103 protein-coding genes and 6 pseudogenes (2 of these 109 only partly in view) are annotated in these 115,343 nt (G+C 46.7%); 68 read left to right on the forward strand and 41 right to left on the reverse strand.

What is annotated here, in order from left to right:
- The 7 genes from yesZ to CDO84_RS03010 all read left to right on the forward strand — a co-directional run.
- Positions 1 to 1,622, forward strand: partial view of a beta-galactosidase YesZ gene (gene yesZ / locus CDO84_RS02980; RefSeq protein ID WP_040083894.1) — the 3' portion only. 373 nt of this gene lie to the left of the window's left edge; the window shows 1,622 of its 1,995 coding nt (coding positions 374–1,995); the start codon falls outside the window, past its left edge; it ends in the stop codon at positions 1,620 to 1,622.
- 44 nt (positions 1,623 to 1,666) lie between these two features.
- Positions 1,667 to 4,240: an exo-rhamnogalacturonan lyase family protein gene (locus CDO84_RS02985; RefSeq protein WP_040083893.1), complete on the forward strand. Its 2,574-nt coding sequence runs from the start codon at positions 1,667 to 1,669 to the stop codon at positions 4,238 to 4,240.
- 122 nt (positions 4,241 to 4,362) lie between these two features.
- Positions 4,363 to 5,871 carry an extracellular solute-binding protein gene (locus tag CDO84_RS02990; protein WP_040083994.1) on the forward strand — a complete coding sequence of 503 codons (1,509 nt, stop codon included), beginning with the start codon at positions 4,363 to 4,365 and terminating at the stop codon, positions 5,869 to 5,871.
- A gap of 54 nt (positions 5,872 to 5,925) precedes the next feature.
- On the forward strand, positions 5,926 to 6,882 hold the full coding sequence (locus CDO84_RS02995) for an ABC transporter permease (RefSeq protein WP_040083891.1): 957 nt from the start codon (positions 5,926 to 5,928) through the stop codon (positions 6,880 to 6,882).
- A gap of 13 nt (positions 6,883 to 6,895) precedes the next feature.
- Positions 6,896 to 7,783: a carbohydrate ABC transporter permease gene (locus tag CDO84_RS03000; protein ID WP_014663136.1), complete on the forward strand. Its 888-nt coding sequence runs from the start codon at positions 6,896 to 6,898 to the stop codon at positions 7,781 to 7,783.
- Positions 7,784 to 7,791: 8 nt separating this feature from the next.
- Positions 7,792 to 9,132, forward strand: a complete 1,341-nt coding sequence (gene lplD / locus CDO84_RS03005) for an alpha-galacturonidase LplD (RefSeq protein ID WP_040083890.1) — start codon at positions 7,792 to 7,794, stop codon at positions 9,130 to 9,132.
- A 98-nt stretch (positions 9,133 to 9,230) separates the two neighbouring features.
- On the forward strand, positions 9,231 to 9,926 hold the full coding sequence (locus CDO84_RS03010; RefSeq protein ID WP_014663138.1) for a DUF421 domain-containing protein: 696 nt from the start codon (positions 9,231 to 9,233) through the stop codon (positions 9,924 to 9,926).
- 37 nt (positions 9,927 to 9,963) lie between these two features.
- Here the strand turns inward: CDO84_RS03010 and hmoA are convergent, their stop codons facing one another.
- From hmoA to CDO84_RS03025, 3 genes are all read right to left on the reverse strand, one after another.
- Positions 9,964 to 10,290 carry a heme-degrading oxygenase HmoA gene (gene hmoA / locus CDO84_RS03015; RefSeq protein WP_040083993.1) on the reverse strand — a complete coding sequence of 109 codons (327 nt, stop codon included), beginning with the start codon at positions 10,288 to 10,290 and terminating at the stop codon, positions 9,964 to 9,966.
- A 102-nt stretch (positions 10,291 to 10,392) separates the two neighbouring features.
- The gene (locus CDO84_RS03020; RefSeq protein WP_040083888.1) at positions 10,393 to 10,755 is read right to left on the reverse strand and encodes a VOC family protein; all 363 of its coding nucleotides are present in this window, start codon (positions 10,753 to 10,755) and stop codon (positions 10,393 to 10,395) included.
- Positions 10,756 to 10,851: 96 nt separating this feature from the next.
- A complete protein-coding gene (locus CDO84_RS03025) occupies positions 10,852 to 11,346 on the reverse strand; it encodes a hypothetical protein (protein ID WP_040083887.1) in 495 nt (164 codons plus the stop codon).
- Between the two features lie 196 nt (positions 11,347 to 11,542).
- On the opposite strand from CDO84_RS03025, the gene CDO84_RS03030 reads away from it, so the two are divergent.
- From CDO84_RS03030 to CDO84_RS03045, 4 genes and pseudogenes are all read left to right on the forward strand, one after another.
- Entirely contained in the window at positions 11,543 to 12,415 is an 873-nt protein-coding gene (locus tag CDO84_RS03030; RefSeq protein ID WP_040083885.1) for an STAS domain-containing protein, read from the forward strand.
- 154 nt (positions 12,416 to 12,569) lie between these two features.
- Positions 12,570 to 12,737 (forward strand): YezD family protein, encoded by a 168-nt coding sequence (locus tag CDO84_RS03035; RefSeq protein WP_014663144.1) that lies wholly within the window; start codon positions 12,570 to 12,572, stop codon positions 12,735 to 12,737.
- A 107-nt stretch (positions 12,738 to 12,844) separates the two neighbouring features.
- On the forward strand, positions 12,845 to 13,489 hold the full coding sequence (locus CDO84_RS03040; protein ID WP_014476090.1) for a Bax inhibitor-1/YccA family protein: 645 nt from the start codon (positions 12,845 to 12,847) through the stop codon (positions 13,487 to 13,489).
- Positions 13,489 to 14,480, forward strand: a pseudogene (locus CDO84_RS03045) (DMT family transporter). The gene CDO84_RS03040 and the pseudogene CDO84_RS03045 overlap by 1 nt, the downstream one beginning before the upstream one ends.
- A gap of 23 nt (positions 14,481 to 14,503) precedes the next feature.
- Here CDO84_RS03045 and CDO84_RS03050 read toward each other — a convergent pair.
- Positions 14,504 to 14,815, reverse strand: a pseudogene (locus CDO84_RS03050) (MarR family transcriptional regulator); the annotation flags it as partial.
- On the opposite strand from CDO84_RS03050, the pseudogene CDO84_RS03055 reads away from it, so the two are divergent.
- A pseudogene (locus CDO84_RS03055) lies at positions 14,813 to 15,025 on the forward strand (oxidoreductase); the annotation flags it as partial. The pseudogenes CDO84_RS03050 and CDO84_RS03055 sit on opposite strands and share 3 nt — an antisense overlap.
- A 34-nt stretch (positions 15,026 to 15,059) precedes the next feature.
- On the opposite strand, the gene CDO84_RS03060 reads toward CDO84_RS03055, so the two are convergent.
- Positions 15,060 to 16,130 carry a DUF3900 domain-containing protein gene (locus tag CDO84_RS03060; RefSeq protein ID WP_014663147.1) on the reverse strand — a complete coding sequence of 357 codons (1,071 nt, stop codon included), beginning with the start codon at positions 16,128 to 16,130 and terminating at the stop codon, positions 15,060 to 15,062.
- A 149-nt stretch (positions 16,131 to 16,279) separates the two neighbouring features.
- Between CDO84_RS03060 and cypD the strand changes: the two genes are divergently transcribed.
- The 7 genes from cypD (at position 16,280) to CDO84_RS03095 (ending at position 26,884) form a co-directional block, all read left to right on the forward strand.
- Positions 16,280 to 19,465, forward strand: a complete 3,186-nt coding sequence (gene cypD, locus CDO84_RS03065; protein ID WP_040083882.1) for a bifunctional P-450/NADPH--P450 reductase — start codon at positions 16,280 to 16,282, stop codon at positions 19,463 to 19,465.
- A 445-nt stretch (positions 19,466 to 19,910) separates the two neighbouring features.
- Positions 19,911 to 21,830, forward strand: a complete 1,920-nt coding sequence (ltaS1, locus tag CDO84_RS03070; protein ID WP_040083991.1) for a lipoteichoic acid synthase LtaS1 — start codon at positions 19,911 to 19,913, stop codon at positions 21,828 to 21,830.
- A gap of 236 nt (positions 21,831 to 22,066) precedes the next feature.
- Positions 22,067 to 22,831 (forward strand): glucose-1-phosphate cytidylyltransferase, encoded by a 765-nt coding sequence (locus CDO84_RS03075; RefSeq protein ID WP_014663152.1) that lies wholly within the window; start codon positions 22,067 to 22,069, stop codon positions 22,829 to 22,831.
- Positions 22,832 to 22,837: 6 nt separating this feature from the next.
- Complete coding sequence (locus CDO84_RS03080) at positions 22,838 to 23,806, forward strand: GDP-mannose 4,6-dehydratase (RefSeq protein WP_040083881.1); 969 nt, start codon at positions 22,838 to 22,840, stop codon at positions 23,804 to 23,806.
- A gap of 23 nt (positions 23,807 to 23,829) precedes the next feature.
- Positions 23,830 to 24,741, forward strand: a complete 912-nt coding sequence (locus tag CDO84_RS03085) for a putative nucleotide-diphospho-sugar transferase (RefSeq protein WP_040083880.1) — start codon at positions 23,830 to 23,832, stop codon at positions 24,739 to 24,741.
- Between the two features lie 28 nt (positions 24,742 to 24,769).
- Positions 24,770 to 25,948: a glycosyltransferase family 2 protein gene (locus CDO84_RS03090; RefSeq protein ID WP_040083879.1), complete on the forward strand. Its 1,179-nt coding sequence runs from the start codon at positions 24,770 to 24,772 to the stop codon at positions 25,946 to 25,948.
- A complete protein-coding gene (locus CDO84_RS03095) occupies positions 25,949 to 26,884 on the forward strand; it encodes a putative nucleotide-diphospho-sugar transferase (RefSeq protein WP_040083878.1) in 936 nt (311 codons plus the stop codon).
- Positions 26,885 to 26,911: 27 nt separating this feature from the next.
- On the opposite strand, the gene CDO84_RS03100 is transcribed toward CDO84_RS03095, so the two are convergent.
- From CDO84_RS03100 to CDO84_RS03110, 3 genes are all read right to left on the reverse strand, one after another.
- Entirely contained in the window at positions 26,912 to 28,141 is a 1,230-nt protein-coding gene (locus tag CDO84_RS03100) for an MFS transporter (RefSeq protein WP_040083877.1), read from the reverse strand.
- A 110-nt stretch (positions 28,142 to 28,251) separates the two neighbouring features.
- Positions 28,252 to 28,959 carry a YjjG family noncanonical pyrimidine nucleotidase gene (locus CDO84_RS03105; protein ID WP_040083876.1) on the reverse strand — a complete coding sequence of 236 codons (708 nt, stop codon included), beginning with the start codon at positions 28,957 to 28,959 and terminating at the stop codon, positions 28,252 to 28,254.
- Between the two features lie 96 nt (positions 28,960 to 29,055).
- Positions 29,056 to 30,441: a branched-chain amino acid transporter BcaP gene (locus CDO84_RS03110; protein ID WP_040083874.1), complete on the reverse strand. Its 1,386-nt coding sequence runs from the start codon at positions 30,439 to 30,441 to the stop codon at positions 29,056 to 29,058.
- 249 nt (positions 30,442 to 30,690) lie between these two features.
- On the opposite strand from CDO84_RS03110, the gene yfmT reads away from it, so the two are divergent.
- The 6 genes from yfmT to CDO84_RS03140 all read left to right on the forward strand — a co-directional run bounded on the left by yfmT (position 30,691) and on the right by CDO84_RS03140 (position 37,418).
- Positions 30,691 to 32,148, forward strand: a complete 1,458-nt coding sequence (gene yfmT / locus CDO84_RS03115) for a benzaldehyde dehydrogenase (RefSeq protein WP_040083872.1) — start codon at positions 30,691 to 30,693, stop codon at positions 32,146 to 32,148.
- 469 nt (positions 32,149 to 32,617) lie between these two features.
- Positions 32,618 to 33,022: a methyl-accepting chemotaxis protein gene (locus CDO84_RS21895; protein ID WP_369888597.1), complete on the forward strand. Its 405-nt coding sequence runs from the start codon at positions 32,618 to 32,620 to the stop codon at positions 33,020 to 33,022.
- A 134-nt stretch (positions 33,023 to 33,156) separates the two neighbouring features.
- The gene (locus CDO84_RS03125) at positions 33,157 to 35,046 is read left to right on the forward strand and encodes an ABC-F family ATP-binding cassette domain-containing protein (protein WP_040083869.1); all 1,890 of its coding nucleotides are present in this window, start codon (positions 33,157 to 33,159) and stop codon (positions 35,044 to 35,046) included.
- Between the two features lie 122 nt (positions 35,047 to 35,168).
- Positions 35,169 to 35,615, forward strand: coding sequence for a YfmQ family protein (locus CDO84_RS03130; RefSeq protein WP_040083867.1), 447 nt, complete (start codon positions 35,169 to 35,171; stop codon positions 35,613 to 35,615).
- Between the two features lie 124 nt (positions 35,616 to 35,739).
- Complete coding sequence (locus CDO84_RS03135; protein ID WP_040083865.1) at positions 35,740 to 36,162, forward strand: MerR family transcriptional regulator; 423 nt, start codon at positions 35,740 to 35,742, stop codon at positions 36,160 to 36,162.
- Between the two features lie 65 nt (positions 36,163 to 36,227).
- Positions 36,228 to 37,418 carry an MFS transporter gene (locus tag CDO84_RS03140; protein WP_040083864.1) on the forward strand — a complete coding sequence of 397 codons (1,191 nt, stop codon included), beginning with the start codon at positions 36,228 to 36,230 and terminating at the stop codon, positions 37,416 to 37,418.
- A 149-nt stretch (positions 37,419 to 37,567) separates the two neighbouring features.
- On the opposite strand, the gene CDO84_RS03145 is transcribed toward CDO84_RS03140, so the two are convergent.
- On the reverse strand, positions 37,568 to 39,124 hold the full coding sequence (locus CDO84_RS03145) for an ABC-F family ATP-binding cassette domain-containing protein (protein ID WP_014663168.1): 1,557 nt from the start codon (positions 39,122 to 39,124) through the stop codon (positions 37,568 to 37,570).
- A 174-nt stretch (positions 39,125 to 39,298) separates the two neighbouring features.
- Here CDO84_RS03145 and CDO84_RS03150 point away from each other — a divergent pair, with 174 nt between their 5' ends.
- Both CDO84_RS03150 and CDO84_RS03155 read left to right on the forward strand, forming a co-directional pair.
- Positions 39,299 to 40,429: a DEAD/DEAH box helicase gene (locus tag CDO84_RS03150; protein WP_040083862.1), complete on the forward strand. Its 1,131-nt coding sequence runs from the start codon at positions 39,299 to 39,301 to the stop codon at positions 40,427 to 40,429.
- Positions 40,430 to 40,498: 69 nt separating this feature from the next.
- Positions 40,499 to 40,945 (forward strand): GNAT family N-acetyltransferase, encoded by a 447-nt coding sequence (locus CDO84_RS03155; protein WP_040083861.1) that lies wholly within the window; start codon positions 40,499 to 40,501, stop codon positions 40,943 to 40,945.
- Positions 40,946 to 40,992: 47 nt separating this feature from the next.
- Here the strand turns inward: CDO84_RS03155 and CDO84_RS03160 are convergent, their stop codons facing one another.
- The 6 genes from CDO84_RS03160 to CDO84_RS03185 all read right to left on the reverse strand — a co-directional run bounded on the left by CDO84_RS03160 (position 40,993) and on the right by CDO84_RS03185 (position 46,426).
- Positions 40,993 to 42,012 (reverse strand): NADP-dependent oxidoreductase, encoded by a 1,020-nt coding sequence (locus CDO84_RS03160; RefSeq protein ID WP_040083859.1) that lies wholly within the window; start codon positions 42,010 to 42,012, stop codon positions 40,993 to 40,995.
- 104 nt (positions 42,013 to 42,116) lie between these two features.
- Positions 42,117 to 42,917, reverse strand: coding sequence for a Fe(3+)-citrate ABC transporter ATP-binding protein YfmF (gene yfmF / locus CDO84_RS03165; RefSeq protein ID WP_040083858.1), 801 nt, complete (start codon positions 42,915 to 42,917; stop codon positions 42,117 to 42,119).
- Between the two features lie 12 nt (positions 42,918 to 42,929).
- Positions 42,930 to 43,931 carry a Fe(3+)-citrate ABC transporter permease YfmE gene (gene yfmE / locus CDO84_RS03170; RefSeq protein ID WP_040083856.1) on the reverse strand — a complete coding sequence of 334 codons (1,002 nt, stop codon included), beginning with the start codon at positions 43,929 to 43,931 and terminating at the stop codon, positions 42,930 to 42,932.
- Positions 43,928 to 44,929, reverse strand: coding sequence for a Fe(3+) dicitrate ABC transporter permease FecD (fecD, locus tag CDO84_RS03175; RefSeq protein WP_040083854.1), 1,002 nt, complete (start codon positions 44,927 to 44,929; stop codon positions 43,928 to 43,930). The genes yfmE and fecD overlap by 4 nt, the downstream gene beginning before the upstream one ends.
- 72 nt (positions 44,930 to 45,001) lie before the next feature.
- Positions 45,002 to 45,949 (reverse strand): Fe(3+)-citrate ABC transporter substrate-binding protein YfmC, encoded by a 948-nt coding sequence (gene yfmC / locus CDO84_RS03180; RefSeq protein WP_040083852.1) that lies wholly within the window; start codon positions 45,947 to 45,949, stop codon positions 45,002 to 45,004.
- A 108-nt stretch (positions 45,950 to 46,057) separates the two neighbouring features.
- Positions 46,058 to 46,426 carry a DUF3212 family protein gene (locus CDO84_RS03185; protein WP_040083850.1) on the reverse strand — a complete coding sequence of 123 codons (369 nt, stop codon included), beginning with the start codon at positions 46,424 to 46,426 and terminating at the stop codon, positions 46,058 to 46,060.
- A gap of 243 nt (positions 46,427 to 46,669) precedes the next feature.
- Here CDO84_RS03185 and CDO84_RS03195 point away from each other — a divergent pair, with 243 nt between their 5' ends.
- The 4 genes from CDO84_RS03195 to CDO84_RS03210 all read left to right on the forward strand — a co-directional run bounded on the left by CDO84_RS03195 (position 46,670) and on the right by CDO84_RS03210 (position 55,848).
- Positions 46,670 to 47,017, forward strand: coding sequence for a YflT domain-containing protein (locus CDO84_RS03195; RefSeq protein WP_014663177.1), 348 nt, complete (start codon positions 46,670 to 46,672; stop codon positions 47,015 to 47,017).
- 193 nt (positions 47,018 to 47,210) lie between these two features.
- Positions 47,211 to 48,473 carry a pectate lyase gene (locus tag CDO84_RS03200; protein WP_040083849.1) on the forward strand — a complete coding sequence of 421 codons (1,263 nt, stop codon included), beginning with the start codon at positions 47,211 to 47,213 and terminating at the stop codon, positions 48,471 to 48,473.
- Between the two features lie 126 nt (positions 48,474 to 48,599).
- On the forward strand, positions 48,600 to 50,036 hold the full coding sequence (locus tag CDO84_RS03205) for an anion permease (RefSeq protein ID WP_040083848.1): 1,437 nt from the start codon (positions 48,600 to 48,602) through the stop codon (positions 50,034 to 50,036).
- A gap of 373 nt (positions 50,037 to 50,409) precedes the next feature.
- Entirely contained in the window at positions 50,410 to 55,848 is a 5,439-nt protein-coding gene (locus CDO84_RS03210; protein WP_088299181.1) for an NTTRR-F1 domain, read from the forward strand.
- A gap of 45 nt (positions 55,849 to 55,893) precedes the next feature.
- Here the strand turns inward: CDO84_RS03210 and CDO84_RS03215 are convergent, their stop codons facing one another.
- The 4 genes from CDO84_RS03215 to CDO84_RS03230 are packed head-to-tail and all read right to left on the reverse strand — an operon-like array spanning position 55,894 to position 59,738.
- On the reverse strand, positions 55,894 to 56,571 hold the full coding sequence (locus CDO84_RS03215; RefSeq protein ID WP_040083763.1) for a glycosyltransferase family protein: 678 nt from the start codon (positions 56,569 to 56,571) through the stop codon (positions 55,894 to 55,896).
- Entirely contained in the window at positions 56,568 to 57,275 is a 708-nt protein-coding gene (locus CDO84_RS03220; RefSeq protein ID WP_052438177.1) for a class I SAM-dependent methyltransferase, read from the reverse strand. The genes CDO84_RS03215 and CDO84_RS03220 overlap by 4 nt, the downstream gene beginning before the upstream one ends.
- Positions 57,262 to 58,368, reverse strand: a complete 1,107-nt coding sequence (locus tag CDO84_RS03225; RefSeq protein ID WP_040083761.1) for a tetratricopeptide repeat-containing glycosyltransferase family 2 protein — start codon at positions 58,366 to 58,368, stop codon at positions 57,262 to 57,264. The genes CDO84_RS03220 and CDO84_RS03225 overlap by 14 nt, the downstream gene beginning before the upstream one ends.
- The gene (locus CDO84_RS03230; protein WP_040083760.1) at positions 58,365 to 59,738 is read right to left on the reverse strand and encodes a glycosyltransferase; all 1,374 of its coding nucleotides are present in this window, start codon (positions 59,736 to 59,738) and stop codon (positions 58,365 to 58,367) included. The genes CDO84_RS03225 and CDO84_RS03230 overlap by 4 nt, the downstream gene beginning before the upstream one ends.
- A gap of 170 nt (positions 59,739 to 59,908) precedes the next feature.
- Here CDO84_RS03230 and yflR point away from each other — a divergent pair, with 170 nt between their 5' ends.
- From yflR to nosA, 7 genes are all read left to right on the forward strand, one after another.
- Positions 59,909 to 61,537, forward strand: coding sequence for a two-component sensor histidine kinase CitS (gene yflR / locus CDO84_RS03235; RefSeq protein WP_040083759.1), 1,629 nt, complete (start codon positions 59,909 to 59,911; stop codon positions 61,535 to 61,537).
- Positions 61,509 to 62,189: a two-component response regulator CitT gene (gene citT / locus CDO84_RS03240; RefSeq protein ID WP_040083757.1), complete on the forward strand. Its 681-nt coding sequence runs from the start codon at positions 61,509 to 61,511 to the stop codon at positions 62,187 to 62,189. The genes yflR and citT overlap by 29 nt, the downstream gene beginning before the upstream one ends.
- Positions 62,190 to 62,191: 2 nt before the next feature.
- Positions 62,192 to 63,151, forward strand: coding sequence for a tripartite tricarboxylate transporter substrate binding protein (locus CDO84_RS03245; RefSeq protein WP_040083756.1), 960 nt, complete (start codon positions 62,192 to 62,194; stop codon positions 63,149 to 63,151).
- 25 nt (positions 63,152 to 63,176) lie between these two features.
- The gene (locus tag CDO84_RS21810) at positions 63,177 to 63,308 is read left to right on the forward strand and encodes a hypothetical protein (RefSeq protein WP_052438176.1); all 132 of its coding nucleotides are present in this window, start codon (positions 63,177 to 63,179) and stop codon (positions 63,306 to 63,308) included.
- A gap of 36 nt (positions 63,309 to 63,344) precedes the next feature.
- Positions 63,345 to 64,646, forward strand: coding sequence for an Mg(2+)/citrate complex secondary transporter CitM (gene citM / locus CDO84_RS03250; RefSeq protein WP_040083754.1), 1,302 nt, complete (start codon positions 63,345 to 63,347; stop codon positions 64,644 to 64,646).
- A 55-nt stretch (positions 64,647 to 64,701) separates the two neighbouring features.
- Positions 64,702 to 65,493, forward strand: coding sequence for an MBL fold metallo-hydrolase (locus CDO84_RS03255; protein ID WP_040083753.1), 792 nt, complete (start codon positions 64,702 to 64,704; stop codon positions 65,491 to 65,493).
- A gap of 117 nt (positions 65,494 to 65,610) precedes the next feature.
- The gene (gene nosA, locus CDO84_RS03260; RefSeq protein WP_040083752.1) at positions 65,611 to 66,702 is read left to right on the forward strand and encodes a nitric oxide synthase; all 1,092 of its coding nucleotides are present in this window, start codon (positions 65,611 to 65,613) and stop codon (positions 66,700 to 66,702) included.
- Here the strand turns inward: nosA and CDO84_RS03265 are convergent.
- On the reverse strand, positions 66,693 to 66,968 hold the full coding sequence (locus CDO84_RS03265) for an acylphosphatase (protein ID WP_040083751.1): 276 nt from the start codon (positions 66,966 to 66,968) through the stop codon (positions 66,693 to 66,695). The genes nosA and CDO84_RS03265 overlap by 10 nt on opposite strands.
- Before the next feature lie 66 nt (positions 66,969 to 67,034).
- Here CDO84_RS03265 and CDO84_RS03270 point away from each other — a divergent pair, with 66 nt between their 5' ends.
- Positions 67,035 to 67,700 carry an MOSC domain-containing protein gene (locus CDO84_RS03270; RefSeq protein ID WP_040083750.1) on the forward strand — a complete coding sequence of 222 codons (666 nt, stop codon included), beginning with the start codon at positions 67,035 to 67,037 and terminating at the stop codon, positions 67,698 to 67,700.
- A 40-nt stretch (positions 67,701 to 67,740) separates the two neighbouring features.
- On the opposite strand, the gene CDO84_RS03275 is transcribed toward CDO84_RS03270, so the two are convergent.
- The 4 genes from CDO84_RS03275 to map form a co-directional block, all read right to left on the reverse strand.
- Complete coding sequence (locus tag CDO84_RS03275) at positions 67,741 to 67,878, reverse strand: YflJ family protein (RefSeq protein ID WP_003239885.1); 138 nt, start codon at positions 67,876 to 67,878, stop codon at positions 67,741 to 67,743.
- Positions 67,879 to 68,034: 156 nt separating this feature from the next.
- A complete protein-coding gene (locus tag CDO84_RS03280) occupies positions 68,035 to 68,190 on the reverse strand; it encodes a hypothetical protein (RefSeq protein ID WP_014663188.1) in 156 nt (51 codons plus the stop codon).
- A 108-nt stretch (positions 68,191 to 68,298) separates the two neighbouring features.
- Positions 68,299 to 68,613, reverse strand: a complete 315-nt coding sequence (locus CDO84_RS03285) for a DUF3243 domain-containing protein (protein WP_014663189.1) — start codon at positions 68,611 to 68,613, stop codon at positions 68,299 to 68,301.
- 81 nt (positions 68,614 to 68,694) lie between these two features.
- Positions 68,695 to 69,444 carry a type I methionyl aminopeptidase gene (map, locus tag CDO84_RS03290; RefSeq protein ID WP_040083749.1) on the reverse strand — a complete coding sequence of 250 codons (750 nt, stop codon included), beginning with the start codon at positions 69,442 to 69,444 and terminating at the stop codon, positions 68,695 to 68,697.
- A gap of 170 nt (positions 69,445 to 69,614) precedes the next feature.
- Here map and nagE point away from each other — a divergent pair, with 170 nt between their 5' ends.
- Positions 69,615 to 70,973, forward strand: a complete 1,359-nt coding sequence (gene nagE, locus CDO84_RS03295) for an N-acetylglucosamine-specific PTS transporter subunit IIBC (RefSeq protein WP_040083748.1) — start codon at positions 69,615 to 69,617, stop codon at positions 70,971 to 70,973.
- A 32-nt stretch (positions 70,974 to 71,005) separates the two neighbouring features.
- Here the strand turns inward: nagE and ltaS are convergent, their stop codons facing one another.
- The gene (gene ltaS / locus CDO84_RS03300; protein WP_014663191.1) at positions 71,006 to 72,955 is read right to left on the reverse strand and encodes a lipoteichoic acid synthase; all 1,950 of its coding nucleotides are present in this window, start codon (positions 72,953 to 72,955) and stop codon (positions 71,006 to 71,008) included.
- 100 nt (positions 72,956 to 73,055) lie between these two features.
- Between ltaS and CDO84_RS03305 the strand changes: the two genes are divergently transcribed.
- The 3 genes from CDO84_RS03305 to CDO84_RS03315 all read left to right on the forward strand — a co-directional run bounded on the left by CDO84_RS03305 (position 73,056) and on the right by CDO84_RS03315 (position 75,144).
- Positions 73,056 to 73,184 (forward strand): hypothetical protein, encoded by a 129-nt coding sequence (locus CDO84_RS03305; RefSeq protein WP_080478180.1) that lies wholly within the window; start codon positions 73,056 to 73,058, stop codon positions 73,182 to 73,184.
- 27 nt (positions 73,185 to 73,211) lie between these two features.
- On the forward strand, positions 73,212 to 73,604 hold the full coding sequence (locus CDO84_RS03310) for a DnaJ family domain-containing protein (RefSeq protein ID WP_040083747.1): 393 nt from the start codon (positions 73,212 to 73,214) through the stop codon (positions 73,602 to 73,604).
- A gap of 124 nt (positions 73,605 to 73,728) precedes the next feature.
- Positions 73,729 to 75,144 carry an alanine/glycine:cation symporter family protein gene (locus tag CDO84_RS03315; RefSeq protein WP_040083745.1) on the forward strand — a complete coding sequence of 472 codons (1,416 nt, stop codon included), beginning with the start codon at positions 73,729 to 73,731 and terminating at the stop codon, positions 75,142 to 75,144.
- On the opposite strand, the pseudogene CDO84_RS03320 reads toward CDO84_RS03315, so the two are convergent.
- The 3 pseudogenes from CDO84_RS03320 to CDO84_RS03325 form a co-directional block, all read right to left on the reverse strand.
- Positions 75,141 to 75,392 (reverse strand): annotated as a pseudogene (locus CDO84_RS03320) (endospore germination permease); the annotation flags it as partial. The gene CDO84_RS03315 and the pseudogene CDO84_RS03320 overlap by 4 nt on opposite strands.
- Before the next feature lie 8 nt (positions 75,393 to 75,400).
- A pseudogene (locus tag CDO84_RS21315) lies at positions 75,401 to 75,538 on the reverse strand (spore germination protein); the annotation flags it as partial.
- Positions 75,539 to 75,634: 96 nt separating this feature from the next.
- Positions 75,635 to 75,782: pseudogene (locus CDO84_RS03325) on the reverse strand (hypothetical protein); the annotation flags it as partial.
- Between the two features lie 191 nt (positions 75,783 to 75,973).
- On the opposite strand from CDO84_RS03325, the gene treP reads away from it, so the two are divergent.
- The 4 genes from treP to CDO84_RS03345 all read left to right on the forward strand — a co-directional run bounded on the left by treP (position 75,974) and on the right by CDO84_RS03345 (position 80,688).
- The gene (gene treP, locus CDO84_RS03330; RefSeq protein WP_003233682.1) at positions 75,974 to 77,386 is read left to right on the forward strand and encodes a PTS system trehalose-specific EIIBC component; all 1,413 of its coding nucleotides are present in this window, start codon (positions 75,974 to 75,976) and stop codon (positions 77,384 to 77,386) included.
- A 71-nt stretch (positions 77,387 to 77,457) separates the two neighbouring features.
- The gene (treC, locus tag CDO84_RS03335) at positions 77,458 to 79,146 is read left to right on the forward strand and encodes an alpha,alpha-phosphotrehalase (RefSeq protein WP_040083742.1); all 1,689 of its coding nucleotides are present in this window, start codon (positions 77,458 to 77,460) and stop codon (positions 79,144 to 79,146) included.
- Positions 79,147 to 79,166: 20 nt separating this feature from the next.
- Positions 79,167 to 79,883, forward strand: coding sequence for a trehalose operon repressor (gene treR / locus CDO84_RS03340; RefSeq protein ID WP_040083740.1), 717 nt, complete (start codon positions 79,167 to 79,169; stop codon positions 79,881 to 79,883).
- A gap of 139 nt (positions 79,884 to 80,022) precedes the next feature.
- The gene (locus CDO84_RS03345) at positions 80,023 to 80,688 is read left to right on the forward strand and encodes an NAD(P)H-dependent oxidoreductase (RefSeq protein WP_014663198.1); all 666 of its coding nucleotides are present in this window, start codon (positions 80,023 to 80,025) and stop codon (positions 80,686 to 80,688) included.
- A 36-nt stretch (positions 80,689 to 80,724) separates the two neighbouring features.
- Here CDO84_RS03345 and CDO84_RS03350 read toward each other — a convergent pair whose 3' ends face one another.
- Positions 80,725 to 85,098 carry a multifunctional 2',3'-cyclic-nucleotide 2'-phosphodiesterase/3'-nucleotidase/5'-nucleotidase gene (locus CDO84_RS03350; protein ID WP_082033037.1) on the reverse strand — a complete coding sequence of 1,458 codons (4,374 nt, stop codon included), beginning with the start codon at positions 85,096 to 85,098 and terminating at the stop codon, positions 80,725 to 80,727.
- Positions 85,099 to 85,341: 243 nt separating this feature from the next.
- Here CDO84_RS03350 and yfkM point away from each other — a divergent pair, with 243 nt between their 5' ends.
- The gene (gene yfkM, locus CDO84_RS03355) at positions 85,342 to 85,860 is read left to right on the forward strand and encodes a general stress protein 18 (RefSeq protein ID WP_014663200.1); all 519 of its coding nucleotides are present in this window, start codon (positions 85,342 to 85,344) and stop codon (positions 85,858 to 85,860) included.
- 39 nt (positions 85,861 to 85,899) lie between these two features.
- Here yfkM and CDO84_RS03360 read toward each other — a convergent pair whose 3' ends face one another.
- Complete coding sequence (locus CDO84_RS03360; RefSeq protein ID WP_040083738.1) at positions 85,900 to 87,090, reverse strand: MFS transporter; 1,191 nt, start codon at positions 87,088 to 87,090, stop codon at positions 85,900 to 85,902.
- 164 nt (positions 87,091 to 87,254) lie between these two features.
- Positions 87,255 to 87,470: a DUF1128 domain-containing protein gene (locus tag CDO84_RS03365; protein WP_003243712.1), complete on the reverse strand. Its 216-nt coding sequence runs from the start codon at positions 87,468 to 87,470 to the stop codon at positions 87,255 to 87,257.
- Positions 87,471 to 87,672: 202 nt separating this feature from the next.
- Between CDO84_RS03365 and yfkJ the strand changes: the two genes are divergently transcribed.
- Genes yfkJ through CDO84_RS03380 form a run of 3 tightly spaced genes read left to right on the forward strand, consistent with a single transcriptional unit; the run spans position 87,673 to position 89,332 of the window.
- Positions 87,673 to 88,143, forward strand: a complete 471-nt coding sequence (gene yfkJ, locus CDO84_RS03370; RefSeq protein WP_040083737.1) for a protein-tyrosine-phosphatase — start codon at positions 87,673 to 87,675, stop codon at positions 88,141 to 88,143.
- Between the two features lie 17 nt (positions 88,144 to 88,160).
- Positions 88,161 to 88,481 (forward strand): hypothetical protein, encoded by a 321-nt coding sequence (locus CDO84_RS03375; RefSeq protein ID WP_003233665.1) that lies wholly within the window; start codon positions 88,161 to 88,163, stop codon positions 88,479 to 88,481.
- A 23-nt stretch (positions 88,482 to 88,504) separates the two neighbouring features.
- Complete coding sequence (locus CDO84_RS03380) at positions 88,505 to 89,332, forward strand: YihY family inner membrane protein (RefSeq protein ID WP_014663205.1); 828 nt, start codon at positions 88,505 to 88,507, stop codon at positions 89,330 to 89,332.
- A 198-nt stretch (positions 89,333 to 89,530) separates the two neighbouring features.
- Here CDO84_RS03380 and CDO84_RS03385 read toward each other — a convergent pair whose 3' ends face one another.
- Positions 89,531 to 90,706, reverse strand: coding sequence for an MFS transporter (locus CDO84_RS03385; protein WP_040083736.1), 1,176 nt, complete (start codon positions 90,704 to 90,706; stop codon positions 89,531 to 89,533).
- Positions 90,707 to 90,872: 166 nt separating this feature from the next.
- Between CDO84_RS03385 and cax the strand changes: the two genes are divergently transcribed.
- Complete coding sequence (gene cax / locus CDO84_RS03390) at positions 90,873 to 91,928, forward strand: calcium/proton exchanger (protein ID WP_014663208.1); 1,056 nt, start codon at positions 90,873 to 90,875, stop codon at positions 91,926 to 91,928.
- Between the two features lie 70 nt (positions 91,929 to 91,998).
- Positions 91,999 to 92,793 carry a YfkD famly protein gene (locus tag CDO84_RS03395; protein WP_014663209.1) on the forward strand — a complete coding sequence of 265 codons (795 nt, stop codon included), beginning with the start codon at positions 91,999 to 92,001 and terminating at the stop codon, positions 92,791 to 92,793.
- A 38-nt stretch (positions 92,794 to 92,831) separates the two neighbouring features.
- Here CDO84_RS03395 and mscC read toward each other — a convergent pair whose 3' ends face one another.
- Both mscC and yfkAB read right to left on the reverse strand, forming a co-directional pair.
- A complete protein-coding gene (mscC, locus tag CDO84_RS03400) occupies positions 92,832 to 93,674 on the reverse strand; it encodes a mechanosensitive ion channel protein MscC (protein ID WP_082033036.1) in 843 nt (280 codons plus the stop codon).
- Positions 93,675 to 94,796, reverse strand: a complete 1,122-nt coding sequence (gene yfkAB / locus CDO84_RS03405; RefSeq protein WP_040083733.1) for a radical SAM/CxCxxxxC motif protein YfkAB — start codon at positions 94,794 to 94,796, stop codon at positions 93,675 to 93,677.
- A 144-nt stretch (positions 94,797 to 94,940) separates the two neighbouring features.
- Here yfkAB and CDO84_RS03410 point away from each other — a divergent pair, with 144 nt between their 5' ends.
- Both CDO84_RS03410 and pdaA read left to right on the forward strand, forming a co-directional pair.
- Complete coding sequence (locus tag CDO84_RS03410; RefSeq protein WP_003223132.1) at positions 94,941 to 95,126, forward strand: SE1561 family protein; 186 nt, start codon at positions 94,941 to 94,943, stop codon at positions 95,124 to 95,126.
- A gap of 100 nt (positions 95,127 to 95,226) precedes the next feature.
- Entirely contained in the window at positions 95,227 to 96,018 is a 792-nt protein-coding gene (gene pdaA / locus CDO84_RS03415) for a delta-lactam-biosynthetic de-N-acetylase (protein WP_040083732.1), read from the forward strand.
- Positions 96,019 to 96,054: 36 nt separating this feature from the next.
- Here the strand turns inward: pdaA and CDO84_RS03420 are convergent, their stop codons facing one another.
- Positions 96,055 to 96,915: an NAD(P)-dependent oxidoreductase gene (locus tag CDO84_RS03420; protein WP_040083731.1), complete on the reverse strand. Its 861-nt coding sequence runs from the start codon at positions 96,913 to 96,915 to the stop codon at positions 96,055 to 96,057.
- 98 nt (positions 96,916 to 97,013) lie between these two features.
- Positions 97,014 to 97,973: a magnesium/cobalt transporter CorA gene (corA, locus tag CDO84_RS03425; protein WP_040083730.1), complete on the reverse strand. Its 960-nt coding sequence runs from the start codon at positions 97,971 to 97,973 to the stop codon at positions 97,014 to 97,016.
- A gap of 117 nt (positions 97,974 to 98,090) precedes the next feature.
- On the opposite strand from corA, the gene CDO84_RS03430 reads away from it, so the two are divergent.
- The 13 genes from CDO84_RS03430 (at position 98,091) to CDO84_RS03490 (ending at position 112,157) form a co-directional block, all read left to right on the forward strand.
- Positions 98,091 to 98,954, forward strand: a complete 864-nt coding sequence (locus tag CDO84_RS03430; protein ID WP_040083729.1) for a DNA-3-methyladenine glycosylase family protein — start codon at positions 98,091 to 98,093, stop codon at positions 98,952 to 98,954.
- 112 nt (positions 98,955 to 99,066) lie between these two features.
- Positions 99,067 to 100,467: a 23S rRNA (uracil(1939)-C(5))-methyltransferase RlmD gene (gene rlmD / locus CDO84_RS03435; RefSeq protein WP_040083728.1), complete on the forward strand. Its 1,401-nt coding sequence runs from the start codon at positions 99,067 to 99,069 to the stop codon at positions 100,465 to 100,467.
- Positions 100,468 to 101,039: 572 nt separating this feature from the next.
- Positions 101,040 to 101,324: a YfzA family protein gene (locus tag CDO84_RS03440; RefSeq protein WP_040083727.1), complete on the forward strand. Its 285-nt coding sequence runs from the start codon at positions 101,040 to 101,042 to the stop codon at positions 101,322 to 101,324.
- 748 nt (positions 101,325 to 102,072) lie between these two features.
- The gene (locus tag CDO84_RS03445; protein WP_040083821.1) at positions 102,073 to 103,056 is read left to right on the forward strand and encodes a tRNA dihydrouridine synthase; all 984 of its coding nucleotides are present in this window, start codon (positions 102,073 to 102,075) and stop codon (positions 103,054 to 103,056) included.
- 250 nt (positions 103,057 to 103,306) lie between these two features.
- On the forward strand, positions 103,307 to 103,888 hold the full coding sequence (locus tag CDO84_RS03450) for a GNAT family N-acetyltransferase (RefSeq protein ID WP_040083725.1): 582 nt from the start codon (positions 103,307 to 103,309) through the stop codon (positions 103,886 to 103,888).
- Between the two features lie 62 nt (positions 103,889 to 103,950).
- Positions 103,951 to 104,403 (forward strand): DUF6884 domain-containing protein, encoded by a 453-nt coding sequence (locus CDO84_RS03455; RefSeq protein ID WP_040083723.1) that lies wholly within the window; start codon positions 103,951 to 103,953, stop codon positions 104,401 to 104,403.
- A 27-nt stretch (positions 104,404 to 104,430) separates the two neighbouring features.
- Entirely contained in the window at positions 104,431 to 105,120 is a 690-nt protein-coding gene (locus tag CDO84_RS03460; protein WP_040083721.1) for a YfjL-like protein, read from the forward strand.
- 230 nt (positions 105,121 to 105,350) lie between these two features.
- Positions 105,351 to 106,352: an acetoin:2,6-dichlorophenolindophenol oxidoreductase subunit alpha gene (gene acoA, locus CDO84_RS03465; protein WP_014663222.1), complete on the forward strand. Its 1,002-nt coding sequence runs from the start codon at positions 105,351 to 105,353 to the stop codon at positions 106,350 to 106,352.
- A gap of 3 nt (positions 106,353 to 106,355) precedes the next feature.
- A complete protein-coding gene (gene acoB / locus CDO84_RS03470) occupies positions 106,356 to 107,384 on the forward strand; it encodes an acetoin:2,6-dichlorophenolindophenol oxidoreductase subunit beta (protein ID WP_014663223.1) in 1,029 nt (342 codons plus the stop codon).
- A gap of 13 nt (positions 107,385 to 107,397) precedes the next feature.
- The gene (gene acoC, locus CDO84_RS03475) at positions 107,398 to 108,594 is read left to right on the forward strand and encodes an acetoin dehydrogenase complex dihydrolipoyllysine-residue acetyltransferase (RefSeq protein WP_040083720.1); all 1,197 of its coding nucleotides are present in this window, start codon (positions 107,398 to 107,400) and stop codon (positions 108,592 to 108,594) included.
- Between the two features lie 20 nt (positions 108,595 to 108,614).
- The gene (gene acoL, locus CDO84_RS03480; protein ID WP_040083719.1) at positions 108,615 to 109,991 is read left to right on the forward strand and encodes an acetoin dehydrogenase complex dihydrolipoyl dehydrogenase; all 1,377 of its coding nucleotides are present in this window, start codon (positions 108,615 to 108,617) and stop codon (positions 109,989 to 109,991) included.
- A gap of 115 nt (positions 109,992 to 110,106) precedes the next feature.
- Positions 110,107 to 111,924 carry an acetoin dehydrogenase operon transcriptional activator AcoR gene (acoR, locus tag CDO84_RS03485; protein ID WP_040083717.1) on the forward strand — a complete coding sequence of 606 codons (1,818 nt, stop codon included), beginning with the start codon at positions 110,107 to 110,109 and terminating at the stop codon, positions 111,922 to 111,924.
- Between the two features lie 53 nt (positions 111,925 to 111,977).
- Positions 111,978 to 112,157, forward strand: coding sequence for a small acid-soluble spore protein H (locus tag CDO84_RS03490; RefSeq protein ID WP_014663227.1), 180 nt, complete (start codon positions 111,978 to 111,980; stop codon positions 112,155 to 112,157).
- A 36-nt stretch (positions 112,158 to 112,193) separates the two neighbouring features.
- Here the strand turns inward: CDO84_RS03490 and CDO84_RS03495 are convergent, their stop codons facing one another.
- The 5 genes in view from CDO84_RS03495 to CDO84_RS03515 are tightly spaced (at most 49 nt apart) and all read right to left on the reverse strand, a layout consistent with a single transcriptional unit that may run on beyond the window.
- Entirely contained in the window at positions 112,194 to 112,523 is a 330-nt protein-coding gene (locus tag CDO84_RS03495) for a YnfA family protein (protein WP_082033035.1), read from the reverse strand.
- Between the two features lie 49 nt (positions 112,524 to 112,572).
- Positions 112,573 to 113,130 carry a YfjD family protein gene (locus CDO84_RS03500; protein ID WP_040083713.1) on the reverse strand — a complete coding sequence of 186 codons (558 nt, stop codon included), beginning with the start codon at positions 113,128 to 113,130 and terminating at the stop codon, positions 112,573 to 112,575.
- Positions 113,131 to 113,153: 23 nt separating this feature from the next.
- Positions 113,154 to 113,921 (reverse strand): hypothetical protein, encoded by a 768-nt coding sequence (locus CDO84_RS03505; RefSeq protein WP_040083712.1) that lies wholly within the window; start codon positions 113,919 to 113,921, stop codon positions 113,154 to 113,156.
- A gap of 11 nt (positions 113,922 to 113,932) precedes the next feature.
- Entirely contained in the window at positions 113,933 to 115,156 is a 1,224-nt protein-coding gene (locus CDO84_RS03510) for a hypothetical protein (RefSeq protein ID WP_040083711.1), read from the reverse strand.
- Positions 115,157 to 115,161: 5 nt separating this feature from the next.
- On the reverse strand, positions 115,162 to 115,343 hold the 3' portion of the coding sequence (locus CDO84_RS03515) for a WXG100 family type VII secretion target (protein ID WP_029317469.1). 133 nt of this gene lie beyond the right edge of the window; 182 of the gene's 315 nt are visible here — the last part of the coding sequence; the start codon falls outside the window, past its right edge; its stop codon occupies positions 115,162 to 115,164.

Below are 115,343 nucleotides of genomic sequence, written 5' to 3' on the forward strand. Positions count from 1 at the left end.
CGAAAGCCATCGCCAAGGAGCTTGGCGGGCTCCCGGGGCTGATCGGCTGGCAGCTAGACAATGAGTTTAAATGCCATGTCGCAGAATGCATGTGTGAGACGTGCTTGCGCTTATGGCATGACTGGCTCAGAAACCGCTATGGCGTGATTGAGCGGTTAAACGAAGCATGGGGAACCGATGTGTGGAGCGAAACCTATCAGACGTTTGAGCAAGTGCCGCAGCCGGGGCCGGCCCCGTTTCTGCATCACGCCTCTTTAAGGACTATGTATCAGCTGTTTTCGATGGAGATGATCGCTTCATTTGCGGATGAACAGGCCAAAATCATCCGCTGCTATTCAGATGCGCCGATCACGCATAACGGATCTGTCATGTTCAGCGTGGACAATGAGCGAATGTTTCAGAATCTCGATTTTGCCTCCTATGATACGTACGCTTCGCAGGAAAACGCCTCTGCCTTTTTATTGAACTGTGATTTATGGAGAAATCTGAAACAGGGGCGCCCATTTTGGATTTTGGAAACGAGTCCGTCGTATGCCGCCTCGCTTGAAAGCTCCGCTTACCCGCACGCCGACGGGTATTTGCAGGCCGAAGCCGTATCGTCCTACGCCTTAGGAAGCCAGGGGTTTTGCTACTGGCTGTGGAGGCAGCAGCGTTCAGGCAGCGAGATTTCCCACGGTTCGGTTCTCAGTGCCTGGGGCGAGCCCACCATCGGCTACCCAAATGTGCTGGCGGTTGAGCGGGCAAGAAAGGAAATCGAACCGATTATTCTATCGACTGAACCCGTTCAAGCCGAGGCGGCGATGACGTATTCTGATAGAGCAAAAGCATTTATCAAAACTGAGCCTCACCGGGGATTCCGGCACCGTTCGCTTGTGACACATTTTTATGAACGCCTTCTCAACACGGGGATTCACCGTGACCTCATTCCGGAAGGCGCTCCGCTGGACGGCTATCGTTTGCTGTTTACGCCATTTGTGCCGCATTTGTCTTCTGAATTTATCAAAAAGGCTTCGGCGTTCGCTGAAGCCGGCGGTATCTGGATCGCCGGGCCGCTGACAGGAGGGCGCACATCCGAGCATACGATTCATACCGATTGCGGACTTGGCGAACTTGAGAAAACGTCAGGGATCAAAACGCTGTTCACCTTTCCGATGAACGAGAACATGAATACAGGAAAAGCGTTTGGCATCACGGCGCCGCTCGGACTGTGGAGCGCGGTGTTTGACACAGAGAGCGGAAACACTCTTGGCACGGTTGAAGCAGGACCGGGGGCGGGCCATGCTTTTTTGACGGAACGAGATTACGGCGAGGGGAAAATCGTCATGCTGGGCTCGCTTCCAACCGGGAAAGACGGGGATGCGATGCTGGAGGCGCTTGTCAGGCATTACGCCGCTGAGGCAGCCATTTCTGTCCGCTCGGATGTAACACCCGGCACGATCGTTGCCCCGCGCAAAGGCGATAACGGCCTCGTGTGGATCATCGTGAATATGGATGGAAAAGGTGGAAGCGTGACACTGCCGGAAGCGGGAACGGATCTGTTGAAAAAACGTTTGGAAAAGGCGGGGAGGCTGGCGGTGGGACCGCATGAATACCGTGTAATTCAGTTTGACAATCACAGCTGATTCTTTGCATCGAATCAGCTTTTTTCTATGGAGGGAGAGGACCTATGAAAAGGATCAAATGGTTATCAGAACAGCCAAAGGTGACAAGCGGTGTGACGTGGGGCGTGCCATGGAAAAAAGGAGAATTAAAAAAGGGTGGCCGTCTGGCGCTTCTGAATGAAAACGCGGAAATGCGATATGTGCAAAGCGAACCGTCGGCCTATTGGCCTGACGGGAGCATCAAGTGGACGAAGCATGCGGCGGTGTTTGGCGGTCAAGAGAACCAAAGCTTTACAGTACAAAAAGGAGAAGCACCGCAGCCGACAAAATCGATCAGCATTCACGAGTCAGCGCATGACATCCAAGTGGATACAGGAACGCTCGTCTGTACCATTCATAAAACAGGCTTTGATTTCATTCAATCGCTGCAGATCAACGGAAAGCCGATCGCCGCAGGCGGGAGGCTCGTTGCCATAAGAGAAACGAAAAAGGAGTCAGCGGCGGAAACGGTTCTTTTTCAAGAAACGTCTGTCAGCCTTATCAAACAGGCGGCGATTGAGCAAAGCGGTCCTGTCAAAGCAGTGGTCAAAATCGAGGGAATGCATGTGCTCCATAAAACGAATGAAGAATGGCTGCCGTTTGTCATCCGTTTGACGTTTTATGCCGGGCTGTCTGAGATCGGCCTTGTGCACACGCAGCTAATTGACAGGAGCGGTAAACAAGAATTCATTAAGGGGATCGGCATCGAATTTGACCTTTTTTTGGAGGGAGAGCCGTACAACCGCCATTTTCGTTTTGCGGGAAAGAAGGGGATGTACAAAGAACCCGCCCAGCTGTTTGGCACACGTAAATTCAATGAACGGTATCCGCTTTATGAAAAACAAATCAATGGCGAAATGCTGTCACCAGATGAAGAGCATAAGGAATGGTTTGCGCACGGAACTCAGAATGCGGTATGGGACGAGGTGAAGCTTGTTCAGGATTCAAGCGATCATTACAGCCTGTCAAAACGGACCGGAAAAGATTATGCGTGGGTCGGCATGCTGCATGGCAGCCGGGCGAAGGGGCTTTGCTATGCGGGCGGCGAAAATGGCGGTGTGGCTCTCGGTCTGCGGTATTTCTTTGAGAAATATCCGTCAGCACTGGAAATCACAGGTCTTGCCGGCAGCCGCCCAAAAATGACCGTCTGGCTTTGGCCCCCGGATGGAGAAGCGATGGATTTGCGGCATTATACAGGAAATACCCATGTGGCCAGCGCGTATGAAGGCTTTGATGAAATGCGCTCTGATCCGACCGGCATTGCGAACACGAATGAAATCAGCCTGGCGTGCTTTTCGCACATGCCGTCTGATGAAGTCCTAAATGCGCTCGCTGACAAATGGCAGGCGCCGCCGCTCCTGGTATGTGAGCCGAACGTCTATTACGAATCAAAAGCGCTCGGGGTTTGGAGCATCATTGACACATCCCATCCGCTCAAAAAAGAGCTGGAGGAACAGCTTGACGCCGTCTTTCTGTTTTATAAAAAGGAAGTAGAGCAGCGCAAATGGTACGGATTTTGGCATTATGGCGATGTCATGCATACGTATGATCCAATTCGGCACATGTGGCGATATGATCTCGGCGGATACGCATGGCAAAACAATGAGCTCGTTCCGACCCTATGGCTGTGGCAGGCGTTTTTCCGCTCAGGCAGAGAGGATATCTTCCGAATGGCAGAAGCCATGACCCGCCACACGAGTGAAACGGACAGCTTTCATCTCGGTGAATACGCCGGGCTTGGCTCACGGCATAACGTTGTGCACTGGGGATGCGGCTGCAAGGAAGCGAGAATCAGCATGGCCGGACTTTATAAATTCTATTATTATCTGACGGGTGATGAGCGGACGGGAGATCTTTTGACAGAAGTGAAGGATGCCGATTATGCCCTTGTCAAAACCGATCCGATGCGCGCTTTTTACGAGAAAGGCAAGCACCCGACTCACGTGAGAACGGGACCGGACTGGGCGGCGTTTTGCTCAAACTGGCTGGCGGAATGGGAGCGTACCGAAAATCCGGAATATCTCAAAAAAATCAAAACGGGCATCAACTGTCTAAAGCAGCTGCCGCTCCGCTTATTATCCGGCCCGACATTTGAATATGATCCGGCGACTTCGATGCTTCATCACATGGGAGACGGCATTGCGGGCGGATATCATATGATCATTGCCTTCGGCGCGCCGCAAGTGTGGATGGAGCTGGCTGAGCTTCTTGATGACCGGGAATGGGAGGATATGCTGAGTGAATTCGGCGAATTTTACACCCTCAGTGATGAGGAAAAACGCAAAAAAAGCGGAGGCGCGCTTCATGACGGGCATTTTCACTGGCCGATGTTCGCAGCTGCCATGACAGCCTACGCCGCGAGAAAAAAACAAGATCCTCATCTCGCCGCCAAAGCGTGGAATCTTTTGCTCGATGATAAGCTCAGCCATACGCCGCTTCCGATCAAACCCGAGCGCATCGAGACATGGACGCAGCTGGAGGAACTCCCGTGGGTGACAACCAATACCGTCTCCCAATGGTGTTTAAACGTCATAGCAGCACTGGAACTGATCGGAGATTCTCTTCCGGCAAAAAAAGAAACATTGGGCAAAAAAGGATAACAGCCGGAATTTCATAGGAGAAATGAAGCAAAAAATGAAGATTGCAAGAATTTATGTAAGCGCTTTATATTGAGAGGGGCAAAGGGGAAATGCAAAGTGAAAAAAAGGGGGACTTACGCATCATGAAAATAAAAATGCGAAAAAAATGGCTGGCCTTGCCGCTTGCTGCCATGATGATCGCCGGATGCAGCAATTCGGAAACATCCAGTTCAGCGGGCGGTTCGAAAGACACGATTAACATTATGGCGCCGCTCTTATCGCCGGAAAGCCCGAGTGAAAAGAGCCCTTCATTAAAAGCGCTCGAAAAATACACAGGCAAAGAGATTAAGGTTACATGGGTGCCTGATTCATCCTACAACGACAAATTCAACATCGTCATGGCTTCAGGAGAAATGCCTCACGCGATTGTCATTAAAGATAAGTCAGCCGGCTTTATCAAGTCTGTCAAAGCAGGGGCATTTTGGGAGCTGTCTCCTTATTTAAAAGACTATAAGAATTTAAGTCAGGCAGATGAAAAGATTTTGAAGAACAGCTCGGTGAACGGCGAGGTGTACGGAGTCTACAGAACGAGGGACCTGATCAGGGCGTGTATGATCATCAGAACCGACTGGCTGAAAAATGTCGGCCTGGATATGCCGGAAACGCTTGATGATTTCTATGAAGTGCTGAAAGCTTTTAAGGAAAAAGATCCTGACGGGAACGGCAAGGATGACACGTACGGCATGGTCGTGCCGAAATGGATGGGGCTCGGCAACGGAAGCCCGTGGGATGTTCTGCAAATCTGGTTCGGCGCCCCGAACCGCTACGGTGTTGAAAACGGAAAGCTGATTCCTGATTTTACAACGAAGGAATACATGGAGGCGCTCAAGTTTTTTAAAAAGCTCTATGATGAGGGTTTGATCAATAAGGATTTTGCGGTCATGGATTCAGCAAAGTGGAATGATCCGGTTGTGAAAGGAAAAGCGGGTGTCATCGTTGATACAGGCTCCAGAGCGTCTCAGATCCAAAGCGCCATGGAGGAGGCGGATGAATCGAACAAGGATATCATTGATATTGTCGGCTCGCTTGAGGGGCCGAATGGCAAGCGCACCTTCCCGACATCCGGTTATTCAGGCATGATCGCGATACCAAAATCAAGCGTCAAAACCGAAAAAGAGCTGAAAGAGGTGCTGTCCTTCCTCGATAAAATGAATGATAAGGAAGCGCAGATTCTCACGAACAACGGAGTGGAGGGGCGCAATTACGAGCTCAAGGACGGCGTATTCACCTCACTTGAAAAAAACAACAAATCCCTCCTGTATGAGCACGAAGGCTTGGCGCAGTTCAGCATGTCGATCCCGAAAAGCGAGTATTACATCGAAGACCAGAAAACAAAGCTCTTTCAACATCGCAAAGACATCATAACTGAAGGAGAAAAAATAGCCGTCTTTAACCCGGCTGAGTCGCTTGTATCTGATGTCTATACCCAAAAAGGAGCCCAGCTTGACAACATCATTCTCGACGCGAGAACACAATTTATCATTGGAGAAATTGATGAAAAAGGGTTCGAGGATGCGGTGGAGCTTTGGAAAAAAAGCGGCGGCAATGACCTGATGAAGGACTTGAACAAATTGTATCAATCGTCAAAATAAACCGATGCGCCTGCCGCTCGGCGGGCGCGCCGGTACCACGAAAGGAGAACAGATATGGAAACAGTGCCGAAGAAGGGAGATTCACCTGTTCTCACTGCTGGAAAAGGCATCAGCTGGATGGCTGCGCTCAAACGGGACAAATGGCTTTATCTTCTTCTTATTCCCGGTCTGCTTTATTTTTTGATTTTCAAATACTTGCCGATGTGGGGCGTCCTGATCGCATTTAAAGACTATTCGCCATATCTCGGCTTCTGGAAAAGCGAATGGGTCGGCTTTGATTACTTCAAAGACTTTTTTATGAATCCGGATTTTTTCCGGCTGCTGCGCAACACCCTCATGCTGGCGAGCTTGGATCTTCTGTTTGCCTTTCCCGCGCCGCTCATTTTGGCCTTGCTTTTGAATGAGGTGAGAAAGGCCGTGTATAAAAGATGTATCCAAACCTTTATTTACGTGCCCCATTTTGTATCCTGGACAATTGTAGTCAGCATCACCTTCGTTTTCTTTACTGTCGATACAGGTGTGATCAACAAAATGATTATGAGCCTGACAGGTGAGCAGATTTCTTTCTTGTCTGATGCAGACTGGTTCCGGCCGATGATTGTGATGCAAAGCATTTGGAAGGAGACAGGCTGGGGGACGATTCTATTCTTGGCCGCGCTGGCAACTGTTGACCAAGAGCAGTATGAAGCCGCCATCATGGACGGAGCGGGCCGGTTCAGGAGAATGTGGCATATTACGCTGCCGGCAATCAGAAGCACCATTATCGTTTTGTTGATTTTAAGAATCGGCAGCTTTTTGAATCTCGGCTTTGAACAGGTGTATTTGATGACGAACTCGCTCAACCGCAGCGTGGCTGATATTTTTGACACGTACGTGTACATGATGGGGATTACCCAAGGCGCGTACAGCTACAGCACGGCGGTGGGGTTGTTTAAATCGCTTGTCGGAATCATCTTGATTTTCGGCGCCAATTACATTGCGAAAAAGTTTGACCAGGAAGGATTGTTTTAGAGGAGGGAGAGGTATGGCTGAAATTCACACGATGCATAACACCAAAGCTGGACGGGTGTTTGACGTCTGCAATATTCTGTTTCTCGGCGGTGTCGGAGCGATTACCATTTTGCCGTTTTTGTACATTATCGCTGGTTCCTTTGCGACAGAAGCGGAACTTGCCCAGCGGAGCTTCTTTATTTTTCCGAAAACCTTTACACTCGATGCTTACAAGTATGTGTTTTCGACACCGACGTTCATTCGAAGCATGGGCGTGTCCATCTTCATCACCGTGGTCGGGACGGCTGTGCAGCTGTTTTTCACCTTCACGATGGCATATCCGCTTGCGAAGCGGCATGTGAAGGGACGGAACCTGCTGTTGAATCTGGTAATTTTCTCGATGCTGTTTTCCGGCGGCATGATCCCAACGTACCTTGTCGTAAAATCACTCGGCCTTTTGGATACGTATTGGGCATTGATTCTGCCGATGGCGATTAATCCGTTCAACCTCATTATTATCAAAAACTTCTTTCAGCAGCTGCCGCGCGAGCTGGAGGAGTCGGCAAAAATTGACGGGTGTTCCGAAATCGGCGTCTTCTGGCGGATCGCCCTGCCGCTGTCAAAGCCGGTCATTGCGACCTTTGCGCTGTTTTATGCGGTCGGGATTTGGAATGATTTCTTCCACGCTCTCTTATATATCAATGACAGTGCAAAATGGCCGCTGCAAATGGTGCTTCGCCAAGTCACGATTTTATCGGATTTAACGGCGACCAATGGCGATACGTTGCAGCATGCCGTTCCGCCTGAGCAGGGAATTAAACTCGCCGTCATTGTCATTGCGACGCTGCCGATTTTGGCGGTCTATCCATTTTTACAAAAACACTTTGCAAAGGGTATGCTGATTGGCTCGGTGAAAGGCTGAGAAAGGGAGTGTTTCATATGAGTACGTTACATCAGATTAAAATTGCCTATATCGGCGGTGGGTCCCAAGGCTGGGCCAGAAGCCTGATGAGTGATTTGGCGATTGATGAGCGAATGTCAGGCATGGTGGCACTCTATGATCTTGATTTTGAGGCCGCCCAGAGAAACGAAGTGATCGGCAATTACAGTGGAAACGGCAGATGGAGATATGAGGCCGTTTCTACTTTGAAAAAGGCGCTATCTGGCGCGGATATCGTCATTATTTCCATTTTGCCGGGTTCTCTGGATGATATGGAAATTGATGTTCACTTGCCAGAGCGCTGCGGTATTTATCAGTCTGTAGGTGATACTGTCGGGCCGGGCGGAATCATCAGAGGCTTGCGTGCTGTCCCGATATTTGCGGAAATTGCCCGGGCAATAAGAGACTACGCACCTGAGTCCTGGGTCATTAATTATACAAATCCAATGTCTGTCTGTACTAGAGCGTTGTATAAAGTGTTTCCAGGAATCAAAGCGATTGGCTGCTGCCACGAGGTGTTCGGGACGCAAAAGCTATTGGCGGAAATGGTCACGGAAAGACTGGGAATAGAGGTGCAGCGGAGAGAAGATATCCATGTTAATGTGCTCGGCATTAACCATTTTACATGGATTACGGCAGCCTCTTACCGCCATATTGACCTGCTGCCTATATTCCGTGAATTCAGCTCGCACTATGGGGAATCAGGATATGAGCTGGAGGGGGAAAGCTGGAGGGCCAGCGTCTTTCATTCGGCACACCGTGTTGCGTTTGATTTATTTGAAACATATGGCGCGATCCCTGCTGCGGGTGACAGGCACCTGGCAGAGTTTCTTCCGGGTCCATATCTTAAACAGCCTGAGGTATGGAAATTCCATCTCACACCTATATCATTCAGAAAACAAGACAGAGCACTGAAACGACAAGAAACAGAACGGTTCATTCAGCAACAACGGGGTGTTGCTGGGAAAGCTTCGGGAGAAGAAGGCGTGAACATCATAGCGGCCCTTCTCGGATTGGGTGAACTCGTCACGAATGTAAATATGCCGAATCAAGGCCAGGTCTCAAACCTTCCTATACAAGCCATTGTCGAAACAAACGCATTCATCACAAGGAACAGTGTCAAGCCGATTTTTTCCGGAGCGCTTCCAAAAGGTGTGGAAATGCTGGCGGCTAGGCATGTATCCAATCAGGAGGCAGTGGCGGAAGCTGGTTTGACAAAGGATACAGGCCTCGCGTTTCAAGCCTTCCTTAATGACCCGCTTGTCATGATTGACCGCAATGATGCAGAGCAGCTTTTTGATGACATGCATCAAAGCACCATACAAAGCTGAGCAGGCCGATTTTTTCAGCAGGGTGAGCTTCTTTCGCGGTTTAGAAAGGAAAGCATTGACCATACTGATAGTATTATCAAGAAGTAGGTGCTATCAATATGGGAAATTATTTAAGTGTTGCGGTGGAGCTGGTCTGCGGTTTAGGCATTTTATTTATCATTTTAAAGCTTCTCGGGAAAACCCAATTTTCTCAAATTACGCCGTTTGACTTTATTTCTGCTTTAATTTTAGGAGAATTGGTCGGAAATGCCGTTTACGATCATGAAATCAAGATCAAAGAAATTATTTTTGCTTCGCTATTGTGGGGCGTGCTGATTTATATTATTGAATTTATCACGCAAAAAATGAAATCATCGCGGAAGTTTTTAGAGGGCGAGCCGAATATCGTCATCCGCAAAGGGGAGCTTCAATATAAAGTATTGAAGAAAAATAAGATGGACATTAACCAGCTGCAAAGCCTTTTGAGGCAAGCGGGGAGCTTTTCAATCCAAGAAGTAGAATATGCGATTCTTGAAACAAACGGGATGGTCAGCGTGCTCCCCAAATCCGACTTTGACAAACCGATAAATAAGGATTTGCAGATTCCTTCGAAGTCTGTTTCTCTGCCGATCACTTTAATCATAGATGGAGAGATTGTGCAGGATAATTTGAAGGAAGCAGGTGTGGATGAACAGTGGCTGAAGCAAGAATTGAAAAAGAAGAACATTGATAAGGCGGAGGACGTGTTATTTGCGGAGTGGCACAAAAATAATCCGCTGTATACCGTAACCTACGAACAAAGCAGATCAACATGACTCTTTGAAAAAAAGCTTGCAGCGAGGCGCAAGCTTTTTATTGATTATATGTCCCTTGTTTGACAGCACGTACATGGTACATGCTCACTTCAGTGTTGATCAGATAGTCAGGCTTTGGTTTGCCTTTGTTTGCTTTATGGCCGGCGATATGAGCATCGCTTTTTTCCCATTGTTTCCAGTGATCCTCTGATTCCCAGCGAATCATGACAACAACTTCTTCATCACCGCGGCGCACATTTTTCTCAAGCACTGTTACATCAATTAAACCTTCTTGTTTTTCAATGATTCCTTCAGCACTGAAACGTTCTATGACTTTATCTGCAAAGCCTTCTTTAACCGTCATTTTTCTCAACTGTACAAACATTTGTCTCACTTCAATCATTCTTGCATATGAATAATTGTAAATGAAATTCATTCTCAATGTCAAAGAAAGCGCAGGCAGGAATGAACCGCCGTGCGCCACAGTTTATTCTTTTAATAAAAACACATTTCCGTCTTCGTCCTTAAATTGAACAAAGGTGCCCCACTCCATTTGATTGGGCTCACCGAGAAATTCTATACCGTTTGTCTTCATTTTCTCGTATGTACCGAAAATGTCCTCACATTCAAACACGATAGAAGCCTTCATTTGCTCAGAGCCTTTCATCATGGCTTTCGGATAAATGACTAAACGAGTCTGAGCACCTTTTGGCGCAACCTCCAGCCAGCTTGCTTCAGGTCCCATCGGGTGGTCGGCTGCAATATCAAAGCCTACCTTCTCAGTCCAAAATTGTTTCGCTTTCTGCTGGTCTTCAACATATACAGCTACAGTGCCAATTTGTTTGATCATAGGGAAACCTCCAAGTTGCAAAGATAATAATACTATAACCTGTTTACGGCCGAAGTAACATAAAAAAAATCAGCCAGGAAACCGGCTGATTTTTGATTAAAATGAGCAGCTCACAACATCGATCTGATTTGTGTCTAAGGCGAAATAAACCCAGCGTCGCCGTGAATGATCCCAGTAAAAGCCGCCGACGGATCTTCTGCCAAGGATGATCGGGTAGAACCAAAATGAGCGGCCATTGGTTAACCAAACATAGGTAAACCGGAAAAGGCAAGGACGAATGGTGATTGGTTCAACTAACAAAACGGCTCCTTGAGAACTCTGCGGTTTTTTTGGTTTCGCTGGTATTTGGGAAGGAGGAGGTCCCTGTGGCGCACCGCCGAAGCCCGGAGCGGCGCCGCTGCCGATGCCAGGGCCGGAGCCGCCGCCAAAGCCCGGAACGGCACCGCCGCCAATGCCAGGGCCAGAGCCGCCGCCGAAGCCCGGAACAGCGCCGCTGCCAATGCCAGGCCATGGATATCGATATTCATATTCAAAAGCAGGCCAAGGCTCATAAAAATGCCCTGCAAACATATAAGGATCAACATAATACATGTGATAACGCCCTTTCTCATTGTAAACTGTACACTGCAGTTTATGCGGGCAGACTCTTATTGGTGCATTCGCCTATGGATATAAACTGGAATGCGTTCAGGGAGCAGATTCATTTGATTTTTTCCTAGTCTTATTCACAATTTCGATTTATCATTTTATAATGAAAGTGCTTCTATTACGAAAAAGGAGACAGACCGTGAATATCGATCAATTATTATATCAATATATCATAGACCACACTGCGGACATTACTGAGAAATGGTTCAGTTTACGCTGCCAGCTACAAGGCGAACTGTATTCCGCCGACCATTTAAGTGCAGAAACGAAAACGCTTTTAACCGAGCAGCATACGTTTACCAATATAACAATTGCAAGCGCGTTTCTAGAGGATCAAACCGATTTTCAAGAAAATATGGCGAAATGGGCGCAAACCGTTGCGAAAAACAGGGTAGAGCAGGATGTTCAGGTGCATGAGGTCGTAGAAGCCATATCCAATTCTAGAATCTCATTCTGGGACGCAGTCGTCACATTTATAAAAGAAAATCAAGAGATCGTCACAAATGAAGATGCAGACCGATGGAACCGCATTGTGAATCAGTCGTTCGATAAGCTGATTATTGAATTCTCCGAGCAGTACCAAAAATTCATGCTGATGAGGCTTACATCTCAGCAGGAACTGATCTCAGAGCTTGGCTGTCCGGTCATTTCCATTGCTGATGGAATCGGGATATTGCCGCTTATCGGCTCAGTTGATACAAAACGGGCACAGATCATTTTAGAAACAGTGCCGGTCCGCTGTGTCGAGAGAAAAATCACAAGCCTCGTCGTTGATCTTTCGGGTGTCCCGATTGTGGATACCATGGTGGCGCAGCAATTGTACAACCTGTCTAAAACGCTTTTCTTATTAGGCGTCAAAGCCGTATTTTCGGGGATTCGCCCGGATGTGGCCCAAACATCGATTCAATTGGGGCTTGATTTTAGTGAATATGAAACGTATGGCACGCTGAAGCAGGCATTAGAAAACATGGGTGTCCGCTGTATTGTTGAAGAATTGGAAGAAAACCAATAGGAAGTTTCCAGGCATATGATTGTCCGTCATCGGGTGATCATATGCCTTTTTGATTTGAAGAGAAATCACCATTGATTTATCAAAAAAAACATAATATTATAATTCTTATAAGAATACTGTGAATTAAAACCTATTCAACAGGGGGGAAGGTCTTTTGGTTTCAAAATTAACGATTGATCCGGAAGTGATTGAAAAAATCATCAGTTCGCTGGAAACGCTCGATTTCGGCACCGTTCAGATTACGGTTCATGATTCTCAGGTTACCCAAATTGAGAAAATAGAAAAGCATCGTTTTTCGCTGAAAAGGAAAGAATCGAAATGATAACGTAAGGCGTTTGTTTTCATTAAATTCTCCTTAAAACATATACATATTTCATCCAATTTTTATATAATAGACCTTTAAGATCATTTTTTAGGAGGATTTTTGACATGCAAGCTACGGTTCACGAGAGTAAGCAATCGATCATGCAACGCATTTTGACAGTCTTTGTCTTCACATTGCTGATCGCGACTGTCGGCCTTTTTATCGGCCAATTTGTTCCTGTCGCTTTGATGCTGCCGCTTTCTATTCTAGAAGTGGCGATGATTATTCTGGCCTTCTGGATGCGCAGAAGAAAAGCGGTCGGGTATGCGTTTGTATATACATTCGCGTTCGTTTCCGGCATTACCTTATTTCCGATCGTCAGCCATTACGCTTCCATCGCCGGCGCCTATGTCGTGCTTGAAGCCTTTGGTTCTACATTTGTCATTTTTGCCGTCTTAGGCACAATCGGCGCAAAAATGAAGAAGGATTTATCCTTCCTGTGGTCATTTCTGATGGTAGCGGTGCTCGCCCTCGTTGTGGTTGGCATTTTCAACATTTTCAGCCCGTTAAACTCAGCGGCGATGATGGCGTATTCCGTGATTGGAACCATCGTCTTTTCCCTTTACATTTTGTATGATTTGAACCAAATCAAGCACCGCCACATTACGGAAGACTTAATTCCCGTTATGGCATTATCGCTGTACCTTGACTTTATCAACTTGTTCATCAACCTGCTTCGCTTCTTCGGCATTTTGAGCAGTGATGATTAATGAAAAAGCGCCTGTCATTGGATAGGCGCTTTTTGCCATACACAAAAAGGCAGGTGGAGTATTGGTGAAAAAACAAATGGGCGCATATGTATCTTTGGCAGCAGCTATGGCGATCGTCGGCAGCTCTGTCGTTGTCGGCAAGCTGATGGTCGAACGGATTCCGGTCTTTCTTTCCTCAGGATTGCGTTTTTTGATCGCTTCTGTCGTATTGCTCACGCTGCTGTTTTGCATTGAAAAAGGGTTACCGGCTTTAACGAAAAAAGATGTGCTCGTTTTGCTGGTGCAATCATTTACAGGCGTGTTTTTGTTCAGTATTTGCCTGCTGTATGGGGTTCAATATACAACAGGAACGGAAAGCGGCATTTTGACAAGCACAACCCCGATGGTAATCGGTATTTTATCCTTTTTCCTGCTGAGAGAAAAAATTGAGAAAAAGATGCTGATCGGCATTATGCTGGCGGTTTGCGGCGTGATGGCGATTAATCTATTTGGAGCGGGGAGCCAAGACGGGGCGCCGCACGCCTTATTCGGGAACATGCTGATCATTGCTGCAGTCATTGGCGAAGCACTATTTACATTGATGGCCAAGCTGCTATCCCCGCATATTTCGGCTCTGGCGATTTCGACCTTCGTATCGCTCTTCGGCTTCCTGTTTTTTCTCCCGTTTGCTTTGTTTGAGGCCTCTTCATTTGATTACAGCGTGCCGACTGTTTTGGATTGGTCGTACGTGCTGTATTACGCGCTTTTTGTTACCGTTTTAGCATTTTACTTATGGTATAGCGGGGTGACGAAGGTGCCTGCGGGTGTATCGGGCATTTTCACATCCGTTCTTCCGGTCTCTGCTGTCATTTTATCAGGCGTAATATTGAAGGAGCCGTTTGAGTTTGTGCATTTCATCGGCATTGCATGTGTCATCGGCGGCATATTTGTTACGGCCATAAAGAAAAAACAGCCGGATGCGTATCCGGCTGCAGAAGAAAAGACGCTGTAGCCTGTCCAGATCGGACGGGTTTTTTAGTCTTTAAACACGCTCAGCCTTGCAAAAAGATCACCAAGCATCTTACGAACATATCTTTTTCCTCATCGTTGTAGTTTTCCATGACCGCGGAGATTTTGCGGCAGAAATTGCTCAAGGCGTGCTTTGCCTTCCGTTGTCAGTTCAATGCTGATTTTTTGTTTATCCTCTGTGTGATACCTCCGGCTGACAAAACCGTCTCTCGCCAGCCCGTTCAGCAGACCTGTAATCGTCGCTTTCGTGACGTTTGACTGTTTGGCAAGCTCTGTCGGACTTAACCTATGATCCTTGGCATCAAAGAGGAGCATCTGGCGATCGTGGATGCCATCGTCCTCGCCGGAGAACCCAAAAACCACGCCGATCACGAAACAGCATTACAGGCCTACTACAAAAGAAGAGCCCCAAGAGCGCTCAAAGTCCAGAACCTATCCTCAGAAATCGTCCGCCGCGGGCTGAAAGGAGAGCTGGGAGCGGAAGAGCTGATTGGGGAGTGCTATGCGGTGTTGAGGGAAGGGTATTAAATTGGAAAAGTCCAGAAAGTGATTTCTGGACTTTTTAGTCTTGCTCTGTTTTATTCCTTATCCGCTCAATCACCTCATGCAGCCCCTCAGGCTTATAAAACTCCACCGGTGAACTGCCTTTCTCAAACGAAATTGTCTCGGCTTCAATCAGCGCGACATAGCGCCCGTTTACTTTTGCGAGATGAATGGAATCGCCAAAATCCGCTAGCAATCCCTTAATCTCTGTTTCTCCGACTTTCATTTTCAGCTGGGCCTCTGGCGTGTGCTCGATGATTTGGGCGGAGGCTTCGATCACTTGATGGGTGTCGAGGCGCTCTTGGATCTCCCGTTTTTCGCTCGCTTCCCAAATCTCAATGTCGTGCTCGAACTGCTTGAGCTCTTCGCTGTTGTCTTCAAATGTCTCGTAGACGTGCTCCTGCACCATGTTCATGACCTGGTTTTTCATGATTTCCGGCATCGATTCGCCGTACTCGACGAATTTCAGAAAGTCCTCAAAATAGCGGGCGTGCGAGGCCTGGTGGATTTTCAGCTCGCCTTCCTCGACCATTCCTTCCTCGGGCATGTACGGGTATTGGATGCTTTTCATGTTTTTTGTCGTGATCGCCATTTCGACTTTTTTAATGAGAGAAGACGCGTCAGAGATGCGGGCGACCTTCGGCTCAAAGTCACATTTCATAATGAAGACAAATGACTCGTCAAAGTATTTTCTCGGCACGGCTGAAGCGACGAGAAACACGCCGCCGCGGACTGCGCTTGTGTCGAGGTACGTGCGGACGAACTGCTCGCTCAGCTCATTGAAGTCTTCTTTTGTTGCCGCCAGACGCGCGCGGTTGAACATGTTGTAGTTTGGGTTGGAATCAAGCTCGTGGCCGGGCTCGACGATAAAATGGCCGATTTTCGTCGGCACCTGCTCAGACTGCGGATGACGTTCTGCTTTCCGTTTGACGATTTTTTTCAGTTCTCCGTCGAGAAAGTCCTTCAGCTCGCTTTCTTCAAATTCACCCGTATCAAGGGTCTGAAAGTGCTTGAACTGTTTGTTCGCCTGCTCATCCTTGCCTTCCACCTGTATGACATAAAAGGATAAAAACCGAATTTCAAAATCCATATGTGAACTCACCTTATTCGCGTATTGTACAGCTTCTCAAGTATAGAAAAAACAGCGATCATGCGTCAATTGGGAGAACGGAATAATCATGACCATGAAAGGGAAATGTAGTCAAATAGAAGGCATTTCATACGGAAAGGAATGGTTCGATGAAGGAAACAAGCCCGATTCCTCAGCCGAAGACGTTTGGGCCGCTCGGCAATTTGCCTTTAATTGATAAAGACAAACCGACGCTTTCACTGATCAAGCTAGCGGAAGAACAGGGTCCGATTTTTCAAATCCATACACCCGCGGGCACGACGATTGTGGTGTCCGGCCATGAATTGGTGAAAGAGGTTTGTGATGAAGGACGGTTTGATAAAAGCATTGAAGGCGCCCTGGAGAAGGTTCGCGCGTTTTCCGGTGACGGATTATTTACGAGCTGGACGCATGAGCCTAACTGGAGAAAAGCGCACAACATTCTGATGCCGACGTTCAGCCAGCGGGCCATGAAGGACTATCATGAGAAAATGGTCGATATCGCTGTTCAGCTCATTCAAAAATGGGCCAGGCTCAATCCGAATGAAGCTGTTGATGTCCCGGGAGATATGACCCGGCTGACGCTCGACACCATTGGGCTGTGCGGGTTTAACTACCGCTTTAACAGCTACTACAGGGAAACGCCCCACCCGTTTATCAACAGCATGGTGCGGGCGCTTGATGAAGCGATGCATCAAATGCAGCGGCTTGATTTCCAAGATAAGCTTATGGTTAGAACAAAGCGGCAATTCCACCATGATATTCAAACGATGTTTTCGTTAGTCGACAGCATTATTGCAGAGCGTAGGGCGAATGGAGACCAGGATGAAAAAGATTTGCTCGCCCGCATGCTGAATGTGGAAGATCCGGAAACGGGTGAAAAGCTCGACGACGAAAATATCCGCTTTCAAATCATTACGTTTTTGATTGCCGGCCATGAGACAACGAGCGGCCTGCTGTCCTTTGCGACCTACTTTTTATTGAAGCATCCTGACAAACTGAAAAAGGCGTATGAAGAGGTAGATCGGGTGCTGACAGATGCAGCGCCGACCTATAAACAAGTGCTGGAGCTGAAATACATACGGATGATTTTAAATGAATCACTGCGCTTATGGCCGACAGCTCCGGCTTTTAGCCTTTATCCAAAAGAAGACACAGTCATTGGCGGAAAGTTCCCGATCACGACGAAGGACAGAATTTCTGTGCTGATTCCGCAGCTTCATCGTGATCGAGACGCTTGGGGAAAGGACGCCGAGGAATTCCGGCCGGAACGGTTCGAACATCAGGACCAAGTGCCTCATCATGCGTACAAACCGTTCGGAAATGGGCAACGGGCCTGTATCGGCATGCAGTTTGCCCTTCATGAAGCCACACTTGTGCTGGGCATGATTTTAAAATATTTCACGCTGATTGATCATGAGAATTATGAGCTTGATATCAAACAAACCTTAACGCTCAAGCCCGGCGATTTTCGCATCAAGGTTCAAACCCGTCATCAGGAAGCCATTCATGCTGACATCCAGGCAACAGAAAAACCGGGGCCTGATAAGCAAAAAGAAGAAACGGAGACAAAGGGCGCATCGGTCATCGGCCTTAACAACCGCCCGCTTCTCGTGCTGTACGGCTCTGATACCGGCACCGCAGAAGGCGTCGCCCGGGAGCTTGCAGATACAGCCAGTCTTCATGGCGTCAGGACCGAAGTGTCACCTCTGAACGATCAGATTGGCAAGCTGCCGACAGAGGGAGCGGTTGTCATTGTGACCTCGTCCTATAACGGAAAACCGCCAAGCAACGCGAGACAGTTTGTCCAGTGGCTCCAAGAAATCAAACCGGGTGAGCTTGAGGGCGTCCATTACGCGGTATTTGGCTGCGGCGACCACAATTGGGCGAGCACGTATCAAGACGTGCCGAGATTCATTGATGAACAGCTTGCAGAGAAAGGCGCGACTCGGTTTTCTGCGCGCGGGGAAGGTGATGTCAGCGGTGATTTCGAAGGGCAGCTTGATGAGTGGAAAAAGAGCATGTGGGCGGACGCCATCAAAGCATTCGGACTGGAGCTTAATGAAAACGCCGATAAGGAACGAAGCACGCTGAGCCTTCAGTTTGTCAGAGGGCTGGGAGAGTCCCCGCTTGCCCGATCGTATGAAGCGGCTCACGCATCCATCGCCGAAAATCGTGAGCTTCAGTCCGCGGACAGCGATCGAAGCACCCGCCATATCGAAATCGCATTGCCGCCGGATGTTGAATATCAAGAGGGCGACCACCTTGGCGTATTGCCAAAAAACAGTCCAACCAATGTCAGCCGGATTCTCCATAGATTCGGTCTGAAGGGAACAGACCAAGTGACATTGTCGGCAAGCGGCCGCAGTGCGGGGCATCTGCCATTGGGCCGTCCTGTCAGCCTGAATGATCTTCTCAGCTATAGCGTTGAGGTGCAGGAAGCAGCCACAAGAGCGCAAATACGTGAACTGGCCGCTTTTACAGTGTGTCCGCCGCATAAGCGCGAATTAGAAGAACTGACAGCAGAGGGTGTTTATCAGGAACAAATATTGAAAAAACGAATTTCTATGCTGGATCTGCTTGAAAAGTACGAAGCATGCGACATGCCGTTTGAACGATTTTTAGAGCTATTACGTCCGTTAAAACCGAGATATTATTCGATTTCAAGCTCTCCAAGAGTGAATCCGGGGCAAGCATCAATCACAGTCGGCGTTGTGCGCGGCCCGGCGTGGAGCGGCCGTGGCGAATACAGGGGCGTGGCATCAAATGATTTAGCTGAGCGTCAAGCCGGTGATGATGTCGTGATGTTTATCCGCACACCGGAATCCCGGTTTCAGCTTCCGAAAGACCCTGAAACTCCAATTATTATGGTCGGGCCAGGCACGGGAGTCGCACCATTCCGCGGCTTCCTTCAAGCCCGTGATGTTTTAAAGCGGGAGGGGAAAACGCTCGGTGAGGCTCATCTCTATTTTGGATGCAGGAACGATCGGGATTTTATTTACCGAGATGAGCTTGAGCAGTTTGAAAAAGACGGTGTAGTCACAGTCCATACAGCCTTTTCCCGAAAAGAAGGCATGCCGAAAACATATGTCCAGCATCTCATGGCTGAACATGCAGAAACATTAATATCGATTCTTGACCGCGGAGGCAGGCTTTATGTATGCGGTGACGGCAGCAAAATGGCCCCGGATGTGGAGGCGGCTCTTCAAAAAGCGTATCAGTCTGTTCATGGAACCGGGGAACAAGAAGCGCAAAACTGGCTGAGACAACTGCAGAATACCGGTATGTATGCCAAGGATGTCTGGGCAGGGATATAGATAAAGAAGACTGGAGACATCCAGTCTTTTTTGTCCATTCGAAAAAATGGTGATCACGCTAAACATTAGTGCATACAATAACTTCAGTCCGCCGGAAGGGCGGGCTGTCTGCAAAACCTATTTTTCGTTTTTGCTAGTTTATGTTATTCTTATACTCGGTATCTATTTCTTTTTTCAAAGGCACACATGACAAAAGAAATCCTTTTTTTATTTCTGAGGAAAAAAGTGAAACGAAATGAAGGTTTCTTTCGTCCAGTGATTGGTTTCCAAATGGTTGTAATAAAAATGGTATGGTGCGAAACATAAATATTCCGGCTTGCCGCGGTGTATTTATTGTTGTGTGATGCCTTGATTTTGTTTGGAAAGAAGAAATGAGAAGGCAGGATATAAAGAGCAGGTAAATATGAATGAAGAACTTAAAGTGTTTAAGAAAGTAGAGGTTGCCATGAAGAAACTTTTTTCTTACAAACTTAGCTTTTTTGTGCTGGCTGTTATACTGTTTTGGGCAAAAACGTATTTATCCTACAAGACTGAGTTTAATCTTGGGGTAAAAGGCACAACCCAGGAGATCCTCCTGATATTTAACCCATTCTCAAGCGCCGTCTTCTTTTTAGGACTGGCTTTGCTGGCGAAAGGGCGTAAATCAGCCATTATTATGCTGATTATCGATTTCTTGATGACATTTGTGTTATATGCAAATATTTTATTCTATCGTTTCTTTGACGATTTCTTGACGTTCCCGAACATTAAGCAGTCCGGAAACGTTGGAAACATGGGAGACGGTATTTTCAGTATCATGGCCGGTCATGATATTTTCTATTTCTTAGATATTATCATTTTGATTGCGGTATTGATCTGGAGACCTGAATTAAAAGAATACAAAATGAAAAAACGCTTTGCATCTTTAGTGATCCTTTCCGGGGTCGCACTGTTTTTCATCAACCTGCACTATGCGGAAAAAGACCGTCCGCAGCTGCTGACAAGAACGTTTGACCGCAATTATATCGTGAAATATTTAGGTCTTTACAACTACACCATTTATGACGGTGTACAGACGGCTCAAACAGAAACGCAAAGAGCCTATGCAAGCAGCGATGATTTAACAAGCGTCGAGAATTACACGACGTCTCATTATGCGAAACCGAACGCCGAGTACTTCGGCGCTGCCAAAGGCAAAAATATCATTAAAATTCACCTCGAAAGCTTCCAGTCGTTCCTGATTGACTACAAGCTGAACGGTGAAGAGGTAACGCCTTTCTTAAATAAACTTGCGCACGGCGGAGAAGATGTGACGTATTTTGATAACTTCTTCCATCAGACAGGCCAGGGAAAAACATCTGACGCCGAGCTGACAATGGATAACTCGATCTTCGGCCTTCCAGAAGGCTCCGCGTTTGTGACGAAAGGCGAAAACACTTACCAGTCGCTTCCGGCGATTTTAGACCAGAAGGAAGGCTATACAAGCGCTGTCCTGCATGGTGATTACAAATCGTTCTGGAACCGTGACCAGATTTACAAACATATCGGATACGACAAGTTCTTCGACGCAAGCACGTATGATATGTCAGATGAAAATGTCATTAATATGGGACTGAAGGATAAGCCGTTCTTTACAGAATCGATTCCAAAGCTTGAGTCTCTTAAACAGCCGTTTTACGCGCATTTGATTACATTGACAAACCATTATCCGTTTAACCTGGATGAAAAAGACGCGTCTCTTAAAAAAGCGACAACCGGCGATAACACAGTAGACAGCTACTTCCAAACAGCGCGTTACCTTGACGAAGCGCTTGAGCAATTCTTCAAGGAGCTGAAGGAAGCCGGCCTGTATGACAACTCAGTCATTATGATTTATGGTGACCATAACGGTATTTCAGAAAACCATAACCGAGCGATGAAAGAGATCCTTGGAAAAGAGATTACAGATTATCAAAACGCACAGAACCAGCGTGTGCCGCTGATGATCCGCGTTCCTGGCAAAAAAGGCGGAGTGAACCATACGTATGGCGGCGAAATTGACGTCATGCCGACACTTCTGCACTTAGAAGGAATTGATTCTCAGAAATATATCAACTTTGGTACTGACTTATTCTCTAAAGACCACGACGATACAGTGGCATTCAGAAACGGAGACTTCGTAACGCCGAAGTACACATCAGTCGACAATGTCATTTACGATACGAAGACTGGTGAAAAATTGAAAGCGAATGAAGAAACGAAGAATCTGAAAACAAGAGTGAACCAGCAGCTGAGCCTTTCAGACAGTGTCCTGTACAAAGACTTGCTGAGGTTCCATAAACTAAATGATTTCACAGCCGTTGATCCGTCAGACTATCATTACGGCAAGGAAAAAGAAATCAAATAAGATGAAAAAGAGCCTTGAGCGGGCGCATTGCCTTCGCTCAAGGCTCTTTTTTTGGTTATATAACCAACTTGAAAAAATAGATTCCATTTGGTCACCAAGGCCGTTTTTCTCTCATATCATTACAGTAGATTTTGAAACCGGTATTGAAATCGGACAAATTATCGGGGAAATGCCTTGATAGATTGTAAAGACGTACCAGGTTTCGAACTCAATATTCATAGAGATGAGGGGTAGAGATGAAAGCGGTCATTCTCTGCGGCGGAAAAGGAACGAGAATGAGTGAAATCACGAATGACATTCCTAAACCGCTCGCCATGATAGGCGGCAAACCGATTCTATGGCATATTATGAAAATCTATCAGTACTACGGAGTAAACGAGTTTATTCTGCTTTTGGGCTATAAAGGCGAAAAAATCAAAGAATACTTTCTCGACTATGAATGGAAGCACAACAGCCTGACACTCGACAGCGCTACGGGAGAGGTACAGATGCTGGGGCAGCCTGAAACGTGGAAAATTACGTTTTTGGAGACTGGGGAAGATACGCTGACAGCCGGAAGAATCTTGCAGGCGAAAGACTATATCGGTGATGAAACATTTCTGCTCACCTATGGGGACGGGCTGGCCAATATCAATCTTTTCCATCTCATCAGCTATCATCAGACAAAAGGTGCTGCCGCGACTGTCACCGGCATTGACAAAGTCTCGCAGTTTGGCACCTTGACGGTTGAGGACGGCATGGCGAAAACATTTTCTGAGAAGACATCAAGTGACGGAATCATCAATGGCGGATTCTTCGTTCTCAGTCCCAAGGTTTTCGATTATTTGCCGAAGGACGGGAACACAATGTTCGAAGATGAACCGCTGAAGAACCTTGCCAAAGACGGAGAGCTTGCCGTGTACCGCCATTATGGATTTTGGACGGCCATCGATACGTATAAAAATCTCTTAGAAGTCAACAAGATGTGGGATCAAGGACAACAAGTATGGAAGGTATGGTGAACCGATTTGAGTTTCTGGAAAAATAAAAACGTATTTGTTACGGGGTGTACAGGTCTTTTAGGAAGCTATTTGGTGAAAGAGCTGATCGAACAGGGCGCAAACGTGACGGGGCTTGTCAGGGATCATGTGCCCCAATCTAATCTGTATCAGGGAGACCATATCAAGAAAATGAACATCGTGCGGGGCTCTCTTGAAGACTTGGCTGTCATTGAACGCGCGCTTGGCGAGTACGAGATCGACACTGTCTTTCACCTCGCTGCACAAGCGATTGTCGGGGTGGCAAACCGCAACCCGATTTCTACCTTTGAAGCAAATATTCTCGGCACATGGAATATTCTCGAAGCCTGCCGCAAGCATCCGTTAATTAAGCGGGTCATTGTCGCTTCAAGTGATAAAGCTTACGGCGATCAAGAAAACCTTCCGTACGACGAAAACATGCCGCTGCAGGGCAAGCACCCGTACGACGTCTCAAAAAGCTGCGCAGATCTGATCAGCCACACCTATTTTCACACGTACGGGCTTCCGGTCTGTATTACGCGCTGCGGAAACTTATACGGCGGCGGGGATTTAAACTTCAACCGCATCATTCCTCAGACGATTCAGCTTGTGCTGAACGGGGAAGCGCCGGAAATCCGCAGCGATGGCACCTTTGTCCGGGACTACTTCTATATTGAAGATGCCGTTCAGGCTTATTTGCTTCTTGCAGAGAAAATGGAAGAAAACAATCTTGCCGGAGAGGCCTTTAACTTCAGCAATGAGATCCAGCTGACCGTCCTTGAACTGGTAGAGAAAATTTTGAAGAAAATGAACAGTAATCTGAAACCTAAGGTGCTGAATCAGGGAAGCAATGAAATCAAACATCAATATTTATCCGCGGAAAAAGCGAGAAAGCTGCTGAATTGGACACCGGCCTACACCATTGATGAAGGACTTGAAAAAACGATTGAGTGGTATACGGAATTCTTCAAAAAGTAATGTGAAACGAGGTGAACATGACTGTGACCAGCGCGTATTGCACCGTTTTATCAAAAGGAAGATTATATCAGGCAGTCGCCTTATTTAAGTCATTAGAGCGAGTAGACCAAGACAGTCCCATTTTTACGCTGTGCATGGACGAAGATACGCACCGCGTGTTACAGAAGCTGAAGATGAAGCAGCTGAACCTTGTGCCGGTGGCCGCTCTTGAAAATGAAATGCTTCTAAAGCTGAAGGAAACTAGAGATCAAAGTGAGTATTGCTGGACGATGAAGCCGATCTTTCTGCAAGCTGTGCTGAACAGCAATCCCGAGCTGGAGCGTGTGACATACATTGACGGGGATCTCTTTTTCTACGCAGATCCATCGCCGATTTTTGAAAACCAGCCGGACTGTTCGGTGCTGCTTTCGCGGGGGGATATTGTCATTCCTTCTTTTGAGAAAGATCAGATTGACATGCTGCAGCGTCTTTTAGGCAGATATAATTCCGGATTTATCAGCTTCAAGCATGATGATGCAGGCACGGACTGCTTGGAGTGGTGGAAGGAACGCTGTCTCGAGGAATGCAAAAATGCGCCGGGTGAAGGAAAATTCGGTGACCAGGGCTATTTGGATTATATGTCTGGGCTATTTCCGAATGTTTGTGATATTACGACACCCGGCGTGAACATTGGTCATTGGAATTATGGGCAGCATACGTTTTCGTGGGAGGATGGCCGGATCGTGCTGGAGGATGGCAGTCCGCTGATTTTTTATCATTTCAGCGGATACCGAATCGTCGGCATCAATGAAATCAAGCAGATTCATGAAACAACCCGCACAGACCTGCCGTTTGTGCATGAACTGTATCAAGAGACACTGCCGCATATCATTGAGCACATCAAAACATTAGACCCTGAATTTAACGGTTTTGCTTCAAAAGATGACAACAAATAAATGAGTAAATACAGGAAGTGAAAATGAAGTGAAAGCAAGCGTTATTATTCCTGCATATAATTCAAAGGAGCGTCTTTATAATAGCCTTCTGTCATTAAACCAGCAGGAGTGCGATGAAGAATTCGAAGTCATTGTAGCGGACAATGGCTCTGAGGACGGGACGCTCTCAATGCTTGAATCATTTCAAGCGGATTTTCCGCTGATTTTTACCCGGATTAAAGAAAACAGGGGGATTGCGTACGGTCGAAATCAGGCGCTGCGCAATGCCAGAGGAGATATCCTGATTTTCCATGACAGCGATATGCTTGCGGCAAAGGACCTTGTGGCAAAGCATATTAAAGCCCATGAGAATGAAGAGAATCTCGTCGTGTGTGGGTTGTTTTGGAAGCGGATCTACAGTTTTTATTATGAACGATTTGAAGAAGAACATAAGGAACAGCTCGCAAAGCTCACAGATGAAATGCCGAAAAAAGACAAACAAAAGCTGCTGGAGGAAGCGGACATTAGAAACGGAAGCTTTCTTGATAAAAGCTTTGACCTTAATACCGACTTTATTGACGTGCTCAAGCAGATTTTAGATGAGTACGGAGATGATCTGGAAGGCTATCATATGCCATGGCGCTTTTTTATCACGAATAATTCCTCTGTTAAACGCAAACATGTCGTTGATCTCGGTTTATTTGACGAAGGCATTGTGCGGTACGGGTTTGAGGATTATGATCTCGGCATCAGGCTTCATCAGGCCGGATTGACCTTCAGGCTTCGGCGCGATATTGTCAGTGTTCATCAGGAGCATCCAAGCAATTGTAAGTCTGTAGACGATATTCGGGCAAACATTGCCTATATGTGCGATAAATACAACAATATCCGCTCCTTAGACGTTCATCTCGCTTTTAATGGGCCGTTCCCGCCTGACATGACAAACAGAATCATGGATGATATTCAAAAGCTGCTGGAATCTCAGAAATATGATCTGCTGCTGAATCTGTTTCTTGAGCTTCTGCATGTTGTTAAAGAGCGCAATATTGATCCGGATTGGCGAAAGAAATCCCCAAGGGTGACGGCGAAAAGCTTTGATTTACAAACTGTCCGCAAGCTTCTGCCAAAAGCGAAGAAAAAGCTAGGCGTTAATGACTTCGCCAACGCACTGTATGCGCTTGTGAACGATTTGCTGCACGTGGATCTTAGATCATTGGATGTGGTATAAGTGAGTACATTTCATTTTTCAACGATAGTGTCAAGGACACATATCTTTAAGCTCATGCCCATGATTCATTCTCTCCATGAGCATTGCGATGATTTTCATTTATATGTGCTGTGTGTCGACCAGAAAGCGTACGAATTGCTACAGCACGTTCCATGGGAGCATGTCAGCTTTGTGCAGCTGCATGAAATGGAAGACCCGGAGCTGCTGAAAGCGAAAAGCAACAGAACGTTTCATGAATATTGCTGGACGTTAAAACCGGCCTTTTTGTTTCATGTGATGAGCAAGTGGGATGACGCTGAATACTTTGCCCATATGGATACGGATCTATTTTTCTTTTCTGATCCGGCACGTATTTTTGCAGAAAACCCAACGGCGTCTCTGTATTTGACTGATCATCGTAATTCGCCGCGCTTCACGTCCTACTACGACCGAACCGGACGCTTTAATACAGGCTTTGTCGGTGCCGGTAATACAAAGGAAGCATATGAAGCGGTATGGCAGTGGAGACAGGACTGTATTGCATTTTGCACGGTCGAAATGGATACGGAACGAAAGACATATGGTGATCAAAGATATGTGGAGAAATGGCCGGCGCAGTTTAAAGGTGTTCATGTTGTCAAATCAATAGGAGCCAATACAGCGCTTTGGAATATCGAAAACTATAAGGTCGGGCAAAAGGACGGCCGCGTGTATATAGATGAAACGCCGCTGATTTTCTATCATTTCTCTGGGTTTACACTGGTGACAGAAAAAGAGTTTAATCTTTGCTGGTACTACCGGATTGAAGATGAAGCGACAATTGAGATGATTTATATGCCGTATATATTAAATCTGAAAAAATGGATTGATGAAATACAGTCCGCGTTTCCAGACTTTGCGGACGGATTTATCCCGAAGCATGCAGTGCCTGACACTCATTTTATACAGCTGGATTAAAAAAACCCTGCCGCTGGGCAGGGTTTTTTAGCTATGCCATTCTCTCACCTTCTGGTCACTTGGCAATAGGAAGGCAAGGATGCCGAGAACAGGCAGAAAGGCAATGGCGATCATCGTCGGGGTCAGTCCCGCTGCATCAATCAGAGCGCCCAGCGCCACAGCGCCGATCGCGCCCATCCCGAAGGCAAGACCGACGGTTAACCCAGACATTGTGCCGATTTTTCCAGGAACTAGTTCCTGTGCATAGACAACCGTTACGGAGAAGCTCGACATCAGAACCACGCCAATCAATGCGAGCACGCCATAGGCGAGAACCGGGCCGGCAAATGGCAGCAAAATCGCCAGCGGCGCCGAGCATAACAGCGAACTGAGGATAACGAAGCGTTTTCCAAAACGGTCTGCAAGCGGGCCGCCGAGAAACGTGCCGATCGCGCCAAACAGCAAGAAGACAAAAATATAGCTTTGTGCCTGCTGAATGCTTACGTGATATGTATCCATCGCGTAAAACGTGTAAAAGTTGCCGATCGCACTCGTATACCAGGAACGCGCAAAAATGAGAAATATAATAATAATAAGAGCAGATACAACAGATTTGGTGATGGCTGTGTTTTCAGCCGTTTTCTTTTGCTTGCCTGATTTCTGGGCGAGACTGCCAAGACGTGAGGCGTACCATTTCGCAATATACATGAGAAACATAACAGCAAGCGCGGCGACAAGCGTGAACCAAACAGCGCCGAATTGCCCGAGCGGCACAAGGATCAGCGCGGTGATCAGCGGCGCCATCGCCTGGCCTGAGTTTCCGCCCACTTGATAAATCGACTGGGCGAGTCCGCGTTTTGTGCCGGCGGCCATATACGCCACACGAGAGCCCTCCGGATGGAAAATGGCTGAGCCTAATCCAATGAAAAACACACAGCATAAGATCGTGATGAATGACGGGGCGAATGCAAGACCCAAAATGCCAAGCATGCTGGCGGTCAAACCGACTGGAAGCGCGTACGGCCGCGGCCGTTTATCGGTATACCAGCCGACGACAGGCTGCATCACGGATGACACCATGTTTAATGTGAAAGCGATGATGCCGAGCTGTGTAAACGTCAGGCTCATGGAGCGTTCCAAAATAGGAAACATGGCCGGAATCACGGCCTGCAGCGAATCGTTGAGCATATGGCAGATTCCGATAATAATCAAAATCGGATACACCGTGGTGCCGGGTTTTTGAACTGTTTTTTCTTTTAACGGGGCGGCGATAGCCAATTGAGTCTCCTCCTTACATATATAGCCAAAGCATACCATCATATTATTCATAAGGTGAAGAATTTATCAAGAGGAAAAAAGACTTTTATGAAAGAAACGCCGTCAGCCGATTAGCAGCTGACGGTATTTTCGATATTCAAAATGTGATATAGCTCTTCAAGCTTACGAATCTCATAGGTTGGGATGATCTCTGGCACATTCGGCTTCATCTCAGGGTTCATCCAGCAAGTATCAAGCCCGGCGAGCTGGCCGCCTTTAATGTCAGCAGTCAACGAATCCCCAATGATTAATGTGTGCTCTGCTGAAAATTGGGGAATCCGTTCAAACACGTAATCGAAATATTCTTTCATCGGCTTTTGGAAGCCTGTGTCTTCAGAAACGAAAATGTCCTTGAAGAACGGAAATAATCCTGAGTCACGGAGACGCTTGTATTGTGTGTTAGACACGCCGTTTGTCACGATGTACAAATCAAACTGATGCTGCAGATTTGAGATGAGAGCAAAAGCACCGTCTATCAGCTGATGTCCTTCTTCAAGAAAGCTGCGGTATTTTTGCTCAAGCAAAGCGCCGTCCGCCTCGTAACCGTACTCCTCGAGCAAAGCGGAAAAACGCGTATTCACGACTTCATCCCGTGTTATCTTTCCTTCTTCAAAGGCTCTCCAGAGACCTTGATTGATGGCTTTATATTGCGACTTCATGTCACTTGTTAAAGGAATGTTTTGATCTTCAAACAGCAAACGCAGGGCCAAAGCTTCTGCCGCTTTAAAATCAAGGATGGTATCATCTACATCAAATAATAAAGTGCGGTATTGTTTCATCTGTGTGTCTTCCCTTCTCATATGTACTCAAAGTATAGCACATAAAAAAAGGAAAAAGCCGGCGGATGAGTGAGGCAGCGCCGGCTGAAAAAGAGATTATTTGTTTAATAAACTGTGTTTTCTCGAATATAGGAAGTAAACCAGTGTTCCGACAGCGATCCAGATGACAAATGAAAGCCATGTGACGCCGGGAAGGCTGTACATGAACCAGAGGCAGATGCCTGCGCTGATAATCGGCACAACCGGAACGAATGGTACTCTGAAGGACGCTTTGATTTCAGGATGTTTCTTTCTTAACACAATGACAGCAATGGAAATGACCGTAAACGCGGCAAGTGTTCCCATGTTCACCAGATGAGCCAGCGTTCCGAGGTTAATAAACCCGGCGATTCCCGCTGCAACGATCCCTGTGAGCCATGTATTGCGAAACGGCGTTTTAAATGACGGATGCACCTTTGCGAACAAGCCAGGCAGAAGGCCGTCTCTGCTCATGGCAAATGTCAAGCGGACCTGAGCGTACAGCAAAGCGAGCATCACCGTCGTAATCCCGATAATCGCACCAACAGAAATAATTCCGGCGACAGTGTCCTGTCCGACGAATTTCAGCGCGAAGGACACCGGATCTCCGACATTCAATTTGGCATAAGGCATCATGCCTGTCAGCACAAGCGATACCGCGATGTACAGAACCGTACAGACGGCTAGAGCTGAAATAATGCCGACGGGCATGTTTTTTTGTGGATTTTTCACTTCCTCTGAAGCGTTAGAAACCGCGTCAAACCCAAGGTACGCGAAGAAAACAGTGGCAGCGCTCAGAATGACGCCTTTCATCCCAAATGGCATAAAAGGTGACCAGTTGTCCGGTTTCACATAGCCGATGCCGACAATAATGAACAATAAAATGATCGCGATTTTCATCAGTACGATGACGTTGTTAAAGCGTGTGCTTTCCTTGACGCCTCTGCTGACAATCGCAGTGATGAGGAGAATGATCACTGCAGCCGGAAGATTAAATACGGCATCCGGCGTGCTTCCCGGCGCTCCTGTCAGTGCAGCCGGAAGATGGAGATTAAAGCCGGCAAGCAGCGATTGAAAGTAGGAAGACCAGCCGGTGGCAACCGCCGACAGTGCAATGACATATTCAAGCATGAGATCCCATCCGATCAAAAAGGCGAGCAGCTCTCCAAGTGTCACGTATGAGTATGAGTACACGCTTCCCGAAATCGGAATGGAAGACGAAAACTCAGCATAACAGAATGCAGCCAGCGCACAGGCGAGCCCTGCTAAAATAAACGATATGATGAGGGCGGGACCTGCACCGGTCGCTGCCACTGTTCCTGTAATGACAAAAATCCCTGTACCGATGACACAACCTATACCGAGCAAGGTTAAATCAAATGCGCTTAACGTACGGGCAAGGCTTTTTGACTTGCTCTGCGCACTCAATGTTTCAAGGGGTTTTTTTCTAAATAATGAACTCATCAAAAGTTCCTCCTGAAAATATTCAAAATATTCTAATCATTATATACAGTTCTTGTTGTATTATATTGTCGAAATTTGACGCAGTCAATAAAATATTTTTCTGCTTTAAACGATAGAAGCGAAACAGCGTTGTCGTATCATAGGATAGCAATTTTTACTAATCTAATATTCAATTTTATGCAGGATGAACCGATAGAAAAAATAGATTCGCCCATATTTTGATTTGCGGTTATAAAGGAGATGCTGACCATGTTTCAATATGAAGAGTTGAATAAACAGTATATCGGCGGGAAATGGCAGGAGGGCAGCAGCCCAAATGTATTGGAAAACAAAAATCCTTATACTCAAAAAACATTCACAACATTCCGTAAAGCGACTGCTGACGATGTAGATGAAGCGTACCGGGCAGCGGCGCTGGCGAAGAAAAAATGGGATGCGGTCAATCCGTTCGAAAAAAGATCCATTTTAGAAAAAGCCGTCACGTATATCGAAGAAAACGAAGAAGCCATCATTTATTTGATTATGGAAGAGCTTGGCGGAACAAGGCTCAAAGCAGCCTTTGAAATCGGTCTTGTCAAAAACATCATAAAAGAAGCGGCAACGTTCCCTGTCCGCATGGAAGGTAAAATTCTTCCGTCCACAATAGACGGAAAGGAAAACAGATTATATCGCGTGCCGGCAGGTGTTGTCGGTGTCATCAGTCCATTTAACTTCCCATTCTTTTTATCTATGAAATCAGTGGCGCCTGCACTCGGAGCCGGCAATGGCGTTGTGTTAAAGCCGCATGAGGAAACGCCAATATGCGGCGGAACGCTGATTGCGAAAATTTTTGAGAACGCGGGAATCCCAGAGGGTCTGCTGAATGTTGTTGTCACAGACATTGCTGAAATCGGAGACAGCTTCGTTGAGCATCCAGTGCCGCGGATTATCTCATTTACCGGTTCTACGAAAGTCGGCAGCTACATCGGGCAGCTTGCGATGAAGCATTTTAAAAAGCCGCTTCTTGAGCTTGGCGGGAATAGCGCCTTCATCGTGCTTGAGGATGCAGATATAGAATATGCGGTCAACGCGGCGGTGTTCAGCCGATTTACACATCAAGGACAAATTTGCATGTCAGCCAATCGCGTGCTTGTCCATTCATCTATTTATGATAAGTTCCTTGAGCTCTATCAGGCAAAAGTGGAATCGCTGAAAGTCGGCGACCCAATGGACCCTGATACGATTATCGGGCCATTAATCAACAGCAGACAGACGGACGGGCTGATGAAGTCTGTTGAGCAAGCAATTGAAGAAGGCGCTGTACCGGTGAAGCTTGGCGGATTTAACGGGACGATTGTGGAACCGACGATCTTAAAAGACATCAAACCGTTCATGAGCATTGCCAAGGAAGAGCTGTTCGGGCCGGTCGTCTCCTTTATGAAGTTTGATTCAGAAGACGAAGCGGTGGATATCGCAAACGAAACGCCGTTTGGATTGAGCGGTGCCGTACATACGTCAAATCTTGAGCGTGGCGTGGCTTTTGCGAAACGCATTGAAACAGGCATGATTCACGTTAATGACACGACCATTAATGATGAACCGAATGTAGCCTTCGGCGGTGAAAAGCAATCAGGCCTCGGCCGTTTGAACGGTGAGTGGAGCCTTGAAGAATTTACAACGCTGAAATGGATCTCGGTTCAGCACGAAAAACGCAGCTTCCCTTATTAATGAATAGGAGTGAATGGAATTGAGCATAAAAACGGAAAAAGAAACGGCAGATATTCTGGACGCATTTATCAAAGTAGCCCCTTATTTAAACAGCCTGGTTCAAGATGATATTACAATCGGCATTTATGATACGGAAAAGCTGCTCGTGAACATACCGGCCAAAACCTTTTCGCTGAACGTAAAAGCCGGCGATCCGCTGCAGGAAGGGGATATCATCACAGATGCCATCCGCAGCAATCAGAAGAAAACGAGCATGGTTCCGAAAGAATTGTTCGGCTTCCCGTTGATCGCCCGTGCGATCCCGCTCCACGACGAGAATGGAAGAGTCATTGGAGGCGTTGGCCTCGGTACGAGCCTTGAGGAGTCATCGAAGCTGCATGATGTGGCAGAAAGCTTATCGGCTGTTGTTGAACAAACGGCCGCGGCCATTTCCGACATTTCTGAATCAATTAACGGGTTTTCAACTCAAATGTCAGGCATTTCCTCTCAGGCGAAAAAAGTAAGCGAAAGCGCCGGTGAAATCGCCGATATTTCAGTCACTGTTAAAGGCATCTCTGACCAAAGCAATCTGCTTGGCTTGAACGCCGCGATCGAAGCGGCAAGAGCAGGGGAGTCCGGAAAAGGCTTCTCTGTCGTCGCAGATGAGATCAGAAAGCTGGCGACGCATTCAAAAGAAAATGTCGGCCAAATTGACCAGATTACGAAAAAAATCCACAGCCTGCTAAAAGGGCTGGAGGAATCCATTGAGTCAATTAATCAGCATACAGACGGACAAGCCGCTGCCGTTGAACAAATTTCCGCCACAATGCAGGAGATTTCAGGAAGCGCGCAGCATCTTGCAAAAATGGCAGAAAAAGCGCTTGAGGAAGAGTAAGAGACCGGGGACAAACGTCCCCGGTCTTTTTCTTATCCCGCATTTCCATGAAATTCGTCTGACGTTTTACTAGTTTTATTCCAGCGGCTGATTTAAAATGTACACATGAACTTACGTGAGGATTGATAGGAACCATGAGCATATTAAAAGCGGAAAATCTTTATAAAACATACGGAGATAAAACATTATTTGACCATATCTCCTTTCATATTGAAGAGAATGAGAGAATCGGATTAATCGGGCCGAACGGAACAGGGAAATCAACGCTGCTGAAAGTGATTGCCGGCCTGGAATCTATCGAAGAAGGAGAAATCACGAAATCCGGAAGCGTGCACGTGGAATTTCTTCATCAAGACCCTGAGCTGCCCGCGGGGCAAACAGTACTGGAACATATCTATTCCGGTGAATCGGCTGTGATGAAAACCTTGCGTGAATATGAAAAAGCGTTGCATGAATTGGGGAAAGATCCCGAAAATGAACAGCGCCAGAAACACCTGCTGGCAGCGCAGGCGAAAATGGACGCGAACAACGCATGGGATGCAAACACCCTGGCAAAAACCGTACTGACTAAGCTGGGTGTCAGCGATGTAACAAAGCCGGTCAACGAGCTCTCAGGGGGCCAGAAAAAACGGGTAGCCATTGCCAAAAACTTAATTCAGCCCGCTGATCTGCTCATTTTAGACGAGCCGACAAACCATTTGGATAATGAAACGATTGAGTGGCTTGAAGGATATTTAAGCCAATATCCCGGCTCTGTTATGCTGGTCACGCACGATAGATATTTCTTAAACCGTGTCACGAATCGCATTTATGAGTTAGAACGAGGCAGCCTCTACACGTATAAAGGCAACTATGAAGTGTTTTTAGAAAAACGCGCGGAACGGGAAGCGCAGGCTGAGCAAAAGGAAACGAAGCGGCAAAACCTGCTGCGCCGTGAACTGGCTTGGCTCAGACGAGGAGCGAAAGCCCGCTCCACAAAACAAAAAGCGAGAATTGACCGGGTAGAGTCGCTTAAAGAGCAGAAAGGCCCTCAGTCATCAGGTTCACTCGATTTTGCCATTGGCTCGCACCGTCTCGGCAAACAGGTCATTGAAGCGGAGAACGTCATGATCGCTTATGACGGCCGCATGCTCGTCGACCGCTTTAATGAACTTGTCATACCGGGTGAACGGATCGGAATCATCGGGCCAAACGGCATCGGGAAAACAACGCTGTTAAACACCCTTGCCGGCCGTCATACGCCGGACGGAGGCGATATTACGATCGGACAGACGGTCAGAATCGGCTACTATACTCAGGATCATAGTGAAATGAACGGTGAGTTAAAGGTCATTGACTATATAAAAGAAACGGCGGAGGTCGTAAAAACGGCAGATGGCGATATCATTACAGCTGAACAAATGCTCGAGCGTTTCCTCTTCCCGCGTTCGATGCAGCAGACGTATATCCGCAAGCTGTCCGGCGGGGAAAAACGCCGTTTATACTTGCTACAGGTTCTCATGCAGGAGCCGAATGTCCTGTTTCTCGATGAGCCGACGAACGATTTGGATACTGAAACATTAAGCGTTCTTGAGGATTACATCGATCAATTCCCTGGCGTCGTCATTACCGTATCCCATGACCGCTATTTCCTTGACCGCGTCGTCGACCGTTTGATTGTGTTTGAAGGAAATGGTGTCATTTCCCGCTTCCAAGGCTCCTACAGCGATTATATGGAAGAATCAAAAGCGAAAAAAACAACTGAAAAATCGGCTGCTGAAGCAAAACAAGCTGAAGCCGAGCCAAAGAAAAAACGGAAAAAGCTTTCTTACAAAGACCAGCTGGAATGGGACGGCATCGAAGATAAAATTGCTCAGCTGGAAGAAAAACATGAACAGCTCGAAGCTGACATCGCCGCAGCAGGCAGTGATTTTGGCAAAATCCAAGAGCTGATGGCCGAGCAGGCGAAAACGGCGGAAGAGCTTGAGGCTGCGATGGACCGCTGGACAGAATTGTCCCTCATGATCGAAGAACTGGAAAGCTAAAAAGCGTGGCCGCAGCAGGCCGCGCTTTTTTTCACATAATGTACAAAAACGAATCGGCCTGCTTATGATAGGATGGAATTGTGTGTCAGCGGCACATGGAAAACTAACGGAGATGATGAAGTATGACATGGGCGATCGTGATGTTAATTCTCATGAGTCTGGTGAAAATCGTATTAACCTGTCTTCCTACAGGCGTCATAGAATGGCTGCTCAGCAAATTTGAAGTGCACGCCAAGCTTAGTGATGAAAATGCGAGCCTCTCTCTAGACGGAAAACGTCTCGAGGGTACAGAGAAGCAGAAAGTGATTGATCAATTTAACGAAGCTGTCTTCCTGGAGAAATATTATATTTACCCAGGTGACGAAGAGCGTTATTTATATCCGGAAAACGGCGGCACGCCGCTGGTGATAGATACGAAAAAAGGCAAACATGATGTGAGGCTGTTTGTATACCGCTACGACGACCATATCGACGTCGTAAAACAGTACAAGAAGAAAGTGATTGCGTATCGAGTGCTTTCAGAAAGCCTTCAAAAAGAGTCTCTGTCACTGGCGGGAAGTTTAGCTTAAACAGGAAAGTGAAAGACGGGTGCTTTATGCTGCTCGTCTTTTTTATTGCTTTTCAAAAGTTAACGTTTACGTTAAGGTTCAAAAGGTGTATAATGGTAACAGAAACGGCGAAGGGGGATTTACCTTGGAATGGATGAAGATTGATCAAGTGGCCAAAAGAAGCGGGCTGACAAAGCGGACCATCCGGTTTTATGAAGAAATCGGTTTGATTCCGGCGCCGAAACGGACAGACGGCGGTGTAAGGCTTTATTCAGAGGATGATATGGAGGAGCTTGAGAAAGTCATCAGCACAAAAGAGGTGCTCGGTTTTTCCCTTCAGGAGCTTCAGCATTTCATGGAAACCAGCCGTCAGCTAGAGTTAAACAAAGAGGGGTATTTGTTGTCACTGGATCCTAAGGAACGGAAAGAAAAACTGGAGGAAATTCAGGAAACCCTGAATCACCAGCTGGGTTTGATTGATGAGAAAATCCGCACATTCCAAAGCTTTAAAGAACATCTGCAGGGCATGAAAGAAAAAGCGGAACGTGGCATTCAATCAATCGAATGAAAAGTTTGTTAAACGCTATTTTTGTAGCGTTTCTTTTAATGGAATAAAGATGGAGGTCAGGTCAAATGGATAAGACAAAACAAGTGAATCAGAAAACAGGCTTGCTCAGCCAGCCGAAAGCGGTATGGGCTGTCGCGTTTGCCTGTGTGATTTCTTTTATGGGAATCGGGCTGGTCGATCCAATTCTTCCGGCCATTGCCGCACAATTACATGCTTCACCTAGTGAAGTATCACTCTTGTTTACAAGTTATTTGCTTGTTACCGGATTTATGATGTTTTTCTCAGGAGCCATTTCCAGCCGCATCGGCGCGAAATGGACATTAATTCTCGGACTTATTTTTATTATTGTGTTTGCGGGGCTTGGCGGCAGCTCAAGTTCAATTGCTCAGCTAGTCGGCTATCGCGGCGGCTGGGGATTAGGTAATGCTTTGTTTATCTCCACAGCGCTTGCGGTTATCGTCGGCGTGTCAGTCGGTGGAAGCGCCCAAGCGATTATTTTGTATGAGGCTGCGCTCGGTCTTGGGATTTCTGTCGGGCCGCTTGCAGGCGGAGAGCTTGGAAGCATTTCATGGCGCGCACCGTTTTTCGGAGTATCTGTCCTGATGTTTATTGCGTTAATCGCGATTTCTTTCATGCTGCCAAGATTACCGAAACCGGTGAAACGCGTCGGTGTGTTTGATGCGATGAAGGCGCTCAAATATAAAGGCCTTTTAACGATGGCCGTATCGGCGTTCTTATACAACTTTGGATTTTTTATTTTGCTTGCTTATTCTCCATTCGTTCTAGATTTGGATGAACATGGTCTTGGATATGTCTTCTTCGGCTGGGGCCTTCTGCTGGCAATTACGTCAGTCTTTACGGCGCCGCTCGTGCATAAAGCGCTGGGCACAGTGCGTTCGCTCGTCGTTCTCTTTATCGCCTTTGCGGCCATTCTCGTTATTATGGGGATCTGGACAGACCATCAGACTTTGATTATTACATGTATCGTTGTCGCTGGTGCTGTCCTCGGTATGGTGAATACGATCATGACAACCGCTGTGATGGGTTCTGCGCCGGTTGAACGCTCAATCGCGTCTTCAGCCTACAGCTCAGTCCGCTTCATCGGCGGCGCACTCGCTCCGTGGATTGCGGGAATGCTGTCAGAACACTTCACCGCAAGCACACCATATACAGTAGGCGGAATCGTCGTTTTTGTCGGCATGCTTGTCCTTCTCATGGGACGTAAACATCTTGCCGGGATTAAGGCGGGGCATTAAAAATAAAAAGGAACCTCCTTAAGAGAGCTGACACTAGATGAATTCACATCGCCATTGCAGCTCATTTTAAAAGACAGAGAGCTTTTGAGAATCGTTCAGGAAAAATGGCAGTAAAAAACCCGCCCTTCAGCAGGCGGGTTTTCTTCGGTTTAAAGCACTTTCGTCGTCCAAGACTCGCAGTTCCATGTTTCTGTCGCGATATCCATATAAAACTCTGGCTCGTGGGAAATAAGCAGAATCGAGCCTTTGTATTCTTTGAGGGCGCGCTTGAGCTCTTCCTTGGCATCGACATCCAAGTGGTTTGTCGGCTCATCGAGCACTAACAGGTTTGTTTCTGAATTGATTAGCTTGCACAATCTGACTTTCGCTTTTTCGCCTCCGCTTAATACGGAGACGCGGCTTTCGATATGCTTTGTCGTCAGTCCGCATTTTGCGAGAGCGGCACGGATTTCATACTGCGTATATGAAGGGAATTCGCTCCATACCTCTTCAATGCACGTATTGTTGTTTGTTTCCTTGACCTCTTGCTCGAAATAGCCGGTATAGATGTGCTCGCCGCGTTCAACCGAACCTTCGAGCGGCTGGATCTCGCCAAGTAAACTTTTCAGCAACGTCGTTTTTCCGATCCCATTCGCGCCGTATAGGGCGATTTTTTGGCCGCGCTCCATGCGGAGGTTGAGCGGACGGGACAGCGGGGAATCGTAACCGATCACGAGATCCTTCGTTTCGAAAATCAGCTTGCCTGACGTTCTCGCCGGCTTGAAGTGGAATTCCGGCTTTGGCTTTTCTGCCGCAAGCTCGATCATATCCATCTTATCGAGTTTCTTTTGGCGGGACATCGCCATGTTTCTCGTGCTGACACGCGCTTTGTTGCGGGCAACGAAATCCTTCAGCTCTGCGACTTCCTGCTGCTGCTTTTTATAGGCCGCTTCAAGCTGCTGTTTCTTCACCTCGTAGACTTCCATAAACTGATGGTAGTCGCCGACATAGCGTGTCAGCTCTTGATTTTCAACGTGATAAATCAGGTTGATGACGCTATTTAAGAACGGAATATCGTGGGAAATCAGGATGAACGCGTTCTCGTATTCCTGCAGGTAGCGTTTCAGCCATTCAATATGCTGTTCATCAAGATAGTTGGTCGGCTCATCGAGAAGCAGAATTTCCGGCTTTTCAAGAAGCAGCTTGGCGAGAAGAACCTTTGTGCGCTGTCCGCCGCTTAGATCAGTGACATCGCGCTCTAAACCGATATCACTCAAGCCGAGGCCGCGGGCGATTTCTTCCACTTTGGAATCAATAACATAAAAATCATTGTTCGTCAGCGCGTCTTGAATCACGCCGACTTCTTCAAGCAGCTTCTCGAGCTCGTCGGGATCAGCTTCACCCATTTTGTTGTAAATCTCGTTCATTTCCTCTTCCATCGCAAATAAATAATGGAACGCGTCTTTCAGGACGTCACGAATGGATTTTCCTTTTTCAAGCACGGTATGCTGGTCAAGATAGCCGACACGGACATTTTTTGACCACTCGACTTTTCCCTCATCAGGTTCAAGCTTTCCGGTAATAATATTCATGAAGGTTGATTTTCCTTCACCGTTTGCGCCGATCAGCCCGACGTGCTCGCCTTTTAACAGGCGGAAGGAGACGTTATTAAAAATGGCCCGGTCACCGAAGCCGTGGCTTAAATCCTTTACAGATAAAATACTCATGTTTACACCTCTATCGTTTATCAAACACGCTCAATCGGCGTGTAATATTCACCCTTTTGATTATAAAGGAGGATTCGGAATGTTGAAAGGTATAGGAAAGAAAAAGAAAAATTGCGTTCCGGGCGAGGTTTTGAGATACTATGGAGTAGATTTCAGGAATTGAGGAGAACAAAAATGACGCAAACTTGGCCATTTTTACATAATGCACAATCATTTATACAAGAGAATTGGAATGCTTCCGGCTTTCAAAAGCCAACTCCTGTACAGGAGCAGGCTGCCCAGCTGATCATGGACGGAAAGGATGTCATCGCGGAATCGCCGACAGGCACAGGGAAGACGCTGGCGTATGCGCTGCCGGTCTTGGAGCGGATCAAGCCGGACCAGAAGCATCCGCAGGCAGTCATTTTAGCGCCTTCGCGTGAGCTGGTCATGCAGATTTTTCAAGTGATTCAGGATTGGAAAGCGGGCTCAGAGCTGCGCGCCGCTTCCTTAATCGGCGGGGCGAATGTGAAGAAGCAGGTTGAAAAGCTGAAAAAACACCCGCATATCATCGTCGGCACGCCGGGCAGGGTATTTGAACTGATTAAAGCAAAAAAACTCAAAATGCATGAAGTGAAAACGATCGTGCTTGATGAAACGGATCAGCTCGTCCTGCCGGAGCATCGCGAAACGATTAAGCAAATCATTAAGACAACATTGAGAGACCGCCAGCTTCTTTGTTTCTCAGCCACCCTCAAAAAGGAAACAGAGGACGTGCTCCGCGAATTGGCGCAAGAGCCTGAGGTGTTGAAGGTGCAGCGAAGCAAGACGGAAGCTGGGAAAGTGAAGCATCAATATCTCATTTGCGACCAGCGTGACAAAGTAAAGCTGCTGCAAAAGCTGTCAAGGCTTGAAGGCATGCAGGCGCTCGTATTTGTGAGAGATATCGGCAACCTGAGCGTATATGCCGAAAAGCTGGCATATCACCACGTTGAACTCGGCGTTTTGCACAGCGAAGCGAAAAAAATGGAGCGGGCTAAAATCATTGCCGCATTCGAAGACGGAGAGTTCCCGCTTTTATTGGCGACTGACATTGCCGCACGCGGCTTAGACATTGAAAACCTACCATACGTGATTCATGCTGATATTCCTGATGAAGATGGCTATGTACACAGATCAGGACGAACAGGCCGGGCCGGAAAAGAAGGCAACGTGCTGAGCCTTGTGACAAAATTGGAGGAATCAAAGCTGAAAAAAACGGCGAAGAAGCTTGGTGTTGAGCTGAGTGAAGCTGTGTATGCAGGCGGAAAACTGAAGACGAAATAAAAAGGAGGGCGAAAAGCCCTTCTTTTTTGTTGTAAAATAATAGAAAAGGTTTCGCGCGGAGGTGGGAAGATGGCTTCAATAGACAGGTTTCAAGCAGTGAAAGAGCCAGAGCTTAAAATCCTTGAACACTGGTTTGAAAATGAGGATACCAGGCGGAGAATGGATGGGATGCTGCCATTAGATGAGTGGTATGCACGAGTAAATAAAGATGAACACGATACCATCATCATGGCGTATGATGGGCAGCTGCCGGCAGGAATGGCCGTTATTGAGTTCGGGGAGGAGCGGACGTATATTGGATTGATCGTCAATCCTTTGTACCGGCTTCAAGGGTACGGGAAACGGATATTACAAAAGCTGCTGACCGAACCTGATTTTACTAAAGTGCGGGAATGGGTGGCATGCATCGAAGAAGACAATCGAAGCAGTTTAGCCTGCTTTCAAGCAGCGGGGTTCATTTTGGAGGATACGAAACCAGATGAAGATGGTTTTCTTACGCTGATTTTTCGCAGCTGACCTCAATAAACACAAAAGGAGGGCAAAAAGCCCTCCCGTTTTCATCTTCAGCTCGGATCGCTGACCTTGATCAGCTGTTTCCCTTTATTTTCTCCCTTAAATAAGCCGAGAAACGCGTCAGGAATATTTTCGAAGCCTTCTATGATGGTTTCCTCGTAATGGAGTTTACCAGCCTTCAGCCATTCGGCCAGCTGTTTTGCTCCCTCAGGAAAACGATCGGAGTAGTCGCTGACGATAAAGCCTTGCATCAGCGACTTGGTTTTAATCAGCTTTGATTGCACACGCGGGCCCATGTCATCTGCTTCGCTTTCTGCATTGTAGGAAGAAATGGCGCCGCACACCGGAATGCGGGCAAATTCATTGAGCAGATTTATGACCGCGTCTGAAATCGGTCCGCCGACATTGTCAAAATACACATCGACACCGTCAGGACATGCGTCTTGAAGCGCTTTTTGGATATCATCCGCTGTTTTGTAATTGATGGCTTCGTCAAACTGAAGCTTCTGTTTTAAATAGTCGATTTTTTCATCAGAGCCCGCGATACCGACAACTCGCGCGCCTTTGATTTTGGCAATTTGCCCGACTGTTGAACCGACGGCTCCCGCAGCTCCGGAGACAACCACGGTTTCGCCTTCCTTCGGGCGCCCGATGTCCAGCAATCCGAAGTATGCCGTTAAGCCGGTCATCCCCAAAATGCCGAGATAGGCAGAAGCGGGAGCAAGGCTTGTATCAATTTTTCGCAAGGCAGACTCGCTTACCGCGGAATATTCCTGCCAGCTGAGGTTTTCGATGATGATATCGCCTTTTTTGAGATGATTCCCGTCTGACACAACTTCAGCGATAACCCCGCCAGAGAGCGCTTCATTTAAAGCGAATGGCTCAACATATGATTTCGTATCCTGCATACGGCCGCGCATATAGGGGTCAACCGATATATATAGCGTTTTGACAAGCACTTCCCCTTGCTTCGGTTCAGGAACCGGAACGGTTTCAAAGCGAAAGTCTTCATGAACAGGAACACCTTGCGGACGTCTTGCTAATTGAATTTGCTGCTGAGATGCTGTCATTTTCATCCTCCTATCACTTGGTTGACACCACTGTAACATGGACAGGAGAGGAAATACAAAAGGTAAGCTGGCAAAATAAAAAGGAGAGGATCTACCTCTCCTTTTCATTTCGCCCGTAATTTCGGGCACAGTCCCGTCGGCAGACACATTGGCTTCTGGTCGATCGGGCTTCTCATGATGCAGCATTCCAAGCCGAAGACTTCACGGAAAAATGGCTGGGTAAATACATCTTCCGGCGTTCCGGCATTATATATTTTTCCATCCAGCACACTGATCAGATAGTCAGCATATTGAGCGGCTTGGTTTAAATCATGGAGCACCATGACAATGGTGCGGCCATGATCGCGGTTCAGCTTTTTCAGCAGCTCAAGCACTTCAATTTGATGTGAAATGTCTAAGTACGTGGTCGGCTCATCAAGCAAAAGCAAATCGGTTCCTTGGGCAAGTGCCATGGAAATCCAAGCTCTTTGTCTTTGGCCGCCTGAGAGGGCGTCCAGCGTCCGCTCCTTCAGCTCGATCATTCCCGTTGCTTCCAGCGCCCACTCTACCATGTCGTGATCCTCTTGGGTATGCTTGGATAACAGCTTTTTGTGAGGATGTCTGCCAAAATAGCATAATTCCTCTACCGTCAATCCTTCAGGAGCCTGAGGAGATTGTGGAAGAATGGCCAGTTTTTTTGCGACTTCTTTTGACGGCTGGCGGTGGATGTCTTTTCCTTCTAATAGCACTGTACCGCTTTTCGGGGCCATCAGCCTGGCGAGCGATTTGAGGATTGTTGATTTACCGCAGCCATTGGCGCCGATGAGCGCAGTGATTTTTCCTTCTTCTATCTTTAAGTCGACTCCGTCAATAATCACTGTGCTGTCATATGAAAGAGTGAGCTGGTCTGCAGCCAGTTTTCCCATGGTATCCTCTCCCTACTGTTTCCTCGCTTCGAATTTCAATAAATATAAGAAATAAGGCGCGCCAATCACGGCTGTCAGTATTCCGGCAGGTATTTCAACCGGAGGCATGAGGCCGCGCCCTAGAGTATCTGCAATTAATAATATAATAGCACCAATCAATGCCGATGCAGGCAGTAAATATTTAGCTTTTTCTCCGGCAAGCCGTCTGGCAATATGCGGAGCAAGCAAGCCGATAAAACCGATTGAGCCGACGACGGCTACACAGCTTCCCGCCAGCGCAACCGCGGTGAAAATCAGGATGAATCTCAGCCGGTTTGCGTTTTCTCCGAGACCCTGCGCAAGCTCATCACCGAGTGACATAAGATCCAGCTTCGGTATGAGAATGCAGACGATCGGAAAAAGAATCAAAAGCCATGGCGCAAGCAGCTTGACTTCTTCCCAGTTTCTTCCCCAGAGGCTGCCTGTCAGCCAAATGAGTGCAGCATTCACGTCGCCCGGAAACTTGACCATCATATATTGCATTCCGGCGTGGCAGACCGCGCCTAAGGCAATGCCTGATAAAGCCAGTGAAGAGGGCTGAATGCTCTTTTTTCGGGCTATCATTAACAATAGTACAGCAATAATGGCTGCTCCGGCAAATGCGGAGAACGGAAGCACGTATACCGGCGACTCAGGAAAGATGAGAATCACAGCCATCGCCGCAAGTCCTGACCCTTTTGAAATGCCGACAACGTCCGGGGAAGCAAGCGGATTTCGGATCACGCCCTGTAAAATTGCTCCGGCAGCGGCAAGACCTGCACCGGCCAAAATCGCTAAGATAATGCGGGGAAGCCGATATTGCTGGATGATAAATTCAAAGGAATGATCCAGACCCAGCAAATTCGTCACCACCGCCTCAGGTGAAATGTATAATGCACCGATTCCGATGCTGATGACGGACAGAACGATCAAAATCACGGCCAATATGAGTATCGCCAGCAAGGGGCGTTTTTGTTTTCTGGTTGTTTTCTTCATTTCAAGTGTCGCCCTTTCCTTGCCAAATATAAGAAAAACGGCGTTCCGATAATCGCGGTGACAATGCCGACCGGTGATTCATAAGGAAATGCAATCCATCTGGCCAGAACATCTGCGTACACCAGCAAAATGGCACCGAACAGTGCCGAAAACGGAAGCACGTATTGATAATGTTCTCCGATCAGCTTGCGGACAATATGCGGGACGAGCAGCCCGACAAAGCCAATCGGCCCGGCGACGGCTACGGAAGCGCCGGAAAGGATTAAAATAATCAAACTGATCAGAATCCGGATGCCGTTCATATTTTGTCCAAGCCCTTTTGCTGTTTCGTCTCCGAGACCGAGAACAGAAATAGAACCGGAAAATACGAGAGCAAGCCCGATGCCAATGACAGAAAACGGAGCGATGGTCAAGACGTCCTGCCAGTTGCTGCCGTCGATTGCGCCTGTCATCCAGTACAGAACATCCTCACCTGACTCATTTAAAATAATGATGGCCTGTGTCATGGAGGAGAGGAACAAGTGCACGGCCATTCCTGACAGCGCCAGTTTGACAGGTGTCATGCCGCCGGATGAGGCAATCATATACACAATCGCGCCGCCTGCCGCCGCACCCGCAAAAGCGAAAAGAACAGAAGAATAGGGCGATGCCGGCAGAATGACGAGAGAAGCAACGACAAAAAGCGATGCACCCGCATTCACACCGAAAATTTGGGGTGAAGCCAGAGGGTTTCTCGTCATAGCCTGCATTAGCGCCCCTGCTACAGCTAGGCTGGCGCCGACAAAAACGCCGATTAATGTGCGGGGAAGGCGAAGAGTAGAGATGATGAGCTGTTCCTTTGAACCGTCCCATACAAAAAGATATTTCAATGAATCTATGATGCCGATGTCTGAGGCTCCTACTGAAAGATTCAGCCCAAGCCCAAATATAAAAATGATCAGTGCAATGATGAACATCATCAGTCTTGATGATGAGCGCCGTTTGGCTGAATGATACAACAGTCTCACTTCCTTACTGCGTCTGGTTGCAAAAACGAAGAAGCAAGGATTTCCCCTCGCTTCTCATTTGTCCTATTTATTATACACTTTTTTAAGCACATCTTTGGCGCTTGTTTCACTAGACTTGATGCCTCTGAATCTTGTCCAGATGTCACGGTCCGCATCATAGACTTGTCCATTTTTCACCGCTTTGAGATTTTTCCAGAGCGGGTTCGTTTTCCATTCATCTACAATGGTCTTGCCTTCGTTGGCTGAGATGAACAAAATATCAGGATCGATTTTGCTCAATTGCTCGAGGCTGACCTCTTGATAGGCGTTATCTGACTTCACAGCGTGTGTAAAGCCGAGCATTTTAAAGATTTCTCCGTCATAGGATGATGATGTATGAAGCTGGAAGGAATCCGCTCTTGCAACGCCGAGAACGATGTTGCGGTTTTCATCTTTCGGAAGTTCGGCTTTCAGGCCGTTGATGACTTTTTTGTGATCGGAAAGCTTTTCTTTTCCTTCATCTTCTTTATTTAATGCTTTTGCAATGGTCGTAAAGCTGTCGATCGTTTCGTCATATGTCGCTTCACGGCTTTTTAATTCAATCGTCGGGGCGATTTTTTTCAGCTGTTTATAAATGTTTTTATGGCGCTCAGCGTCAGCGATGATTAAATCAGGCTTCAAGGAACTGATGACCTCAAGATTCGGTTCGCTGCGTGTGCCTACAGATGTGTAATCAATGGAGCTGCCGACAAGCTTTTTAATCATATCTTTTTTGTTGTCATCGGCGATGCCCACCGGCGTAATGCCGAGATTGTGAACGGCATCCAAGAATGAAAGCTCAAGCACAACCACCCGCTTAGGTGTGCCGCTTATTGTCGTTTTTCCTTCTTCGTCATGGATCACTCTGGAATCCTTAGACTTGCTTCCGCTGCTTCCGTTGTTATTCTGGCTTGATGAACAGCCGGATACAATGAGGCAGGCGAGCAATAAAACACTCATGATGGCAATCAACTTGTTAGAATAGGTGCGCATGTCATTCTTCCTTTTTTTAGTTTTAGTAATGAGAATCATTATCACATGTAACACTATAATAGCATGGCTTATCATGTCAATATTTTTTTAGTAAAGAAAGCCGCTTTTTCACTGCTTTCTCATAAAAGCATCATCAGATACAAATAAGTGGTATGCAGCGTTACCGTGTCTTCGAGACAAAAACGCATGGGCATTGGCTTTAGAGGTTTCGAACATCTCAGCAGTGACATAAGGGAGGAGAGTGTTGAGATAACCGGACAATTTCATTTCTATTTCGTCCGCAAGCGCAAACTCAATATCGCCGATATTCATAATAATCGAGAAAACAAAGTCGATATCGATATCAAAATGCTCCTCGGTAAAAACTGCAAGCTCGTGAATTCCTGGCGAACATCCGGCACGCTTATGGAAAATCTGTTTGACTAAATCACTTACAATCCAAGCATTGTATTGCTGTTCTGGTGAAAAATATTGCATTAGACATACCTCCTGCTCGTACGGATAAAGGCAGCAATTCATGGTCGTGTGCTCCGTGCAGCGGCTTCTCTTAGATTTTGACTTTTCTGAAAATGGGTCCCGGTCCTATCACTTTACCATGGACGGAAAATAAATAGCTACTACCATTCTTCCTGTTTTTCTCTTCAATGTTCTGGAATCTGTTTCAGGTACAGACGAACGGGTATGAAAGAAATATAGAAAACAAGAAGGAGGAATATCGAAATGAAACCAGTTGTAAAAGAGTATACAAATGACGAACAGCTCATGAAGGATGTAGAGGAATTACAGCAAATGGGTGTGGCGAAAGAGGATGTATACGTCTTAGCTCACGACGATGACAGAACGGAACGCCTGGCAGACAACACGAATGCCAACACGATCGGAGCCAAAGAAACAGGTTTGAAGCACGCGGTAGGAAATATCTTCAATAAAAAAGGAGACGAGCTCCGCAATAAAATTCACGAAATCGGTTTTTCTGAAGATGAAGCCGCTCAATTTGAAAAACGCTTAGATGAAGGAAAAGTGCTTCTCTTTGTGACAGATAACGAAAAAGTGAAAGCTTGGGCATAAAGCAGGGGAAAAAAACCAAAGGGCCAATGGCGGCCTTTTGGTTTTTTTGCGGTCTTTGCGGCGGATCTTCTGCAGAATGCCGCAATAAGATAGCGGAACATTTTCGGTTCTGGATGTCCCTCAATTTGCTATTATATTTTTGTGAGAAATTGGAATAAAATCTCACAAAACAGAAAATGGGGGTACATAGTGAATGAAAAAAGTGATGTTAGCTACGGCTCTGTTTTTAGGGTTGACTCCAGCTGGCGCGAACGCAGCTGATTTAGGCCACCAGACGTTAGGATCAAATGATGGCTGGGGCGCCTACTCAACCGGTACGACAGGCGGATCAAAAGCGTCATCTTCGAATGTGTATACCGTCAGCAACAGAAACCAGCTTGTCTCGGCATTAGGGAAGGATACCAACACAACACCAAAAATCATTTATATCAAGGGAACGATTGACATGAACGTAGATGACAATCTGAAGCCGCTTGGCCTAAATGACTATAAAGATCCGGAGTACGATTTGGACAAATATTTGAAAGCCTATGATCCTAGCACGTGGGGCAAAAAAGAGCCGTCGGGCACACAAGAAGAAGCGAGAGCACGCTCTCAAAAAAACCAAAAAGCACGGGTCATGGTGGATATTCCTGCAAACACGACAATCGTCGGTTCAGGGACTAACGCCAAAGTCGTGGGCGGAAATTTCCAAATCAAGAGTGATAACGTCATTATCCGCAACATTGAATTCCAGGATGCCTATGATTATTTTCCGCAATGGGATCCGACTGACGGAAGCTCAGGGAACTGGAACTCACAATACGACAACATCACGATAAACGGCGGCACGCACATTTGGATCGATCACTGTACGTTTAACGACGGCTCGCGTCCGGACAGCACATCACCGAAATATTATGGAAGAAAATATCAGCACCATGACGGCCAAACGGATGCTTCCAACGGTGCTAACTATATTACGATGTCTTACAACTATTATCACGATCATGATAAAAGCTCCATCTTCGGATCGAGTGACAGCAAAACCTCTGATGACGGCAAATTAAAAATTACGCTGCATCATAACCTCTATAAAAATATTGTCCAGCGCGCGCCGAGAGTCCGCTTCGGGCAAGTGCACGTGTACAACAACTATTATGAAGGAAGCACAAGCTCTTCAAGTTATCCTTTCAGTTACGCGTGGGGAATCGGAAAGTCTTCTAAAATCTATGCCCAAAACAATGTCATTGACGTACCGGGACTGTCAGCTGCTAAAACGATCAGCGTGTTCAGCGGGGGAACGGCTTTATATGACTCAGGCACATTGCTGAACGGCGCACAGATCAACGCATCGGCTGCAAACGGGCTGAGCTCTTCTGTCGGCTGGACGCCGTCTCTGCATGGATCGATTGATGCTTCTGCTAATGTGAAATCGAATGTTATAAATCAAGCGGGTGCGGGTAAATTAAATTAAGAAAGTGAAAAACACAAAGGATGCTAACCTTTGTGTTTTTTAATTAATTAAAATGTTTATTAACTTAGTTAAGGAGTAGAATGGAAAAGGGGATCGGAAAACAAGTATATAGGAGGAGACCTATTTATGGCTTCAGAAAAAGACGCAGGAAAACAGTCAGCAGTAAAGCTTGTTCCATTGCTTATTACTGTCGCTGTGGGACTAATCATCTGGTTTATTCCCGCTCCGTCCGGACTTGAACCTAAAGCTTGGCATTTGTTTGCGATTTTTGTCGCGACAATTATCGGCTTTATCTCCAAGCCCTTGCCAATGGGTGCAATTGCAATTTTTGCATTGGCGGTTACTGCACTAACTGGAACACTATCCATTGAGGATACATTAAGCGGATTCGGGAATAAGACCATTTGGCTTATCGTGATCGCATTCTTTATTTCCCGGGGATTTATCAAAACCGGGCTCGGTGCGAGAATTTCGTATGTATTCGTTCAGAAATTCGGGAAAAAAACCCTTGGACTTTCTTATTCACTGCTGTTCAGTGATTTAATACTTTCACCTGCCATCCCAAGTAATACGGCGCGTGCAGGAGGCATTATATTTCCTATTATCAGATCATTATCCGAAACATTCGGATCAAGCCCGGCAAATGGAACAGAGAGAAAAATCGGTGCATTCTTATTAAAAACCGGCTTTCAGGGGAACCTGATCACATCTGCTATGTTCCTGACAGCGATGGCGGCGAACCCGCTGATTGCCAAACTGGCCCATGATGTCGCAGGGGTGGACTTAACATGGACAAGCTGGGCAATTGCCGCGATTGTACCGGGACTTGTAAGCTTAATCATCACGCCGCTTGTGATTTACAAACTGTACCCGCCGGAAATTAAAGAAACACCGGATGCAGCGAAAATCGCAACAGAAAAACTGAAAGAAATGGGACCGTTCAAAAAATCAGAACTTTCCATGGTTATTGTATTTCTTTTAGTGCTTGTGCTGTGGATTTTTGGCGGCAGCTTCAACATCGACGCAACCACAACCGCATTGATCGGTTTGGCCGTTCTCTTATTATCACAGGTTCTGACTTGGGATGATATCAAAAAGGAACAGGGCGCTTGGGATACGCTCACTTGGTTTGCGGCGCTTGTCATGCTGGCCAACTTCCTGAATGAATTAGGCATGGTGTCTTGGTTCAGTAACGCCATGAAATCCTCAGTATCAGGATTCTCTTGGATTGTAGCATTCTTAATCCTAATTGTTGTGTATTTCTATTCACACTATTTCTTTGCGAGTGCGACAGCACACATTAGTGCGATGTATTCTGCATTTTTGGCTGTGGTCGTGGCAGCGGGCGCACCGCCGCTTTTAGCAGCGCTGAGTCTCGCGTTCTTCAGCAACCTGTTTGGATCAACGACCCACTACGGTTCTGGAGCGGCCCCGGTCTTCTTCGGAGCAGGCTATATCCCGCAAGGCAAATGGTGGTCCATCGGATTTATCCTGTCGATTGTTCATATCATCGTATGGCTTGTGATCGGCGGATTATGGTGGAAAGTACTAGGAATATGGTAGAAAGAAAAAGGCAGACGCGGTCTGCCTTTTTTGTGTTGCCCCACATTACATCATAGTGGGAGGAGTCTACTATAGCAATCGGCATATGAAAAGCCGATATCAGGAAAAGCAACGAACTGAGAAAATAGACTGAAAACTATGATTAACCTGGGCAATCCATAATCCAGTGAGAAATAACTGGTGCTTTTGGGGGCTAGCGGCATGTGGAGCTCACCGGGTTTTTTGACACAACAGAATATATAAAATATAAGCAAAAAAGGTGATGCAAGGACAATCACCTTTTTTTATTTTGCTGAGCGAAGTGAAAGACGAATGGCGTATTTCCTGCATATACTACCTGGAACTATTTAAAGATAGCGGGGAATGAAGTTGAGTGAATGATGTGATTGTAAATGGAGGATTTGAAACGGGCAATTTGACGGGATGGGTCTCTGCAAATGTGTCTGTTATCAATAATTTTGCCCACTCTGGAAGATATTCAGCGCAGTTTATCAGCAGCCAGCCGTATGCTTTTTTAGGCCAAATTATCCCTGTTATTTCTGGACAATCTCTTACATTCATCGTTTCACTTGGAAGAATGGGGAATAACCCAAGTCCCCAAGTAACGATACAAATTTTATTTGTTAACAGAGAAGGAGAAGAGATTGAAGGCGGACAGGAGATTATTATTACAGCCGGGAATTTGCCAAATCTCACTTTAAATACATGGAATGAAATCTATAGAACAATACAAACACCTGTAGATGCAGTAAGTGCTGTAGTTGTTATTAGTAAGGCTTCGTTTGGATCTGTATTGATTGATGATATTTCTTTAATAGATTCTGTTGGTGGGATTGGACCAACAGGCCCGATGGGTCCAACTGGAGAAACGGGAGTGACAGGAGCGACAGGAGCAACAGGGGCCACCGGAGCGACAGGTCCAACGGGACCAACCGGAGCAACAGGAGCAACCGGATCAACAGGAACAACTGGTGCAACCGGAGCGACAGGATCAACTGGAGCGACAGGATCAACGGGGCCAACCGGAGCAACGGGAGAAACCGGAGCGACAGGATCAACGGGGCCAACCGGAGCAACGGGAGAAACCGGACCAACAGGTCCAACTGGAGCAATTGGAGTGACCGGTCCAACAGGAGAGACAGGATCAACCGGAGCGACGGGAGCAACAGGAGAAACCGGAGCGACAGGACCAACTGGAGCAACAGGAGAAACCGGACCAACAGGTCCAACTGGAGCAATTGGAGTGACCGGTCCAACAGGATCAACAGGAGCGACGGGACCAACAGGAGCAACAGGAGCAACTGGAGTAACAGGAGCAACTGGAGCGACGGGAGCAACAGGATCAACAGGATCAACAGGGGCAACTGGAGCGACTGGAGTGACAGGTCCAACTGGAGAAACCGGAGCAACAGGTCCAACCGGAGCTACTGGAGAAACCGGAGCAACAGGTCCAACCGGAGCTACTGGAGTAACAGGACCAACGGGTGCGACCGGAGCAACAGGAGAAACCGGAGCGACAGGATCAACGGGAGCTACCGGAGTGACCGGACCAACAGGAGCAACAGGAGAAACTGGTTCAACAGGTCCAACAGGATCAACCGGATCAACTGGTCCAACCGGAGCAACGGGAGAAACAGGGGCCACCGGAGCGACAGGACCAACAGGACCAACGGGTCCAACAGGAGCGACAGGACCAACGGGACCAACCGGAGCAACCGGAGCAACAGGAGTGACCGGATCAACAGGAGTGACCGGATCAACAGGAGCAACGGGATCAACCGGAGCGACAGGTCCAACAGGTCCAACAGGAGAAACCGGACCAACAGGATCAACGGGACCAACCGGAGCAACTGGAGCGACAGGATCAACAGGAGTGACAGGTCCAACTGGAGAAACCGGAGCAACAGGATCAACCGGAGAAACCGGACCAACAGGTCCAACAGGATCAACAGGATTAACGGGAGCGACGGGACCAACAGGATCAACCGGAGCAACTGGAGCGACGGGACCAACAGGACCAACGGGTGCAACCGGAGCAACAGGAGTGACCGGAGCGACGGGAGAAACCGGATCAACGGGAGCAACAGGAGCGACAGGACCAACAGGAGCAACCGGATCAACCGGACCAACAGGAGTGACCGGAGCGACGGGAGAAACCGGATCAACGGGAGCTACTGGATCAACAGGATCAACTGGAGTAACAGGAGCAACGGGATCAACTGGAGCAACTGGAGTAACAGGAGCGACGGGAGAAACCGGATCAACTGGAGCTACTGGAGTAACAGGAGTGACCGGAGCAACAGGAGTGACCGGATCAACAGGAACGACGGGAGTGACCGGAGCAACAGGAGTGACAGGACCAACCGGAGCCACTGGAGTAACAGGAGTGACAGGTCCAACAGGAGAAACGGGAGCAACAGGAGTGACAGGTCCAACAGGAGAAACCGGAGCAACAGGAGTGACAGGACCAACAGGAGCAACCGGAGCAACGGGAGAGACAGGACCAACAGGTCCAACCGGAGAAACAGGGGCCACCGGATCAACAGGATCAACTGGAGCCACTGGAGTGACAGGTCCAACAGGATCAACAGGATCAACAGGAGCGACGGGAGTGACCGGAGCAACAGGAGTGACAGGACCAACCGGAGCCACTGGAGTAACCGGAGTGACAGGACCAACCGGTCCAACAGGAGCGACCGGATCAACCGGACCAACAGGAGTGACCGGATCAACGGGAGCTACTGGATCAACAGGATCAACTGGAGTAACAGGAGCAACCGGAGAAACCGGACCAACAGGTCCAACCGGAGCGACAGGAGCAACGGGATCAACAGGAGAAACCGGAGTGACGGGAGCAACAGGAGCAACCGGAGAAACCGGACCAACAGGTCCAACCGGAGCGACAGGATCAACAGGAGCGACGGGATCAACAGGATCAACAGGATCAACTGGAGTAACAGGAGCAACGGGAGTGACCGGATCAACAGGAGCTACTGGAGTAACAGGACCAACGGGAGTGACCGGATCAACGGGAGCAACCGGGGCAACAGGAGAAACCGGATCAACTGGAGCCACTGGAGTGACAGGTCCAACTGGAGAAACAGGATCAACAGGAGCGACGGGATCAACAGGATCAACTGGAGAAACCGGATCAACAGGAGCAACGGGATCAACTGGATCAACTGGAGTAACAGGAGCGACGGGAGAAACCGGATCAACTGGAGCTACTGGAGTAACAGGAGTGACCGGATCAACAGGAGTGACCGGATCAACAGGAGCGACGGGAGTGACCGGAGCAACAGGAGTGACAGGACCAACCGGAGCCACTGGAGTAACAGGAGTGACAGGTCCAACAGGAGAAACCGGAGCAACAGGAGTGACAGGTCCAACAGGAGAAACCGGAGCAACAGGAGTGACAGGACCAACCGGAGCAACCGGAGCAACGGGAGAGACAGGACCAACAGGTCCAACCGGAGAAACAGGGGCCACCGGATCAACAGGATCAACTGGAGCCACTGGAGTGACAGGTCCAACAGGTCCAACAGGATCAACAGGATCAACAGGAGCGACGGGACCAACAGGATCAACCGGAGTAACCGGACCAACAGGTCCAACAGGAGCGACAGGATCGACGGGTTCAACAGGTGCGACGGGATCAACCGGAGCGACAGGATCAACAGGAGAAACGGGAGCAATCGGAGCGACCGGATCAACAGGATCAACCGGAGTAACCGGACCAACAGGAGCGACGGGATCAACGGGTTCAACAGGAGCGACGGGATCAACCGGACCAACAGGAGCAACGGGAGCAACCGGAGCAACTGGAGCGACAGGATCAACCGGACCAACCGGAGAAACCGGACCAACCGGATCAACGGGAGCAACAGGATCAACGGGAGCGACAGGACCAACAGGAGAAACCGGAGCAACGGGAGCGACCGGAGCAACAGGAGCAACCGGAGCAACGGGAGAAACCGGAGTGACGGGATCAACAGGACCAACAGGAGCAACGGGATCAACAGGATCCACTGGAGTGACAGGTCCAACAGGAGAAACAGGAGTAACTGGAGCAACGGGATCAACAGGAGAATCGGGAGCGACAGGACCAACAGGAGCAACGGGATCAACAGGATCCACTGGAGTGACAGGTCCAACAGGAGAAACAGGAGTAACTGGAGAATCGGGAGCGACAGGACCAACAGGAGCAACGGGATCAACAGGATCCACTGGAGTGACAGGTCCAACAGGTGAAACAGGAGTAACTGGAGCAACGGGATCAACAGGAGAATCGGGAGCGACAGGACCAACAGGAGAAACCGGACCAACAGGTCCAACAGGAGCGACCGGATCAACGGGATCAACGGGATCAACAGGATCAACAGGAGCAACAGGACCAACAGGTCCAACCGGAGAAACGGGAGCAACAGGATCAACAGGAGAAACCGGATCAACCGGAGCAACGGGAGAAACCGGAGTGACGGGATCAACAGGACCAACCGGAGCTACTGGATCAACAGGATCAACCGGAGCGACAGGATCAACTGGAGCGACAGGACCAACAGGATCAACCGGAGAAACCGGACCAACAGGATCAACAGGAGAAACCGGAGCGACAGGATCAACAGGAGAAACAGGACCAACCGGAGTAACGGGATCAACAGGGTCAACCGGAGAAACCGGATCAACCGGAGCGACAGGATCAACAGGGGCCACCGGAGCGACAGGACCAACAGGAGAAACCGGAGCGACCGGATCAACAGGGTCAACAGGAGCAACGGGATCAACAGGAGCGACGGGATCAACAGGGGCCACCGGAGCGACAGGACCAACAGGAGAAACCGGAGCGACCGGATCAACAGGGTCAACAGGAGCAACGGGATCAACAGGAGCCACTGGAGTAACAGGACCAACAGGAGAGACAGGAGCAACCGGAGTAACCGGATCAACTGGAGCAACCGGACCAACAGGACCAACCGGAGCAACCGGATCAACCGGATCAACAGGAGTAACAGGACCAACTGGAGTGACCGGATCAACAGGGTCAACAGGAGCCACTGGAGTGACAGGACCAACCGGAGCGACTGGATCAACGGGAGCGACGGGATCAACCGGAGCAACCGGATCAACGGGAGCGACGGGATCAACCGGATCAACCGGATCAACGGGATCAACGGGACCAACCGGAGCGACTGGAGTGACCGGTCCAACAGGATCAACGGGACCAACCGGACCAACCGGATCAACAGGACCAACAGGATCAACGGGAGCGACGGGACCAACAGGATCAACCGGATCAACCGGATCAACCGGACCAACAGGAGCAACGGGATCAACCGGTCCAACCGGTCCAACGGGATCAACGGGACCAACCGGATCAACAGGACCAACAGGCCCAACCGGAGATACCGGCCCAACCTCACAAATTTTCTTTGACCAAACGGCAACACAGCTGCAAATATATCCTCCATTGAATTCAGAAGTAACAATACTCACATTTACTGTTCCTATAACAAGTGGTCAAAGAGTAAAGATTGACTTATCTGCAGATGTTATTGCTAACACCACAGCGAATTATACGATTAGTGGTTCTACCAGACTAAGGAGAAATGGAACATTGCTAACAGAAGTTCCTTTCTTTAGATCGGGAACAGGCGCAGGGGCACAAAGTTTTGTAATTTCCACGACTTACGTTGATACTGCAACTAGTACGGGTAACAACGTATATACTATTAGTGTCATTATTACAGCACAGACAAATGTAACAACAGTTTACGCAGATACTCGAGCAGCAAATGGTGTGAGGTATGTATAATCACAAAACGCATAAGGACTTAGGTCCTTATGCGTTTTCTAACTGTTAAGGTAAATATTCATCAATAAACCTTTCAAGATAATAAGAATACTGGTCAGAATCAAACTCATTGCCGCATGCATGTAAAACCCATGGCTCTTTCTGATGAGGGATGCCGACTGCATATCCTTTTTTTCTAAACTCAAAGCATTGAGAAGTATCGTATAAATGCCACCCGTCAAAAATCTCTTTTCGCCATGGAACATCATACTGAGTCGCCAGCAATAAACCGTCTAATGCTTGAACTGTTTTCACAGTTTCATCAATTTCATCAATTTCATCAAATGATAAATAGCTGTACGTACTGCGGTATTCAATGACTTTTCCGGCTTTTTTAGAAGCCTCCCACCAAATCCCGCTTTGCGGCACTTCTTCAGCTCCGATGACACCTATCATACCTAGGCCATCATTTTGCTGAAAGACATAAAGGAGATCATAAATAAAGGTTCGGTTGATGATAAATGTGTCCTGATGTAAATACACTTTATATTTTGAATCTGAGTCCTGCATGGCCTTCTGGTATCCTGAGGCCATACTGTCTGCGTTGCGTATATTGATCAATTCTACTTTCATATGCGGCGGTACAGAAAGAGATCGGATATGCCGCTGACAGAGATCATAAAGGGTGTCATCATTTACACATGTAATGAAGCTGATTGAGTGTTGATTTACATGCGGGTTCATCTTTTCTCTGCCTTTATGATATATTGATAGGCTTTGGCTTCCTCCTCGAAATCTGTGTGATAAATCCCCATGCATGCTCTGACGTGAGACAGTTTCCTGATCATTTTTTCATAATAGTGAGTCGTGAAGGGAATAGGCTCAATTAGGCTGATCTTGTAGCCTGTTTCATGAAACATCTTTTTCATTTCGTGCAGAGTGAAAAAACGGAAGTGAGTTTTATCAAGCAGCCCGGCCTGTGTATACGTCCATTTTCCGGACAGCAGACTTTCAAAAATCGAGATATGGCTGATATTTGGGATGCTTGCCAAAATGCTTCCTGTCTCTTTTACATAAGGCTTGAGGTTACGTAAAACTGCCCACGGATCTTTTAAGTGTTCCAACACATCTCCGAATATGAGGTAATCAAATGTGTTTTTTTGAAAAGGCAGCTTCAGTGTTTCGATGTCTTCTGTTATCACTTCGTCAATGTGGCGCGCGGCTTTTTCGGCAGCGGGCGGATAGGATTCGATCCCGTAATAGGAGCAACTGATTTTTTCCTTAACAGCTGCGCCAAACAAACCTTCAGCGCACCCGACTTCAAGAATGGCTTTTGCATGAGGTTGTATTAAATTAAAAAGTCTCCAATTAATCCCTTTGTAATATTCATTATCTTTTAGGTGATATTCTTTCATAGAATTAGCTTGTGGCTTTTTATTGATTTCCATGATCTTCACCCCCGGAGCCAGCCTGCATATTCAGGATATTTTCAAAGTATTTTTGATTTGCTAGCATTCTTGAATCATGAGGACGGTATTGTAATGCAGATTCATTATGCTGATAGGCAAGCTGATGCTGGCCGAGTTTATCGTAGCAGACGGCTAATTGCAGGTGTGGAAGCCAGGTCGCACATGCGCGGTTTTGAAAAGCCAGACTTTCTGAGCCCTTATTTTCAATTGCCTTTTCATACCAGTAGACCGCGCTTTGAAAATCGTTTTTCTCAAAAAAAGAGTAGCCCAGCCTGCAGCATGTTTCCGCCCGGGGTGGTCCGTAGACGAGCGTGTGGAGCACCCAGCTTAGTTCTTTTTCCTTCAGTCCCAATGAATGATAGCAATCTGCTAATTTATTGCACGCTCTGATATTATCCTCAACCCATCCCTGCTTTGTTTGCAAAAAACGCAAATAGTATTCAATCGCTTTTTCTATTTTTCCGTGATCACATAATTCGTTTGCATAGTAAAATAAATCTCTTGGTGAAAAATCCTTTCCAGCAGAGACCATGTTTTCATAAATTCGCAGGTTACGGTCTGCGTCATGGCTAAGCGGCATGTGAGAAACGGCTGCTTCACTGTGGTGAAGATTGCCGTATACCTCCAAGTACTCGTGGACCGCGCCGATCCACTTAAAGCCCTTTTCCCGTTTGACAAGCCGATACCTTCTTAAGCTGGATGTGACGTTATTTGCTTCGTCAAATGCCAGATGGTATTTCATTGAGACCGCGTCGATGTTCAGGTCAAGCGTCCTTTTTAAATCCACTAACAGCTCTTGATCCTTCTCTGTAAATACGTCATCAGCATCAAGCCATAAGATGTAGTCGGATGTCGCCTGCTGGAACGAAAAATTTCGGGCCGCCGCAAAATCGTCAATCCATTCAAAATCAAAAATTCGGTCTGTATAGCGGGCAACAATGTTTTTCGTCTGATCTGTTGAGCCGGTATCCACAATGTTGATCTCATCCACAATCTCTTTGACAGAATCTAAGCAGCGGCTAATAACAGCTTCTTCATCCTTCACGATCATACACAGACTTATCGAAATCACATCGCGGCCTCCGTTTCATTTTGTTTTTTCTTGATGGCATGGACAAACATGCAGTCAATATGAGCATGTGTTGACAAGTGATCCACAGGCAGGCCAAACTGTCGGGCGAGAAATTTGAGTTCCTGTAAAAACAGCTGGATCTTCGGTTCAGGTACGGCGGAATGGGGATTGATTGACTTTAGCTCATAAAGATGTTTTGGAAAAAGCGTGTTTACGTTTTGAGGTGTAATGAAGTGAGTGTGTAAAGGTGTTCCGCATAATAATGAGTAAAGCGTGTCTGCATAAGCTGTGTTCGGGATGCTGCAAATCAACGAGCCAGAAGGCTTGAGGTAAACGGAAAGGGCCTCAATTGTTTGCTGGGGATGCGCCGAGCTGTTCAAAAGGTCTCCTATCAAAACCGCATCAAAAAAAGCCTTCGGATAAGGAAGTTCGCATGCTTTCGTATCAGCCGAAATGACTTGTTCATAATAGGCGCTTGCTATACTCCGTAATATCGCATCCTCTTCAACGCCGTACAGTGTACAGGTTTGCCGATTCAGAAGCTCTGCGCCAGCAGCTCCCGCCCCGCAGCCGATATGGAGGATGGAACGGGAAGCGGAAGGCACGAGCTCCTTTAGGTCTGGCTGAGGATCGATAAAAGCCGTTACATCCCGCTTCCATTTATCTATGAATGTTTGGCGGTTGACCTGATATAACCGGCTGATGCTTAAATCCGAATTACCAGAAAATGTGGCATGCCCGTGATGATGCACAAACGAGTCAAGGGCGATTTTTAGCTGATATCCTGCTTGCAGGGCGCGTAGACATAAGTCATCGTCTTCAAATGAACCGCCTTCAAAACGTTCGTCAAAACCGCCGATTTTATCCAGGACTTCTTTTTTTGCTAGAAGGCAAAAACCGACCAGCCGTAAAGCGGCTTTTGATTCGCCTTGATGTTGTCTGCAGTAGCCCTGAGAAAAATGCTCGATTTCTTCTATGCTGGTGTAATCAACCGGAATTTGCTGGGCGCCGCTGACATAATTGCTAACAGGCCCGACCATGCCGGTTTTTTCATCTTGATAAAGCAGCTTGATCATTGGCTCCAGCCACTGATTTGTTACGATAGTGTCATTGTTTAAAAAAAGAATATTGTCCCCTAAAGCATTTTCAAGACCCTGATTGCAGCCTTTCGCGAAACCTTCGTTTGCTTCGTTGAAAATTGTTTTAATCGAAGACATCTTTTTAAGGTAGTCTCGTGTCCCGTCATGAGAGCCGTTATCTACAACAATGATCTCTATACTGTTATGATTCGTATGCTTCCATATGCTCTCCAAGCATTGTTTTGTCAAAGCCAATTGATTATAAGTCAGCACAATAATACTCGTTTTCACCCTAACCTCCGCCCTTCACCATATCATTCGGTTACTCTATGTATATCGAAATGTTGTGTTGGAATGATTTCTTCCTGAAAAAAGACAGAGGCGGCTTACTCATTGATTTTGAAAAATGAGAAAATTCCCTATAAAAATGGTATGATCTAGGTAGAAAGGACGGCTGGTGCTTGGTGAAAAAGCGGTTCCATTTTTCCCTGCAAACAAAAATAATGGGGCTGATTGCGGCTCTGCTGGTCTTTGTCATTGGTGTGCTGACCATTACGTTAGCCGTTCAGCATACACAGGAAGAACGAAGGCAGGCGGAGCAGCTGGCGGTTCAAACGGCGAGAACTATTTCCTATATGCCGCCGGCTAAAGAGCTCATTGAGAGAAAAGGCGGACATGCCGCTGAGACGCAAGACGTCATTGAACAAATGAAAGAACAGACTGGCGCGTATGCCATTTATATCTTGGACGAAAAAGGAGACATCCGCAGCGCCTCTGGAAAAAGCGGTGTAGAGAAGCTGGAGCGCAGCAGAGAGATTTTGTTTGGGGGCTCGCATGTTTCTGCAACAAAAGCGGATGGACGGAGAGTAATCAGAGGGAGCGCGCCGATTATGAAAGAGCAGAAGGGATACAGCCAAGTGATTGGCAGCGTGTCTGTTGATTTTCTGCAAACGGAGACAGAGCAAAGCATCAAAAAACATTTAAGAAATTTGAGCGTGATTGCCGTGCTTGTGCTGCTGCTCGGATTTGCTGGCGCCGCCGTTTTGGCCAAAAGCATCAGAAAGGATACGCTTGGGCTTGAACCGCATGAGATCGCGGCGCTATATCGTGAGAGGAACGCAATGCTTTTGGCGATTCGAGAAGGGATCATTGCCACCAATCGTGAAGGCGTCGTCACCATGATGAATGTGTCGGCGGCCGAGATGCTGAGGCTGCCCGAGCCTGTGATCCATCTTCCCATAGATGAGGTCATGCCGGGAGCCGGGCTGATGTCTGTGCTTGAACAAGGTGAAATACCGCCGAATCAGGAGGTAAGCGTCAACGATCAGGTGTTTATTATCAATACAAAAGTGATGAATCAAGGCGGGCAGGCGCATGGGATTGTCGTCAGCTTCAGGGAGAAAACAGAGCTGAAGAAGCTGATTGACACATTGACAGAGGTTCGTAAATATTCAGAGGATCTCAGAGCGCAGACTCATGAGTTTTCAAATAAGCTTTACGCGATTTTAGGGCTGCTTGAGCTTGGGGAATATGATGAAGCCATTGATTTGATTAAAGAGGAATACGCGATACAAAATGAGCAGCATGATCTTTTATTCCATAACATCCATTCGCAGCAGGTGCAGGCGATTTTGTTAGGAAAAATAAGCAAGGCATCGGAAAAGAAGGTCAAGCTGGTGATTGATGAAAACAGCTCACTCGCGCCTCTTCCTGCACATATCGGCTTGTCCCATCTTATTACGATTATCGGCAATTTAATTGATAACGCTTTCGAAGCTGTAGCAGAGCAACGCGTGAAGGAGGTTTTGTTTTTTATCACGGATATGGGCCGTGACATTGTCATCGAAGTATCAGACACAGGAACGGGTGTGCCGCCAGATAAGATGGAAGCTGTGTTTGAGAGAGGCTATTCTTCAAAGGGGATGAAGAGAGGCTACGGTCTGGCCAATGTGAAAGACTCAGTGCGAGAACTGAGCGGTTGGATCGAACTGGCGAATCAAAAAAACGGCGGGGCGGTTTTCACTGTGTTTATACCGAAGGAGAAACAAGGGGGGAATCCATTTGATTCACATCGCGATTGCGGAGGATGATTTTCGAGTTGCGCAAATCCATGAGAGATTGATTAAACAGCTTGATGGATTCAAGATTATCGGCAAAGCGGCCAACGCCAAAGAGACAATGGCGCTTTTGAAGGAACACAAGGCTGATTTGCTTCTGCTGGATATTTATATGCCGGACGAGCTTGGGACCGCATTGATTCCTGAAATACGAAACCGATTTCCTGAAGTGGACATTATGATTATCACAGCGGCAACAGAAACCCGTCATTTGCAGGAAGCGCTAAGGGCGGGGATTGCCCACTATTTAATCAAACCCGTAACGGCTGACAAGTTCAGGCAGGTGCTGCTTCAGTATAAAGAAAAAAGAAAGTTGCTCATGTCTCAGCCGGAGGTCAGCCAGTCCATGATCGATCATATTTTTGGAAACGGTGTGAAGACATCTTTGCCGGCAGAGAATTTGCCGACTGGCATTAATTCGATTACACTGCGAAAAATTAAGGAAGCGCTTCGGACGGCGTCAGAAGGATTGACAGCGGAGGAACTCGGGGAAAAAATGGGGGCGTCACGAACAACTGCCCGCCGTTATGCCGAGTACCTTGTGTCAAAGGAAGAAGCAAGAGCCGAGCTTGAATACGGGATTATCGGCAGGCCGGAGAGAAAATATTATTTGGCGGCGAAATAGATATGAAACAATCTATAATCCTATTGATTTTTCTGTTGATCTTTATGCAGGGTGATATCAGGCAGGCGGCTGCGCCGCGCCTGCCGGACGGGCCGATAGAAATTGTTGTCCCCGCTGAGCCTTCCGGCGGCTGGGATGTCACAGCGCAGGCGATTCAATCTGTTTTGAGCAAGAAGCAGATTGTGAAGGGGGATGTTCATATCGTCTATAAACCAGGCGGCGGGGGAGAGAAAGGCTGGAAATATGTCAACAACAGCAGCAAACAAACCATCAGCATGACGTCCAGCCTAATATTGAGCAATGATCTTCTCGGGCAAAGCAAATTAAAAATGTCCGATTTTACGCCGCTCGCCATTCTCTCCAAGGAATGGCAGACGGTTGCATTGCCAAAAGGATCAGCGTTAACAAACGGCAAGGATGTGCTAAATGAGATCAACATGCATCCCGGCAAGGTGAAAATCGGCTTTGCTCCGGGGTTTGGCAATGATGATCAGCTGTCGTTCGCCAGAGCGGCCGATATGTACGGCATTGACCCTTTTGACATTCAATTTTTACAGTATGACAGCAGTGAACAGCTCATTCAGGCGCTGATCAGACATGAGATAGAAGCAGCTTCCATGACCCTTTCTGAAGCGAAACCATATGAACGAAACGGCGATATCACGTTAGCCGCTGTAACATCTGATAAAAGACTTCCCGGTTTTCCAAAGGTACCGACGTGGAAGGAGCAGGGAATCCCGTTTGTTTTTTCTCATTGGAGAGGGATTTTGGGCCCGAAAAATATGTCTGAGGAAGAGATTTCTTACTGGGATCAAGCGCTCAAGAAGGTCACCTCCTCACCTGAATGGAGGCGGAAAATAAACGAACAGGACTGGGAAAGCTTTTATTTGAACAGCAGGGAAACGAAACGGTTTCTTGAACAGCAATCCGCTATTTATCAAAGCATAATGACAGGAAATTAAGATCCCGGATGCCGGGATCTTTTTCATGCCGGAAAATGATCAAAAAGAACAAAACGGTTTTAAAAAATTAAAAATACAAAAAAACCAAATTATTTACTTGCGGTTGGTTTTCCCATACGATGGCAAAAAGGCAAGACAAAAGGGGAGTAAGGGATAAAAAAATGTAAGCGGATTCATTTAAGGGGGAATGGATGTGTTAGCAATCTTAGGCTTTCTCATGATGCTTGTGTTTATGGCATTGATCATGACAAAACGGCTTTCTGTTTTAACAGCATTGGTTTTAACGCCGATTGTGTTTGCACTGATCGCCGGATTTGGATTTACTGAAGTTGGGGACATGATGATTTCGGGGATTCAGCAAGTCGCGCCGACAGCTGTCATGATTATGTTTGCGATCTTATATTTTGGAATTATGATTGATGCAGGACTGTTTGATCCAATGGTTGGCAAAATTTTAAGCATGGTCAAAGGGGACCCTTTAAAAATTGTTGTCGGAACAGCGGTTCTGACGATGCTCGTCGCATTGGACGGCGACGGTTCGACAACGTATATGATTACGACAAGCGCCATGCTTCCGCTCTATTTGCTGCTTGGCATCCGGCCAATTATCCTGGCGGGAATCGCGGGCGTCGGCATGGGAATCATGAACACGATTCCATGGGGTGGCGCGACGCCGCGGGCGGCGAGCGCGCTGGGGGTTGATCCGGCTGAGCTTACAGGGCCGATGATTCCTGTCATTGCAAGCGGGATGCTTTGCATGGTGGCGGTTGCGTATGTGCTTGGAAAAGCGGAACGAAAGCGCCTTGGTGTGATTGAACTGAAACAGCCGGCCAATGCCAATGAAACGGCGGCAGCGGTTGAAGATGAGTGGAAGCGGCCGAAGCTTTGGTGGTTCAATTTATTGTTGACGCTTTCTTTAATAGGATGTTTAGTATCAGGGAAAATCAGTTTAACCGTTCTGTTTGTCATTGCGTTCTGTATTGCACTGATTGTGAATTATCCCAATCTCGAGCATCAGAGACAGCGCATCGCGGCGCATTCCAGCAACGTGCTGGCTATTGGTTCAATGATTTTTGCGGCCGGGGTGTTCACGGGTATTTTGACAGGCACGAAAATGGTTGATGAAATGGCGATCTCGCTCGTGTCCATGATACCGGAACAAATGGGTGGATTGATCCCGGCGATTGTGGCCTTAACAAGCGGCATTTTTACATTCTTGATGCCGAATGACGCGTATTTCTACGGGGTGCTGCCGATTTTATCAGAAACAGCTGTCGCATACGGTGTGGATAAAGTTGAAATTGCCAGAGCCTCTATTATCGGCCAGCCGATTCATATGCTGAGTCCGCTTGTGCCATCCACTCATTTGCTTGTCGGGCTTGTCGGGGTTTCTATTGACGACCACCAAAAATTCGCATTGAAATGGGCGGTTCTCGCAGTGATCGTCATGACGGCTATCGCTCTATTGATCGGTGCGATCTCTATTTCCTTATGATAATTCAGGCGTAATGACACACACTAACGGCATACAACATTCCGGAGGTGTCATTATGGGTGATCCTTATATGCCGCTGACTTCGGTCAGAAGCGGAACGGGGTTCGAAGCGGCAAAAGGGGTGCACGGCCTGACTGTGCAAATTGCGAATGTCTATTTTATTCAGCCTTCTGATCCTCACTCATTTGTTTTAATTGATGCCGGTATGCCCCAATCAGCCGGCATGATTGTCAATGAAGCCAAGCAAAGATTTGGTGAAGGTTTTCAGCTGAAGGCGGTTATCCTTACACACGGGCACTTTGACCATATCGGAGCAATCGAAGAGATTCTTGAGCATTGGGATGTACCTGTTTATGTCCATTCGAGGGAAATGCCTTATGTAACAGGCAAAGAGGGGTATCCTCCAGCTCGTCCTGACAGCAAGAGCGGGCTGGTCGCCAAGCTGTCGCCGCTGTTTCCGCGGCATTCCATCGATATTTCCTCACAGGTGCATGAACTGCCGGAAGACGGCTCAGTTCCATTTCTTGATGAGTGGATGTGGATTGCGACACCGGGACACACGCCGGGCCATATTTCGTTATTCCGCGATGATGGCCGCGTGCTTGTGGCAGGCGATGCTGTTATTACGGTGGAACAGGAGAAAATGGCTGACGTCTTGATTCAAAAACAGGAGCTTCACGGGCCGCCGGCTTATTTCACGCCTGACACAGAGACGGCTGCGGAGTCCATTCTAAAGCTGGCCGCTCTTGAACCGGAAGCGTTATTGACCGGGCATGGCATACCGATGACCGGCAAAAACTTTCGTCACGACTTAACTGAATTGGCAAACCGTTTATCGTCTATTTGACACCCGCACTACGCGGGTGTTTTTTATTGTTTTCCAAGAAGTTGCAGAAAAATCATTGTCTTGCCGCTTAAAAACGATACAATGAAAAGAATGAAGTGAAGTGAAGGGGAGAGTTTGTTGGAAGAAAAAGAAATACTCTGGAATGAAGCGAAAGCGTTTATTGCCGCATGCTATCAGGAATTGGGAAAGGAGGAGGAAGTGAAAGACCGTCTTGCTGACATTAAAAGTGAAATTGACCGGACCGGAAGCTATGTACATACGAAGGAAGAGCTAGAGCACGGAGCGAAAATGGCTTGGAGAAACAGCAACCGCTGCATCGGCAGGTTGTTCTGGAATTCGCTGAATGTCATCGACAGACGAGACGTCCGGACGAAGGAGGAAGTGCGTGACGCCCTCTTTCACCATATTGAAACTGCCACCAATAACGGGAAAATCAGACCGACCATTACGATTTTCCCTCCGGAAGAGAAGGGTGAAAAGCAAATCGAGATCTGGAATCATCAGCTGGTCCGGTATGCCGGATATGAGTCAGACGGAGAAAGAATCGGCGACCCGGCTTCCCGTTCCCTGACAGCAGCCTGCGAAGAGCTCGGCTGGCGCGGAGAGCGAACGGATTTTGACCTGCTGCCGCTCATTTTTCGCATGAAAGGCGACGAGCAGCCGGTCTGGTATGAGCTGCCGCGTTCACTTGTGATCGAGGTTCCAATCACACATCCCGACATCGATGCGTTTTCTGACTTGGAGCTGAAGTGGTACGGCGTGCCTATCATTTCTGATATGAAGCTTGAGGTTGGCGGCATTCATTATAATGCCGCGCCGTTTAACGGCTGGTATATGGGCACGGAGATCGGAGCGAGAAACCTCGCAGATGAAAAGCGGTACGACAAGCTCAAAAAAGTAGCGTCCGTGATCGGCATCGCCGCTGATTACAATACGGATTTATGGAAGGATCAAGCGCTTGTTGAATTGAATAAGGCTGTGCTGCATTCGTATAAAAAACAGGGGGTCAGCATCGTTGACCATCATACAGCCGCAAGCCAGTTTAAACGGTTTGAAGAACAGGAGGAAGAAGCGGGCAGAAAGCTGACGGGGGATTGGACGTGGCTGATTCCGCCGATCTCACCCGCCGCCACTCATATCTTCCACCGATCCTATGACAACTCAATCATTAAGCCGAATTACTTTTATCAGGATAAGCCTTATGAGTAAACAATGGAAAATCGATGATGGCCTTCGAGTCTGCGGGATTCAGTGACAGAGATGTCGGTAACCTTTGAGAAAGGGCTTCCTTTCTTTACAGCCTCAAGAAACGATTGCAGGGCGTTTTCCGGCCCCTCTGCCAACATCTCAACACGCCCGTCATCACGGTTTTTGACCCAGCCGGCCAGTTTTCGCTTATCAGCTTCCATTTGAACAAAATAGCGAAAGCCCACACCTTGAACCCGGCCGTCTACAATGATTCGGTATTGAAGCATGTAAAAACCACCTTTTCTTTTTATGATAATCAATTATTTTACAGCCTGTAAAGGGGATGTGTTCGCATGAAACCAGAGCGCTATACAGTTCTTTCTCTTAATCTGGGAAAACCGCAGACGCTTGAATATGACGGAAAGAAGATCGAAACCGGCATCATGAAGCGGCCGGCTGATTCCGCCGTTATGCTGCACCGCGAGAATTTTGAAGGAGACGGACAGGCGGACATCGTCAACCACGGCGGACCTGATAAGGCTGTTTGCGTCTACCCGGCGGAGCATTATCCGTTTTGGGAAGAGTTCCTCTCAAGACCGCTGCCAAGCGCCGCATTTGGAGAAAATTTGACGGTCGCGGGCCTGACTGAGGAGACAGTTTGCATAGGGGATGTGTTCAAGCTTGATGAAGCTGTTGTTCAGGTCAGCCAGCCGCGCCAGCCGTGTGTAAAGCTGGCGAAAAAGTTTGGCGAAAAAGAAATGGTGCTGAAGGTTCAGCAAACAGGCTATACAGGGTATTATTTTCGCGTGCTGGAGGAGGGCAGGGTGTCACCAGGCGCCAAGCTTGAATTGCTGTCCAGAGGAGAGAAAGGCATCTCCGTCCAGTTCGCCAACCGCATCAACTATCATGATGCAAAAAATCTCACCGCCATTGACCGGATTTTAAGTGAGGATGCCCTATCGAAAAGCTGGAGAGCGTCCTTTATGAAAAAAAAGGCCAGGCTGCTACCGGTTGAATAGAAAAAAGCCGCGCATATCAACGTGCGCGGCTTTGACATCTTTAAGATTGTTTTTTCTTTGTTTCAAGCAGGTTGGCAAGAAAATAGGTTTTATAGCTTTGAAGCTTTCTTCCCTCATGGTGCGTGATCCCCTGCTTTTTTAGTTCTGCCACATACCAGCCTTTACTGCCGTAATGCATGTTAGAAAACTCCTTTCCCTATCTGATTTCGAAACGATTGGCATTGTAACATCTATAAAAAGATGCTGAAAAGAGATGTGGGGAAAACTGAGCCTTTCGCACTAGATATACGAATGTTCTTCTGTATGTATATGCGGAGTAAAAGCCGAATATGATTTAATGGCCGGTCAATTTGAGCATAACAACGCCAAATGTCATAATGGCGAAAACAATGCCGATATATGTGAGCATCCCGTTTTTTTTCTTTACGCCGTAAACGGTTATTAAGATGCCTTCAATGAAAAAAATGATGCCAAAAATGATAAACCACATGCAGATAGAGGCTCCTTTCACAGACATAATAGTAGTGTAGCATATCTGGAAGAGCCGGGCTGTGACAATATCAAGAAAGCCGGGCGCATATATCGCCCGGCTCATGTTTTATTGTTTATCAACCAATTTGACCAGAAGCTGTGCCAAATGTGTTTTCTCATTTTCGTCCGCAATGCTCCAAAGCTCTTGCAGCAGCATTTCTTCACCGTTTTGCGGCTCTTCATGCTTTGCGAGGTAGTCTCCCAGGATCGCGGCGCTTTTCACCAGCTTGCCGTCATCCAATCCCAGCTTTTTGCCTCGATTGACTTGTTTTTTCAAGTAGTCTTTAAATTCCTCAAAGTCTTTTAAAATGTCTTCTTTTGTTGTGCCGTGCATCGCGTTCATTTCGTTTTCAATTTGGATTTTTTCTTGATCTCTGTTCATTGCAAGTCCTCCTCGTGCAGAATAATGTTGTTTTACCTGCAATTCGAGGAGGCTAAACCTGCCGGAAGTCCGGAATGTGTTTTACAGCTTCGTCAGGATAATCGGTTCGTCTTTTGTGATAACGATCGTGTGTTCAACTTGGGCAACCATGCTTTTATCCGGCGTCTTGAACGTCCAGCCGTCTCCAGCTTCAACAATCGTTTCCGCTTTCGTAGAAATAAACGGTTCAAGCGCGATCACTGTGCCGTTTTTGAAAAGCGCGTTATCAAACGGATCATAATAGTTCATGATGTGGTTCGGCGCTTCATGCAGGCTGCGGCCGATTCCGTGGCCGGTCAGTGTTTTAATGACGGTAAAGCCTTGAGAGCGTGCTTCATGATAAACGGCTCTTCCGATCTGGTTTTGGCGCTTGCCTGCTTTTGCCTGCTGAAGGCCCTTTTGAAAAGCGTCTTCCGCGCATTGGCAAAGCTTATGAAGGCGTTCTTCTCCATCACCGAGTACAAATGAGATGCCTGTGTCGGAATAGAACCCGCCAAATTCAGCAGAGATGTCGATGTTGACAAGGTCCCCTGCTTTTAAAATCTTGGAAGTGCTTGGTATGCCGTGAGCCACTTCATCATTTACGCTGATGCATGTCACACCTGGAAAATCGTATTCCTTCTCAGGAGCTGAAACGGCGCCATGCTCATCAAGCACAGCTTTTCCGATAAGGTCAAGGTCTTTTGTGCTCATGCCGGGCTCTGCTTTTCGCTTCATTTCTTCACGCGCAAGCGCGACGATTCTTCCGATTTTTTCCAGGCCTTCTAATTCTTGATCGTTTGTTACAATCATCTGTCATTCCCGCTTTCTTTTTAAATAATCTAGATTAAGCTTACCACAACTGTCTTAAAAATAGGAAACACACGGACCTGGGAAAAAAGAAATGCCTTGGGAAAATTGGTATAGATCACTAGATATCTTATATGGTATATTTGAAAAAAAAGGGTATGAGGGGGATGGGTATGCTTTCATTTTTACAAAAACTCGGGAAGTCATTTATGCTCCCGATTGCGGTTCTGCCTGCGGTTGGAATTATCCTTGCGCTTGGCAGAGAGGATGTATTTAATATCCCGTTTGTCTATCAGGCGGGGACGGCGGTTTTTGATCATCTGCCGCTTATTTTTGCGATCGGAATTGCCATCGGCATTTCAAAAGACAGCAATGGGGCCGCGGGTTTATCAGGGGCGATATCGTATCTGATGCTTGACGCGGCGACAAAGACAATTGACAAAACAAATAACATGGCGGTGTTTGGGGGAATTATTGCCGGTTTAATTGCTGGTTACACCTATAACCGCTTCAAGGATACAAAGCTGCCAGAATATCTCGGATTTTTCAGCGGTAGACGGCTTGTGCCGATTATAACTGCCATCATTACGATCATTTTAGCCGGCATATTCGGAGTCGTCTGGCCGCCGATTCAATCGTGCATAAACGCGTTTGGAGAGTGGATGCTGGGACTAGGCGGCATCGGAGCGGGCATATTCGGCCTTTTCAACAGGCTGTTAATTCCGCTTGGCCTTCACCACGTACTGAACAATATTTTCTGGTTCCAATTCGGAGAATATAACGGAGTGACAGGGGATCTGGCTCGCTTTTTCGCGAAAGATCCGACAGCGGGCACATATATGACCGGATTCTTCCCAATCATGATGTTCGGTCTTCCAGCGGCGTGTCTGGCTATGGTTGTGACTGCGAAGCCGTCTAAACGGAAAGCGACGGCTGGAATGATGATTGGGTTTGCTTTAACGGCGTTTATCACAGGGATTACGGAGCCGATTGAGTTTGCATTTATGTTTTTATCTCCGCTTTTATACGCTGTTCACGCGATCTTAACCGGGTTATCTTTATTTATCGTCAACTGGCTAGGCATCCGCTCAGGCTTCTCTTTTTCAGCCGGAGCTATCGATTATGTGCTCAGCTACGGAATCGCAGAAAAACCGCTGCTTCTGCTTTTTGTAGGTATATGCTATGCGGCAGTATACTTTATCGTGTTTTATGTACTGATTAAGGCTTTGAATTTAAAAACGCCGGGACGGGAAGATGATGATGTGGATGAAGTGCTGGATGAAAATACGGTTCAGGATGTAAATGAAAACATCATGCTGAAAGGGCTCGGCGGAAAAGAAAATCTTCAAACCATTGATCATTGCGCCACAAGGCTGCGACTGACTGTGAAGGATACCGCTTTGGTGGATGAAGCGCTTTTGAAGAAAGCAGGCGCAAAAGGGGTTGTCAAATCTGGCGGACAATCGGTTCAAGTCATTATTGGGCCGAATGTGGAATTTGCAGCTGAGGAATTGAGAGCTGCCGTCAAATAAAAAAGCGGAGAGGGCAACCTCTCCGCTTTTTCTTATTTATCTTCGTTATCCTTTGACGTTTCGGAAGAATCTTCGTCATGTTTTGTGTAATCATAATCAGAAGGGTTTACCTTCTTAAAACCTTTCGGCTCGTAGAACCGCAGCAGGTCTCCGTTTATGATTTTATCGGACATTTCAAGTTCCTTCTTGACGAGTGAGTCTTCTGACTTGTCGACTTCGGATTCATCGAGTTCTTTGCCGGTTTTCGTATCGTAATACTTACCGGATATTTTCGTGTACTTCGGTGAAATAAAGTCTCCGTTTCGGAACGGAATCACTTCACGGTGTTCTTTCGATAAAATATCAGACCCGGACATCAGATAGTCTTTCGTATCCACTCCGAGCAGATGCAGAATGGTAGGAGCCACATCGACGTCTCCGGCATATTTATGAACCTTCTCGCCCTTCACGCCGGCAGCGTGGATAAAGAGCGGCACCCGTTGAAGCTGGGCATTGTCGTAATCAGTGATTTCATCTTTGCCAAGCACTTTCGCCATCGCTTTATTGTGGTTTTCAGAGATGCCGTAGTGGTCTCCGTACATCACAATAACCGATTTATCATATAACCCGTCTTTTTTCAGATCATTGAAGAATTGTTCAATGGACTGATCAAGGTAATGGGCTGACTGGAAGTAGTTATCGACGACAGAGTCACCAAAGTCTCCAGCCGGGAAGTCTGTATCCCCCTCATCCATTCCGAATGGGAAGTGGTTGGACAGGGTAATGAACTTCGTATAGAAAGGCTGCGGCAGGCTTTCCAGCAGCGGCATTGATTCTTTGAAGAACGGTTTGTCTTTCATGCCGTAGTTTTTCGTGTTTTCTTCGTTCATGTCATAGTAGGCAGAATCAAAGAATTTATCAATGCCTTCCGCTTTGTACATTTCGTTACGGTTCCAGAACGTCTGCGTGTTCCCGTGGAACGCGGCAGATGTGTAATTCTTAGACTTCAGAATCGCCGGAACGGATTGCAGCGTGTTTTGCGCTTTGTTTACGAAAACTGAACCTTGAGCCAGCGGGTACAGAGAGTTTTCCATCATAAATTCAGCATCAGATGTTTTACCTTGTCCCGTTTGGTGGAAAAAGTTATCAAAGTAGAACGTTTCGTTATCATGTGCCAGTTTATTTAAGAACGGTGTCACTTCTTTGCCGTCAATTTTATAGTCGATGATAAATGACTGCAAAGATTCAAGTGAAACGTAAATGACGTTTTTTCCTTCCGCTTTGCCGAAATACACGTTATTCGGCACATCGTAATTGGCTTTCATATAGTTTTCTACGTCCGTCACGTCGCTGGAATCGGCAAGCGCGCGCTGGCTGTTGGACTTGATATTCTGTACAGCGTCATAAATTGTGAAATTGTATGTTCCCAAGTATTTCACAAGATAGTTCCGGTCGAATGATCTTGTCAGCAATTCAGGACGGTCTGATTCCGCAACTGCCAGGTTGATCAAGAACACAAGAATCGAAGACGCTAAAATAATTCGGAACGATTTTTTGCTTGACGTTTCGGCAGGCTTGTTCACTTTAATCGCCAAGATGATCAGGATGATCGTGTCGATAAAGTAAAAGGCGTCAGTCGGTCTCATCAGCGAAAATGCGCTGTCACCGAGTTGGCCGCCGTTTGTTTTAGCCTGCATAATGACCGGAATTGTAATAAAATCATTGAAAAATCTGTAGTACACAATGTTTGCGTACAGTAAAAAAGACATTAAAAAATGAATCACTATAATGGCTGTCCGCTGTAATTTTTTCTTGAACAAGAGTCCAAAGCCAAGAAAGAACAAGCTTGAGCTAAGAGGATTCACAAAAAGCAATATTTTTTGTATCGTGTTGTCTATTCCTAAGTTGAAGTTCAGGACATAACCGACATACGTTTTGATCCATAACAGGACGACCGCGATGAAGAAGAAGGCCAGTCCTCTTTCTTTTATAAATGTTTTCATTGTTACACTCCTTTTTTCCGATCCAGTTCGAGCGAAACGATAGAAAAAACGAACGTATCCAATATAACACGAATCAGCAGATTAGAAAAGTGAAAATCGTATGATGGAGAAAGTGGCGAAAAACGCCGTCGAATCAACGTTTCGCTTTGAAATGACCAAATGTAAAACAAGGTATCTTTCTAGAAATAAAGGAATAAAATGGTACAATGATCATTATATGATAAAATAAACGGAATAGATGAAAAGAGGTGGAAGGATGGATTTTTCCCATATTGTGTCTGAAGATAAAATTAAGCGCGCCATCAAAGACGGAGACTTTCAAAACCTCCCGGGAATGGGAAAGCCGCTGCCGAAAGATGACGCGGCACACTTGCCGGAATCGCTGCGCATGGGCTACCGTATTATGAAAAATGCGGGAATGGCTGAGGACGAGGGCGCGCTCAAAAAAGAGCTTATGACCATCGACCATTTAATCGAAAAGTGCTATGACGAAAAAGAACGAGAGCAATTAATCAGAAAAAAATCTGAAAAGCAATTGCTGCTTGATAAGCTTGTTGACAAAAAAGACATGTTTTCAAAGCCAGCATCCGCTTTTTATAAGAATAAAGTATATGACCGGCTTGGACGAAACAGACCTTCTTCCAGCTGATTTGTCTTGTCTGCAGGATGGCGATTGAGAGAAGCCATCCTTTTTATATTCCAAGTTCTATGTCTAAAGGTTTATGTTTTTCCATCTATGGGAAATGACTCATAAACGAAAAAAGGGTGATGGGATGGAACGACTATTAGAGTGGATAGAGCATATATCTGATTGGCTGTGGGGGCCGCCGCTAATCATTCTGCTGACGGGGACGGGGTTGTATTTCACGATTTTGCTGAAAGGTTTTCAATTTCGCTATCCTTTATACATTTTCAAACAGACAATCGGCAGTGTAGGAAAAAAGCCGAAGGGAGAGGGGACGGTCACACCGCTCCAGGCATTGACCTCGGCCCTCAGTTCAACGATCGGTGCAGCGAACATTGTCGGTGTGCCTGCCGCTATTATGTTTGGAGGGCCCGGAGCGGTTTTTTGGATGTGGCTTATTGCCTTATTTGCCATGGCGATTAAGTTTTCTGAGAGTGTTCTTGCTGTTCATTACAGGGAAAAAAATGAGCAGGGTGAATTCGTAGGGGGACCGATGTATTACATAACAAAAGGGCTGCGCATGAAATGGCTCGGCGTATTCTTCTCTGTTGCACTGATTGTGGAGCTGATTCCGAGCATTATGGTTCAGGGAAATTCAGTTTCAGTCTCGCTTGCCGAGACGTTTTCTTTCAATAAGATATACGCAGGAATCGGCATAGCGTTTTTGATCGGGTTAGTGGTGATCGGAGGAGTAAAGCGGATCGGAAAAGTAACAGAGTTTGTCGTGCCTCTAATGGCAGGGGCATACGCGGGAGCCGGTCTCCTGATTGTTCTCATGAATCTATCATCAGTGCCGGCGTTTTTCTCTCTTATCTTTTCAAATGCGTTTACTTCTTCTTCAGCAGTTGGAGGATTCGCTGGTGCTGCTCTGGCTGAAACCGTTCGCTGGGGATTTGCCCGCGGGCTGTATTCTAATGAAGCCGGAATGGGCACAGCCCCGATTGCACACGCGGCAGCTATGACTGATCACCCTGTGCGGCAAGGGTTTTGGGCTGTGATCGGCATTGTCATTGACACCTTGATCATCTGTACGACTACCGCTTTTATCGTCCTTGCATCCGGTGTCTGGACGGGGAAGAACGCCTCAAATGACCCGGCAGCACTGACAACGGCCGCATTTCAGCACTATTTTGGTTCTGGAGGAGGGTATTTCGTCTCAGTTTCTCTCGTTTTCTTTGTTGTATCAACCATCATGGTTGTCATTTTCTACGGCGTAAAGCAAGCTGAATTTCTGTTCGGGCGGCTGGCAGGACATGTGATTAAATTCGTTTATTTAGCGGCTATTATCATAGGTGCCGCAGGCGGAGCAAAAGCCATTTGGGGCGTATTGGACTTAGCATTGGTTTTTATTGTTGTCCCGAATGTGATTGCGCTCTTGTTATTGAGCAGAAAGGTAAAAGCGCTGTACACCGAATTCTTTACATCTGAACAGTACTACCTGAAAGATATAAGAAAAACGAAACAGAAGCCTGTTTATCCAACAAAAGAAGCTAAAAATTCCTAGTGTTTTGCTTTTGCGCCGAACAATGCTTTGCTTTTCAAGATCAATAAATGAAAAGGCAGCAAAAGAGAAATTACTGTATTAATGTGCATACGACTGAGAACATGCCGGTTAGTGTATACATGGCTTTCAGGTCGATTTTTGAGTGTAAGAACGAAAGGGCCGTACACCACAATATAAAGCGAACCGGCGATCTTCACCGTAATGACCGGAATCCAAAAGGCCGCGCTGATCATGTCTGAACGATCTAAGATCACCATGGGGCAGACACAATTTTCGCTTCAGTAGCTGTCCCAATAACAAAAGCGCCGAGAATGCTGACCGTCTGGCCAACGGTTTTCGGCAGGCGCACTCCCTCTTCACGGAGAGCCTCAGCTTGATGGAAAGAAATCGCTAGCGGGCAGACGCCGCGCTGAACATTATCCCTTGAGGCTTTCGGTGAAGCCCTCTCTTGATCCTCTGATGGTCGATTCTGTTATAAACTCTTCAATGTTTCTTCATAAACAATAAATCCGCACAGCCCATTTCCAAAGTCAAATTGTCTAAATACGATGTCTTTCCTTCAAATCGGGAGAGTTCGGTCTGTCCTGATTGTCTTCAAGCTCTTTGATGAGCTGAAGCGCTTTGTCGCGTTTATTCATAGAAGCTTACCCTGCTTTTTATGTCTTATTCAATAAGGGTTTGTGACTTTTAGGGTAACCTTGTCTGTTTCATATATTCCGAACTAGGATGAAAGCGCTATAAAAAATGGTTGACTACATGTATATACAGGAATACAATATACTCATAAGTTGTATATACAAGTTATAAAAACGGATACGGAGGGGTTGGCATGGGGGAACTGAACAAATCGGCACGTCAGATTGTCGAAGCAGTCGGCGGTGCTGAAAATATTGCAGCGGCAACTCATTGTGTTACACGTTTGCGTTTTGCATTAATAGATGAAAGCAAGGTTGACCAAGAGATGCTTGATCAAATTGATGTGGTAAAGGGATCATTCTCGACAAACGGACAGTTTCAGGTCGTAATCGGCCAGGGAACTGTCAATAAAGTATATGCTGAACTGGTTAAGGAAACGGGGATTGGCGAGTCAACAAAGGATGAAGTGAAGAAGGCCTCAGAAAAAAATATGAATCCTTTGCAGCGTGCTGTGAAAACGCTTGCAGATATTTTTATTCCAATATTGCCTGCGATTGTCACGGCGGGTCTTTTAATGGGGATCAATAACATTTTAACGGCGGAAGGCATTTTCTTCAGCACAAAATCGATTGTGCAGGTTTATCCGCAGTGGGCGGATCTTGCTAATATGATTAACCTGATTGCAGGCACGGCCTTTACGTTTTTGCCTGCGTTAATCGGATGGTCTGCCGTCAAGCGGTTCGGCGGCAATCCGCTTCTCGGCATTGTGCTCGGGGTTATGCTCGTGCATCCTGATTTGCTGAATGCGTGGGGATATGGCGCCGCAGAACAAAGCGGAGAGATCCCGGTATGGAATCTATTCGGCCTAGAGGTGCAGAAAGTCGGCTATCAGGGCCAGGTGCTCCCCATTTTGCTTGCTTCTTATATGCTGGCGAAGATTGAGGTATTTTTAACAAAACGCACACCTGAGGGCATACAGCTGCTCGTTGTCGCACCAATTACGCTTCTCTTAACAGGATTTGCCTCTTTTATCATTATCGGCCCGATTACATTTGCGATCGGTAATGTACTGACTTCAGGGCTTATCTCGGTGTTCGGTTCTTTTGCCGCACTTGGCGGTTTGTTATATGGCGGCTTTTACTCAGCGCTCGTGATTACCGGTATGCATCACACGTTTCTTGCCGTTGACCTGCAGCTCATCGGATCAAAGCTCGGCGGCACCTTTTTATGGCCGATGCTGGCGCTTTCTAATATCGCCCAAGGTTCGGCCGCGCTGGCCATGATGTTTATCGTGAAGGATGAGAAACAAAAAGGCCTCTCCCTCACGTCAGGGATTTCTGCTTATCTTGGCATTACAGAGCCTGCCATCTTCGGGGTGAATCTGCGATACAGATTCCCATTTATCATCGCAATGGTCAGCTCTGGGCTGGCCGGAATGTATATTTCTTCTCAAGGTGTGCTGGCCAGCTCCGTCGGTGTCGGCGGTGTGCCGGGGATTTTCTCAATCATGAGCCAGTACTGGGGCGCGTTTGCTATCGGGATGGCCATTGTATTAATCGTACCGTTTGCCGGAACATACGCGTATGCAAGATTCAAACATAAATAACCAATGGGGAGCGGGACGTGTTTATCGTTCCCTTTTCCCATTTATCATTTAAAAATCGGTGGTGGAAACAGATGAAAACAGAACAAACGCCATGGTGGAAAAAAGCTGTGGTCTATCAAATTTATCCGAAAAGCTTTAACGATACGACAGGAAACGGTGTAGGTGACCTGAACGGCATCATCGAAAAGCTCGATTACTTAAAAACACTTCAGGTGGATGTGCTTTGGCTGACGCCGATTTATGATTCTCCGCAGCATGATAATGGGTATGATATTCGTGATTATTACTCGGTTTATCCTGAATATGGAACGATGGAGGATTTTGAAAGGTTACTATCCGAATCGCATAAAAGAGACTTGAAAGTCGTTATGGACCTTGTCGTCAATCATACGTCAACAGAGCACAAATGGTTTCGCGAGGCGATTTCTTCAATCGACAGCCCATACCGTGATTTTTATATATGGAAAAGCCCGCGGCAAAACGGTTCTCACCCGACGAACTGGGAATCGAAATTCGGCGGCTCGGCATGGGAGCTTGATGAAGCATCGGGACAATACTATTTGCATCTGTTTGATGTGACGCAGGCTGATTTGAATTGGGAAAATGAAGAGGTCAGAAAGCATGTCTATGACATGATGCATTTTTGGTTTGAAAAGGGGATAGACGGCTTCAGGCTTGATGTCATCAACCTGATTTCTAAAGACCAGCGCTTTCCGGATGCGCAAGCCGGAGAAGACGGCCGTGCCTATTACACTGACGGGCCGCGGGTGCACGAATATCTGCATGAAATGAACGAAAAGGTGTTTTCACATTATGACAGCATGACGGTCGGTGAGATGTCTTCAACGACGGTAGACCATTGCATTCGATATACGAATCCTGCCAATAAGGAACTAGACATGACGTTCAGCTTCCATCATCTCAAGGTTGACTATCCAAACGGGGAAAAATGGGCCTTGGCGCCGTTTGACTTTTTGAAGCTGAAGGAGATCCTATCCGACTGGCAAACGGGGATGCACGCAGGAGGGGGATGGAACGCTCTGTTCTGGTGCAATCATGATCAGCCGCGCGTTGTATCAAGATATGGAGATGATGGCGCGTATAGGGTGAAATCGGCGAAAATGCTTGCTACGGCCATTCATATGATGCAGGGCACGCCTTATATTTATCAGGGCGAGGAGCTGGGGATGACGAATCCGAAGTTTACTGACATCAGCTCCTATCGGGATGTGGAATCGCTGAACATGTATCACGCCTTGAAGGACAAAGGAATGGCTGATCAAGAGATCACAGCGATTTTACAGGCGAAATCCCGTGACAATTCCAGAACCCCCGTTCAGTGGGATGCTTCGGAGAATGGCGGTTTTACAACGGGCACACCATGGATACCGGTTGCCGGCAACTATCGGGAAATCAATGCTGAAGCGGCGCTGAGGGATCAAAATTCGGTGTTTTACCATTATCAAAAATTAATTCAGATTCGCAAAATGTATGACATCGTGACAGAGGGGACGTATGAGTTAATCGCAAAGGATGACCCGAGCATTTTTGCGTATCTCAGACACGGCCGCAATGAAAAGCTGCTCGTGATCAATAATTTTTACGGGACAGAGGCGGCCTTTACACTGCCGGACTCTTTAGCGCCTGACGAATGGAAGGCAGAGGTGCTGTTGACGAACGATGAAGCAAGGGAAGGGCTTCAGAACATGACGCTCCGTCCGTATGAGTCCATTGTTTATCGTTTAACGAAACCGTGTTAAACTAAGCTGGGTGGTCCATAATGAAGGTGAATAAATTCATCACAATTTATAAAGACATCGCGCAGCAAATCGAAGGCGGCCGATGGAAAGCGGAAAAGATTCTTCCGTCTGAACATGAGTTGACCGCACAGTATGGTACATCAAGAGAAACGGTCCGAAAGGCGCTTCATATGCTCGCGCAAAACGGCTATATTCAGAAAATCAGAGGGAAGGGCTCTATCGTTCTCAACCGTGAAAAAATGCAGTTTCCCGTTTCGGGTCTTGTCAGCTTCAAGGAGCTCGCGCAAACGCTTGGCAAAGAAACGAAAACAACTGTACACAAATTCGGGTTGGAGCCTCCGTCAGAGCTGATCCAGAAACAGCTCCGGGCCAATTCGGATGACGACATCTGGGAAGTCATCAGGTCTAGAAAGATTGACGGGGAACATGTGATTTTGGACAAGGATTACTTTTTCAGAAAGCATGTCCCTCACCTGACGAAAGAAATTTGTGAAAACTCCATATATGAATATATAGAAGGAGAACTCGGTCTTTCGATCAGTTACGCCCAAAAAGAAATTGTCGCCGAGCCGTGTACGGATGAGGACAGAGAGCTGCTCGATTTACGCGGCTATGACCATATGGTTGTGGTGAGAAACTACGTCTTTTTGGAGGATACGAGTCTGTTTCAATATACGGAAAGCAGACACCGTCTCGACAAATTCCGGTTTGTCGATTTTGCGCGGCGGGGAAAGTGAAAGAGGCGCCTGCCTTTGGCAGTGCGCTTTTTTATTTGGTATCAAAATTGATACTATCCAACAAAAATGTGCGTACTTTTACTTTTTATCATAATGGCTACAATAGAGATGAGAGTAACCTAAAGGAGAGGTGTTTTACATGGCAGATCTAAAGAAACAAATTTTGGATGCATACCATTTCAGACATGCGACAAAGGAATTTGATCCGAATAAAAAAGTGTCAGACAGCGATTTTGAATTTATTTTAGAAACAGGAAGACTGTCTCCAAGCTCACTTGGCCTTGAGCCTTGGAAATTTGTCGTCGTCCAAAATCCGGAATTCCGCGAGAAGCTTCGCGAATACACGTGGGGCGCGCAAAAGCAGCTGCCGACCGCAAGCCATTTCGTCCTGATTCTCGCACGTACAGCGAAGGATATGAAATATAATGCGGACTACATCAAACGTCATTTAAAAGAAGTAAAACAAATGCCTCAAGACGTGTACGAAGGCTATCTAAGCAAAACAGAAGAATTCCAGAAAAACGATTTGCATTTGCTTGAAAGTGACAGAACATTGTTTGACTGGGCATCAAAACAAACATATATTGCGCTTGGCAACATGATGACTGCCGCTGCGCAAATTGGTGTTGATTCCTGCCCGATTGAAGGCTTCCAGTATGATCACATTCACCGCATTCTTGAAGAAGAAGGGCTTCTGGAAAACGGAAGCTTTGATATTTCTGTGATGGTGGCATTCGGCTACCGAGTGAGAGACCCTCGTCCGAAAACAAGATCTGCTGTTGAAGATGTTGTGAAGTGGGTTTAAATAAAGAAAGCTGCTCGCATAGCGAGCAGCTCTTTTTTATGCCTGATTCGCTCTATTCTGTTTTCTCCTTTGATGTAAGTACAATGCCGTGCCGAGTGCACTAATCAGAAATCCGGCCAATAGGATCGAGTACATGGATGTGGCTGTGTCGGGAAGCAGGCCGCCAGCCGGGCCGTCTGTTCCTGACCCGCCCGAACCGTTAGTCGGTTGAGTGCCAGGAGGCGTATCATTTCCTCCGTTCCCGTCAGTCGGCTGTTTTCCGCCAGGTTTGTCGGAGCCGCCGCCATGATTGCCGTCATCCCCGCCTGTCGGTTGATCTGACGGGAATGCCGGCGGTTTGTTGTTCTCTCCGGAATTTAAGATCGTGTATTCACTGAAGTGGTTTGTATATCCTGTCACCATATCATCGTCAACTGATCCGTGATCTGTCTTTGTGAAAGCTTTCTTTTTTCTGTCGACGTGATAAATGGCAGGATTATGGGCTTCTTCAATATCAAACATGCGAAGCGAAAGCTGAACGGGCTCCTTGAATGATTTTATCTCTTTTCCTTTTTGCTTTACTGTAAAGTCATATACATCTGCCAATGACACATCCAACTCTCCCGTCGACTTGATTCCGATTGCAGTGTCTGCGGTTTTAAGGTTCGCCATTGGCATCTTCATGCTGTACCAGTAGTTGAACACCGTCAATGAAGGATCTGACTCTCTTTCTTTCAAAAGTTGGACCTGATCTTTCTTCACTTTAAGATTGATAGGCTTCTCTTGTGATCCTTCATGTGTTCCATAATAGACAAGCGGCGTGTTGGCATTTTTAGCGTAAATCGCAAATTTGTCTTCATCAAGTGTCCAGGTGCCATCCTTCTGCTTTGTCGGCAGGAATACTTCTTTGATCCGTCCTTCAATTTTAGGAGAGACCTTGTTTCCTTGTTTTTTCAGCTGTTCGGTGAAAATCTCATAATCAACGTAGCCAAGGTCTTCACCATGGGAGGCTTGTGTAAAGACAGAATATCCGTCTCCTCCGGCGCCGACAAAATTATTTGTTGCCACGCGGTAGGTATCATCCGTATTTATAGCAACTTTGTCTCCGTTAGGCGATTCAATTTTCACGTCTAACACACGGTGTCCAGGTTCGTTGTTTAATGTAAAGGTATATTCGATTCCGGCTACCTGAGGGAAAGCGCCGCCGCCGTTTTCCACATTGCTTAGGCCTTGTTCAAGGGCTTCTTTAATTTGTTTTCCGGTTAAATCGGCCACGTAAAGCGTATTGCCGAACGGCATCACGTTGAGCACCTCGCCGAGTGTGATATCCCCTTTGTCAATGCCGGCTCTGATGCCGCCGCCATTTGTTATCGCTATTCTGGCGCCGGCTGCTTCTTTCGCTTTTGCAAGCATACCGTCCGCGATGAAGTTTCCGAGATTCGTTTCTTTCGTGCGCACATGCTCACGCTGGCCGTCAAGCGCCACATCCGTATAGCCGACTTTTTCATTTTTCACGTCTTCTAATTCACTTTTGAACTGATCGAGCTCTTGTTTTGCTTCTGCGTTTTCTTCTGTATGTTCATCAATTCGCAGCACGCTCAGATTTGATTTGTCTGTTTGCACAACGCCATTTTCATCAAACGCGACATCAACACGCCCTAAGAATTGGCCGTATTCTTTTGCCTGCGCCACGATCGTCGGTTCTTCGTTGTTTACGACCTCCATTTTGTCAACGAGGGTGTGAGTGTGTCCGCCGATGATCAAGTCAATGCCTTTTACTTTTTTGGCGAGCTCAAGGTCTCGGTTATGCCCGATATGGGTTAATGCAATAATTTTATTTACTTTTTCTTCTTCCTGAATCGCTTTGACAGTGTTTTGTGCTGTTTCAAAGGCATCATTGAATACGATGCTTTTGCCCGGACTTGAGGTGGTGGCCGTATCTTCCGTTGTCAGTCCGAATACGGCGACTTTCTCCCCGTCAACGTCTAACAGAATGTAAGGGTGGATGCCGGCCTCTTTCTTTTCACCTGCCGTAAAGGTTTGCGGCTTTTTGACAAATGATTTCAGTTTGGGCTCATTTGACACATCTACGTTTGCGCTGACAATCGGAAATTCCGGCGCTTCAAAGTGATAGCGGTTCGCTGGATCAACGGTTGCGCTGTTTCCGCTTAGAAAATCAGAAAGCACTGTCGAGCCTTTGTCAAATTCATGGTTTCCGAAGGTCATGGCGTCATAGCCCATCATATTCATCATTTTCAAATCGGCCAAACCGTTCCATTTTGTGAAATACAGATCACCGGAAAACACATCTCCCGCATCAAGGAGAATGTTGTGGTTTGTTTCGCTGCGCACTTCGTTAATTTTCGTCATTCGTCTCGCTGCATTATCGAGATGGGCGTGCGTGTCATTCGTGTGCATGACAGTCAGATCCCACAGTCCGTCTTTAGGAGGATCTGGATTTGAATCATCATCGAATTGCAGCTTATACACACCATAGCCTTCATTCGCAGACTTGCCTACATAAGCGACGTCGTCTGCTTTATCGGCAAATGGCTTGGCCAAAAGCGAGGATTCAAACGTCATATTCGCACCGGAAACAGGCGCGATTGACCAGTTGTTGTCTGCTTTTGGATTGACTGTTTTTTGTTCAATAATGTAATCCATCAGCACCTGCCTGTTTTCAACCGCAGAGCCGTGGACAATTTTATCGCTCGTCAGATGAGGGAACCCGCCGCCTCCGGACGCACGATAATTATTGGTGACCACGAGAAATTCCTGGCTTGGGCTGATCGGCTTGCCTTCATAGGAAAGGTTGATGATCCGGGATGAATCCGCATGGACCACTTTTCCGTTCTCATTGTATTTAGCCGGTTTTGTCACATCGACTTGATATGTGACGCCATCAATCACATCAAAATTATATGAGCGGAAATTCTCGTTCAGCAAGGCCTGATCGCCGCCTTTAGACGGATCAATTTGATTGAATTGGCCTGCTGACATCTCCAGCCAGTCCTTCACTTCGCTGCCTGTCAGTTTGACGATTTGGACAGTATTATCGTAAAGATACAAGTCACCGACATTTTTAATCGCAAGATCTCCGGCCGGAATGTTTGTGTAGTAATTGGCTCCGTTTCTGCCGCCTGCTTTAAACGGCGCTCCGGCGGATAAAATCGGCAGGTCCTTGTACTCGGTATCCTTCATTTCTTTTTCGGCGTACCATTTTTGCGCATCAGTAACGATTTGAATGGAAGGATCATCTTTGACCTGGGCAAAAAAGCTGTTAATATCGGCTTCGGTTTTGCCGACTGGCTTTCGAACATACTCCAGTGTGTTTTGGTGTGTTTGCTGTATGGTGTTTGTAACGGTTTCGTTTCTGGATGTGACGGTGCCGGCAATAGATTCAATACTGCCTTTGGAATCTGCAACCTTCCATGAGCCGTCCGCCTTTTCAAGTTTGAGGTCAATCACGCCTAAGTATTTGCCCCAGCTGCTTGGCATGACGACAGGAATGCCGTTAATCGTTCCTTTTTCCACATCGAATTGAGCAGCACCTGCATACTCCGCGGAAGGAAAGAGCCCGTGCTGATGGCCCGAGATAATCGCATCAATGCCTTTCGTTTTAGTGGCAAGGTCAAACACGGCGTTTTCTGCGCCTGATGATTGCGCCTGCTTTTCAATGCCGGTGTGGGCGAGGGCAATAATGACATCTGCGCCTTCCGCCTTCATTTTAGGAATCGTTTCATTGGCGGATTCTACGATATCCTGCACCTGCACCTGCCCCTCGAGATTCTTTTTGTCCCATGTCATGATTTGCGGGGGGACAAAGCCTATGTAGCCGACTTTTACTTTCTGTTTATTGCCGTTTCCGTCAGTGACCGTTTTCTCTTTTATCACATACGGCGTATAACGATTTTCGCCGCTAGTTGTTTTGACGTTGGCATTGACAATCGGGAAATCGGCTCCTTTGATTGTGCCGTCGAGAAAGTCGAGTCCGTAGTTGAATTCGTGATTGCCAAGCGTCCCGGCGTCGTATTTCAGCGCATTCATGACGCTGATAATCGGATGGGTTTTCGCGCCGGAGATAATGTCGTCTTTTTGATATTTCACCGCGTATTCACCCAGCGGGTTCCCTTGAATCAAGTCGCCGTTATCCACAAGTAGGGTGTTAGGGTTTTGCTCGCGGTGCTTTTGGATCAGCTGCGCCGTTCTCGCCAGCCCGAAATCCGTCGTTTCTTTGTCGCTGTAGTAATCATAATCCATCATATTGGCATGAATATCAGTCGTGGCCAAAATACTCAGATGCACCTGAGGAGCCGCGCTTTCTTCTGCATGAATGGGTGGTGTTGGGAGGATTAGGCTAAGTATCATAATTGGGGGCAAAAGAATACGGAGAATGTTTCCGACGTGTGTTCGTCTTTTCTGTATTCTCACCAGTTCTCCACCTTTCAACGAAATTTGTGTTACAGCTCCTATTGTAAGAATATTTTGTAACTATTTGTAGGTGTTTCTTTATGATTATTGTAAAAGGGAGAAAAATGAGTACTATGTAGCAGCTTCAAACGACAAATGCTGGGTATTTATGCTTATCGCTTGTCCATATTCGCAAAATGTTTATTTTAGTGTGGCTGGGGTAGAGTGTTTTATGTAGACATCTAAAGCGGGAGGTTATGAACCATGGGGAAAAAAATTGCAGTTGTTTTGACAGATTACTTTGAGGACAGCGAGTACACTGAGCCTGCGAAAGCTTTTAAAGAAGCGGGACATGAACTGACTGTCATCGAAACTGAAAAAGGAAAAACAGTAAAAGGCAAGCAGGGGAAAGCGGAAGTGACAGTTGACGCTTCCATTGACGACGTAAACCCTTCAGACTTTGATGCGCTTTTGATTCCTGGAGGATTTTCGCCAGACCAGCTTCGCGCTGACGATCGTTTCGTCCAATTTACAAAAGCCTTTATGACTGACAAAAAACCGGTATTCGCCATTTGCCACGGCCCGCAGCTTTTAATCAATGCGAAAGCGCTCGACGGCCGAAAAGCAACAGGCTATACGTCCATTCGTGTTGACATGGAAAACGCCGGTGCCGACGTTGTGGACAAGGAAGTGGTTGTTTGCCAGGATCAACTGGTTACAAGCCGAACACCGGACGACATTCCGGCATTTAACCGCGAATCTTTGGCATTGCTTGAGAAATAAGAAAAAACGGACGCTCACGGGCGTCCGTTTTTTTGTTGCTTAGGCTTGAGCACCTGTCAGTTTCTTGTACCTGTAATACAAGAAAGCAGCTGCAGCCGTTCCGATGACCGCAATGCCGAAGTCGAACATGAAAATATGGGCGATGCCTCCCGCTTTTGCGATAAGGCCTGTTGCAATCGGAAGCAGAATCGATGCAAGGCTTGAAGCGGTCGCTACAATTCCGGTAACGGTTCCTTTTCGCTTCCAGAACAGCTCTGTCATTAACGTAATGGTCATTTGAAACACACCTGCAGTAGAAAAGCCTAAGAAAAAGGCAGTGATGTCCAGCACGACTGGGGTATGAACCGTCAGCATAACTGCGAGCGTACATAAAGTAATAATAGGATATAAGAGCGTTATGAAGACAGGTTTGACCCATCTGTTCAGCAAAACGGCTAATAATAAAACAGATGCCAGAGACCCTATACTATAATAGCTCAGCAATTGTACGGATGCTGATTCAGCTAACCCGGCTGCCTTTTGCGCGTAGCTCGGGAGCCAGATTTGAGAAACCGTAAATAAAGCCGTGGATGTAAAACCGATGATAATCAGTGCGGTGCCTTCTTTCTGAAAAACAGGTTCAGACAAGAAAACGGAATATTCCTGTTGGCCGCTATCAGTTGGTTTCTTATGTTTTTTAGGAAACGAAAGCGTTGATAAATAAATAATATTCAGGAGATAGACCGCTGCCGGCAGATAAAAAGCAAATCCGTAAAACATGCTGTGGTCTGCTAAAAATGTGATCAAAAGCGGCAAAAGGGCTGCCCCGACAGACATAAAGGCTTTGACCAAGACATTCGCCGAACCGGAAGCAGCCGGGAAGAGTTCGGTCAGGGCGGGATATGTTCCTGCGTCCATCGCTGAATTTGCAACTCCCGCTAATAAGGCGAACACAAACGCCAGCTCATAGCTCGGTGATAAAGGAATACCGACTAAAAAGACGGCCATAATTCCCGCAGAAGCGACAACAAGCGGCTTTCTGCCGATTCTATCAGATAAAACCCCGGAAATGCCGTATGTCAGCAGTTTGCCAAACCCGATAGCGGCAATGACATAACTGATGCCGGTCGGATCGGTATTCCATTGTTTTGTTAAAGAGGGCATATTGGATGCGAGAATGATATTGACCATCCCCAGAAAGAAGTAGTTGATATACATTCCGGATGCTGTTTTGATATGTGACGTTTTCATGCTTGTACTCCTTCACAACTTATTCGAACACTGTCATGAGTATCATGTTTGGCAGCCTGTTTCTTCGAATGCAAAAATTAAGCAGATATAAATGGCGCCTGTTAAGGAAAATTGGTTTTGAGGCAATGATAAAAAAGACTCGCCGAGTTTCCGGCCAGTCTCCATTATTTGCGAAGCGAGGCTAGTTCCTGAGCAATTGCCTGCATTTCACTTGGGCTGAATGATTCTTTTTTCATCACCATGCGGTGAAGGTACGTGAGGTCTTCGATCTTCTCATCACTGAAATCCTCCGCTTTGATCACGCCGACGTTCAGCATGTTCAGCTTTTGGGAAATCTCTTCAATCATTTGAGTTAATGTCTCTGTATTTGGGCTGGACAAATGATTCCATCCTTTCTTTACGCAATATAGGTATGTTTTATTCTAACAGAATTCCTTCAGAAAAAAACCCTATTCTAAAAGCAGGCTGTTTATTCCAAAAAAGTGAAGACATCAGTTGAAAAGGAAATGAACATCCTACTAAGATATTCATGAAGGTTTCTTTTTAGAGAAATAGGGGCAAAGAATAGGGAGGTTGCACAACATGATAAGCGTGTTATTTGTTTGTTTAGGAAACATTTGCCGGTCTCCGATGGCGGAAGCGATTTTTCGGGACTTGGCAGCCAAAAAAGGATTAGCGGGGAAAATCAAGACGGACTCAGCCGGTATTGGCGGCTGGCACATCGGCAACCCCCCGCATGAGGGAACGCAGGAGATATTGCGAAGAGAAGGAATCAGCTTTGATGGCATGCTGGCGCGTCAAGTCAGCGAACAGGATCTGGCCGATTTTGATTACATCATTGCAATGGATGCAGAAAATATCGGAAGTCTCAGAAGCATGGCGGGATTTAAAAACACCCCGCATATCAAAAGGCTTTTGGACTATGTTGAAGATTCTGATCTGGCCGATGTTCCCGATCCTTACTACACGGGGAATTTTGAAGAGGTTTGCCAATTAATCAAATCGGGCTGTGAGCATCTGCTTGCGTCGATTCAAAAAGAAAAACAATTGTGAGTGAAAGGAGAATTTGCATGAACAACGAACGTTTAATGCTGAAAGGGATATTTCTCGGAGCTGCGGCAGGCGCGGCGTTATCACTGCTCCATAAGCCGACAAGACAGGCGTGCGGCATGAGATGGCTGACATGCAAGCATAAACTTTCACTGTATAAAAGCAATCCGGAGCTGTTAAAAAACACTGTCATCACAAAAGTGGATGAGGCCAAAAAGCTCGCCCAAACGCTTTCAAAGGAAGTCGACTTTGTGAATCAGCAGGTGAAAGAGCTGAAGAAAACAACACCGCAAGTGATGGAACTTGTGCAAGAAACGAAAGAGCATTTTTCAAAAAAATGATTAAACATGCGAGGTGAGGCGACATGAGTTTTTTAAAAGAGCTTTTCAGCAGGTACACCCTTCACGAAGGACAAAGCAAATCAGCGGAGCTGGCGTATTTTTTTCTATTGTCACTGTTTCCGTTTTTGATTTTTATGCTGACGCTCACCGCGTATCTTCCGCTTTCTACCGATGATGTTTTAGGAGTCATAGAACAATATGCTCCCGCCAGTGCGATGTCTCTCGTTGAATCCATTACCCATCAAACCTTAAATAATCGAAATGGCGGTTTGCTGTCCTTCGGGATTATCGCCGCATTATGGTCTGCGTCTAATGGAATGAACGCGATCGTCCGGTCGTTAAACCACGCGTATGATGTGGAAGAAAACCGCTCTTTTATCATTGTTCGTCTAACCTCGATTTTTTTGACGATTGCCATGGTATTTACGATTTTAGTGGCTTTGCTTCTGCCGGTATTTGGCCGGGAGATTGGAAGGCTCGCTTCTGACTTTGTCGGCGCGTCAGATCTGTTTTTATCCGTCTGGGCCGCCATTCGATGGGGTGTAAGCCCTCTTGTACTTTTGATTGTTTTTTCCGCGCTGTATGTGATTGCACCGAACAAAAAGCTGTCTCTCCGGTTTGTCATGCCGGGTGCGGTCTTTGCGACCCTCGGCTGGATCATTGTCAGCACATTGTTTTCGTTTTACGTCAGCACGTTTGCGAACTATAGCGCCACTTACGGGAGCATCGGGGGAATCATCGTTCTGATGATTTGGTTTTACTTGAGCGGTATTTTAATTATCCTAGGCGGAGAAATCAACGCTCTTTTACATAAACGTAAAAAGCTTCCTGATGAAAACCCCTACCATTAGTGCATCCTATAAACGAACTTCGGTTCAAAAAGAAGTCGGGGGGATATCGTGATGACCAAGCATACGAAAAAAGGCGGAAGCCATAACAAACAAAACTCGAAAAGCAAATCGAGCCATAAAACAAGCGGAAGCGCCAACGGACAAAACGGCTACCATTAGCATCAAAGCCTCCTGACATCATGTCGGGAGGCTTTTTGATTAGGAAGATGAAGAATAGGTTTCAGCCGGTGACCAGCTTTTCGGTTTGCCTAGCACAAGGGCCAGCCATACAGCGCTAAGCGTAAGAGTAATGAAGTAGAACAAGTTTGCGCTTTCAAATGTCTGCATATACCAGCCGCCGGCAATTGGGCCGAGAATGCTGCCAAGACTGAATGTAATGCCGCAAAGCAGGTTACCCGCCGGCAGGAGATGAGGCGGGAGAAGATCTGTCATATAGCTGATGCCAAGTGTAAAGGTTGATCCGACAGCCATTCCCGCAATAAAAAAGCAGCAGCCGATCACGTAAGGCAAAGGGAATATACCGGCGATCAAAAAGCAAAGAGCCCCAGTCAGTAAAATCACCAGCAGCACATTCCGCCTGCCGTATTTATCGCTGAGGATGCCGAGAGGAAACTGAAAGATAATGCTTCCAATCGCAAATGCGGGAAGGATGATCGCTACTGCGTCTACTGATATCCCCAAACGGAGCGCGTAAACGGGAAAGCTTCCGTTCAGCGCCGTCTCCAGAAACCCGTAGCCAAATGTAGGCATAAAGGCAACCCATCCAAACAGCATGGCCTGATAAAACCGCCTGAAACTATTGTCAGATTTGGTTTCATGAGGACTGGTTTCTGGGTATGCATTTTGTAGAAAGAAAACAAAAAGCCACGCAAACAGACTGATGCAGCCGGACACGATAAAAGGAAGCGACGGACTCAGCTTGACAAGCGGCACCATGAACGGACCCGCGGCAAATCCAAGGCCAAAGGAAAGCCCGTAAATAGACAGGTTTTTTCCGCGATTTTGTTTTGATGACATGGAGGTTACCCACGTTTGCGTAGAAAAGTGAAGCATATGGTCGCCGATTCCAATAAACAGGCGAAGCAGGAACCAGACCCAAACTGACTGAAGCCAAATAAATCCGAATAAGCTTAAAATGACAATACTTCCGCCCATGACGATCAGCGGCTTGAATCCGAGTTTTCTGAGCGGCGCTTCCATAAACGGCGAAGCCAAAAGCACGCCGATATACAGTCCGGTCGCATGCAGGCCGTTGACAGCAGCGGATTCTCCATTTGTTTCAAAAATGATTGAAATGACAGGCAGCAGCATGCCCTGTGAAAACCCGGAAATGGAAACGAGCAAGACAAGGATAAAGAAATGAAATCGTGACATCGTGTCGTTCTCCTTATGTGGAATCTATGTTGATCGTACAACGTTTTCCAAAAGCAGGCAACCTGAAAAAAGCCTATATCACGCTAAACATTTGCCCTCGTGTAATCATGAAGGTTTTTGAGAAGAATAAAAATAAAACAAGTCATAAAAAAGGAGCCATTTCACCATGAATCGTATCTTTTTTATTTTAGTGGCGGCCGGTGTTCCGCTTTCTGTGATTGGCAGTTTGATGCATTGGCCTTCCGCGGTTCTTTTTGCCGTTTACTGCGTGACAATTATCGCGCTTGCAAGCTATATGGGAAGGGCGACAGAATCACTGTCCATTATTGCAGGACCGCGGATAGGCGGTTTGTTGAATGCAACCTTCGGGAATGCGGTTGAACTGATTATTTCCCTTTTTGCATTAAAGGAAGGCCTGACAGGAATCGTGCTTGCCTCTTTAACCGGTTCAGTGCTGGGAAACCTGCTGCTGGTCGCGGGCCTATCGTTTTTTGTCGGCGGTTTAAAGTATAAGCGCCAAGAGTTTAATATTCATGATGCGCGCCATAATTCGGGGCTTTTGATTTTTGCCGTCATTGTCGCCTTCGTGATTCCCGAAGTATTTTCTATTGGAATGGGAGACGCGAGCAAGCTCAATTTAAGCATCGGCATCAGCATTATCATGATTCTGCTATATGTCGCGGCGCTGTATTTTAAACTCGTCACGCACCGCGGAGTTTATCAGCCAAACAATGCCGCCCAGCATGAAGAGGAGGAACAGCCGGAATGGTCAGGGAAGGTTGCGACGATTGTGTTGTTTGCGGCAACGATTGTCGTGGCATACATATCCGAAAACCTTGTCCACACATTCCACTCGGTGGCTGAGCAGTTCGGCTGGAGCGAGCTGTTTATCGGGGTCATCATTGTGGCGATTGTAGGAAATGCGGCGGAGCACGCGTCAGCGATTATTATGGCCTTCAAAAATAAAATGGACGTTGCGGTTGAAATTGCAGTCGGCTCTACGCTGCAGATCGCTATGTTTGTCGCACCGGTGCTCGTCATCTGTTCTATCTTTTTCCCGACAAGCATGCCGCTTGTCTTTACATTGCCGGAGCTCGTTGCGATGGTATCAGCGGTTCTCTTGATGATCGCTATTTCGAACGACGGGGATTCCAACTGGTTTGAAGGGGCGACACTGCTTGCCGCATATGTCATTATGGCGATCGGCTTTTTCCTTCTTTAACCTGAAAAAATGTTGGATAACAACAAAGCGGGATGAAAAGACTAAGGGAAAATGCCATAGAAAGAGTGATATGATGAAAAAGCTATTTCATTCCACACTTATCGTGTTGTTATTCTTTAGTTTTTTCGGCGTTCAGCCCATCCACGCGAAAAAGCAGTTTAAGGTTCCTAATTCTGTCGCAAGCATTTCCAAGGAAAACACGTATCCGAACGCTTCACAGGATCAGCCAATGCTTCAGCCGAGCAAGCTGGCAAAGGAATTGCTCGATCATTCTGAGGTGGAGATTGAAAACCCGCATCTCATCAAAATGCTGAATGAATCCAACATATCCGGCACACCGCTTGCGGTAGGGTACCGTGCGACAATATTTCTCGGGAAATGGGCGCTCGGCTATGAATCAAATGAAACAGTCGCAAACTGGGAATATAAAAAAATCAATACAAACCGTGCAGATAACCGCGGCGGGAAGGAAACGGCTGAAATGCATTATGCCCAGGAACAGCAGTACAAAGTGAAGGGCGGCCTGACAGCTAAAGTTCCGAATGCTGAAGATGTCAAAAGCATGATGATGCAAAAAGCGATGAAGAAAACGAACCTTCCGCTAGCATTTGAGACGGTCATCGGGGCTGGCACAAAACGGGATCAGATTTATAAAGTCGCTCCTAAAAAAATCGGTTATCTACATGCATATGCACCGGCTGTGAATGAAAAAGGAAAAGTGACTTACGGAGAAGTGTACTTAGTGCTGAAAGGAAATAAACGAAAACTCGTCGTGAAAAATGTCACGTCACAGGGAATCGGCGCATGGATTCCGGTTCAAGATCATGTCACGTTTGGCTTTCAGCTTTCCTCACTGATCAGATAAATAAAAAACTGATTCCGACTCGGAATCAGTTTTTTTGTTTATTGGGTTCTCTCAATTCGGACCGCTTCCTCAAGCATTTGCACATTGTTTTGGTACAGCTGGCGAACGAGTATTCGTCTTGCTGCAAGGCTGGCGCTGAAATAATCATCATCCTTCACCATGCCTTTCACCGTAAATTCGACGCCGCGATTGATTTTATTCAAAGCGGTGATGCCGTGGACTTGAAACGGTTCTGCCGGATTGCCGAATTCATCCCGCTTCAATGAATCACGAAGCTCTTCATTCAGCATGTCACATGCCTCTTCCAACACGCTGTACACGCGGTCTGGATCTTCTTTAAAGCTGATAAGAAACGATTCGATAATCCGCATAAAATGGATATTATAGTTCTCTATCTGCCTGACCTCGCCGTTGCTGATGGTGAGCAGTTTGCCGCTCCATTCCCGGATTTGCAGCGAGCGAAGGCCAATCTCCTCCACTGTCCCGTTAAACAAGTTGTTGACGGTGACATAATCGCCTTTGTGCAGCTGGCGTTCATATATTAAGAAGACACCGGCCAGCACATCTTTGATCAGAGATTGGGCGCCAAAACCGATCACGATACCTGCAACGCCTGCTCCGGCTAATATCTTGCCGAAATCATGCACAAATAAAGAAATAACGTAAAAGATAAATCCAATCGTCGCCGTATATTGGGTGACAGAACGGACAAGGCTTTCAATCGTTTTTTCCTTTTTTTCTTCAATAAAGTCCGTCCGTTTAAAAAACAGCTGTACCAGCCGGTTGATGATAAAAACACCAATCCAAAGGATAACGGCAACGAGGAGAATATCGACGATTTTATTCTGGAAAATCTCTGTAAGTGTTTCTTCCATCCGCATCTAACTCCTGGCTTGACGTTTTGTGAAATCTGTATCCTGATAATAAGTGTTTTTGACAAGAACATTCGGTCCGAGGCACCGGACATTCGGGCAGTGGCAACTCAGTTCTTTTGCAAGCTTGGTCTCTCTCCATTTTTCATAGGCGGAAGGGAGGCTGTCCGTCTGAATATTGCCAAGCGGCGGAGTATCGCCGAAATCGGTCACGATAATGTTTCCGTCAAAAATGTTTACATTCAGGCGAGAACGGCCGTCAGGGTCATTTCGCACGGTAACGTTTTTTGCCGAGCGAAGCCGGCGAAGCAGCTTTTGGTCGTCTTCGTCCGGACTACAGGCATAAAACGGCAGCGTTCCGAACAGCATCCACGTATTTTCATCACGAATATCCAGCAAGCGGTGAATGGCCTGTCTCATCTCTTTCAGGCTGAGGGATTCAAGAGCGCTTGCGAAATCGCTTGGATACATTGGGTGGACCTCATGACGCTGACATTTCATATCTTCTGTGATTTGGCGGTGAATATGCTCAATATGCGGAAGAGTTCGTTTGTTCAGCATCGTTTCCGCAGATACCATTACTCCGGCATCCACGAGCGTGCGGCTGTTTTCGATCATTTTTTCAAAATAGCGCGCGCGCTGTTCGAAGGTCGGTTTTCTGTCCATCATGGCAAAGCCGATTTCAGCAAAATCTTCAACTGTACCCCAGTTATGAGAAATATGTAGCACATCGAGATACGGAATGATCCATTCGTACCGCTCAATGTCGAGGGTCAGGTTTGAATTAATTTGTGTCCGTACACCCCGTTCATGGGCGTATTTCAATAAAGGAACGACATATTCCTTTACTGATTTCAACGAAAGCATAGGCTCTCCGCCTGTAATGCTGATGGAGCGCAGGCGAGGGATTTCCTCCAGCCGTTTTAACAGAAGATCTATTGGCAGAGCATTCGGGTCTTTAGGCTGCAATGTATAGCCTACAGCACAATGCTCGCATCTCATATTGCAAAGTGTCGTCGTTGTGAATTCAACGTTTGTCAGCTGCATGTCTCCGTATTGGTCAACATCCATATAGGCTTCCCAAGGATCAAACTCAGGCGTAATCGGACGCAGCTTCGTGTTTTGTGTCATGACTATCTAACTCCTTTATAAATGGGCATACTAACGCTGCCAACAGTTAATTTTAGACCTGATTTGCCAAGATCGCAAGTAGCGCGGCGATTGAAAAACCGCAAAAAATGAGCTACCATAATAAAAAATGAATGGAGGAACAGCATGGGGAACGCCGTAAACAATAAAGACCAGCAGATTGATTATTTAAAGAACAGACTTGACATGTTTATGAACGTCATCGATTCATTAGACCCTGAAGCAACCGACGTTGAAGATATAGACAGGCTCATCAGCATGCTTGATGACCTGGAAGCCAAATACGAACGTTTTAAAAAAGATTGGGAATAAAACCGCGCGTCGGCGCGGTTTTTTCTATTGGCATAAAGCAACAGTATAAAACAAAGCCCCTATCTGTAAAATAAGAAAAAATGCAGAAGGAGCGCTGGCCATGAAGTGGATGTGTTCAATATGCTGCGCCGCCGTATTGCTTGCCGGAGGTGCAGCACAGGCGGAAGCGGTGCCGAATGAGCCGATTAATTGGGGGTTTAAACGAAGTGTCAATCATCAGCCGCCAGATGCCGGGAAGCAGCTGAACCGCTTAATTGAAAAATATGATGCGTTTTATTTAGGGAATACAAAGGAAAAAACGATTTACTTAACGTTTGATAACGGGTATGAAAATGGCTATACGCCAAAAGTGCTTGATGTCTTAAAAAAACATCGCGTAACAGGAACGTTTTTTGTCACCGGGCATTTCATAAAAGACCAGCCTCAGCTGATTAAACGAATGTCAGATGAGGGCCATATTATCGGCAACCATTCCTTTCACCATCCGGATTTGACGACAAAAACAGCTGATCAGATTCAGGATGAACTTGATTCAGTCAACGAAGAGGTTTATAAAATTACGGGAAAGCAGGACAACCTGTACTTGCGCCCGCCGCGCGGCGTGTTTAGTGAGTACGTACTGAAAGAAACGAAACGCCTCGGCTATCAAACCGTTTTCTGGTCAGTCGCTTTTGTTGATTGGAAAATCAATAACCAGAAGGGGAAGAAATATGCTTACGATCATATGATCAAGCAGGCGCACCCAGGAGCTATTTACCTGCTTCACACTGTATCAAGAGACAATGCTGAAGCACTGGATGATGCGATCACAGACCTGAAAAAACAAGGCTACACTTTTAAAAGCATTGATGATCTGATGTTTGAGAAAGAAATGAAGATGCCGTCCTTGTAATGAGAAAAGCCTCTCCTGAAACGGAGAGGCTTTTCTTTATTTTATACATTTAATCAGTGCGGCCCAATCCAGATCTCCGAAGCCTTGTTCAATCCCGCTTTCAAAATGGCTCTTGGCCAGCTCGGCAAGAGGAAGATTTGCAGAAACCTGTTCTGCGGCGGCGATTGCCAGATTGGTATCCTTCAGCCCTAATGACATTTTGAAACCGGCCGGCTCAAATTTCTGCTCGGCCATGATGGTTCCGTAATTTTGGTAGACAGGGGAGCCAAAAAGCGCGCTGGCAATTTCTAAAAACTGTTTTTGTTCTAAGCCGTACTTCTCCATCATTAAGAAAGATTCAGATAACGCCTCCAGCATAGACACGAGTAAGAAATTGATGCTGATTTTCGCTGCATTTGCTATCTTGCTTTCTTCGCCGACGTCAAATACCTGCTGGCTGAGGCTATTGAGCAGAGGCTTGGCGGTTTGCTTCGCTTCCGCCGGTCCTGCTGTTATGATGCGAAGCGCGGCTTTGGCTGCGGCATCCGGTCTGCCAAGGACGGGAGCGGCGAGAAAGGATTGCCCTTTCTCTGCATGAGCCGCTGCGAGCTTCTCTGAGAATTCAACACTGATCGTGCTCATCGAGATGTGAATGCCATCCTCTGCTAATCCTTCAAGCAGCCCGTCTTCTCCAAATGTCACGGCGCTGACAGAATCATCATCTGCAAGCATTGTCATGACAATATCAGCGGACTTTGCCGCCAGCCGCGGCGTATCAGCTGCCTGTGCGCCTTCTGTGACAAGTTCTTCCGTCTTTTGTTTCGTCCGGTTATATACAGTCAATTCGTAGCCTGCTTGAAGAACATTTCGGGCAATGGGCTGTCCCATATTGCCGAGTCCGATGACAGCAATTTTCAATCTGATCACTCCCTGAATATTTTTTCCATTATAAACAATATAAACAGAATATGCATAGCAATCGGCTTACAACAAAAAAGAACAGCTTCCCGCTGCCCTCATTTAAAAATATTGAACCATCCTTTATGTACAAACCAAATCAGCATCCCGATCACAAGCGCGGCCATCAGGCCAAGTACAGCAAAATATCCGTATTTCCAATGCAGCTCCGGCATGAAGTCGAAATTCATACCGTATACACCGGCAATAAAGGTGAGCGGGATGAAAATGGTCGACACGATCGTCAGTGTCATCATAATCGCATTCATCCGGTTTGAGTTTAGCGTCACGTAGCTGTCACGCAAATCGGACGTCATGTCCCGGTTGGATTCCACAATTTCAGACAACTTTAACAAATGATCGTATATGTCACTGAAGTAGGCTTTCGTTTCCCGCTGCTCTTTCACATGGTCAAGGCTTAAAATCCGATAGAGCAAATCACGCATCGGGATAATTGTCCGTCTTAAATGCAATAGGTCTGTTCTGAGTTCAAACACCTCGTTCATCAGCGTTCCATACGTTTTGTGAGAGCGGCTTTCTTCGATTTCATTCAGCCGGTCCTCAATTTTATACACGAGAGGAAAATATTCATCGACAAGCTGATCCATGATCATATAAGAAATATGCCCAGGCCCTTTTTTAGATATATCCGGTGAAGCATACAAACGCTCCCGGACTTTGGCGATACCGGGCGTTTCGTGTAAATGAAAGGTAACAATAAATTGTTCGCCCTGAAAAATATCGACTTCCTCCGTCTCTAGTGTTTCCTTATTCAGCGCATGAATCACGTAAAAACGATAGCCATCATAATGGTCAAGCTTCGGCCGCTGCATGTGCTGGAAGCAATCCTCAATGGCAAGCGGATGAAAATGAAAAAAATCTCTCAATAACGCCGTTTCCGTATCCTCCGGGCCGTAAAAATCAACCCAGTACCATGCAATATCAGGCTGTTCCACTCGTTCAATCGGTATATTTTTCAGCAGCTGATGCTCTGTTGTGATTGCGGTAATGTTGATCATAAACAACCCTCCACCTGCCATTATATCATGCGGTCTTTATGAGAAAAGTATACGGTACTCTCTGCCTGTTTCCAGCGGCATGTTATACTGAAAAAAAACGGAAAAAGGGTGGATCACATGTGGAAGGAAAAAGTATCTGTCACGCCGCCGTATCATTTTGACCGCGTATTGGACAGGCTGTCTTTAGACCCCCTCAATGCTGTCGATCGAGAGGCGAGAGAAGTCCGCGTGCCGATCAGAAATCAAGCGGGAGATGTGTGTATTGTAAAAGTCCAGGCGTTAGGCCATGCTGACGAGCCTGAGTTTCTCGTTAGCGGGGAAACGGATCAGGATGAGATGATGAAGGAAATCAAGCGGATTTTTCAATGGGAACATCATTTGCAGCACGTTCTGGATCATTTTTCAAAAACGAGTCTGTCCGCCATTTTTGAAGAGCATGCCGGGACACCGCTTGTTCTGGACTACAGTGTGTACAACTGCATGATGAAATGCATCATCCACCAGCAGCTCAATCTGTCCTTCGCTTACACGCTAACAGAACGGTTTGTTCATGCATTTGGCGAGCAGAAGGATGGCGTGTGGTGCTATCCAAAGCCGGAAACAATTGCAAAACTCGATTATCAGGATCTGCGTGATCTGCAATTCAGCATGAGAAAAGCGGAATACACCATTGATACATCAAGGATGATCGCAGAAGGCACACTCAGCTTGTCAGAACTGACGCATATGGCGGATGAAGACATTATGAAAAAACTGATCAAAATCAGGGGCATCGGCCCGTGGACCGTGCAAAACGTCCTCATGTTCGGACTTGGCCGTCCCAATTTATTCCCGCTTGCCGATATCGGCCTCCAGAATGCCATCAAACGCCATTTTCAGCTGGACGATAAGCCGGCAAAGGATGTCATGCTGGCGATGAGCAAGGAGTGGGAGCCTTATTTAAGCTATGCGTCTTTATATTTGTGGAGGAGTATTGAATAATTCATCTGACAATGAAGGAAAACCTGCAAACGTGTTATACTAGTTAGATGTGAAAAAACATTTCACTTTCTGCCATCCGCAGAAAGCTTCATATAGAAACGGAGAGAAAAACGTGAACCAACAAAAGAAACAGGCGCCCGTCGAACTGAAGGTCGGACAAACCTTTCCGCTGACGATTAAGCGTCTCGGCATTAACGGAGAAGGTGTCGGCTATTTTAAGAAAAAAGTCGTCTTCGTGCCCGGCGCACTTCCTGGTGAAGAGGTTGTTGTGCAGGCCACAAAGGTCCAGCCTAAGTTTTCGGAGGGCCGCATTAAGAAAATCCGCAAAGCGTCTGAGCACCGGGTCGCACCGCCTTGCCCCGTGTACGAACAATGCGGCGGCTGTCAGCTCCAGCACCTTGCATACAGCCAGCAGCTTCGAGAAAAACGCGACATCGTCATTCAGTCTCTTGAACGCCATACGAAGTTTAAAGTAGAGAACATGGAAATCAAAGAAACGATTGGCATGGACAATCCGTGGAATTACCGCAACAAAAGCCAATTCCAGATCGGGCGCTCGCAAAGCGGCAGCATCATCGCCGGCTTATACGGCCTTGATTCTCATGACATCGTTCCGATTAAAGATTGTATCGTTCAGCATCCGGCAACCAACAAAACAACAGGCATCGTCCGCCGCATTTTAGAGGACTTCAATGTGTCTGTTTATAATGAAAGAAAACGAAAAGGCGACGTTCGCACGATCGTGACGAGAGTCGGCTTTGAAACAGGCGAAGTGCAGGTCGTGCTTGTAACCGCAAAAGAAACGCTTCCGCACAAGGAAGAAATCGTCAAAGCCATTCAAAAGCGATTGCCAGAGGTCAAATCCATTATTCAGAATGTAAACGGGGAGAAAACCTCAGTGATTTTCGGTGAGAAAACAAAACCGCTCGCCGGAAAAACAGTGATTCAAGAGGTGCTCGGCGATGTAGCCTTTGAATTGAGCGCCCGCGCTTTCTTCCAGCTCAATCCCGAACAGACCGTCAAGCTGTATGACGAAGTGAAAAAAGCGGCGCAGCTGACCGGAAAAGAAAAAGTCGTAGATGCGTATTGCGGCGTCGGCACTATCGGCATGTGGGTGGCGGACGGAGCGAAGGAAGTCCGCGGCATGGACGTCATCAAGGAATCAATTGACGATGCCAAGAAAAATGCCAAAAAACACGGCATGGCAAATGCCACATACGTAACAGGAACAGCCGAGCACTGGCTCCCGAAATGGACGAAAGAAGGCTTCCGCCCGGACGTCGTCATCGTAGACCCGCCAAGAACCGGCTGTGACAGCACGTTCTTGGACACGATCAAAAAAGTCAAACCGAAACGCTTCGTCTACGTTTCCTGCAATCCATCCACGCTTGCGAAGGATTTGCAGACGCTGTCAAAGGACTATCGCGTGGACTATATTCAGCCTGTCGATATGTTTCCGCAGACTGCTCATGTTGAAGCAGTGGCGAGGCTTGTATTAAAATCGTCTCATTAAGTCCTAATCAGATCTGGATTTCGGTAGTATGAACAATTCCGATTTCCAGGTCTTTTTCATGTGCAGCCCTAGTTCTGACTGTCTTTCTCAATTCACTAGTGACTTACTTAGCGATCTCTATCTTCTTTATCTTTTTTTGATAAGAAAGTAGATCAACTTAAATTAATTACGTTCATATCAACGCCCATAAAAGTCTTGTGTATTATCTTCATCATAATTTGATTCTTCAGCGTGAGAGCTTATAGGCTGACTGGATACAATTACAAATATGAAAACCATCGAAATTCTTCATTTTTTATACTCTATTTCCTTTATGCATTTTATTAAATAATAAGATTGTATATAATTTGTCCCCCTTCTAAAAAATAAAATATAAGTAAAACATTAAATATATATTTTTCTAATTAGCAGTGATTATCCCGAAAAAATTAGCTTAAGTATGATTGAATTACATGAGTAGAATAATGTAAAACAAAAGATGTATTTTCATAATTTGTAAAATCATATATTGACTTGCAGTTATTATGTGTAAAATATTATTTATGGAAATGTAAGGAAAGGTAAGGAATTAAATGGATAAAGTGTGCAAAAAACGACCGTTATTTAAAAGAAGTTGGTTTCAAACGTTGTTGGCATTTTTAGTTTCACAGCTGTATTTTAATTTTGTAGAATTAACGGGATGGGGCCCTAATTATAGAGAAATGAATGGATTCCCAGCAAACATAGTTGAACTGGATTTCTTTCAAACATATCTTTCATTCTATGATAATCCATGGTTTAATATTATTACTGTTTTCTTGGGAGTTTTCACTATTATACAAATAATCATAGGTATAACAAAGGATATTCGAAATTAAAGCAATAACTTCTGATGCCTTATTAATGATGAAAGAAATGAACACTTTCTTATTAATCTTATGAGTGAAGACTGCGACACTTAGTCAGCAGTCTATTTTATTGGTTCTGGATCAGGATTACCGTCCTCACCCTCAAGCGGTAAGTTAAGGCTTTTTCATTCTCTCGAGTACTCAGATATGCCACCCCAACTCAATTTACTTAATCAGGTTATCTCTTGAAATTAGTTTTTCCACAAATGATATTGAGATACGGATATGGTGTAGCGTTAAATATCTTATCTCGATAACAGGACAATTATTTTGCTTTTGTAATAGGGAGAACTCATATGATATTCTATTTAGGTTGGAATACTTTTTATCCAAAAAGTTCAAAAGTAAGGCCACTAAGAAAGATGAAGGTCAGCGGTAATATTAATAAACCACAATATAGATATAAAAAATAGGTGTAGATAATCATCACACTTTTTTCTCTTTCGAACCGATTATAAGGTTCAGGGGTTGAAGAACTATATGGGGATAATTAAAGCGATACTCCATTACGTTAACCCAATTAAGGTGTTCTATCTTATCTATTCTATTTCAGTTTGCTGTTTCACTTTTGATCGTGTAAAAGTGAAATGTTCAACATTTCCTATAGTTTGATAAGAAATGCTTTCGCATGCTATAAGTGTAAAAAGAAGCATGGTCAGTTTTTAATTTTGGGATAAAGGTTTGACTGTATCCCATCATGAAAGGATTTGAATGTATGATAACAGATAATTTCTGGCGTGAATTACCACGGCCATTTTTTGTATTGGCACCAATGGAAGATGTGACAGATGTTGTTTTCCGGCATGTAGTAAGTGAAGCAGGCAGACCGGATGTGTTTTTTACAGAGTTCACAAACTCAGAGAGCTATTGCCACCCGGATGGGAAGGATAGCGTACGCGGCCGTTTGACTTTTACAGAGGATGAACAGCCAATGGTAGCCCATATATGGGGAGATAAGCCTGAAAACTTTCGTAAAATGAGTATTGGCATGGCAGAGTTAGGATTTAAAGGCCTAGATATCAATATGGGCTGTCCTGTGCCTAATGTGACACAGAACGGTAAGGGAAGCGGCCTTATCCGCCGGCCGGAAGTTGCAGCAGAGTTAATACAAGCAGCAAAAGCAGGGGGATTGCCTGTAAGCGTAAAGACAAGACTTGGTTTCACGGATGTGGATGAATGGCGCGAATGGCTGACACACATTTTGAAGCAGGATATTGCCAATCTTTCTATTCATCTGCGTACAAGAGCAGAAATGAGCAAAGTGGATGCGCATTGGGAGCTCATCCCGGAGATTAAGAAACTTCGTGACGAGGTGGCACCAGATACACTGTTAACAATAAACGGAGATATTCCTGACCGTCAAACTGGCTTGAAACTTGCTGAACAATACGGCGTCGATGGAATTATGATAGGGCGCGGTATTTTTACAAATCCATTTGCCTTTGAAAAGGAGCCGAAAGAGCATAGCAGCAAGGAATTGCTTGATCTTTTAAGACTGCATCTGGATCTTCATGATGAGTATTCAGCATTAGAAGCACGTCCGTACAAACCTCTTCCTCGCTTTTTCAAGATTTACCTTCGCGGGTTCCGAGGGGCAAGTGAATTAAGAAACCAATGTATGAACACAAAGTCAACAGATGAAGTGCGTGCATTGCTCGATGAATTTGAGAGGAAGTATCTTGATGGGGCGGAGCCAAAGTAAAAAGTGTTCCAATTCAAGGTGAGAGCGAACAGGGACATTAAACTGGTGTGAATGCGGTATTGCGCCAGATTATTCCTGCAAATGTTCATCTCGATATTCAGGGAGACATGCTCCGAGAAGCTGTTGAAGTATTATAAGAATCAAGATAGCAGGGATAGTTGTCCTTGCTATCTTTTTTTATCTAAATGGATAGGATAAAATACATGGTAATAACAGGAGATGGTGCGGATACAATGAAGGGGGGGTAACGGTGAAAGAATTCCCTATAATTGAAACAAAAAGATTATGTTTAAGAGAAGTAAACTTTGAAGATGCCAAAGATATGCTACCATATCTTTCAGATCAAGATGTTGTTAAGCCGATGGGGTTAGACCCCTTTGAAACAACTAAAGATGTTTGGGAAGAGATTAGGTGGTATAAATCCATATTTGAAAAAGGTACAGGAATCAGATGGGGAATTACACTTAAAGATTCTGGCATCGTAATAGGAAGTTGTGGATTTCTTAATAGACTTGCAAAACACTATCGAGCTGAAGTTGGGTATGAATTAAGCAAAGATTACTGGAGAAAAGGAATCGTCAGTGAAGCTTTAGAGGCTGTTGTCAAATATGGATATAACCACTTGCAGCTGGAAAGAATTGAAGCTCTTATTGAACCTTCTAATATCCCATCGATAAAACTAGTAGAAAAACAAGGTTTTAGCAGAGAGGGTTTACTGAGACATTATGAATTTGCTTGTGGTAAATTTGAAGATTTATATATGTATTCAATGATCAAAGGAGATTTTACATCTGGTTTGAAAAAAGATAAAAACAATAATGTGAGGAACTAACTGCCCGGGAGATGGAAAATGAAACAGGGGCACTTGTTATTTCGAAATAGGGGGAGAGAAAAATGAAACGGCTATGCATCATCCCCTGTGGCAAGAAAAAAATCTGGGATGTCCAGCCTGATGCCGGGCCGGTAAGAGCGGCGGACGCTTATCTCAGCCCGTTTCATCAGGCGTGCGAGCGGTATGCGAAAGCATTTTTCGATGAGTGGGTGATTTTGTCGGCGAAGCACGGCTTTCTTCGTCCTGATGATATCGTATCGGAAAATTACGATGTCACTTTTGGCACCGGTCATCCGGAAATCATGACAGCGGAGGAGCTGGGACGCCAATTTTACGAAAAGGGCTTTTCTGATATTGAAGAGCTAGTCATGCTTGGCGGGAAAAAATATCGAAACGTTCTCAACGCCGTCATCGGAGAGCACCAGCATATCAGCTGGCCGCTGTCATCGTACAAAGGCATTGGCTATATGCTTCAAGCATTGAATCGGGCTGTTGAAGAAAAGCATGAACTATAGCGCATATATGCAGAAAAGAGTGTGAACATGAAAAAACTTGTATTTGGCTTGCTTGCCATTGCGTTATTCGGATGCGGACTATATATCTATCATATATGGTTCGGTGATCCATTTTCGAAAAATGCTGCAGAACAGAAGCTAGTCTCTTATGTGAAACAAACCTATCCGAAGAAAGAAATCAAGATCACGAATGGGATATATAACGCTAAAACGTCTGAATATGTATTCGAAGCAACCTCTCAATCTCATCACTACCCAATGTGTACGAAGGGATTTTTGCATCCCAACGTAACGTGCGATGGAATTGAAGAAGCGTATACCGAATCAGTAGCAAAACATGTAAATGAAGAAGCATCGAAGGCAATCGAATCAGATCTGAAAAAAGCAGTTCCTCGACTTATAAAAGCTGATGCTGCTTTGAGTATCGAAAACGGACAGTTCACGTTAGATACAAAATGGAACAAACAGCTGGCTGAAAAAGCGCCTATGAGCATGACGATTCAGTTAGACGCCAGCGGGTTATCAAAACCAGATGCCGCAAAGATGGCGGAAACGGTCAGAAAAACGCTTAATGAAAAGGGATATACATACTCAAACGGCACGATAGACTGTATGCAGAAGGACGGGGACGGCGGTATCGGATATGTCAAATATTCAATTGATTTTCTTTCAAAAGCGGCTAATCAATCAAACGATGCAGAGGAACTAGGAAGTTAAAATCATTTCCAAGGAAATAAATACGTCGATCATTGTCAAAGGCCGGGTGATGCCCGGTCTTTTTTTGTATGCTGTAAAACGAGACAAATGGATCAGTTTGAGACAAAACGAGACACCCGTCTCAAACTGTCTCCAGTGTAAAAATGAAAAGGCTGATTTGACGGGCTTCAAATACTGGCACACTTCTTGCTTTTATAATCGTGAACCCTAAATAGAAGGAGGCGCACAAAATGGAATTGTTAAAACGAGAAGGCTTGTCATTAACTGAGGAAAAAGCGCTGTGGATGTACCAAAAGATGCTGGAGATCAGGGGCTTTGAAGACAAAGTGCATGACCTGTTCGCCCAGGGAGTGCTTCCTGGATTCGTTCATTTATATGCCGGTGAGGAAGCCGTGGCTGTTGGGGTGTGCGCTCATTTACATGATGGCGACAGCATTACAAGCACACACAGGGGACATGGACATTGTATCGCCAAAGGCTGTGATCTGGATGGCATGATGGCGGAAATTTTCGGGAAAGCGACCGGATTGTGCAAAGGCAAGGGCGGTTCTATGCACATTGCGGATCTTAATAAAGGCATGTTAGGGGCAAATGGAATCGTCGGAGGCGGATTTACGCTCGCGTGCGGATCAGCGCTCACGGCTAAATATAAACAGACTAAAAATGTAAGCGTTTGCTTTTTTGGAGACGGGGCAAATAACCAAGGCACCTTCCACGAAGGGCTGAATCTAGCGGCTGTATGGAACCTTCCTGTCGTGTTTGTTGCTGAAAACAACGGCTATGGGGAAGCTACCCCATTTGAGTACGCATCAGCCTGTGATTCAATCGCCGATCGGGCGGCTGCTTATAACATGCCGGGGGTTACAGTTGACGGGAAAGATATTTTAGCAGTTTACCAGGCAGCCGAGGAAGCGATAGAAAGAGCAAGAAACGGCGGAGGCCCGTCTTTGATTGAATGTATGACCTACAGAAACTACGGCCATTTCGAAGGGGATGCCCAGACCTATAAAACGAAGGATGAAAGAGTTGAGCACCTTGAAGAAAAAGATGCCATTCAAGGCTTTAAAAACTACCTTTTAAAAGAAACAGATGCTAATAAACTGTCAGACATTGAACAGCGTGTCAGCGAATCGATTGAAAAAGCCGTCTCGTTCAGCGAAGACAGCCCATATCCAAAAGATTCGGAGCTGCTGACAGATGTGTACGTGTCATATGAAAAAGGAGGAATGTAAGAGATGGCGAGAGTCATAAGCATGTCAGACGCGATCAATGAAGCAATGAAGCTTGCGATGAGAAGAGATGAAAATGTGCTTTTGATCGGTGAGGATGTCGCCGGGGGAGCGGCTGTCGATCATTTGCAGGATGATGAAGCATGGGGCGGTGTATTAGGGGTTACAAAGGGGCTCGTACAGGAATTCGGGCGCACAAGAGTGCTGGACACACCGATTTCTGAAGCGGGCTACATGGGTGCAGCTATGGCTGCGGCATCAACCGGGCTGAGACCGATTGCAGAATTAATGTTTAATGACTTTATCGGCACATGCTTTGACCAGGTGATCAACCAAGGGGCGAAATTCCGCTATATGTTCGGCGGTAAAGCGCAAGTGCCGATTACCGTCCGCACCACATACGGAGCGGGATTTCGGGCCGCTGCCCAGCATTCACAAGCGCTGTATGGCCTTTTCACGAGCATCCCGGGACTGAAGACGGTTGTTCCATCCAGCCCGTATGATGCCAAAGGTCTGCTGCTTGCAGCAATAGAAGACAATGATCCGGTGTTCTTCTTTGAAGACAAGACGTCCTACAACATGAAGGGCGAGGTGCCGGAAGATTATTATACAATTCCGCTCGGAAAGGCCGACATCAAACGTGAAGGCAATGATGTCACGCTATTTGCAGTCGGCAAGCAGGTCAATACCGCGCTTGAAGCAGCTGCACAGCTTTCAGAGAGAGGCATCGAAGCTGAGGTGCTTGATCCCCGCAGTCTGTCTCCTCTTGATGAGGATGCGATTTTCACATCGTTAGAAAAAACAAACCGGCTGATCATCATTGATGAAGCCAATCCGCGATGCAGCATTGCCACGGATATTGCAGCGATTGTCGCAGACAAAGGCTTTGATTTGCTTGATGCGCCGATTAAACGGATTACAGCACCGCATACACCAGTGCCGTTTTCACCGGTGCTTGAAGATCAATATTTGCCGACACCAGATAAAATTGTCAGCGTCACGCTTGAATTGCTTGGCGAGCCGGCAATGAACTAAAGGGGGGACACAAATGGCAGTAAAAGTAGTGATGCCAAAATTAGGAATGGCGATGAAACAAGGGGAAGTATCGATATGGAATAAAAAAGTAGGCGACCCGGTTGAAAAGGGAGAAAGCATTGCCAGCATTCAATCGGAGAAAATTGAAATGGAGATCGAGGCGCCTGAAAAAGGAACGCTGATCGACATCAAAGTGAAAGAGGGAGAAGAGGTTCCGCCCGGCACTGCAATCTGCTACATCGGAGACGCCAATGAGTCGGTGCAGGAAGAGGCAAGCAGGCCTGCTGCTGAAGACAGCGTGCCGCAAGCCGTACAGCCCGTCAAACAAGAAAACAAACCCGAAGCCTCCAAAAAAGATCGATTGAAAATATCTCCAGTTGCGAGAAAAATAGCGGAAAAAGCGGGGGTAGACCTGAAACAGCTGAAAGGCACCGGACCAGGCGGAAGAATCGTGAAGGATGACGTGACAAAGGCGCTGGCTGAACAGAAAAAAGCTCAGGCAAAACCTGTTTCTGATCAGAAAGCGCAGGAAACCCCGGTGACAGGCATGAGAAAAGTCATCGCTGCCCGAATGCAGGAAAGCTTGGCAAACAGCGCGCAGCTGACGATTACGATGAAGGCTGATATCACTAAGCTTGCCACTCTTCAAAAACAGCTTTCACCAGCTGCGGAAGAACGGTACGGCACAAAACTGACAATCACTCATTTTGTCTCAAGAGCCGCCGTTTTCGCACTGCAAGCTCACCCTGTGCTGAACAGCTTTTATCAAAATGAGCGCATCATCACACATCCTCATGTGCACCTTGGTATGGCTGTAGCCTTGGAAAATGGCTTAGTGGTGCCTGTCATCCGCCATGCTGAAAAGCAATCGCTGATTGAACTGGCTCAATCCATCTCAGAAAATGCCAAAAAAGCACGCGAGGGACGTGCGGGAAGCGACGAGCTGCAAGGCTCAACCTTCTCCATTACAAACCTTGGCGCTTTTGGAGTTGAGCATTTCACACCGATATTAAATCCGCCGGAAGCAGGCATTCTCGGTATCGGAGCAAGCTATGACACACCGGTGTACCAAGGGGAGGAGATCGTCAGAAGCACGATCCTGCCGCTCAGCCTGACATTTGATCACAGAGCGTGTGACGGCGCTCCAGCAGCTGCATTCCTGAAGGCGATTAAAACATATTTGGAAGAACCCGCGGCATTAATTTTATAGGAAAAGCAGGTGAAAACGACATGACACTAGCCATTATCGGCGGCGGACCTGCAGGCTATGCGGCTGCGGTCTCCGCGGCACAGCAGGGCAGAAACGTGCTGCTCATTGACAAAGGCAAGCTTGGGGGGACCTGCCTGAATGAAGGCTGCATCCCCACGAAGTCTTTGCTAGAAAGCGCAAACGTTCTTGATAAAATCAAGCATGCCGGCAGCTTTGGAATCGAACTCCCCGCAGGTGCGATATCAGTCGATTGGAGTAAAATGCAAAACCGAAAACAGCAGGTTGTCAGACAGCTTGTTCAAGGCGTTCAGTACCTAATGAAGAAAAATCAAATACAGGTTGTAAAGGGAACAGCCTCGTTTCTTTCTGAAAGAAAGCTTTTGATCGAAGGACAAAACGGAAAAGAAATCAGAGAGGCGGACCAAATATTGATTGCCTCAGGATCAGAGCCGATCGAGCTGCCGTTCGCTCCTTTTGACGGCGAATGGATCATCGACAGCAAAGACGCGCTTTCTCTTTCCGAGATTCCGTCTTCACTTGTCATTGTCGGCGGCGGTGTCATCGGGTGTGAGTATGCAGGGCTGTTTGCCAGATTGGGATCGAAGGTGACCATCATTGAAACAGCGGGACAGCTGGTCCCTGCAGAAGATGAAGATATCGCCCGTCTCTTTCAAGAAAAGCTTGAGGAAGACGGTGTTGAAGTGCATATTTCATCCAGGTTAGAGCGGGTGGATCAAACAGCGAAAACGGCAATATGGAAAAGCGGCCAGCGTGAGTTTAAAACGAAGGCCGATTATATACTGGTGGCGATCGGCAGAAAACCCCGTCTTGACGGATTACAGCTGGAGCAGGCGGGAGTTGATTTTTCTCCAAAAGGCATTCCGGTGAATGGGCACATGCAGACGAACGTGCCTCATATTTACGCGTGCGGAGATGCAATAGGAGGCATTCAGCTGGCACATGCCGCATTCCATGAGGGCATCATTGCTGCTTCTCATGCTTCTGGAAGGGATGTCAAAATCAATGAGAAACATGTGCCGCGCTGCATCTACACGTCCCCGGAAATCGCGTGTATCGGAATGACAGAACGACAGGCAAGAAGCGTATACGGGGATGTGAAGATTGGCGAATTTCCTTTCTCCGCAAACGGAAAGGCGCTCATTAAACAGCAAGCGGAAGGAAAGGTCAAAATCATAGCTGAACCGGAATTCGGCGAAATTGTAGGTGTTTCTATGATTGGTCCGGATGTAACCGAGCTTATCGGCCAGGCGGCAGCGATCATGAATGGTGAGATGACGGCTGATATGGCGGAGCATTTTATCGCCGCCCATCCGACTTTATCGGAAACATTGCACGAGGCGCTGCTAAGCACGATCGGGCTTGCAGTACATGCATAATAAGAGGAAAAGCAGGCGCATGGATATTAGGCGCCTGCTTTTTTATTGTTGAAAGCGCTTTATTTTTCCCCTACAATAGATGAAAACGGCGTGTAAGGGAGGAGCGATCAAGGAAATGAATTCGGTCCCAAACGATTTGCAAACCTGGAAACGTTTTGTGAAAGACGGTGTGCTTGACGAAGCCCGAATAAGAAAACGGATCGCCGAGTCATGGCATCGCTGCAAAAAAGCTGAGGTCAATCCTTATTTAGAAAAAGGCCCGAGGGTTTTACAGCAAACGGAGCTGGATCAGCAGTCAAAAAAGCATTCATTCTTCCTGACGACCGCAAAGCCTTACCTCGAAAAACTGCTGCCTGCCATAAAAGAAATGGGAATGATGGCGCTGTTAATTGATTCAGATGGTGTTGTACTGGCATTGGACGGCCATCCCCGCGCGCTCTATGAAGCCAAACGCATCAATTTTGTCGAAGGGGCATGCTGGACAGAAACGGCTGTCGGAACAAATGCGATTGGCACGGCGCTCCACATCAGCGAGCCGGTTGCAATACAAGGGTCAGAGCATTACTCTATCGCTTCCCATCTTTGGAACTGTTCAGCCGCTCCGATTCACCATGAGGATGGCAGCCTTGCGGGTGTAATTGACATATCATGTCCGGCGGCAGGCGCGCATCCTCATATGCTTGGTATTGCCACGGCGATTGCCTATGCCGCTGAACGGGAACTCGCAGCTAAAAGCCGTGAGAAAGAGCTGGAGCTGATCAGCCGTTTTGGGGAGAGAGCTGCATCCAGTGTGCCGATGGTGCTCTGTAATAACAAGCAGCACATCGTCAGTGCGAGCATGCCGATTCGAACCTCAATGCCGGATTGGCAGGGCCGGCATCTGTACGAGTTGAAGGAGCGGGGCTATTCAATCGAAAAAGCTGTCACCATAGGAGGTGGCGGCACTTGTTTTTATCTTTCGGAACAAAAGAAAAAGAAGGCGTTTCGATTCAATGGAGTGATCGGGCAAAGCGGCCGATCGCAAGCGATGCTGATGCACCTTGAACGAGCAGCTGCGACGGATGCAACGGTCTGTTTGTCGGGTGAAACGGGTACGGGGAAGGAGGTCGCGGCTCGCGCGCTTCATGAGAACAGTGAGAGACGGCACGGTCCGTTTGTTGCTGTCAATTGCGGAGCGATTCCGTCTGATTTGATTGAAAGCGAACTGTTCGGCTATGCGGAAGGCGCTTTTACGGGAGCGAAGCGAAATGGCTATAAAGGCGCTTTTCAAAAAGCGAATCAAGGCACCTTATTTTTAGATGAGATCGGAGAAATCTCCCACTCGATGCAGGTTGCGCTTTTGCGCGTGCTTCAGGAACGCAAGATTACGCCAATCGGCGGGGCAAAAGAAATTCCGGTTGATATCAGAGTCATTGCCGCCACACATTGTGATTTACGCGAGCTTGCCGAAAGCGGAAAAATCAGAGAGGACTTGTTTTACCGCCTTCATGTCTATCCAATTGAACTTCCTCCATTGCGCGATCGCCCCGAGGATATTCCGGACCTCTTCGAGTACTTCAAACAGAAGAATCATTGGCCAGGCGAACTTCCTTCTGATTTTTGCGAGGTGCTGAAGCATTGGAAGTGGCCGGGAAATATCCGTGAGCTATTTAATGTGTTTGAACGTCTTTCCATCAGATTTCCGGACGGCGGGCTTGGGGATGAGCCGCTTTCCGCTTTACTGGAAGCCGCTGGACTGCCAGTCAGCACTGCAGAAAAACAGCCCGCTGCTGCCGGCGTGCTCAAACTTCGTGAGCAAATCCAAAAGGATATGATGATCAAAGCGCTTGAATCCGCAAAAGGAAACGTCTCTCAAGCCGCCAAAATCAGCGGGATCCCGCGAAGCACTTTTTACAAACGCCTGAAAAAATTCAATTTGTCCGCTGAATCATAAAGCATACTTCCTTCAGGAAATGGAAACATTATGTATTGAAGGAGGGTGTTACGATGAATATACAAAGGGCGAAAGAAATTGTAGAATCTCCCGATATGAAAAAAGTAACGTACAACGGTGTTCCTATTTACATTCAGCACGTGAATGAAGAAAACGGAACAGCAAGAATTTATCCGCTTGACGAACCGCAAGATGAGCATGAAGTGCAGCTGACAAGCTTAAAAGAGGATTAAACAAAAATGGCCCGCTTCATAAGCAGGCCATTTTGTTTATCCGCGCGGCGCAAATAAGATGACGCAGACACCGATGAGACAAATGCATGCGCCGATCCAATCATACAGATCAGGTGTTTTCCGGTCAACAAGCCATCCCCACAGGACCGCAAGCACGATGAATACCCCGCCATAAGCGGCGTATACACGGCCGAAGGAAGGGAAGGACTGGAATGTCGGAAGAATGCCGTAGACAATCAAGATCAATGCTCCGGCGATCCCATAGCCGACTGGCTTTGCCTCTCTCAGCCATAGCCAAACCAGATATCCGCCGCCTATTTCGGCAAGCCCCGCCGCGAGAAATAAAAGAATGGTAATCGGCATCATGTGCACTCCTCAAGTTGCTTTTCTCTTTCATTATAAAGGAGGAGAGCTGTTAAAGCTTTGGATGATTTTCAAATTCCTTTAAATACGCGCTGCGCTGCACCTCCGTAAATTGGCCGATCCAGTTGCTTTTCGCCTCTTCATTCAGATGAGGGAGGATATAGCGTTCCACTGCTTCAAAAAACAATGGATTCGCGATAATGTTCCAAGTAGGGATGCGAACGACTTTTCCGTCTGTTTTCTCGATGATAATATCTTCAAAAAAGATCCCTTTCAAGCTGTAATGATGCCGTCCCATATAAATCCGTTTTACCTCAGAAAACATCACGCTGCGCTTTCTAGAGAAAATCTCGCCATCAGGCCCTGTTTTTACGCTGAAAATGACATTTCCCCGGCTTGTGAACGCCGGAAAAGCCATAAAAAATGTGATCAATCCATAAACGATCGCCATTAATCCGCCGCCCAAATAAAGCAGGGCATACTTAGATTCAAATGTAAGAGCTTCAGACACCAGCCATACTCCTACAATAAAAGCGCCTCCTGTAGCGAGGAACAGCCATATTCTAAAAAACAGTCTGCTTTTGACCTTAATTATTTCATTGTTTTTCAATTGCTATTCTCCTTTATCGCTCTTTAGCAAAAAAGTATTCCTTTTATCACATCTTTATTTGCTGTTACGATAGAAAATTCATTTTGGGTAATGCCTGTTACCAGCCAAGTATGACGGCTGCCAGGCAGGACGAAAGCCATATCAGCCACTTCCGGCGTGTTGTCTTTGTCATAAACCAGCCGCATCAGCGTATCCATTTTTCCTTTTCGCAAAGCCAGATCATTTACAAAACGGGTCACGTCCTCTTGGTGATCATGCTTATCTAGAAATTCCTTCAGATATGCGGGAGTGTCTGAAGCGCCCTCCAGAAGCCATTCGAATTCAGTTGACGTCAGGGTGATCATTGATTCTTTATGATCTTCTGCATCTATTACATTTAAAAACTCGTATGTTTTAGAGAGTACTCCATTAGTTGAATCCATTTTTTTGATTCTATGTACCTGTTCATCAAACAGCAATTCATGAGAGTAAGTGCCAAACTTCGAAACATGGCAGGATATATTCTGTTCTTTGGCTTGTTCATCAAATTTGGATAGCTTCACTGTATAGTCCGCATCGTTTAACACATGGATAAACGGACAGTATTCGTCCTTTAACCGATATTGATGATTCCGATATTCCGCCGCCTCCTTGGCTAAGAGTGAGCGGCACGCAGCTTCAAATAAAGAGCCGAGCTGTTCATCTTCTATTTCGGGAAAATAGGCCTGCTTCAAGGCCATTCCCTGTTCAAAAAACCCTTCGCTGTAAAAACAAAACAAGAGTTCTTCTATGCTAATTGTAAACTGCTTCATTGTTTATTCTCCTATCCAAATGAAAATTTCCCTTTAAGGAAATGGGTTGCGCCGTGTATAAGCGAATCCGCTGTTTTCTTTGCTTTTTCCATTCCTTTTTTCGCGCTGTCTATCCCTTTATGTATCGATTTATTCGCCGCATCTATGCCGTCATTCACTGATTTGACGACTTTGCCGGCTGATTCCAGCCCTTTTTTGGCTGTATCAACGACAGCATGGATCGGCTCTTTCAGCTTTATCGCTGCTTTTTCAGCATAGACTGATGTGAATTTTGCGATTTTTTCCCCAACAAATCCGCCTACCGCCGAACCAATTGTGCCTCCGACTACGGTGCCGACAGGGCCTAACACACTTCCTACGGCACCGCCTACAACAGCACCAGCTGTCGCACCGCCCGCAATAAAAATGGTGTTATTCACAGCATTCCCGACGGCCTTGGCGTTTTCACGCTTGAGAACTTCCGGTTTGTCCTGGTATTTCGCGTAATTTTCAGCTATTTTCAAGCTCGCTCCGAACGTTTCGGTCGCACCGGTAATCAGTGTGGCGGTAATGGCATTTCCTTTCGCGAATTTCAATCCTGTTTTTCCGACATCCTTCAAAGTTGAGCGTACGCCGGCCTCATTAAGAAATCCTTTTGTGTAGCTTCTGACGCTGTTTGAAAAATCGACCGTGTCCTGAGGGAAGTATTTTGTAAACTTTTTATGTACCAAATCTGAAAATGGCCGGTTTGTCTTTTTTAACAAATATTTAGGGTTCAAAAGCACTCTTGCCGCTTTTTGATAACGGGAGCTGTCAACGGCCCTGGAAATATCCAATAGAAGTTTTGAGTGCTGGGCGGTATGCAAGCCGCTTGGCTGTTTCACAAATTTCGTAAGCCCTAATCCATAATATTTTCCCTGTGTCAGCATAAGGGCGGTTAGGCTTGTCATCGTGCCGTATTTGTCGTAGGCATTGTAGAGCTTTCGCAAAATATCATCTTGCTCCACAAATTTATCGCCCGTTTTTCTGATGAAAATCTCATTGTCACTCAGCTTGGTGACGAGCGCTTTTCCTGAGCTCCACGCATCGCCCACTCCGGAAAAACAGCTGCTGTAGCGTGGATCGCATTGCAAAATCATCTGCCCCAGCTCCACATGCAGATCCTTATATTTGTTTTCCATATCAGTCAATTCAGTGACTACATCATTTGCAAACTGTTCGAGCTTATCCGGATCAACTGCAATATTTCCTGACACACCGTTCACCTCCCGAGTTTAAGTCTTTCCTCTCTTGCTTTACGTTCCAGTTCTTCCATTCTGGCAATTTCAGCTTTTCGTTCTTCTATTTTGACAGCGGCTGCCTTCAGCTCCTGGCTTGTTTCAAGCAGCTCCTGTTCAAATTGGTCGTAGGCGGCTTTCGTTTCCTCGAAATCCTGGTCAAACG

This window comes from Bacillus sp. MD-5, from assembly GCF_002201875.1.
Taxonomy (GTDB): domain Bacteria; phylum Bacillota; class Bacilli; order Bacillales; family Bacillaceae; genus Bacillus; species Bacillus stercoris.

Bases quoted from the DNA above. Each gene is read 5' to 3' on its own strand.
- CDO84_RS03275 (WP_003239885.1), bottom strand. From the start codon at position 67,878: ATGCATTACGGCAGTAAAGGCTGGTATGTGGCAGAACTAAAAAAGCAG.
- CDO84_RS03245 (WP_040083756.1), top strand. From the start codon at position 62,192: ATGAAACAATCTATAATCCTATTGATTTTTCTGTTGATCTTTATGCAG.
- CDO84_RS03440 (WP_040083727.1), top strand. From the start codon at position 101,040: ATGGATAAAGTGTGCAAAAAACGACCGTTATTTAAAAGAAGTTGGTTT.
- treP (WP_003233682.1), top strand. From the start codon at position 75,974: ATGGGGGAACTGAACAAATCGGCACGTCAGATTGTCGAAGCAGTCGGC.
- treR (WP_040083740.1), top strand. From the start codon at position 79,167: ATGAAGGTGAATAAATTCATCACAATTTATAAAGACATCGCGCAGCAA.
- CDO84_RS03150 (WP_040083862.1), top strand. From the start codon at position 39,299: ATGACGCAAACTTGGCCATTTTTACATAATGCACAATCATTTATACAA.
- ltaS1 (WP_040083991.1), top strand. From the start codon at position 19,911: ATGAAGAAACTTTTTTCTTACAAACTTAGCTTTTTTGTGCTGGCTGTT.
- cax (WP_014663208.1), top strand. From the start codon at position 90,873: ATGAATCGTATCTTTTTTATTTTAGTGGCGGCCGGTGTTCCGCTTTCT.
- CDO84_RS02990 (WP_040083994.1), top strand. From the start codon at position 4,363: ATGAAAATAAAAATGCGAAAAAAATGGCTGGCCTTGCCGCTTGCTGCC.
- CDO84_RS03345 (WP_014663198.1), top strand. From the start codon at position 80,023: ATGGCAGATCTAAAGAAACAAATTTTGGATGCATACCATTTCAGACAT.
- CDO84_RS03255 (WP_040083753.1), top strand. From the start codon at position 64,702: ATGGGTGATCCTTATATGCCGCTGACTTCGGTCAGAAGCGGAACGGGG.
- CDO84_RS03025 (WP_040083887.1), bottom strand. From the start codon at position 11,346: ATGTATTATGTTGATCCTTATATGTTTGCAGGGCATTTTTATGAGCCT.
- nagE (WP_040083748.1), top strand. From the start codon at position 69,615: ATGCTTTCATTTTTACAAAAACTCGGGAAGTCATTTATGCTCCCGATT.
- CDO84_RS03505 (WP_040083712.1), bottom strand. From the start codon at position 113,921: ATGAAGCAGTTTACAATTAGCATAGAAGAACTCTTGTTTTGTTTTTAC.
- CDO84_RS03380 (WP_014663205.1), top strand. From the start codon at position 88,505: ATGAGTTTTTTAAAAGAGCTTTTCAGCAGGTACACCCTTCACGAAGGA.
- CDO84_RS03145 (WP_014663168.1), bottom strand. From the start codon at position 39,124: ATGAGTATTTTATCTGTAAAGGATTTAAGCCACGGCTTCGGTGACCGG.
- acoR (WP_040083717.1), top strand. From the start codon at position 110,107: ATGAATTCGGTCCCAAACGATTTGCAAACCTGGAAACGTTTTGTGAAA.
- yfmT (WP_040083872.1), top strand. From the start codon at position 30,691: ATGTTTCAATATGAAGAGTTGAATAAACAGTATATCGGCGGGAAATGG.
- CDO84_RS03000 (WP_014663136.1), top strand. From the start codon at position 6,896: ATGGCTGAAATTCACACGATGCATAACACCAAAGCTGGACGGGTGTTT.
- CDO84_RS03020 (WP_040083888.1), bottom strand. From the start codon at position 10,755: ATGATCAAACAAATTGGCACTGTAGCTGTATATGTTGAAGACCAGCAG.
- yfkAB (WP_040083733.1), bottom strand. From the start codon at position 94,796: ATGACACAAAACACGAAGCTGCGTCCGATTACGCCTGAGTTTGATCCT.
- CDO84_RS03385 (WP_040083736.1), bottom strand. From the start codon at position 90,706: ATGTCACGATTTCATTTCTTTATCCTTGTCTTGCTCGTTTCCATTTCC.
- acoC (WP_040083720.1), top strand. From the start codon at position 107,398: ATGGCAGTAAAAGTAGTGATGCCAAAATTAGGAATGGCGATGAAACAA.
- CDO84_RS03185 (WP_040083850.1), bottom strand. From the start codon at position 46,426: ATGCAATATTTTTCACCAGAACAGCAATACAATGCTTGGATTGTAAGT.
- CDO84_RS03460 (WP_040083721.1), top strand. From the start codon at position 104,431: ATGAAAAAACTTGTATTTGGCTTGCTTGCCATTGCGTTATTCGGATGC.
- CDO84_RS03495 (WP_082033035.1), bottom strand. From the start codon at position 112,523: ATGATGCCGATTACCATTCTTTTATTTCTCGCGGCGGGGCTTGCCGAA.
- yfmF (WP_040083858.1), bottom strand. From the start codon at position 42,917: ATGGGAAAACTGGCTGCAGACCAGCTCACTCTTTCATATGACAGCACA.
- yfkM (WP_014663200.1), top strand. From the start codon at position 85,342: ATGGGGAAAAAAATTGCAGTTGTTTTGACAGATTACTTTGAGGACAGC.
- CDO84_RS03430 (WP_040083729.1), top strand. From the start codon at position 98,091: ATGTGGAAGGAAAAAGTATCTGTCACGCCGCCGTATCATTTTGACCGC.
- CDO84_RS03360 (WP_040083738.1), bottom strand. From the start codon at position 87,090: ATGAAAACGTCACATATCAAAACAGCATCCGGAATGTATATCAACTAC.
- CDO84_RS02985 (WP_040083893.1), top strand. From the start codon at position 1,667: ATGAAAAGGATCAAATGGTTATCAGAACAGCCAAAGGTGACAAGCGGT.
- mscC (WP_082033036.1), bottom strand. From the start codon at position 93,674: ATGCGGATGGAAGAAACACTTACAGAGATTTTCCAGAATAAAATCGTC.
- pdaA (WP_040083732.1), top strand. From the start codon at position 95,227: ATGAAGTGGATGTGTTCAATATGCTGCGCCGCCGTATTGCTTGCCGGA.
- CDO84_RS03130 (WP_040083867.1), top strand. From the start codon at position 35,169: ATGACATGGGCGATCGTGATGTTAATTCTCATGAGTCTGGTGAAAATC.
- CDO84_RS21895 (WP_369888597.1), top strand. From the start codon at position 32,618: ATGTCAGGCATTTCCTCTCAGGCGAAAAAAGTAAGCGAAAGCGCCGGT.
- CDO84_RS03395 (WP_014663209.1), top strand. From the start codon at position 91,999: ATGATGAAAAAGCTATTTCATTCCACACTTATCGTGTTGTTATTCTTT.
- CDO84_RS03040 (WP_014476090.1), top strand. From the start codon at position 12,845: ATGCAAGCTACGGTTCACGAGAGTAAGCAATCGATCATGCAACGCATT.
- CDO84_RS03195 (WP_014663177.1), top strand. From the start codon at position 46,670: ATGAAACCAGTTGTAAAAGAGTATACAAATGACGAACAGCTCATGAAG.
- hmoA (WP_040083993.1), bottom strand. From the start codon at position 10,290: ATGTTTGTACAGTTGAGAAAAATGACGGTTAAAGAAGGCTTTGCAGAT.
- CDO84_RS03160 (WP_040083859.1), bottom strand. From the start codon at position 42,012: ATGACAGCATCTCAGCAGCAAATTCAATTAGCAAGACGTCCGCAAGGT.
- CDO84_RS03490 (WP_014663227.1), top strand. From the start codon at position 111,978: ATGAATATACAAAGGGCGAAAGAAATTGTAGAATCTCCCGATATGAAA.
- CDO84_RS02995 (WP_040083891.1), top strand. From the start codon at position 5,926: ATGGAAACAGTGCCGAAGAAGGGAGATTCACCTGTTCTCACTGCTGGA.
- acoB (WP_014663223.1), top strand. From the start codon at position 106,356: ATGGCGAGAGTCATAAGCATGTCAGACGCGATCAATGAAGCAATGAAG.
- CDO84_RS03110 (WP_040083874.1), bottom strand. From the start codon at position 30,441: ATGAGTTCATTATTTAGAAAAAAACCCCTTGAAACATTGAGTGCGCAG.
- CDO84_RS03200 (WP_040083849.1), top strand. From the start codon at position 47,211: ATGAAAAAAGTGATGTTAGCTACGGCTCTGTTTTTAGGGTTGACTCCA.
- CDO84_RS03010 (WP_014663138.1), top strand. From the start codon at position 9,231: ATGGGAAATTATTTAAGTGTTGCGGTGGAGCTGGTCTGCGGTTTAGGC.
- CDO84_RS03075 (WP_014663152.1), top strand. From the start codon at position 22,067: ATGAAAGCGGTCATTCTCTGCGGCGGAAAAGGAACGAGAATGAGTGAA.
- CDO84_RS03310 (WP_040083747.1), top strand. From the start codon at position 73,212: ATGGATTTTTCCCATATTGTGTCTGAAGATAAAATTAAGCGCGCCATC.
- CDO84_RS03280 (WP_014663188.1), bottom strand. From the start codon at position 68,190: ATGTGGTTTATCATTTTTGGCATCATTTTTTTCATTGAAGGCATCTTA.
- yfmE (WP_040083856.1), bottom strand. From the start codon at position 43,931: ATGAAGAAAACAACCAGAAAACAAAAACGCCCCTTGCTGGCGATACTC.
- yfkJ (WP_040083737.1), top strand. From the start codon at position 87,673: ATGATAAGCGTGTTATTTGTTTGTTTAGGAAACATTTGCCGGTCTCCG.
- ltaS (WP_014663191.1), bottom strand. From the start codon at position 72,955: ATGAAAACATTTATAAAAGAAAGAGGACTGGCCTTCTTCTTCATCGCG.
- CDO84_RS21810 (WP_052438176.1), top strand. From the start codon at position 63,177: ATGCCGGAAAATGATCAAAAAGAACAAAACGGTTTTAAAAAATTAAAA.
- CDO84_RS03060 (WP_014663147.1), bottom strand. From the start codon at position 16,130: ATGGATTTTGAAATTCGGTTTTTATCCTTTTATGTCATACAGGTGGAA.
- CDO84_RS03205 (WP_040083848.1), top strand. From the start codon at position 48,600: ATGGCTTCAGAAAAAGACGCAGGAAAACAGTCAGCAGTAAAGCTTGTT.
- CDO84_RS03215 (WP_040083763.1), bottom strand. From the start codon at position 56,571: ATGAACCCGCATGTAAATCAACACTCAATCAGCTTCATTACATGTGTA.
- CDO84_RS03285 (WP_014663189.1), bottom strand. From the start codon at position 68,613: ATGAACAGAGATCAAGAAAAAATCCAAATTGAAAACGAAATGAACGCG.
- CDO84_RS03125 (WP_040083869.1), top strand. From the start codon at position 33,157: ATGAGCATATTAAAAGCGGAAAATCTTTATAAAACATACGGAGATAAA.
- acoA (WP_014663222.1), top strand. From the start codon at position 105,351: ATGGAATTGTTAAAACGAGAAGGCTTGTCATTAACTGAGGAAAAAGCG.
- CDO84_RS03410 (WP_003223132.1), top strand. From the start codon at position 94,941: ATGGGGAACGCCGTAAACAATAAAGACCAGCAGATTGATTATTTAAAG.
- map (WP_040083749.1), bottom strand. From the start codon at position 69,444: ATGATTGTAACAAACGATCAAGAATTAGAAGGCCTGGAAAAAATCGGA.
- CDO84_RS03305 (WP_080478180.1), top strand. From the start codon at position 73,056: ATGATGGAGAAAGTGGCGAAAAACGCCGTCGAATCAACGTTTCGCTTT.
- CDO84_RS03265 (WP_040083751.1), bottom strand. From the start codon at position 66,968: ATGCTTCAATACCGAATCATTGTAGACGGCCGGGTTCAAGGTGTGGGC.
- acoL (WP_040083719.1), top strand. From the start codon at position 108,615: ATGACACTAGCCATTATCGGCGGCGGACCTGCAGGCTATGCGGCTGCG.
- corA (WP_040083730.1), bottom strand. From the start codon at position 97,973: ATGATCAACATTACCGCAATCACAACAGAGCATCAGCTGCTGAAAAAT.
- CDO84_RS03270 (WP_040083750.1), top strand. From the start codon at position 67,035: ATGAAACCAGAGCGCTATACAGTTCTTTCTCTTAATCTGGGAAAACCG.
- treC (WP_040083742.1), top strand. From the start codon at position 77,458: ATGAAAACAGAACAAACGCCATGGTGGAAAAAAGCTGTGGTCTATCAA.
- CDO84_RS03220 (WP_052438177.1), bottom strand. From the start codon at position 57,275: ATGGAAATCAATAAAAAGCCACAAGCTAATTCTATGAAAGAATATCAC.
- CDO84_RS03105 (WP_040083876.1), bottom strand. From the start codon at position 28,959: ATGAAACAATACCGCACTTTATTATTTGATGTAGATGATACCATCCTT.
- cypD (WP_040083882.1), top strand. From the start codon at position 16,280: ATGAAGGAAACAAGCCCGATTCCTCAGCCGAAGACGTTTGGGCCGCTC.
- CDO84_RS03375 (WP_003233665.1), top strand. From the start codon at position 88,161: ATGAACAACGAACGTTTAATGCTGAAAGGGATATTTCTCGGAGCTGCG.
- CDO84_RS03455 (WP_040083723.1), top strand. From the start codon at position 103,951: ATGAAACGGCTATGCATCATCCCCTGTGGCAAGAAAAAAATCTGGGAT.
- CDO84_RS03155 (WP_040083861.1), top strand. From the start codon at position 40,499: ATGGCTTCAATAGACAGGTTTCAAGCAGTGAAAGAGCCAGAGCTTAAA.
- CDO84_RS03140 (WP_040083864.1), top strand. From the start codon at position 36,228: ATGGATAAGACAAAACAAGTGAATCAGAAAACAGGCTTGCTCAGCCAG.
- CDO84_RS03315 (WP_040083745.1), top strand. From the start codon at position 73,729: ATGGAACGACTATTAGAGTGGATAGAGCATATATCTGATTGGCTGTGG.
- yfmC (WP_040083852.1), bottom strand. From the start codon at position 45,949: ATGCGCACCTATTCTAACAAGTTGATTGCCATCATGAGTGTTTTATTG.